This window comes from Collinsella aerofaciens (assembly GCF_015554145.1).
Taxonomy (GTDB): Bacteria; Actinomycetota; Coriobacteriia; order Coriobacteriales; family Coriobacteriaceae; genus Collinsella; species Collinsella aerofaciens_AA.
Window position 1 is genome coordinate 1 of sequence record NZ_JADNHZ010000003.1, and the last position, 115,343, is coordinate 115,343.

At 59.6% G+C, this 115,343-nt stretch carries 88 protein-coding genes and 1 other RNA gene (1 of these 89 running past the window's edge); 14 read left to right on the top strand and 75 right to left on the bottom strand.

Translation table 11 applies throughout. The annotated features are described in order from the left end of the window. Positions 1-139: 139 nt before the first annotated feature. From nagB to ssrA, 7 genes are all read right to left on the bottom strand, one after another. On the bottom strand, positions 140-868 hold the full coding sequence (gene nagB / locus I2E13_RS01635) for a glucosamine-6-phosphate deaminase (RefSeq protein WP_195233705.1): 729 nt from the start codon (positions 866-868) through the stop codon (positions 140-142). Between the two features lie 271 nt (positions 869-1,139). After that, the gene (locus I2E13_RS01640; RefSeq protein WP_306421699.1) at positions 1,140-1,607 is read right to left on the bottom strand and encodes a PTS sugar transporter subunit IIA; all 468 of its coding nucleotides are present in this window, start codon (positions 1,605-1,607) and stop codon (positions 1,140-1,142) included. A gap of 101 nt (positions 1,608-1,708) precedes the next feature. After that, entirely contained in the window at positions 1,709-3,046 is a 1,338-nt protein-coding gene (gene glmM, locus I2E13_RS01645; protein ID WP_006234694.1) for a phosphoglucosamine mutase, read from the bottom strand. A 123-nt stretch (positions 3,047-3,169) separates the two neighbouring features. Further along, the gene (rpsI, locus tag I2E13_RS01650; protein WP_022094634.1) at positions 3,170-3,565 is read right to left on the bottom strand and encodes a 30S ribosomal protein S9; all 396 of its coding nucleotides are present in this window, start codon (positions 3,563-3,565) and stop codon (positions 3,170-3,172) included. Between the two features lie 2 nt (positions 3,566-3,567). Next, on the bottom strand, positions 3,568-4,011 hold the full coding sequence (gene rplM, locus I2E13_RS01655) for a 50S ribosomal protein L13 (RefSeq protein ID WP_195403996.1): 444 nt from the start codon (positions 4,009-4,011) through the stop codon (positions 3,568-3,570). Between the two features lie 193 nt (positions 4,012-4,204). After that, complete coding sequence (locus tag I2E13_RS01660; RefSeq protein ID WP_195403997.1) at positions 4,205-5,083, bottom strand: patatin-like phospholipase family protein; 879 nt, start codon at positions 5,081-5,083, stop codon at positions 4,205-4,207. Positions 5,084-5,638: 555 nt separating this feature from the next. Then, positions 5,639-6,002: a transfer-messenger RNA gene (gene ssrA, locus I2E13_RS01665) on the bottom strand. Positions 6,003-6,241: 239 nt separating this feature from the next. On the opposite strand from ssrA, the gene I2E13_RS01670 reads away from it, so the two are divergent. Beyond that, positions 6,242-6,676, top strand: a complete 435-nt coding sequence (locus I2E13_RS01670) for a hypothetical protein (RefSeq protein ID WP_195403998.1) — start codon at positions 6,242-6,244, stop codon at positions 6,674-6,676. Positions 6,677-6,740: 64 nt separating this feature from the next. On the opposite strand, the gene I2E13_RS01675 is transcribed toward I2E13_RS01670, so the two are convergent. The 4 genes from I2E13_RS01675 to I2E13_RS01690 form a co-directional block, all read right to left on the bottom strand. After that, positions 6,741-8,756 (bottom strand): heavy metal translocating P-type ATPase, encoded by a 2,016-nt coding sequence (locus I2E13_RS01675; protein ID WP_271817563.1) that lies wholly within the window; start codon positions 8,754-8,756, stop codon positions 6,741-6,743. A 78-nt stretch (positions 8,757-8,834) separates the two neighbouring features. Further along, the gene (locus I2E13_RS01680) at positions 8,835-9,080 is read right to left on the bottom strand and encodes a DUF6110 family protein (RefSeq protein ID WP_195404000.1); all 246 of its coding nucleotides are present in this window, start codon (positions 9,078-9,080) and stop codon (positions 8,835-8,837) included. A gap of 195 nt (positions 9,081-9,275) precedes the next feature. Continuing rightward, a complete protein-coding gene (locus tag I2E13_RS01685; protein WP_195404001.1) occupies positions 9,276-11,033 on the bottom strand; it encodes an ABC transporter ATP-binding protein in 1,758 nt (585 codons plus the stop codon). Next, a complete protein-coding gene (locus I2E13_RS01690; protein WP_195404002.1) occupies positions 11,034-12,857 on the bottom strand; it encodes an ABC transporter ATP-binding protein in 1,824 nt (607 codons plus the stop codon). It lies immediately after the preceding gene. Positions 12,858-12,977: 120 nt separating this feature from the next. On the opposite strand from I2E13_RS01690, the gene I2E13_RS01695 reads away from it, so the two are divergent. Next, complete coding sequence (locus I2E13_RS01695) at positions 12,978-13,976, top strand: helix-turn-helix transcriptional regulator (protein ID WP_229057778.1); 999 nt, start codon at positions 12,978-12,980, stop codon at positions 13,974-13,976. 215 nt (positions 13,977-14,191) lie between these two features. Here the strand turns inward: I2E13_RS01695 and gatB are convergent, their stop codons facing one another. The 19 genes from gatB to I2E13_RS01790 form a co-directional block, all read right to left on the bottom strand. Further along, complete coding sequence (gatB, locus tag I2E13_RS01700) at positions 14,192-15,868, bottom strand: Asp-tRNA(Asn)/Glu-tRNA(Gln) amidotransferase subunit GatB (protein ID WP_195404004.1); 1,677 nt, start codon at positions 15,866-15,868, stop codon at positions 14,192-14,194. Further along, a complete protein-coding gene (gene gatA / locus I2E13_RS01705; protein ID WP_195404005.1) occupies positions 15,868-17,382 on the bottom strand; it encodes an Asp-tRNA(Asn)/Glu-tRNA(Gln) amidotransferase subunit GatA in 1,515 nt (504 codons plus the stop codon). The genes gatB and gatA overlap by 1 nt, the downstream gene beginning before the upstream one ends. Continuing rightward, positions 17,382-17,693, bottom strand: a complete 312-nt coding sequence (gene gatC, locus I2E13_RS01710; protein ID WP_055250987.1) for an Asp-tRNA(Asn)/Glu-tRNA(Gln) amidotransferase subunit GatC — start codon at positions 17,691-17,693, stop codon at positions 17,382-17,384. Before gatC ends, gatA begins: the two co-directional genes overlap by 1 nt. Before the next feature lie 326 nt (positions 17,694-18,019). Further along, entirely contained in the window at positions 18,020-18,958 is a 939-nt protein-coding gene (locus I2E13_RS01715) for a class C sortase (protein ID WP_229057779.1), read from the bottom strand. Between the two features lie 270 nt (positions 18,959-19,228). Further along, complete coding sequence (locus I2E13_RS01720) at positions 19,229-19,378, bottom strand: hypothetical protein (protein ID WP_195404007.1); 150 nt, start codon at positions 19,376-19,378, stop codon at positions 19,229-19,231. A 611-nt stretch (positions 19,379-19,989) separates the two neighbouring features. Continuing rightward, entirely contained in the window at positions 19,990-21,804 is a 1,815-nt protein-coding gene (locus I2E13_RS01725; protein ID WP_195404008.1) for an isopeptide-forming domain-containing fimbrial protein, read from the bottom strand. 114 nt (positions 21,805-21,918) lie between these two features. After that, positions 21,919-23,589: a SpaA isopeptide-forming pilin-related protein gene (locus I2E13_RS01730; RefSeq protein WP_195404009.1), complete on the bottom strand. Its 1,671-nt coding sequence runs from the start codon at positions 23,587-23,589 to the stop codon at positions 21,919-21,921. Next, positions 23,582-27,007: a Spy0128 family protein gene (locus tag I2E13_RS01735; protein WP_195404010.1), complete on the bottom strand. Its 3,426-nt coding sequence runs from the start codon at positions 27,005-27,007 to the stop codon at positions 23,582-23,584. The genes I2E13_RS01730 and I2E13_RS01735 overlap by 8 nt, the downstream gene beginning before the upstream one ends. 504 nt (positions 27,008-27,511) lie before the next feature. After that, on the bottom strand, positions 27,512-28,333 hold the full coding sequence (locus tag I2E13_RS01740; protein WP_195404011.1) for an HAD family hydrolase: 822 nt from the start codon (positions 28,331-28,333) through the stop codon (positions 27,512-27,514). A gap of 224 nt (positions 28,334-28,557) precedes the next feature. Next, on the bottom strand, positions 28,558-29,838 hold the full coding sequence (locus I2E13_RS01745) for an MFS transporter (RefSeq protein WP_195404012.1): 1,281 nt from the start codon (positions 29,836-29,838) through the stop codon (positions 28,558-28,560). Between the two features lie 236 nt (positions 29,839-30,074). Further along, positions 30,075-31,523, bottom strand: coding sequence for a glycoside hydrolase family 1 protein (locus tag I2E13_RS01750; protein WP_195404013.1), 1,449 nt, complete (start codon positions 31,521-31,523; stop codon positions 30,075-30,077). Between the two features lie 140 nt (positions 31,524-31,663). Further along, on the bottom strand, positions 31,664-33,103 hold the full coding sequence (locus I2E13_RS01755; RefSeq protein ID WP_195404014.1) for a PTS transporter subunit EIIC: 1,440 nt from the start codon (positions 33,101-33,103) through the stop codon (positions 31,664-31,666). Positions 33,104-33,221: 118 nt separating this feature from the next. After that, the gene (locus tag I2E13_RS01760; protein WP_324249365.1) at positions 33,222-34,067 is read right to left on the bottom strand and encodes a PRD domain-containing protein; all 846 of its coding nucleotides are present in this window, start codon (positions 34,065-34,067) and stop codon (positions 33,222-33,224) included. Positions 34,068-34,381: 314 nt separating this feature from the next. Beyond that, positions 34,382-34,966 (bottom strand): histidine phosphatase family protein, encoded by a 585-nt coding sequence (locus I2E13_RS01765; RefSeq protein ID WP_195404016.1) that lies wholly within the window; start codon positions 34,964-34,966, stop codon positions 34,382-34,384. Positions 34,967-35,137: 171 nt separating this feature from the next. Further along, positions 35,138-36,436 carry a molybdopterin-guanine dinucleotide biosynthesis protein B gene (gene mobB / locus I2E13_RS11250; protein WP_195404017.1) on the bottom strand — a complete coding sequence of 433 codons (1,299 nt, stop codon included), beginning with the start codon at positions 36,434-36,436 and terminating at the stop codon, positions 35,138-35,140. Positions 36,437-36,440: 4 nt separating this feature from the next. After that, the gene (gene moaA / locus I2E13_RS01775) at positions 36,441-37,496 is read right to left on the bottom strand and encodes a GTP 3',8-cyclase MoaA (protein ID WP_271817564.1); all 1,056 of its coding nucleotides are present in this window, start codon (positions 37,494-37,496) and stop codon (positions 36,441-36,443) included. 235 nt (positions 37,497-37,731) lie between these two features. Continuing rightward, a complete protein-coding gene (locus I2E13_RS01780) occupies positions 37,732-38,769 on the bottom strand; it encodes a hypothetical protein (RefSeq protein ID WP_195404018.1) in 1,038 nt (345 codons plus the stop codon). A gap of 215 nt (positions 38,770-38,984) precedes the next feature. Then, positions 38,985-40,883 (bottom strand): ABC transporter ATP-binding protein, encoded by a 1,899-nt coding sequence (locus tag I2E13_RS01785; RefSeq protein ID WP_195404019.1) that lies wholly within the window; start codon positions 40,881-40,883, stop codon positions 38,985-38,987. Next, complete coding sequence (locus tag I2E13_RS01790; RefSeq protein ID WP_195404020.1) at positions 40,876-42,705, bottom strand: ABC transporter ATP-binding protein; 1,830 nt, start codon at positions 42,703-42,705, stop codon at positions 40,876-40,878. Before I2E13_RS01790 ends, I2E13_RS01785 begins: the two co-directional genes overlap by 8 nt. A gap of 261 nt (positions 42,706-42,966) precedes the next feature. Between I2E13_RS01790 and I2E13_RS01795 the strand changes: the two genes are divergently transcribed. Next, positions 42,967-44,313 (top strand): MATE family efflux transporter, encoded by a 1,347-nt coding sequence (locus I2E13_RS01795; protein ID WP_195404021.1) that lies wholly within the window; start codon positions 42,967-42,969, stop codon positions 44,311-44,313. A gap of 155 nt (positions 44,314-44,468) precedes the next feature. On the opposite strand, the gene ligA is transcribed toward I2E13_RS01795, so the two are convergent. The 7 genes from ligA to I2E13_RS01830 form a co-directional block, all read right to left on the bottom strand. After that, positions 44,469-46,697 carry an NAD-dependent DNA ligase LigA gene (ligA, locus tag I2E13_RS01800; RefSeq protein WP_195404022.1) on the bottom strand — a complete coding sequence of 743 codons (2,229 nt, stop codon included), beginning with the start codon at positions 46,695-46,697 and terminating at the stop codon, positions 44,469-44,471. Positions 46,698-46,945: 248 nt separating this feature from the next. Next, positions 46,946-48,406 carry a S1C family serine protease gene (locus I2E13_RS01805; RefSeq protein ID WP_195404023.1) on the bottom strand — a complete coding sequence of 487 codons (1,461 nt, stop codon included), beginning with the start codon at positions 48,404-48,406 and terminating at the stop codon, positions 46,946-46,948. A gap of 208 nt (positions 48,407-48,614) precedes the next feature. After that, the gene (locus I2E13_RS01810) at positions 48,615-49,277 is read right to left on the bottom strand and encodes a response regulator transcription factor (RefSeq protein ID WP_089573201.1); all 663 of its coding nucleotides are present in this window, start codon (positions 49,275-49,277) and stop codon (positions 48,615-48,617) included. Positions 49,278-49,327: 50 nt separating this feature from the next. Continuing rightward, positions 49,328-50,665: a glutamine synthetase family protein gene (locus I2E13_RS01815; protein ID WP_195404024.1), complete on the bottom strand. Its 1,338-nt coding sequence runs from the start codon at positions 50,663-50,665 to the stop codon at positions 49,328-49,330. A 134-nt stretch (positions 50,666-50,799) separates the two neighbouring features. Next, positions 50,800-51,171, bottom strand: a complete 372-nt coding sequence (locus tag I2E13_RS01820) for a HepT-like ribonuclease domain-containing protein (RefSeq protein WP_195404025.1) — start codon at positions 51,169-51,171, stop codon at positions 50,800-50,802. Then, positions 51,158-51,652 (bottom strand): type II toxin-antitoxin system RelB/DinJ family antitoxin, encoded by a 495-nt coding sequence (locus I2E13_RS01825; RefSeq protein ID WP_195404026.1) that lies wholly within the window; start codon positions 51,650-51,652, stop codon positions 51,158-51,160. Before I2E13_RS01825 ends, I2E13_RS01820 begins: the two co-directional genes overlap by 14 nt. 42 nt (positions 51,653-51,694) lie before the next feature. Beyond that, the gene (locus tag I2E13_RS01830; protein WP_195404027.1) at positions 51,695-52,717 is read right to left on the bottom strand and encodes a LacI family DNA-binding transcriptional regulator; all 1,023 of its coding nucleotides are present in this window, start codon (positions 52,715-52,717) and stop codon (positions 51,695-51,697) included. Between the two features lie 232 nt (positions 52,718-52,949). On the opposite strand from I2E13_RS01830, the gene I2E13_RS01835 reads away from it, so the two are divergent. Beyond that, complete coding sequence (locus I2E13_RS01835; RefSeq protein WP_035136871.1) at positions 52,950-53,984, top strand: sugar kinase; 1,035 nt, start codon at positions 52,950-52,952, stop codon at positions 53,982-53,984. Between the two features lie 253 nt (positions 53,985-54,237). Continuing rightward, positions 54,238-54,879 carry a bifunctional 4-hydroxy-2-oxoglutarate aldolase/2-dehydro-3-deoxy-phosphogluconate aldolase gene (gene eda / locus I2E13_RS01840; protein ID WP_035136869.1) on the top strand — a complete coding sequence of 214 codons (642 nt, stop codon included), beginning with the start codon at positions 54,238-54,240 and terminating at the stop codon, positions 54,877-54,879. Between the two features lie 391 nt (positions 54,880-55,270). On the opposite strand, the gene I2E13_RS01845 is transcribed toward eda, so the two are convergent. Then, complete coding sequence (locus I2E13_RS01845) at positions 55,271-55,963, bottom strand: GntR family transcriptional regulator (protein WP_195404028.1); 693 nt, start codon at positions 55,961-55,963, stop codon at positions 55,271-55,273. Positions 55,964-56,450: 487 nt separating this feature from the next. Between I2E13_RS01845 and I2E13_RS01850 the strand changes: the two genes are divergently transcribed. The 5 genes from I2E13_RS01850 (at position 56,451) to I2E13_RS01870 (ending at position 60,607) form a co-directional block, all read left to right on the top strand. After that, positions 56,451-57,131 carry a YczE/YyaS/YitT family protein gene (locus tag I2E13_RS01850; protein ID WP_195404029.1) on the top strand — a complete coding sequence of 227 codons (681 nt, stop codon included), beginning with the start codon at positions 56,451-56,453 and terminating at the stop codon, positions 57,129-57,131. Positions 57,132-57,264: 133 nt separating this feature from the next. Further along, entirely contained in the window at positions 57,265-58,356 is a 1,092-nt protein-coding gene (locus tag I2E13_RS01855; protein WP_195404030.1) for an ATP-binding protein, read from the top strand. Between the two features lie 298 nt (positions 58,357-58,654). Continuing rightward, positions 58,655-58,855, top strand: a complete 201-nt coding sequence (locus I2E13_RS01860) for an FCD domain-containing protein (RefSeq protein ID WP_229057775.1) — start codon at positions 58,655-58,657, stop codon at positions 58,853-58,855. A gap of 160 nt (positions 58,856-59,015) precedes the next feature. Beyond that, complete coding sequence (locus I2E13_RS01865) at positions 59,016-59,825, top strand: gluconate 5-dehydrogenase (RefSeq protein ID WP_138114095.1); 810 nt, start codon at positions 59,016-59,018, stop codon at positions 59,823-59,825. Between the two features lie 140 nt (positions 59,826-59,965). Next, complete coding sequence (locus I2E13_RS01870; protein WP_195404031.1) at positions 59,966-60,607, top strand: RpiB/LacA/LacB family sugar-phosphate isomerase; 642 nt, start codon at positions 59,966-59,968, stop codon at positions 60,605-60,607. A 117-nt stretch (positions 60,608-60,724) separates the two neighbouring features. Here the strand turns inward: I2E13_RS01870 and I2E13_RS01875 are convergent, their stop codons facing one another. The 21 genes from I2E13_RS01875 to aspS all read right to left on the bottom strand — a co-directional run bounded on the left by I2E13_RS01875 (position 60,725) and on the right by aspS (position 90,677). Continuing rightward, entirely contained in the window at positions 60,725-62,674 is a 1,950-nt protein-coding gene (locus tag I2E13_RS01875) for an NAD(P)/FAD-dependent oxidoreductase (protein WP_195404032.1), read from the bottom strand. Between the two features lie 196 nt (positions 62,675-62,870). Further along, the gene (locus I2E13_RS01880; RefSeq protein ID WP_195404033.1) at positions 62,871-64,088 is read right to left on the bottom strand and encodes an FAD-dependent oxidoreductase; all 1,218 of its coding nucleotides are present in this window, start codon (positions 64,086-64,088) and stop codon (positions 62,871-62,873) included. A gap of 104 nt (positions 64,089-64,192) precedes the next feature. Then, positions 64,193-65,098, bottom strand: coding sequence for a sugar phosphate isomerase/epimerase family protein (locus tag I2E13_RS01885; protein ID WP_195404034.1), 906 nt, complete (start codon positions 65,096-65,098; stop codon positions 64,193-64,195). 1 nt (position 65,099) lies between these two features. Continuing rightward, positions 65,100-66,338 (bottom strand): glycoside hydrolase family 88/105 protein, encoded by a 1,239-nt coding sequence (locus tag I2E13_RS01890; protein ID WP_195543847.1) that lies wholly within the window; start codon positions 66,336-66,338, stop codon positions 65,100-65,102. Positions 66,339-66,445: 107 nt separating this feature from the next. Further along, positions 66,446-67,114: an SGNH/GDSL hydrolase family protein gene (locus I2E13_RS01895; protein ID WP_229057777.1), complete on the bottom strand. Its 669-nt coding sequence runs from the start codon at positions 67,112-67,114 to the stop codon at positions 66,446-66,448. A gap of 69 nt (positions 67,115-67,183) precedes the next feature. Next, positions 67,184-69,349: a pectinesterase family protein gene (locus tag I2E13_RS01900; RefSeq protein WP_195404036.1), complete on the bottom strand. Its 2,166-nt coding sequence runs from the start codon at positions 69,347-69,349 to the stop codon at positions 67,184-67,186. 134 nt (positions 69,350-69,483) lie between these two features. Beyond that, on the bottom strand, positions 69,484-71,079 hold the full coding sequence (locus I2E13_RS01905) for a glycoside hydrolase family 28 protein (protein ID WP_195404037.1): 1,596 nt from the start codon (positions 71,077-71,079) through the stop codon (positions 69,484-69,486). 115 nt (positions 71,080-71,194) lie between these two features. Continuing rightward, on the bottom strand, positions 71,195-72,754 hold the full coding sequence (locus I2E13_RS01910) for an MFS transporter (protein WP_117848131.1): 1,560 nt from the start codon (positions 72,752-72,754) through the stop codon (positions 71,195-71,197). Positions 72,755-73,109: 355 nt separating this feature from the next. Continuing rightward, entirely contained in the window at positions 73,110-74,594 is a 1,485-nt protein-coding gene (locus tag I2E13_RS01915; RefSeq protein ID WP_195404038.1) for a UxaA family hydrolase, read from the bottom strand. 81 nt (positions 74,595-74,675) lie between these two features. After that, positions 74,676-76,190 carry a tagaturonate reductase gene (locus I2E13_RS01920; protein WP_195404039.1) on the bottom strand — a complete coding sequence of 505 codons (1,515 nt, stop codon included), beginning with the start codon at positions 76,188-76,190 and terminating at the stop codon, positions 74,676-74,678. Between the two features lie 87 nt (positions 76,191-76,277). Continuing rightward, a complete protein-coding gene (uxaC, locus tag I2E13_RS01925) occupies positions 76,278-77,705 on the bottom strand; it encodes a glucuronate isomerase (protein WP_195404040.1) in 1,428 nt (475 codons plus the stop codon). Between the two features lie 460 nt (positions 77,706-78,165). After that, positions 78,166-79,245 carry a substrate-binding domain-containing protein gene (locus tag I2E13_RS01930; protein ID WP_195404041.1) on the bottom strand — a complete coding sequence of 360 codons (1,080 nt, stop codon included), beginning with the start codon at positions 79,243-79,245 and terminating at the stop codon, positions 78,166-78,168. 144 nt (positions 79,246-79,389) lie between these two features. Further along, positions 79,390-79,590 (bottom strand): hypothetical protein, encoded by a 201-nt coding sequence (locus I2E13_RS01935; protein ID WP_035136858.1) that lies wholly within the window; start codon positions 79,588-79,590, stop codon positions 79,390-79,392. 177 nt (positions 79,591-79,767) lie between these two features. Continuing rightward, positions 79,768-81,438, bottom strand: a complete 1,671-nt coding sequence (locus tag I2E13_RS01940) for a hypothetical protein (protein WP_195404042.1) — start codon at positions 81,436-81,438, stop codon at positions 79,768-79,770. A gap of 189 nt (positions 81,439-81,627) precedes the next feature. Continuing rightward, complete coding sequence (locus I2E13_RS01945; RefSeq protein ID WP_195404043.1) at positions 81,628-83,877, bottom strand: glycosyltransferase family 2 protein; 2,250 nt, start codon at positions 83,875-83,877, stop codon at positions 81,628-81,630. 12 nt (positions 83,878-83,889) lie between these two features. Beyond that, positions 83,890-84,957 carry a bifunctional glycosyltransferase family 2/GtrA family protein gene (locus tag I2E13_RS01950; RefSeq protein ID WP_195404044.1) on the bottom strand — a complete coding sequence of 356 codons (1,068 nt, stop codon included), beginning with the start codon at positions 84,955-84,957 and terminating at the stop codon, positions 83,890-83,892. 136 nt (positions 84,958-85,093) lie between these two features. After that, positions 85,094-87,421, bottom strand: a complete 2,328-nt coding sequence (gene feoB, locus I2E13_RS01955; protein ID WP_195404045.1) for a ferrous iron transporter B — start codon at positions 87,419-87,421, stop codon at positions 85,094-85,096. 123 nt (positions 87,422-87,544) lie between these two features. Next, positions 87,545-87,766, bottom strand: coding sequence for a FeoA family protein (locus I2E13_RS01960; RefSeq protein ID WP_006234774.1), 222 nt, complete (start codon positions 87,764-87,766; stop codon positions 87,545-87,547). A 39-nt stretch (positions 87,767-87,805) separates the two neighbouring features. Continuing rightward, positions 87,806-88,048: a FeoA family protein gene (locus I2E13_RS01965; RefSeq protein WP_022094360.1), complete on the bottom strand. Its 243-nt coding sequence runs from the start codon at positions 88,046-88,048 to the stop codon at positions 87,806-87,808. 188 nt (positions 88,049-88,236) lie between these two features. Next, complete coding sequence (locus I2E13_RS01970) at positions 88,237-88,485, bottom strand: HPr family phosphocarrier protein (RefSeq protein WP_195404046.1); 249 nt, start codon at positions 88,483-88,485, stop codon at positions 88,237-88,239. Positions 88,486-88,889: 404 nt separating this feature from the next. Then, the gene (gene aspS / locus I2E13_RS01975; RefSeq protein WP_195404047.1) at positions 88,890-90,677 is read right to left on the bottom strand and encodes an aspartate--tRNA ligase; all 1,788 of its coding nucleotides are present in this window, start codon (positions 90,675-90,677) and stop codon (positions 88,890-88,892) included. 256 nt (positions 90,678-90,933) lie between these two features. Here aspS and serB point away from each other — a divergent pair, with 256 nt between their 5' ends. The 4 genes from serB to I2E13_RS01995 all read left to right on the top strand — a co-directional run bounded on the left by serB (position 90,934) and on the right by I2E13_RS01995 (position 93,936). Further along, positions 90,934-91,569: a phosphoserine phosphatase SerB gene (gene serB / locus I2E13_RS01980; RefSeq protein ID WP_117563673.1), complete on the top strand. Its 636-nt coding sequence runs from the start codon at positions 90,934-90,936 to the stop codon at positions 91,567-91,569. A gap of 114 nt (positions 91,570-91,683) precedes the next feature. Further along, the gene (larB, locus tag I2E13_RS01985; protein WP_195404048.1) at positions 91,684-92,466 is read left to right on the top strand and encodes a nickel pincer cofactor biosynthesis protein LarB; all 783 of its coding nucleotides are present in this window, start codon (positions 91,684-91,686) and stop codon (positions 92,464-92,466) included. 10 nt (positions 92,467-92,476) lie between these two features. Further along, complete coding sequence (gene larC, locus I2E13_RS01990; RefSeq protein ID WP_195404049.1) at positions 92,477-93,394, top strand: nickel pincer cofactor biosynthesis protein LarC; 918 nt, start codon at positions 92,477-92,479, stop codon at positions 93,392-93,394. Positions 93,395-93,396: 2 nt separating this feature from the next. Then, complete coding sequence (locus I2E13_RS01995) at positions 93,397-93,936, top strand: TetR/AcrR family transcriptional regulator (protein ID WP_195404050.1); 540 nt, start codon at positions 93,397-93,399, stop codon at positions 93,934-93,936. A gap of 301 nt (positions 93,937-94,237) precedes the next feature. On the opposite strand, the gene larD is transcribed toward I2E13_RS01995, so the two are convergent. From larD to I2E13_RS02075, 16 genes are all read right to left on the bottom strand, one after another. Then, positions 94,238-94,969: a D/L-lactic acid transporter LarD gene (gene larD, locus I2E13_RS02000; RefSeq protein ID WP_117647965.1), complete on the bottom strand. Its 732-nt coding sequence runs from the start codon at positions 94,967-94,969 to the stop codon at positions 94,238-94,240. Positions 94,970-95,018: 49 nt separating this feature from the next. Beyond that, the gene (gene larA, locus I2E13_RS02005) at positions 95,019-96,296 is read right to left on the bottom strand and encodes a nickel-dependent lactate racemase (protein WP_195404051.1); all 1,278 of its coding nucleotides are present in this window, start codon (positions 96,294-96,296) and stop codon (positions 95,019-95,021) included. Between the two features lie 530 nt (positions 96,297-96,826). Next, entirely contained in the window at positions 96,827-99,640 is a 2,814-nt protein-coding gene (locus I2E13_RS02010; RefSeq protein ID WP_411161259.1) for a phosphoenolpyruvate carboxylase, read from the bottom strand. A gap of 258 nt (positions 99,641-99,898) precedes the next feature. After that, entirely contained in the window at positions 99,899-101,212 is a 1,314-nt protein-coding gene (gene hisS / locus I2E13_RS02015) for a histidine--tRNA ligase (protein WP_117773187.1), read from the bottom strand. 307 nt (positions 101,213-101,519) lie between these two features. Next, positions 101,520-101,735: a hypothetical protein gene (locus I2E13_RS02020; protein WP_124785868.1), complete on the bottom strand. Its 216-nt coding sequence runs from the start codon at positions 101,733-101,735 to the stop codon at positions 101,520-101,522. A gap of 10 nt (positions 101,736-101,745) precedes the next feature. Further along, a complete protein-coding gene (locus tag I2E13_RS02025; RefSeq protein WP_117637367.1) occupies positions 101,746-101,928 on the bottom strand; it encodes a hypothetical protein in 183 nt (60 codons plus the stop codon). Positions 101,929-101,968: 40 nt separating this feature from the next. Next, positions 101,969-103,264, bottom strand: a complete 1,296-nt coding sequence (locus tag I2E13_RS02030; RefSeq protein ID WP_195404053.1) for a M20 family metallopeptidase — start codon at positions 103,262-103,264, stop codon at positions 101,969-101,971. Positions 103,265-103,380: 116 nt separating this feature from the next. Then, a complete protein-coding gene (locus tag I2E13_RS02035) occupies positions 103,381-104,364 on the bottom strand; it encodes a DMT family transporter (RefSeq protein ID WP_195404054.1) in 984 nt (327 codons plus the stop codon). Between the two features lie 200 nt (positions 104,365-104,564). Further along, positions 104,565-106,754, bottom strand: coding sequence for a YhgE/Pip domain-containing protein (locus I2E13_RS02040; protein ID WP_117776935.1), 2,190 nt, complete (start codon positions 106,752-106,754; stop codon positions 104,565-104,567). Next, a complete protein-coding gene (locus tag I2E13_RS02045) occupies positions 106,755-109,520 on the bottom strand; it encodes a YhgE/Pip domain-containing protein (protein ID WP_271817567.1) in 2,766 nt (921 codons plus the stop codon). Between the two features lie 508 nt (positions 109,521-110,028). Further along, entirely contained in the window at positions 110,029-112,053 is a 2,025-nt protein-coding gene (htpG, locus tag I2E13_RS02050; protein ID WP_195404056.1) for a molecular chaperone HtpG, read from the bottom strand. Between the two features lie 202 nt (positions 112,054-112,255). Next, positions 112,256-112,756: a GNAT family N-acetyltransferase gene (locus tag I2E13_RS02055; RefSeq protein ID WP_117637372.1), complete on the bottom strand. Its 501-nt coding sequence runs from the start codon at positions 112,754-112,756 to the stop codon at positions 112,256-112,258. A 39-nt stretch (positions 112,757-112,795) separates the two neighbouring features. Beyond that, positions 112,796-113,446: a tyrosine-protein phosphatase gene (locus I2E13_RS02060; protein ID WP_055250497.1), complete on the bottom strand. Its 651-nt coding sequence runs from the start codon at positions 113,444-113,446 to the stop codon at positions 112,796-112,798. A 17-nt stretch (positions 113,447-113,463) separates the two neighbouring features. Then, a complete protein-coding gene (locus tag I2E13_RS02065) occupies positions 113,464-114,201 on the bottom strand; it encodes a CpsD/CapB family tyrosine-protein kinase (RefSeq protein ID WP_195404057.1) in 738 nt (245 codons plus the stop codon). A gap of 2 nt (positions 114,202-114,203) precedes the next feature. Continuing rightward, positions 114,204-114,860, bottom strand: coding sequence for a YveK family protein (locus I2E13_RS02070; RefSeq protein ID WP_055250503.1), 657 nt, complete (start codon positions 114,858-114,860; stop codon positions 114,204-114,206). Positions 114,861-115,055: 195 nt separating this feature from the next. Further along, positions 115,056-115,343, bottom strand: partial view of a sensor histidine kinase gene (locus tag I2E13_RS02075; RefSeq protein WP_271817568.1) — the end only. It continues 1,137 nt past the right edge of the window; the window shows 288 of its 1,425 coding nt (coding positions 1,138-1,425); its start codon lies beyond the right edge, outside the window; its stop codon occupies positions 115,056-115,058.

Genomic DNA, 115,343 nt, shown 5'->3' on the forward strand with positions numbered 1-115,343 from the left:
GTAAAGCCGTTTGTCTCCACCCGCATAGCGGGTGGTTTAAAGCTGGCCGCTGCGCGGCCAGCAGACTAAAGTCTTGAACAAAAAGGCCCCCGCAAAGCGGAGGCCTTAGGCAAGGCTATGTCGAGGTGCAAGATTCGCGCTACTCGCAGAGCGAAAGGGCGGCCTCGTCGGCAACGACAACGCAGTTGGTGTGCAGCTGCAGGATCGAAGCCGGGCACTCGGGCGTAACCGGGCCATAGCACATGTCATGCACGGCCTGAGCCTTGGCCTCGCCGTTGGCGACGACCAGGATCATGCGGGCATACATGATGGTCTGGGTACCCATGGTGTAGGCCTGACGGGGAACATCGTCGATGCTGTCGAACAGGCGGCTGTTGGCCTGAATGGTGCTCTCGGTGAGGTCGACGCAGTGCGTGCCCTTGGAGAAGTGGTCATCGGGCTCGTTGAAGCCGATGTGGCCGTTGTTGCCAATGCCGAGCAGCTGCAGATCCGGGTAACCGGCGGCGGCGACGATCTTGTCGTACTCAGAGCAGGCAGCGGCGGCGTCGGGGTTGGAACCGTCGGGCACATGCGTGTTGTTCAGGTCGATGTTGATGTGATCGAAGAAGTTCTCACGCATGAAGTAGTGATAGCTCTGGGGATCGTCGTGCGAAAGGCCGCGATACTCGTCCAGGTTGTAGGTGCTGACCTCGGCAAAGTCGACGTCGCCCTTCTTGTACCAAGCAGCGAGCTGCTTGTAGGCACCGATCGGGGTGGAGCCGGTGGCAAGGCCCAGCACACAGTCGGGCTTGAGGATAACCTGCGCCGAGATAATATTGGCGGCCTTGCGGCTCATATCCTCGTAGTCTTTAGCTTTAATAATCTTCATTACGCGTCCTTTCTCGTACAAGAGAGGCAAGGCTCCCTTACAAGCACTTGCCCGCGGCCCGCGTCGGCCGCAACCAACGTGTGCGGCCACCAGGGCGAGGTCGCGTAATGTATGTGTCTCGTGTCTAACCGCGTCGAGGCCCCTGCCCGTCCACGGTGACCCAAAGCTGTTTAGCTTCGGACAAATCCCATCTTGCCACGGAGGGCGTCCTCTTTCAAGGGCACCCTCCGTAAACGTGTTTGAATTGTAGGCTAATGGCCACGTGCACTTGCTAGCGCTCGCGAGCAACGATGAGCTGGTCCATCTCTTCGACATGCACGCCAACGGAGCCCTTGATGCTCGAGAACTCAACGGAGTTGCACACCAAGATGGGAACCGTCACATCGTAGCCCTCGGCAGCAATTGCCTCGCGATCGAACTCAATGAGTACATCGCCCTTATGGACGATGTCACCCACTTGCGCATGTACGGTAAAGTGCTTGCCCTCGAGCTGGACAGTGTCCAAACCAACGTGGATGAGCACGTCCAAGCCATCGACCGTGTTAAGCGCAACGGCGTGTCCCGTGGGAAAAATGGCCTCGACCTTGGCATCAGCCGGTGCAATCACACGCGTTCCGGTGGGCTGAATCGCCACGCCCTGGCCCAAAAGGCCGGTGGCAAACGTCTGGTCATTTACCTCGGAGAGCGGAATGACGTCGCCCGAGATGGGAGCATCCAGCGTAAGGACCCGACCACGCATACCAAAAGACCTTAGGACTTTAGTGAACATGCTCCCCCTCGGACATACCAATCAATCAAAATAACCTTAACAGTTTACCACTTGGCACCGGTTTATGACCATTAGGGAAGTTCGCGCTTGACAACCTCGACGATGTCGTCGACGACGCGCTGGGTCAGCTCGTGCGTCTCGGCCTCGGCCATCACGCGGACCAGCGGCTCGGTACCGCTCGGGCGCACCAGAATGCGGCCGCGGCCGTCAAGCTCCTTCTCGGCAGCAGCGACGGCGTCCCAAATGGGCTGGCAATCGTCCAGACCGGCCTTGTTGTCGGAATGCACGTTGACGAGTACCTGCGGGTACTTCTTCATGATGCCGGCAAGATCGGTGAGGGTGCGGCCGGTGCGCTTGAGCACGGCCAGAAGCTGCAGAGCCGTCACCAGGCCGTCGCCGGTGGTGTTGTGCTCCAGGAAGATGATGTGGCCGGACTGTTCGCCGCCGATGACGGCGCCGTCCGCGAGCATGCGCTCCAGAACGTAGCGGTCGCCCACGGCGGTCTGGACCATCTCGAAGCCCTGCTCCTTCATAGCGATAGAGAAGCCCAGGTTGCACATGACGGTCGAGACAATCTCGGAGTTGGCGAGCTTGCCGCGAGCGGCGAGGTCAGAACCGCAGATAGCCAGGATGTAGTCACCATCGATCTCATTGCCCTCGCTGTCCACGAACAGTACGCGGTCGGCGTCGCCGTCGTGGGCCAGACCGATGTCAGCATGGGTGCGCAGCACGAGCTCGCGCAGGGGCTCAAGGTGAGTGGAGCCGCACTCAACGTTAATGTCCGTGCCGCAGTAATCGGTGTTGATAGCGTGCACCGTGGCGCCCAGGCGCTGCAGCGCGGCGGGCGTAGTCTGGCAGGAAGCACCGTGACCGCAGTCAACGGCAACGACCAGGCCATCGAGCCTCAGGCCATCAAGCGTATCGATGGCGTGGTCGACATATGCCTTGCGGGCATCCTTCATCTTGATGATGTGGCCCACGCCGGCGCCGGTCGGCAGCGTATCGGCAGCCATGGCTTCCTCGGACATGACCCAGGCGCTGATCTCTTCCTCGACAGCATCGGGAAGCTTCATGCCCTTGCGGCTAAAGAACTTGATGCCATTGAACTCCGGCGGATTGTGCGAAGCAGAGATGACGATGCCGCCGTCGAGCTCGTTCTGAACGGTGAGCAGCGCCACGGCAGGCGTGGGGATGACGCCACAGCAGTGCGGACGGCCGCCCTCGGCCATAATGCCGGCGGTCAGAGCGCTCTCGAGCATGGTGCCCGAAAGGCGCGTGTCGCGGCCGATGCAAATATCCGGACCAAGGAACTTGGTCGCCGCGCGGCCCAGGCGAAACGCGAGGTCGCACGAAAGATCGGCGTTGGCGACGCCACGGACGCCATCGGTACCGAAGATGTTCTGGGGCATAGGATTGCTCCTTCCCTAGCAGGCGATATGCAACCGCCCACCCTAGTCGAAAAAGAAAAGCGGGACCCGCCGAGGAATCGGCAGGCCCCGCTTGTACATTGTATCTCGAAAGGAGATAAAACCTTAGCGCTTGGAGAACTGGGGAGCGCGGCGGGCCTTCTTGAGGCCGTACTTCTTGCGCTCGACCACGCGAGCATCACGCGTAAGGAAACCGGCCTTCTTGAGGTCAGCACGGTAGTCGCCAGCGTTCAGAAGAGCGCGAGCGATGCCCAGGCGCAGAGCGCCGGACTGACCGGAGATGCCGCCGCCATCGCACAGAGCGATAACGTCGAACTGACCGGCGGTGTCGGTCACCTTGAAGGGAGCAAGGGCGTTCTCAACGAGCTGATGACGGCCGAAATACTGCTCGGCGTCACGCTTGTTGATGGTCACCTTGCCGGTGCCGGGGACGAGACGGACGCGGGCGACGGCGTTCTTACGACGGCCGGTACCCTGGTAGACAACGGTGTTCTCAGCCATCTTTAAGCCTCCAGCTCAATCTTCGTGGGGTTCTGGGCAGCATGCGGATGCTCGGTGCCAGCGTAGACCTTAAGCTTGGTCATCTGGGCACGGCCGAGGGTGGTCTTGGGCAGCATACCGCGAACGGCGCGCTCGATGACCTTCTCCGGGTGCTTCTCCATAGCCTGGCGGAAGCTCTCAGCCTTGAGGCCGCCGTTGTAGCCGCTGTGGCGATAATAGGTCTTCGTGTCGGCCTTGTTACCGGTAAGCTGGACCTTATCGGCGTTGATGACGACAACGAAGTCGCCGCAGTCGCTGTTGGGCGTGAACTGGGGCTTGTTCTTACCGCGCAGGATCATTGCGATCTGGGTGGCAAGACGGCCCAGGACAGCACCATCGGCGTCGACGAGAACCCAGTTGCGCTGGACCTCGCCCTGCTTGGCGTAGTGAGTCGATTTCGAAATCACTTAGACTCCTCCATGTACAGTACGTGTTGTTACAGAGATTCACGGGGCTCTGCAAGTAACCCGTCCATATTACCCCGCTCGCCGTACGAGTCAACAGGTATTTTGGCTCCGACCAGAGTTTCTGCACATGTCATCCACGAGCCGTGATTTTCCAGCTCTTTAGCTGTTGTCATTTTTTGAGGGTTCGCCGTCGCTAGCGTTCAACGAACTCTTGGATTTCCGCGAGCAGGCGCTTTGCCTCCTGACGGCCCTGGATATACAGGTCCAAAAGCTTTGCCGGATCGTGCTCGACATGGCCGACCTCGACCGGCTTTTGCGGAGCAACGACCAACGCACGGCCCTCGCGCTCATACTTCCACAGGTGCATGCGCTGAATGTTGTAGCGGTCGTGGCGCGTCTCGATAGCCTCGAGCAGATAGGGGTAGTCGGCATAACGCGCACGCGCGGCCGGCATAAACTCGTAGGGCTTTTTCTCGTACGAGCGGTCCTGCGTGACAATGACAACTGCGCGATCGAAGCCCGCCTCCTCGAGCACATGCTCGATGGGGACCGAATCGGCTACGCCGCCGTCGACGTATTTGTGCCCGTCAATCTCGACCGGCGGCGTCACCAGCGGCAGCGACGTCGAGGCGCGAACAGCGTCGAGGTCAAGTACGGCGCTTTTGACCGGCAGGTACGTGGCGGTTCCAAAGAGCATGTCCGTCGCGACGGCGTACATCTCGATGGGGCTCGCGTCGAACGTCTCGTTGTCAAAGGGATCCAGGCGGTCTTGGACGTCGTTGAAGATGAAGTCGTAACCCACAATGGAACCCGTGGACGCAAACGATGCAGCGCCCATGAATCGGCTGTCGTTGCAGAAAGCCAGGTTGATGCGGTTGGCGCGGCCGATCTGGTGCGACTTGTAGTTCACGCCGTTGAGGGCGCCGGCCGATACGCCATATACCGCCGGAATCTCGACGCCGGCCTCCATGAGAACGTCGAGCACGCCCGCGGTAAACTGCCCGCGAAAACTGCCACCCTCCAAGACGAGCGCGACCTTGCCGGCGTTCTTTGCCTTATCTTCTGCAGTCATATTGACCTCCTGCGATTGCGTTTTGGCCTTCTTCTACCCAGTTTTGGGATGGCGAGCGCGCAGGTTTTTCGAGGCGGCAGGTGAAGCGGAAAGTGTGTCCCAGTTTGAGGCGAGATTCCGGGATGCGCTTTCCGCTTGCGGCGTCATCCGGAAACTGCGTCCCAGTCTGAGCGCGGATTCCGGGATGGACTTTCCGCCTGGGCTGCCATTGGGAAAGTACATCCCACTCTGCGTCACTGAGGCGTTTTCTTAACGCCCGCGCCCTGTGTAGAGTTCGATTCTCCGCGGTTTGGGGAATCCGTTGATGGGTTGAGGCCGGGGCAAGACGCCCGATCGGCATCGCATCTATATCTAGCTGGGGCATTGCGCGGAGAATCCGCGTGTTCGCTTCGCGAACCCGCACCGGCTTCGGCCGCCTGCCGGCGTCCTCGCCCGCTCGCTACAAACGCTTCGCGTTTGCTTAACGCTCGCGCCCTGCGTAGAGTTCGATTCTCCGCGGTATCTATATGTAATAAAAAAGCAGGTAGAGACACTTCTCTACCTGCCTGTAACTATTGGTGGAGGCGCGGAGAATCGAACTCCGGTCCACGAAAGCCCCCTGATTGGCATCTCCAAGCTCAGTCGCTGGTTTAGTCTCGGACGCTTTGCGCGCAGCGACACGCTCGCGGCGTCCTAACCGGTTCGGTCTTAGCCCGCGCCATACCGATTACGTGCGCGGGAGCATTCCCCTAACATGACGTCGCGCCGGTGTCGGGGAAATCACCGGGTTGACGCGCCGCTATAAACTAAGCAGCGAGAGCCATAGGCTCAAAAGAAGAGTTGTTGTCAATTCAATTTGACGGTACCCCTGTTTAACGAGGCGAGGAGACCTCGGCTTGCTTCCTCTCTCAGAGCTATCGTGTCGAAACCAGTCGCCCCCGAATGTCGGGAAAGTCTGGATGGCATCGAGCGCGCTGGCACCCGATAGCCGTCGACTTTTCAAGGTACGCGCGAGGTGACCCCCGCTCGTGGATAGCTATCTTACCACGTTCTAAAGGTAGACAGCTGCTCTATGCACGAGCTGTGAAGACCCTAATGTGCACCACACTTCGCACTTTTGCTACCGGTCGCGTCACGTATATTTTCGCCAAGCAAAATTGACCCATCGAAAGGACCGTTATGGACACCAAGCAGCAACTCGTCAATGCCCTCGCAGGCCTGGGCTCAACCATTACCGAAGCTATGGATGTCATCGAAGGCTTTGTCCCCTGCGGACATCCCGCCCTCACGGTATCGAACGCACTCGTCGCGCTGGACGCTGACGGTGATGCAGCTCTCGCCCAGCAGCTTGAGACCGTCGAGGGCTTTATCGACCACGTGAGTGAGAACCGCGGCGTGGCCGCCTACCACGGCATCGAGGTCGAGCTCGCGGGTCCCAAAGCCGATCTGTTCGCAGCAATCCGCGAGGTAGGCACCCTTATGCAGACCGCGGGCGTCAAGAACACCCAGGTCAACGAGTGGGTCTACCGCAGTCTGGCAGCACTCGACAGCTCCGACGAAAAGGCAGCCGGGCAGCTCACCGAAGTCCCCGCCATCAAAGCTGCACTTGCCTAAAAAGGCCTGCACCCTGGCGGCTGCGGTACCGCCCGAATGCAGGCCATAAGCTCAATCGAAAACCCTAACGCAGGTATGCCTTCGCGTTGCTCAGGCTGTAGGCAATCGTCGAGCCATTGTGCAGCAGCGATGACGCTTGCGGGGTAATCGCGCCGGTAATGCCCAGTGCCAGGAGCGCCGAGTTGGTGAGCATCACCTTAGAATAGGAGCTCGTCAGACGGTCGATAAGCCCCTGACTCATGCGGCGCAGGCGCACGATCGCGGCGAGATCCGTATCGGTCAGGATGATATCGGCGACCTCCTTGGCGATGTCGCTTCCGCCACCCATCGCCAGGCCCACGTCGGCCAAACCGAGCGCCGGCGAATCGTTGACGCCGTCGCCCACCATGGCAACATGGCGCCCCCCGCTCTTAATGCGCTCCACATAGGCGTACTTGTCCTCGGGCAGCAGCTCGGCCTTAAACTCGTCAACACCCGCCTCGCGCGCGATGCGCTCGGCCGTGCGCTCGGAATCACCCGTGAGCATAACGACATGCTTGACGCCCAGCGCATGCAGGTCGGCAATGGCCTCACGCACGCCGGGTTTGAGCGGGTCCTCGATGCCGAGCACGCCGACGACCGTGCCGTCGACCGCCAGATACAGCGGCGACAAGCCCTGCATCTGGGACTCGATTTGCTCCTTAATGTCGGCCTCGAGCTGCGCGCTCTCGTCCTCAAACACAAAGTGTGCCGAGCCGATAATCGCGCGACGCCCTTCGATGGACGAAGCGATGCCGTGCGCCACGATGTACTCGACGGCGGCATGGCGCTCGCGGTGCTCGAGCCCACGCTCGCGGGCGGCGTTGACCACGGCACGCGCCACCGGATGCGGGAAATGCTCCTCCAAGCAAGCAGAAAGGCGCAGAACCTCGTCCTCGCTCCAGCCATCGGTGGTGAGCACACAGGCAAGACGCGGTTGCGCCTCGGTGAGCGTGCCAGTCTTGTCAAACACAATGGTGTCGGCCTTGGCAAACGACTCAAAGTACTTCGCGCCCTTGACCATAACACCCATCTTGGCAGCATCGCTCATGGCAGTCATGACGGCGACCGAACCCGTGAGCTTGAGTGCGCATGAGTAGTCGACCATCAGCGCCGCTGAGGTCTTGATGAGGCTGCGGGTGGTAAGCGCAACCAGGCCCGCGAGCAGGAAGTTCCACGGGACGATCTTGTTGGCGAGGTCTTCCATGTGCGACTGGCCCTCGGACTTGAGCGAGTCGGCCGTCTGCACGAGCGAAACGATCGAGCGCAGCTTAGTCTGAGCCGTATTGGCGCGCACGCGCACCAAGATGCCGCCGTCTTCCACGACGGTACCGGCGAACACGTCGTCGCCCACGCTGCGCTCGACGGCCAGCGGCTCGCCGGTCAGGGTTGCCTGGTTTACCATGGCGCTCCCCTGCTCGACAACACCGTCGATGCAAATGGACATACCGGTGCGCACGGCGACCAGATCGCCGGGCTCAAGCTCGGTGGCGGCAACGCTTACCTCGGTGTCGCCGACAACCTTTTGCGCCTTGTCGGGCACATCGAGCAGCGAGTTGATGAGCTCGTTTTCGCTCATGGCGCGGGTGTAGTCCTCGAGCAATTCGCCCACATTAAGCAGGAACATCGTCTGCCCCGCGGTGTCGACATCACGCTTGACGAACGAAATGCCGATGGCCGAAGCGTCGAGCACAGGAACGGTCAGGCGCGGCTGCGCCAGCTCATGAAGGGCAGCGCGCAAAAATGCCATGTAACCGGCCACGACAAACACCGCACGCAGAGGCGTCGGCAAGAACCAGCGGCGCGCGTAGTGGGCGCCGATAAGTGTGACAAGATCCATGACGAGCTTGTGCTTGCGTGGCTCAAGCTGCATCACGTAACCCGTCTTTGCGTCGGCAATGGCCTGAGCGTCGAGCGCACCGACGGCGGCCAGCACGGCATCGCGGCGCGGCTCGTCGTACTCGAGCGCCATCTGGCCGATGCGGCCGTAGACGCGCACCTTGCGCACACCATCGATTTCGCCGCTGAGCTTTAGAAGCGCGTCGAGATCGCTCTCTGGCACAGGACCCGCCAACTGGAGGCGGGTCCTGCCGGGGATCTCGCTGATAATCGAGAATCTCATAGTTTGTGCCTGGGAGCGCTACTCGGCTGCGTTGTCCGCGGCGGCCTCGCTCTGGGTGATGTAGGCCGCCTCGGCAACCATGTCGTCGACCTCGGCCTTGGCCTGCTCGACCATGTCCTGGTAGCCATTCTTGATGCGCATGCCGCACACAATGCCCTGCACGCAGGCATTCTTTACCGGAGCGCTGGTGAGCAGCTTGATGCCGGCCGTGCCAAGCAGAAAACCGCCACCGACAAGCAGGGTATTGAACGTCGACTTCTTCATGTTGCTTCTCCCTTTTGCCGCATTGGACGCGGCATGGTGCTTCAGCACCCGAGTAAACAAGTTTGCTCGAGCACGCTTTTGAAATATCTCAATTTTATCTAACTATCTAGGTCAGCCATGGCTAACCTTTTGAAAATTAGCGATGCGGAGTAACCGATTGTCAATGTGACAAAGGGACTGTCCCTTTGCCCCTTCTTACAACTGCCAGGTAGCTGCTTCCTTTTGCAGCGCCACCATGCGAGCGAATTCTCCGCCTGCCGCTTTGAGTTGTGCCGGAGTGCCTTGCTCGGCTACCACACCATCCTTGAGCACAACGATCTTATCGGCATTTTCTACCGTGCGCATACGGTGGGCAATAACGATAACCGTCTTACCTGCAAGCAGACGGGAGAGCGCCTGCTGAACCACGGTCTCGTTCTCCACATCCAAGCTCGCCGTCGCCTCGTCCAACAGCACGATAGGTGCGTCTTTGAGCAGCGCACGGGCGATAGAGATGCGCTGGCGCTCACCGCCGGACAGCTTGGAGCCGTTCTCGCCGATCATGGTGTCATAGCCCTGCGGCATGCGGCTCACAAACTCGTCGCAGTTGGCGGCACGCGCGGCAGCAAGCACTTCCTCATCGGTGGCATCGCGACGACCAAGACGGATGTTTCCCATCACCGTGTCGTCAAAGAGCAGCACGTCTTGGAACACAATGGCGTAGTCGCGCAGCAGCACCTCGGGATCCACGCTCGCAACATCCACGCCGCCCACGGTGACCGTGCCCGCAGTGGCATCCCAAAAGCGCGCGGCCAGGCGGCTCACCGTGGACTTACCGGAGCCCGAAGGACCGACCAGTGCCGTGACCTCGCCTTCCTTGGCGGTAAAGCTCACATCGGTAAGAACTTTCTCGCCGGCGCGGCCGTCCTCGCCCGCACCATAGCCAAATGCCACGTGATCGAACACCACATCGTGGCCTACGGGCTCAAACTGCTCGCTGCCCCGCGCCACGGGCTCTTCCATGATGGAACGCATGCGCTTGGCCGACGACTCGGCGGCAAACAGCTCGGACATCAGCATCAGCGCCTGATCAAAGGGCGCATAGATGCGGCTCACCATAAGCAGGAAGGCAAACATCACCAAAAAGTCGACCTGCCCGGAGGCGACCATCGCAGCGCCCGTGACCAACGTGGTGGCAATCCCCAGGCGCAGGATGGCAAAGGCGGAGTTGACCAAAAGCCCATTGGCGAGCTCGCCCTTGGTGGTCTCGCGCTCCTCGGCATCGATCACGGCGTTGAGCCCCTCAAGATAATGAGCCTCCTGGTTGGTGGCGCGGATCTCGCGCACGCAGTCGAGCGTCTCCTGGATCGCCTCGGTAACCTTGACCTTCTCGGCACGCACATGGTCGAACACCGGGGTCATGGGGCCGCGTGTCAGATACAGCACGGCAAAGGCCACGGGCACGCTCCAAAACGCCGCGATCGCCAGCTGCCAGCAAAAGAACAGCGACGCCACGAACACAATGGCGCTTGCGATGATGGCACCCCAAAGCTCTCCCAGCACGTGGCTGTAGGCGTGCTCCATGGCCTGGACGTCGCCCATGATGGTCTCGGTTAAATCGGCCAGATCACGACGGCCAAAAAACGACAGCGGCAGCTTGCGCAAGCGCTCGGCAATCTCCATACGCTGCTTGCCGCACTCCTCGTAAAAGATGCAGTAGGTGTAGTAATACTGCTGCCAGTTAGAGGCAAAGAGCAACACGAAAAAGACCAGGAGGCCGCCCACAATCGGCAGGGCATCCGGCAGGTCGGCACCGGTGGCGAGATGTTCGACAAAACCGGCCATGACCAGGAACAATAAGCCCATGCCGGCCATGGTAATGAGATTGGTGAGCGCGGTCCAGAAAATGCCGCGTTTTACGCCGGCGACGCCTTTATCGGATAGGAAATACTTCTTTTGGAATGAGGCGAACATTTAGGCCTCGCCTCCCTTCGTGACGGCGGCATCCGCGGCAGCAGTGATCTTCCAGCTCGCGGCCTGTTCGTATTCGGCCCACATCTTGGCGTATAGACCGTTTTGGGACAGCAGCTCGGCATGGGTGCCAGTCTCCTGCACGCTACCTTGGTTGAGCACCACGATCTTGTCGGCCCCCACCACGGTCGAAAGCCGGTGCGCGATCATAATGACTGTGCGACCCGCCGCCAGCTTGCTAAAGGCACGCTGGATGAGCGCCTCGTTCTCGGGGTCGGCAAACGCCGTGGCCTCATCGAGCACCACGATAGGCGCGTCTTTAAGGATCGCGCGGGCGAGTGCTACGCGCTGCACCTCGCCGCCCGAAAGATATGCTCCGCCGGCACCGAGCATGGTATTGATACCCTGCGGGAGCTTGGCCACAATGTCGTCGCACTGAGCTGCGGAGAGGGCCGCACGCACTTCGTCGTCAGTGGCCGCGGGCTTGGAGGCACGCACGTTATCGGCAAGTGTTTGCCGGAACAGCTGGTTGGTCTGGAACACGAAGGCAACCTGGTCCATAAGCTCGTGCGGGTCCATGTCGCGAACGTCCACACCGCCTACAAGCACTCGACCCGAAGAAACATCCCAAAAACGCGGGATCAGGCTGGCGCAGGTTGACTTACCGCCGCCCGAGGGACCCACCAGGGCGAGGGTGCTACCAGCGGAAACGCTAAAGCTCACATGATCGACGGCAGGCGCTTCGGCACCCTCGTAGGTAAAGCTTACATCCTCAAAGCGCACATCGCTGCCGATAGGGTGCTTGGGCTGGGCAGGCACGGAGAGCTGCTTGGAATCCATAACGCTTCGGATGCGCGCCAGCGAATCGGCACTCATCTGAGACGCCTCGCCCACAAACATGAGCTTGGTCATGGCCGTCGGCACCACGGCCGAAAAGATCGCGTAAAACGTGAAGTTGACCATAAAGTGCGCGAAGTCCGTCTCGCCCGGCGCCAACAGCAACGCCACGGGCAAAAGAAATGCCACGAGGCCATTGAGCGCGGTAAGGTTGAGCACCTGCGGGCCTCGGCAGAACGTGCCCGCATAGCTTTGCGCCATGTCGGCGTATTCGGCGATCGCATCGTGAAACGCCTTAAAGGAGTAGACCGTCTGCTGGAAGACCTTGACCACGGGGATGCCGCGCACGTATTCGGTGCCGGTCTTGTTCATCTTGACCAGCGCGCCCATGTAAGCCTTCATAAACTCGGCGCCCTTGCCGCTCATCATGGTGGCCATGGCGCAAAACGAAACGACGACCGAGATTAGGCATGCCGCACCCAAACGCCAATCGAGGGCGAAAAGCAGCACGAGCAGGCCCACGACCATGGCGGTGGCGCCGGCGATATCGGGCAGCATGTGTGCGAGCAACGTCTCGGTGGAGGCAGCGCATCCGTCTACGATACGGCGCAGCTCACCGGTGGCGTGCGTGTCAAAGTAGCCGAGCGGCAACTTGAGCAGATGCTCACTCGTGGTCTTGCGGATATTGGATGCGCAGCGAAACGCGGACAGGTGCGTGCACATGAGTCCCACAAAATAGACCACAATGCTCGCCAGGGCAAAGCCCACAGCCCACCAACCATACATCGCGATATTGGCGGCCTCGCTCCAGTTGGGCGCCACGGCGATAAGATCTCGCGCAACAAGCCAGATGCACACGTACGGGCCAAAGCTCAGCAGCTGCGAGAGCGCCGAGAGGGCCATGCCCAAATACGTTAGGAATTTACGTTCACCGGCATATGCAAGCAGCTCGCCGATGCCGCCACCTTCCTTTTTTGATCCCTTTGCCATGAGATTCCTTTCTAACGGCTTGAGAGTTAACCGTAAGAAACTTATCATGGGCGTGTTAGCCAAGGCACACAATTGGGCCAGACGTGGACGTTTTCGCAAATGAAGGGGACGCTTTTGAAAATGCGGCGGGCGGCAACCGATATAACCGAGCTCTACGCACCGCAGTTTGAGCAGTTTGGCTTGGAGTTCTCCGGCAAGGGCGCCGTCTTTACCGGTGAGGTGGCAAACGATCGGGCGCACGGACGCGCATGGATCATGCCCCTCTCCCCCACCTGCATCGTCATGGAGCATTTCATTACCCCGATGCACAACATGCACCTAGCCGAATACACGCCCGAACCGTACGCGTGCGTGAGCGAGGTCAGCGCGCCCACGCTCATGTGTATGCCCGAGGCTGGCATAACGCCTGCAAACCTCAAGCCGCTGCATGGACCGTGGCCGAACAGCGCGATCTGCAGCTTTGTCCAAGATAGCTGCGGTGAGGAGCTAAGCCCGCTGTTTGCAGGGCAGCTCTACCACTCGCGCTCGGTCCTCTTTTTGCCTGGATATTTTGACGAACTGGAGCACCGCTATCCCACCGAGTTCGCGGGGGTCTTTGAGGCGTTTGCCGAGTCATGGCACGAGGAGGCAGCGTCTGCCATCTGCCACACACTACACCGAATCAACGAGGACCGCGCTCGCGCCGTAGGCGGGCATGTCTATATGCGAGGCATCGTGGAGGCTATGGTCGCCGAACTCGCATGCTCACGCGCGGCCCACAGGCAAGCGCAGCAAGCGGCAGACACACGCGTCAGCATAACCATTGCCGAAGAAGCAACGGCAATGATTGAGCGCGCGCTCGACAAAGGCAGGCGTGTGGGTATCAACGAGGTGGCCGAGAGGCTCTACACAAGCCGCTCCAAGCTATGCGCCACCTTTAAGGCCCAAACTGACGAGTCCCTGGGTGCCTACATTCGCAGACGCCGTATGGAGCGAGCACAGGACCTTTTGGCAGACAGCTCGCTCACGATAGCGCAGGTGGCAGAGCGTCTAGGCTACCCTCAGCAGGCCGCCTTCGCCCAAGCCTTCAAGCAACACACCGGCACCACCCCCACCACCTGGCGCTCCCAACATATATAAAGAATGAGGGCGCCATCGGCGCCCTCATTCACCAAATTCAATCCAGCCCGCCTGACCCGAACGGCCGAGTCGTCACGGAACCGAGGGGCCGGGCGCAGGGCCTTGCCTCTCAATGAGTTCCGCACGAACAGGAGGCGCCAGTGGCGCCTCCGTCGTGAGTCAGGACTGTCCGAAATTGAGAGGCAAGGCCCTGCGCCCGGCCCCTCGGTTCCCGTTTACGAGAGCGACGTTCTCAGCAACTCGTTGAAGAGCTTGGGATTACCCTTGCCGCGGCTCGCCTTCATACACTGGCCCACCAAAAAGCCGATGACCTTCTGGTTGCCGTCACGATACTGCTGCGCCTGATCGGCACAGTTTGCCAGCACCTCGTCCACGATCGGCTGCAGCGCGCCGGCATCGCTCACCTGACGCATACCGCGCTCGTCGACGATCTTGTTGGGATCGTCACCGGTCTGGGCCATGGCCTCAAAAACCTCGTGCGCCTGGTTGGAGCTGATGGCGTCGGTCGCCAGCAGCTTAGCCAGCGCTGCTACCTGAGCCGGCGCGATACCGGACTCGACGAGCGACACGCCTGCCCCCTTAAGGTAGGCGATCATCTCGTTGACCAGCAAGTTTGCGACCGTCTGGGCCTCCTTGCCAGCCATACCAGCGGCGGAGGCCTCAAAGAAATCGGCAAACTCGGGGTCGCCGGCGATCTGCTCAGCGTCGGCCGCCTTAATGCCAAAGTCGGCCTCAAAACGGGCGCGCTTGGCATCGGGCAGCTCGGGAATCTCACCTCGGCAGCGGTCGATGAACTCGTCGTCCAGATCGAACGGCGCCAGATCGGGGTCGGGGAACAGACGATAGTCGTCTGCCGTCTCCTTGACGCGCATGACCACGGTGCGCTTGCGGCTGGGCTCCCAGTGGCGGGTCTCCTGATAGATGATGCCGCCCTCCTCGAGTACCTCGGCCTGACGGCAAATCTCGTAGGCAAGGCCGTCATGCAGGCTCTTAAACGAGTTGAGGTTCTTGAGCTCGGTCTTGGTGCCCAGCTTGGTCTCGCCGCGGCGGCGCAGGCTCACGTTGCCGTCGCAGCGCATGGAGCCCTTCTCCATGGAGCAGTCCGAAATGCCCAGCGTCACAAAGATGCGACGGAGCTTTTCCATAAACAGACGCGCTTCCTCAGGCGTGCGCAGATCGGGCTCGGTGACGAGCTCAATCAGCGGCGTGCCGCAGCGGTTGTAGTCGACGAGCGATTCGGCCGCGGCGGTAATGCGGCCCTCGGCACCGCCCACGTGGACCATCTTGGCGGCATCCTCCTCCATGTGGATGCGCAGGATGCGGATAGGCACCGTGTAGGAACCGTCCTCGCGACGCTCGGGCATCTGCAGGTTGGACGCGTCATAGCTGGCCAGATGGCCGGCGTGCTGATTGCCCTCGCGCATGGTCGACGTCATGGACGTGGACAGGCCCTCGGCGTTGGCCGAAGCGCTTGCCAGGCTCTGTGCCTCGGCCTCGCCAAACGCGCAGTCGGGGCGCTCGGCGGCACCACGACCGGTCACGTCCAGGTCCAGGTGGCCGTACATGGCAAAAGCGACCGGACCTTGCGTGGTCTGGAAGTTCTTGGCCATATCGGGATAGAAGTAGTGCTTGCGGTAGAACATCGAATGACGCTGGATCTCACAGTTGGTGGCGAGACCGGCCTTGACGATGCTCTCGATGGCGCGCTTGTTGGGCACCGGCAGGGCGCCGGGCAGGCCCAGGCACACCGGGCACACGTTGGCGTTGGGCTCGTCATCGTGGCTGAGCCTGCAGTTGCAGAACATCTTGGTATCGAGTGCGGTGAGCTCGGTATGGATCTCCAGGCCGATCACGGCCTCCCAATCCTGCAGGACCTCGGAAAGCTCCTTCATTACAGCTCGCCTCCCTTCCCGGCAAAATCGGGCGCGACGGAAAGCGCGGGCGCACCCGTGGCGGCATCGGCAAAGCCGCGCTCCAGGGCGCGGGCAAATGTGAGCAGCTGACGGTCCTTAAAGGCCGGACCAACCAGCTGGGCTGAAACGGGCAGCTTGCTGTCCTCGCCCAAGCCCAGCGGCACCGAGATACCGCCGTTGCCGCAAATGTTGAGCGAAATGGTGTACAGGTCGGAGAGATACATCTGCGTGGGGTCGCTGATCTCGCCAAACTTAAAGGCCGTACGCGGCGAGGCGGGCATGAGGATGGTGTCCACCTTGGCATACGCGGCGTCGTAGTCCTGCGTGATGAGCGTGCGGGCCTTTTGCGCGGCATAGTAGTACTTGTCGTACACGCCCGAGCTCAGCAGGTAGGCGCCGAGCATCTGACGGCGCTTGGCCTCGGCGCCAAAGCCGTGGGCGCGCGAGAGCGAGCTCTGGTCGGAAAGGTTGGCGCAGCCCTCCTCCTGATAGCCGTAGCGAATGCCATCGAAACGGGCCAGGTTGGAAAACGCCTCGGCCGGACCGATGACATAGTAGGCGGCGATGGCGGCGTCCAGGTGCGGCAGGTCGACCTCGACCAGCTCGGCACCCTGGTTCTGCAGTTCCTGGGCGGCACGCTCAACAGCGGCCTTGACCTCCGGCGTCAGGCCCTCGGCCTCCATAAACGCGGGAATGATGCCCACGCGCTTGCCCTCGATGCTGTCGTTGAGATGCTCGGTAAAGTCGACGGCGCAATCCTGGCTGGTACAGTCATACGGATCGTGGCCCGCGCCGGTAAGAGCGTTCATGGCCAGCGCGACATCCTCGACCGTGCGGCCGAAGGGGCCAACCTGGTCGAGCGACGAGCCAAAGGCCACAACGCCGTAACGGCTCACGGCGCCATACGTGGGCTTAAAGCCCACCACGCCGCACAGCGATGCCGGCTGGCGAATGGAGCCGCCGGTGTCCGAGCCCAGCGAGAGCGCGACCTCGCCCGCGGCGACGGCTGCAGCGGAGCCGCCCGAAGAGCCGCCGGGCACGCGCTCGGTATCCCAGGGGTTGTTGGTGCGGTGGAACGCCGAGCTCTCGGTGGAGCTGCCAAAGGCAAACTCATCCATGTTGGCCTTGCCCATGGGCAGGCAGCCGGCATCGAGCATGCGCTGGACGCAGGTGGCGGTGTAGACGCTCTGGTAGTCCTCGAGCATACGGGAAGCGCAGGTGGTGCGCGTGCCCACAAGGTTCATGTTGTCCTTGATGGCCAGCGGCACGCCCGCGAGCGGGGGTAGGGCCTCGCCGGCAGCGCGACGGGCGTCGATTTTGGCAGCAGCCTCAAGCGCGAGCTCGGGCGCCACCTGCAGAAATGCTTGGACTCCGCCCTCGCGCGCCTCGATGGCCTCGAGCGAGGCCTGCGCGACCTCGGTAGCAGAGAAATCGCCGGCGGCAACGTGCTCGGCTAGCTGCGCGGCCGTGAATCGATCGAGATTGAGCTTCATTACTCGCTCTCCCCCTCTCCCAAAATGGACGGCACGCGGAAGTAGCGGTCGCGCGCGCTGCCGGCGTTTTCGAGTGCAACGTCGAGCGGCAGATCGCGCTCGGGCTCGCGCAGGTCGTCGCCCATCACGTTGGACAGGCTTCCGATGGGATGGAACGTGGGCTCCACGTCGGGCAAGTCATATTGCAAGACGGGCTCGAGCATCTGGACGGCGTCGTTCATGTAGGACGTCATCTGGGTGAGCTCGTCATCGGTCAGTGCGATCTTTGCGTACTCGGCGATGCCGCGCACGTCTTTCTCGCTGAGTGCCATAGGCGCTCCCTTCCGCATAACAGATAAACCGCTCTAGTATACAAGGCAACGCCACTTGGAGCAGGTGCTTTACCTAAATGCAGCGAAAACGTAACGAGGGCGGCGAACTGGCAGGCGACGGGCTGGCGATTCTGCAGCGAAAACCGCGCCGTCCGTAGCGAAAACCGTACTGCCCGCAACGAAAACCGCGCCGCCCACAGCGATAACCATCACAACATTCGACGCTTTTCGCCAAAATCGAGATTTCCATCGAATGTTGTGATGGTTTGGAAGTCCCGACCACCACAAAGGTGCCTGCCCCCTTTGTGGTGGTTCTGGAGAATGTCTTATGCCGAGGCCTTGGCCTTGCGGCGCTTGCGGACCGCGTGGATCACGATATCCAGCAGCAACAGCACAATGGCTATGACCACGATAAGCACGGCAAACTCGCGCTTGCCCCAGTGGCGGCCGGCCAGCGACTTTTGCTTGTCGACGTCCTTCTTGTTGTACTTGGTGCGCACGCAATGCACCAGCAGGCGATGGTCGTTCACGCCGTAGGGCGTGCAGGTGACGAGCGTCACCTTGTCGGCGCCGGGCTCGATGGTTAGCGACTCCATCTCCTCGGGCAGTACCACCTCGGAATCCACCATCTTGTAGGCGAGCGTCTTGTTCATGGTGTGCAGCAGCACCAGGTCGCCGGGCTTCAGCGAATGGATGTCGTCGAACATGCTCAGGTTACGCATGCCCGAGTGCGCGGTGAGCACGCAATGCGTCGAGGTGCCGCCCACCGGCAGGCTCGTGCCTTCCAGGTGGCCGACGCCGGCCATAAGGACTTCTTCGCTCGTGCCGTGGTAGATGGGCATGCTCACGTCGATGGAAGGGATCTCGACCCAGCTCATCATGGGGTCGCGGTCAAAGATGAGCTGCTGGGCGTAGGGCTCAATCTGGTCGGCGGGGAGCTCGGTGGCCTCGCCTGCCAGCTGCTCGTTAAAGGAGCGCGCCTGGAGCAGGATGAGCTCGCGCTCCTCGGCAGACAGCGCGTCCACGGTGCTGGACACCGTGCTGATCTGGTTGAACACGCCCGAGGCCTCGAGCCGGTCCAAGATCCACGGCCAGGTCATAAGGCCCACGCCAATAAGGATGATGACGATAGTGATGAGCCGGTCGGCCCAGCGCGGCAGCCGCTTGCGGCGGCGCTTGGGCTTTGGTTGAGGTTTGGGCTGAGGGCTTGAGCCACCGTTGTCCGCGGCGTTATTGCCCTTCATATGTTTGGCGCCCTGCACCATCACCGGTCACTCCTCTACAACTCAAGTTGTCTAAACAAATAATAGCCGATTAGCGAGCTTCCGCACCGGACAACGCAGTCTGGCAGCATTGCGCAGCGCGAGTTGGGCGCGAGTTGGGTCAGCATTTGGGTTTTCAAAATGTCCCGGATCGGCGGAGCGATTCGGGATACAATGTCTGTAGGAAACGACGCACCCCGCGTAAGTGATCGAAAGCGCGGGCGACCAGTTTCCGGTGTTGTTAAATGCCCGGGCCTCTAACCCCGGGCATTCTTATTTGCGCTTGCGGCGCAACTGCCTTCTACCGTCCGCACCGCGCGTGCGCCTACGGACCTTAAACCGAACCTCATACGAGTCAAGAAACGCGATGACGAACGAGCCCACCGCCGCGAGGGCGGCGAGCGCGTTAAGGAATTTCAGCATTTGGGGACCTCCGATCGAGTCGTCGGCCGCCCGCGCACAGGATGCGTCGCAAAGCCATTTTACTGCGAGCGCATGCATTCGCAGCTGGTAAACGCGATTTTGACAAACATTTGTTCGATAGTTACAAACACGATTCCTCGTCCAGCAGAGCCTGGCCGCATTGTCCGGGTTTGCCCGACGTGTTTGCGTTTTCAAAATATCCCGGATCGGCGGGGTGATTCGGGATACAATCTCAATAGAAAACGACGCACCCCGCGTAAATGTTTGGGAGCGCGGGCGGCCTAGTTTTCAGTTTTTGTTAAATGCCCGGGATCCGACCCCCGGGCATTCTTATTTGCGCTTTCGGCGCAAATGCCGTCCACCGTCCGCACCGCGCGTGCGCCTACGGACCTTAAACCGAACCTCATACGAGTCAAGAAACGCGATGACGAGCGTGCCCGCATCGGACGATGGAGGCTGACTGCGTTATCCCAAAAAGAACGGGGCAGACTCCAGTGCGGAATCTGCCCCGAAAAGAGAATGGCAAAGCAAGAACGTCGATGGACGAGAAAAGTGTCCGCAAGTCTCATGGCCATCACATCCCACCCGCCAAAGGAATGGATGAGCGAGCGTTACTCCTGCTCGGACTCCTCGGCCTGCTTACGGCTGCGGATGAGGTGCGCCACGCCGATGCACAGCACCGCGCCACCAGCGATCCAAGTAAAGGTCACGCCGTTAAGGCCGGTGAGGGGAAGGCCGACAGATTTGGTGTTGCCGACGGTGATGGTGACCAAACCGGTGGCACCATCGATGCCGTTTTTAGTTCCGGTCAGCTTGTTGTCACCGGCAGAGTTGTCAAGCTCGCCAACGGCAATATCAGTGCGGCCCGTTTCGGAAACCGTCGCCGCAAGATTCTTCACCTTCATGCTCGTTTTGTCATACATCGGGCTGATGGTGAAGGTGAAGGGGTCGGCCGTGGTTGGGTACTTGGCATGGTCGGGGGTCTCGATCTCGGTCACCTTGTAGGAACCGGCGTCGAGGCCGGAGACGGAGATCTTGCCGCCTTTGTCGGACGTGAACTTCACACACTCGGGAAGGTTTTTAGTATCGGTGACGGTCACGAGCTGACCCTCGACGACACTGACGCCATCAACAGTACCCTCCGTCGAGGCAATATACTGGTTTTCGGTATTCGTGTCCGCGGACTGGATGGTGAAGACGGCGTTCTCAAGGCCCTGCTCGGTGCCCTGGTCGACCTTCTTGAGGTTGAGCTTGAATGCGAAGTCGGCAACGGTGTCCTCGATCGTCTCGCCCGTGCCATCGCCATACGGGTTGTTGGAGTACTCAAGCTTAACGGTGTTGGGGTTGCCGCCCTTCTGAGTATTCTCAGTAGTGTTACCAATCACGGCATTGCCGTTGAGCACCGCCTTGTAGAAGACGACTATCTGAGTACTGGCGTCTACCTTTGAAATCTCCTTGAGATACTTACCGTTCTCTCCCGCATTAACTTTAATAGCCAAGGTGGTAGTTCCATCATCATTGGCGGTTGGCTGCACAGTAAAGTTCTCTGTAATGTCGGTATATTGATCATTGTTGTTCGAATCTTTGTTTACAGCAAAAACTTGAGTTTGGCCATCAACATAGCTGAGTCCCTTGGAAAGGGTGTCAGTGAACATATAGGTATAGCTGTCGTAAGTAGCGTAGTTGCTGGCGATCGTGCCGGTAAGCTTATAGTTAACCTCCTGGCCGATCTGCGAATCGGCGACGACATCCCAATCTCCAACAGGCACGGTCGTGAGGCCTTCCATCGCCTTGTTATCATCAAGAATCTTCTTTTCAACCGTGGGGACGCTCTTCTTAGGGGTAATTTTCACAGTTGTGCTCGTACCGTCAATAACAGCGTACACCGGAGCTGAATAAGCATCGGTCGACTTGTCCCCGGGCTTCACCGTCGTATTAGTGAGGAACAGCCAGTAGCCGGCGTCAAGATTGGAAAGAGACGGCTGTGCGGCAGACGTCTTCTGCCACGTTGCATTGTCCTTCAGATTGTCGGCGATCATGCTCAGAACATTATCGCTTGCGACCTGAGAAGTGTTCCCAGTCACGCCTGACTTCTCGTTCAGCCAATCAGCGGCATCCTGGGCAGTCGTTTTGTTGTAGGTAGGCTCTATTTTCTGAATTGCACGAACAACTGCGTCCTTAATTGCCTTTTGCTCCGTCTCGTTTGCGCCCGCCCACTGAATGTTCTTTACAGTGGAGCCATTTACGTCAGCAGCGAAGATTTGAATGCCCTTATAAGTCGTTGATCCAGCGTAGTCACCGTAATCGAACGTAACGGTCGTGTTGCCCTCAGCAAACGCCATGGTCACCGGGGCCATGACTCCGCCGAAGCTCAGCGCCGCCGTGAGGCCGGCGGTTACTGCCAGGCGTGCGATGTTCTTGCTCATGCTCATCTTCTTTTCCTCTGCTTTCTGCTTGAAGTCCGTTTGATCTAAATCCATCTGTCTGTGTCTTAGCATCTACTTCGCTACGTCTCGCCCCGCTCTCGGTGGGGCTGCCAGCTACTTTTTATGGTTGCCACCTCCCCGCTTGACCAGGAGCGCGACCACGATGAGCGCGGCTCCAGCGACCGCTGCGGCGGCCGCGGCGTACATTGCCATATCGCCAGTCGAGGGCATAAAGCCTCCGGTGGTAATGCTAGGGGGTGTGCCGGTGGGCGTGTTGATGAGCGACGCCTCCAGGCTGCCCGTCGACCCGTCCGCGCTGTCGGCACGCAGGGGCGACTCGGCCGTGATGGTGAGTTTGGGCTTGGCGGCGGCCACCTGGTCGACGTCCAGGCCCTCGGCCTTGACCGTCACGGAGCGCGTGCCCTCAAAGGCGGTGTAGCCCTTGGGCGCCTTGAGCTCGCGGACCTCCAGCTTGCCCGAGTCCACGCCCGAGACGGTCACGCGGCCGTCCTCGCCCGTGGTGACGGTGGCCTTGCCCTCCGCATCCCACGTGCCATCGGCCGCCAGTGTGCGGCCGCGGTCGTCGGCGATGCTCAGGACCGCCCCGGCAAGCGGCTTGTCGCCGTCGCTGCCGCGCTTGGTGAGCGCGAGATCCCAGGTGTAGGCGCACGCATCGTCGCTCGGCGTGCGGGTGAAGCCCGCGTCGCCGGACTGGTCGGCAAAGGGAGAGCGCGGGTAGCGCAGGTAGACCTCGTTGGGGTTGCCCTTCGCGATGCCGTGGTTGCACGCGCTGTTGAGCGGTGCGTTGTACACGGCGACCACGCGGACGCCCGCGGTGAAGGCGTCGGCCCCGCCGAGCGCGGCGATCAGGTCGCCGGTGCGCACGGTGAAGGTCTTGCCGTCGGCCGCTACCTTGGTGGCGCACTGGGCCGTGATGTCGGTCCAGCCCTTCGCGGGCTCGGTGCCGACGCGGCCGTCCTTGTCGGCCGAGACGGCGTCAAAGCCGCCGTCCGCGCCCGTCGCCACGTACACGCGCATGCTCGCGGTCACCTTGGAGGGGTCGAGCCCCGCGCTCATGGTGTCGACGAACCGCACCGTATAGGTGTCGTAGGCAGCAAGGCCCGCCGGGACCGTGGCAGAGAGGCGCCAGTACAGGTCGTCGGCGACCGTGGCGTCGGCGGCCTTCTGCCATGCGGCGGTGCTGTCCTCCAGCACGTGCTTGGCGACCTTGGGCGTCGCCGCCTTGGGCTTGACGGTGACGGCGCTGCCGCCCACCAGGGCCATGATCGGCGCGGTGCCGGCCTCGCCCTGGGCGATGGCGTCGTCGTCGGCGACGATGAGCCAGTAGCCGCAGGGCAGCTCGGCCGTCGTGCCCGCGTTAAGGGCCACGGACACGGCGCCAGAGCTCTGGAGGGAACGAGCGAGCTGTGCGCTCAGCGCGCTCGTAAGGTGGGAATCGGAGTTGAGCCACTCGGCAGCTTCCTGCGCGGTGGTCTGGGAATTGGGCATGCCGGCGCTGTGCAGCACGGGCAGCGCGGCGTCGCGCACGGCGTCGCTTGCCCAGGCGAGGTCGGTGGCGATCTTGGCGTCGCCGTCGCCGTCGACGACGTTGGCGCTAAAGATCTGGTAGGCGTCGTAGCTGCGCGCTACGTTGCCGCTCACCGTGATGGAACCGGTCGAGGTCGGCGCGGCCTGCGCGGAAGCGGGGAACACAACCGCGCAGGTGCCGATCAGGAGGGCAAGCAGCGCAAACAAGATCGGGAAGGAGCAAACTTTCTTATTCACGACGCTCGCCTCCCTTCGCATTCGCCTTGCGACGAATGTGCATCCAGGCCGCAGCAGCGCAAAGCACCGCCGCGCCGGCAAGGTAGGTCAGCGTGATGCCCGACATACCGGAAAGGGGCAAAGAAGTGGAGTAGGTGTTGGTGAAGGTGGGGGTGTCAGTGTCGGTGAGCTCGTGGTCGGCGCCATCAGCATCTTTCCACTTGCCATCGGAGCCAACGGTTCCCTTCCTGTAGGTCACCTTACGGTTGATGGTTCCTTTGGTATTGTCCGTTGCAACAACCGTAAGCTTGTAGACCGACTTGTCGAACTTGTAGTGCGAGAAAAGCGAACTCTCATCCTTCTCGCGCACATAGTACGTGAAGGTCTTGGAAGCGCCACGGCCGGTGGTGCCCCCGCCCTCGAGCTGTTTCAACTCATAGTTGACTGCTTCAAACGGTAGCGTCTGAGTCTTGTCACCATCAATCTGAGTCTTTACCGTCTTGGCTTTCTCGAAGGCCAGATTATCCGCAAACTCGAGCGTAAACTCCTTCATCTCGCCACCCTTAACGACCTTAGTCGCCTTGGGAGTCCAGGAGCCGCTGGAGGTGTACGGAGTGTACTTGTTGGTGAAGGTCTTTCCCGCGTTGGAGTCGATAATCGAATAATAGCCTTCGCTGTCTCTTTCCATAGTGCCCAGCGCTTTTGTTGTATCTCCGGAGCGCCCGGTCGCACTCACGCTTGTAATCGTATAGTTATGGACGTAAAGCGGAACGTTCTGACTTGAATCATCCTTCTTCGGCACATTCATGAGCAAAGTTTCGTTGTCCGTGAGCTGCACCTCGATCTCGTACACAGTGTGGTCGTACTCAATGTCAGAGTCTCCACCGGTCTGTTCGACCAAGTAGTATGTAATCTTGTTAGCCACAACAGTCTTATCTACGAACTGTTCACCAAGGTCAAACGTAATGTTACCTTCAGCGTCATTCTTGGCAGACCCGACTAAGGTGCAGTCACCATCGCTGAAAGAGTCATTTTTCCAAGAAGGCGCCGTCGCAGTATCCGAATCCTTGCGATAAACCGCGAAAGAAAACTGATCTTTTGTGAGCATTTCTTCTTTTTCGGTTTGCTTATTTTTCAGCGCCTTTGACGCCTTTAGCTTAAGGCTTGGGTAGACGTACGTATCCGCAGGCACGCCTAGGTACAGGTCGCCGTTCGACATGATGCCGCCGCCATGGTCCCAGGAATAGTTGCCCGTGATGAAGGTTGTAGCAGCCGCCTGTGCATTATTTGCTTCAGCGTCGCCAACATGAACATCCGAAGTCAATCCGATACTCCGATAAATCTGCACGCCGCCATCGGCAGGAATTTTTATAGCTTCATTGAGCTCTTTGCTTCCCAAATACTTGGCGTCTCCGCCGCCGAGCATCTTGCCGATTATTGCCGCAAGCGGTTCCTTATGGCCATCCTTTGCCGCAAGGAAGAAATCGGCATGGCCGTTCTTGCGGAACTTCTCCGAGTTGTATGCATCTTGATCTTGATTCTTTTCGCTACCGCCACTTGAAAGATGGGGCTTGCCTTCATTACCACTGTTAGTTGCCGGATCGTAACCGTTGGCATTCTGCTCATCGCCATCAGCATTTTGCTCATCGCCAGCAGATATATTGCCAAAGATTGCAGTGCCGTCAGTGTTCGTCACCAGCGTCTTGCCCGTCGGGCAGACTGCAACGCCACCACCATAGCCACCGGCGGTATTGCTGCTAATGTACGAGTTGTATACAAATAATCTACCAGCAGTATATTCCTTACCCGCATTCGAGTTTCCCTGGACGAAGATACCGCCACCGCCCCAGTCAAAGCGAGACATGCAGTGATTGTTTGTGATGTAGACTTTACTCTCTTCAGTGCCGTTAATCATCGCGTCAACCATCTGGCCCACTCGAATGCCGGCACCTTCAGATCGGTAGCTCACGTTAGAGGCAATAATTCCTCCCGTGATATTCAGCCACGCCATTCCTAAGCGAGACGCTTGGTCATTCCGTTCGACATCGGTAACGTAAACGCCACCACCAGCTTCTTCAGAATAATTGCCAGTAATCTGGCCACCGGAAATGGTGACATGGGCGCCGTTATTGGCAGCAAGCCCAGCGCCGCCATGGTCACCCCAGCCATCGTGGCCGCAGAACTGAACCATTCTATTATTCGTGATATAGCCACCAGAAACGGTCACGATGCCGCCCTTGGCCATAATGCCGCCACCGAGTCCCGCGTTGAGTGTGCTATTACCGGAGATTATGCCATTAGTTATGGTGACCTCGGAATAACGGGCATACACACCACCGCCACTATAAGCGCTGTTGCCGGCAATTACGCCGCCAGTCAGTTTAAGGGTCGAGGCGACGCCCTTCTCGTTGGATACCATAATGCCCGCGCCGTCACCCGAACCGGAAGCGCCGCAAACGTATCCGCCGCTCATGTTGACAGTAGAGCCGTTCTCGGCATAGATGAGGTTGCCGATTTGGCCATCTTTCTTTTGCGTGAGCACTCCGCTTTCAAAATTAAAGTGGCCGCCATTGAAAAGGTTGACGAGCCTTAACCCAGGAGCTTTGGTATCACTGCAAGCCACAATGGCACCCTTGATACCAGCCTCATACGCTTTAAGAGTTTCGTTTGTAACGGTTCCGCTTGCGACCGATTCGGTTACGTAATAGGTAAGCTTGGTCGGGATGTTAGAATCGCCGTACTCCATTGAAGCGAGATTGCCACATTTGTTTTCTTGATTAGCCTGGATCTCTTTTGCGGCAGCTTGCTGGCCGTCCTTGACGGTCAGCGTCGCACCGCCGGTGATATTGAACAGAGGCTGATTTGAACTCGTATGCTTAATCTTATGGCCGTTTAGATCCAGCGTGATTTTGCTGCCGTCCTTGCTAAGCGTGATTGTCTCGCCGGTCTCGACATCATTCATAAGCTTGAAGCTAGCAACACCGCTTGCATTCGCCAACTTGGTTTTTAAATCGTCAACGTTTTTTATCTCGTCGGGCGCCGCTTCGGTTTGCTCGCCTTCCGTGGCCGCCATCACAGCGTTACCATCTGCCGGCTCGTTATCTTCGACCTGCAGCGTACCCTCAGGTTGATCCTCAGCCTGATTCTGCTCAACGTCATTTGAAGAGCCAGTCTCATCGGCCTCGGCGTCGTCACTATTCTGGTTTTCGGTATCCCCGTTGTTGGTGTTTTCTACATCAGTAGACTCACTTGAGGAACCCCCCCCCATCACAGTTTCCTCGGTAGGAGCTGCCTGGGCATCGTTGGCAATGGCCTGCGAGATCGGGGGCATGACGAGCGACAGTACCAGGCTCAGCACGGATGCTCCGCACAAAACGCCTGCCAGTACACGGCGCGTCGCTTTTTTACTCTGCTTAGATTTGTCTGAATTCGCTTTCATCGATGTCTCCTCCCCAAGAGACCGCGATCTTGCTCTTTCACCATCAAACGTATCTGCGCAATCTGTAATTGCGCTCGTTTAGTAATGCGATTATAACGATTGTTTAAACATCTGAGCAACAAAACCGACATTTTTGTAGCGAGTTCTCAATTCTCTTGACATTTGCTCAGATTTACCTTCGTTTATTCGCTATCTATTTTTTGTTTCTGCTGGTAATTTAGTTGCCTATTATTTTTTAATGGCATTAGATTTATTTGCACAACATTTTGCTCAAGAGCAAACATCCTGTGAACGGTCGAAAATCGACCGTGAGCGGTAGGTCATTAACCGGGATGAATATCCTACCAAATTGATGAGAATATCTTTAACCCATCGGTGATTAGAAGCGTAATGTTCATACAACCAAATTTGAATTTGCGCGCAGTTTTTAGGTATCAATTCGCCCAAATCGCCTGAGGCCGCCACAAAGGTGCCTATTCCCTTTGTGGTGGCTCTCCCCCGGCGCTACAGCAGATGTTCCTCGATAAAGATCGCGATGCCGTCTTCGTCGTTGCTCGCGGTTACAAAATCGGCGGCGGAGCGGGTGGCATCGCTGCCGTTTGCCATGGCCACGCCCACGCCGGCGTCGGCCACCATGCAGGTGTCGTTATCGGCATCGCCAAACACGCAGATCTCCTGGAGCTCCATGTCGTTGAGCTCCGCCACGCGCACAAGGCCGCGCGTCTTGGACACGCGCGGATCCATGAACTCGTAGAGCCGCTGCGTGGTTTGCAGAGCCGCCGCCTTAACAGTGTTATCGGCAAACGTCGATGCTCGCTCAATCACCCGCGGCATTACCTCGGGCGCCATGGTAAACATCACCTTGGGCTGCGGCTCGCGCAAAAACTCGGCAAAATCGACCACCTGGTAGGGCACACCGTCGACGCGCGACAGGTGCTCGACGCACGCGTTGCTCTCGGGCACGTAGAACACGCCGTCTCGGGGGCAGACGGGTGTTGCCGGAAGGTCCGCCATGTGCTTGCAGATGCGTGCGATGGTCTCGCCCGGCAGCGGATAGCTCAGCTCGTTGATGTCGTGCGCGCGGTCGATGACCTCGGCGCCACCGCAGCCCACGAGCAGGTCCACCAGGCCTTCGATACCCCAGAGCTCGTACATGGCCTCGGTCGCGTGGGCGTCGCGCCCGGTGCACAGGCCAAAGAGCACGCCACGCTCGCGCAGGGCGCGGATCGCCGCCACGGTGCGCGGGGACACCGTGTGCTGGCTCGCGAGCAGCGTGCCATCGATATCGCAGAACACGGCTTTGATGTGGCTGAAGGTGGTGTCCATGGGGGCCTTTCTGGGTTGTGCGGTGGTGTGGGGTGTATTCGCAAACGGCGTACATGGTATACCAAGGCGCAGGCGCGGCCCGTCAAAGCAAAACCACCACAAAGGTGCCTGTCCTCTTTGTGGTGGCCGGACCCGAAGGGTGGCCTGGCCCGAGGCGCAAACCATCACAACATTCGATGTTTTTCGGCAAAATCGCGATTTTCATCGAATGTTGTGATGGTTTCTTACCGCTTTACGGCACGTTCCAAATGATTGCGTCCAAACAGCAGCAACGCCGCGGGAACCGCCGTCACGACCATGCCCGCCCCTACGAGCGTCTGCTGCACGCCAAATGTCGCCGCCAGCCACGGGGCAATCGCCAGCGGCGCCACGCCGGCGAACATATTGCCAAAGCCCATGACCGAATTGACGCGACCGAGCTGCTCGAGCGGCGCCGTCGTTTGCACGATGGTGTTGTGGAGCGGGTTGACGACACCCCAAGCTACGCCCAGGGCAATCTGGCCGACAAGGGCTACGCCCACGTACGGTGTCCCCACATAGAGCAGACTTCCCAGGCCCACGGACATAAGCGCCACGAGCAGTGTTTTAAGGTTGACCAGGTGCGGCGGCAAGCGAAGCGCGAGCACGGCACCCAGCACCGCGCCCACGCCCGAGGCCGACGAGAGCCAGCCCATCCACTCAACGCCGACGTGCAGGACATCGCGATAGAAGAACGACTCGAGCGGATCGAAGGCTCCGTAGCCAAAGTTCGAAAGAAAGATAATGCAGAACAGTAGGGCGAGAACGCTATTGGTAAAGACCGTCTTGATGCTGGCTGCGAAGGTGGCGCGGGCGGACGTGCTGGGGTCGGGGCTTCGTCCCGCGCGCTCCCCTTCCTCTGTCGAATCGGCATCCGCATGCCCGGCGACATGGCCGGTCTGCGGCCTAAAGCCCCCGCCAGCGATGAGTGCCAGCACGGTAAAAAGCATCATGAGCACAAACACCGCGCGCGACGACGCAGCCGCCGCGACAAAGCCACCCAACGTGGGGCCAACGATAATACTCACGTTTGAGAACATGGCGATGGCGGAGTTGATGTCTTTGAGCTCGACGGGGTCGTTGGTGAGGTAGGCCGGATAGGACGTGGAGATGGGCTGGGCGAATCCCATCACAAAGCCCAGAAACACCGCGCCGAGCAGGACGACGCCGGTCGCGCTACCAAAGGCGATGATTGCCGTGCCAGTTGCGAGAGCGCCAACAATGCTCAGCAAGAAATGGCGGCGCGGACCCCATGCGTCAAGCGCAGCGCCGCCCGCAAAGGATCCCAGGATCACAAAAACGTTCATAAACAGAACGGCCAGCGATGTCGCGACGACCGAAGCATCGTCCGCATAGGTGAGCGTTCCGATGACGCCGATAAAGTAGCTGGTCTGAAAACCGGTGTAGATGAGAAAGCGCATCGCCACCAGGCGCTTGGCCTGCACGGACAGCGATGATTGAGGCTTTGAGAAAAGAGAGGCGAGCATGGAGACTCCTTGTTTCATACGAATGCGGACGGTGGGCATTCGCCACCGTCTATCGAATCAATCTATCCGCTTGAAACATTAAGGACGCATCAAGCCCCTTCTCTCCGTTTTTCGCCCGTCATGAACTACTCGGTAGATTGTAAGGCATGTCCCAACCATCTACCAAAGCAAAAACCACCACAAAGGTGCCTGGCCCCTTTGTGGTGGTTGCGGCGTTTACGCTGGTTGAGACTTGGCTAGGCCAGGTCGGCGCCGTTGGACTCGATGACCTTCTTGTACCAGAAGAAGCTGTCCTTGCGGCTGCGGGCGAGCGTGCCGTTGCCGTCGTTGTCCTTGTCGACGTAGATAAAGCCGTAGCGCTTCTTCATCTCGCCGGTCGAGGCGCTCACCAAATCGATGCAGCCCCACATGGTGTAGCCCATCAGGTCCACGCCGTCCTCGATGGCAATCTCCATCTGCTTGATATGCTCGCGCAGGTAATCGATGCGGTAGCTGTCGTGAATCGAACCGTCCGCCTCGACCTCGTCCACCGCGCCCAGGCCGTTCTCGACAATCATCAGCGGCACCTGGTAGCGGTCGTAGACCTCCTCCAGGTAGTAGCGCAGACCCTCGGGGTCGATCGCCCAACCCCAATCGCTCTTCTTGAGGTACTCGTTGCCGGCGCCACCAAAGATGTTGCCCTGCTCCAGCAGCACCGGATCGGCCGTGGCCGTGGCGCTCATGTAGTAGCTAAAGCTGTAGAAGTCGACCTTGCCGGCGGCCAGCGTGGCGGCGTCCTCGGGCGAGACCTCCACGTGCACGCCCTCGCGGCGCCACACGCTGGGCGCCCACGAGGGATACGCACCGCGCACCTGCACGTCGCCGCAGTAGAAGTTCATCTCGCGCTGCTGCTTTTGCGCCGCCAGGACGTCAGCCGGATTACACGTGTGCGGATAGCAGGCATTGCCGGCAATCATGCAGCCGATCTTGTTCTGAGGATCGATCTGATGGCCCATGGTGACGCACTTGGCGCTCGCCAAGAACTGATGGTGCAGGGCGTCGAAGCGCGCCTGCGGATCGTCCCAATCGCAGTTGCCAAAGGCCATGGGCGTGTCAGTTGCCTCGGGCACCATGCCGCCACCCATCACGCCGCCAAAACCGCCCATGAGCAGGCAATTGATCTCGTTAAAGGTGAGCCAGTAGCGCACCAGGCCCTTGTATTCGGTCATGACGGTGCGGGCGTAGTTGAGGTAGAAATCGATGAGCTTGGGGTTCTTCCAGCCGCCGTAGTTTTTGGACAGGCCATAGGGCAGCTCGTAGTGGCTGAGGGTGACCATGGGCTCGATGCCCTGCTCCTGACAGGCCTGGAACACGCGGCGGTAGAACTCGATGCCGGCCTGGTTGGGCTCGGCCTCGTCGCCGTTGGGGAAGATGCGGCTCCAGTTGATGGACATGCGATAGCACTTAAAGCCCATCTCGCCAAAGAGCTTGATGTCGTCAAGGTAGTGATGGTACATGTCCACGGCCTCGTGGCTGGGATAGTGGTACTGGGGCAGAATGCCGTCGGTGATGTGGCGCGGCTCGGAGACCGTACCGCCGGTCATGATGTCGGGGACACCGAGGCCCTTGCCGTCCTCGTTGTATCCGCCTTCGCACTGATTGGCGGCAGTGGCGCCGCCCCACAGAAATCCATCAGGAAAAGCCATGTTGGCTCCTTTCGTACGTGTTGGAGTAAGTTTCGTGGCGGGACCCCTTTTGGCGCACGTGCGGACAGTCTCGCCCATTTGGAAAAAGCCAGCGGGGCGCTTGTCCCCGCCGGCTTGGTACCGAGTCTTTGTCGTTTGGGTTACTTAGCAGCCTCGGGCTTGTAGGTGACAAACTCGATTGCGAAGCCCACGGCGGCACCCACGAGCGAGGCAACGATAGCCCAGATCATGTGGTTGATGCCGTTAACACCGGAGGGGTCGATGAAGGACAGCCAGTTGAAGACGCCCAGACCACCGGACATGTACACCACGGCGCCGGAGATGCCGATGATGAGGCCGCCCACGGCAGAACCGATGCTGGCGTTGATGAAGGCCTTCTTATCGGGCAGGGCGACACCGTAGATAGCGGGCTCGGTGACACCAAAGAAGAAGGCGGAGATCATGGCCGGCAGCGCGATACCGCGGAACTTCTCGTCCTTGTTCTTGAGATACATAGCGAAGAGCACGGCGCCCAGCGAGAAGGAGTGGGCGATAATGGAGCCCAGAACGTAGTCGTAGCCCAGAGTGGACAGGTTGACCAGCGCGATGGGCACGAGGGACCAGTGGAAGCCAAAGATGACCAGGCACATCCAGAAGGCGCCGACGAGGGTGCAACCCAAGATGGAACCGATCATGGGCAGGCCAAACAGCAGCGCGAAGAACTCGCCGAGCAGGTTGGTAATGAGCGTGGCGATGGGGCCAATGACCAAGTAGCCAAGGGTGACGGTGACGGTGACGACGATCAGCGGGGTGAAGAACATCTTCATAGAAGCGGGCATCCACTTCTTAACCCAGTGCTCGAGGGTCGAGCCGAACCAGATCATGAGCAGGATGGGGATAACGGAGCTGGTGTAACCCGAGGCAGGCATGATAAGCGGTAGGCCCAGGAACGTGGTATACCAAGAGAAGGTGCCAGCAAAGCCGAGCTCGACGGAGCCGACAACCTCACCCGAGGTCAGGGCAACCATGGTGGGATACACCAGAGCAAAGGCGATGGCCATGCCGTTGAACTCGCTCATCTTGAACTTCTTGGCCGCGGTAAAGCCAAGCACCACGGGCAGGAAGTAGAACATGCCGTCAGCGACGGTGTAGAGCAGCGTGTAGGCGCCGTCGTTGGCAAAGCTCGGGACCAGGAAGGTAGCGAGCGCCAGCAGGCCCTTCATGATACCGGCAGCGGCGAAGGTGCCGAGCATGGGGGCGAAGATGCCCGAGATGAGGTCGATGATCACATCGGTAACGCCCTTGGGAGCGGCATCGTCGTCATCGGCGTCGACGGCGCCGCCGTCGCTAAAACCGCCGACCTTGAGGACGGCGTCGTAGACGTCCTCGACGATGTTACCCACAACAACCTGGTACTGGCCGTTGGCGTGCATGACCTTGATGACGTTGGGCAGCTCAGAGATCTTCTCATCGCTGGCCAAGGATTCGTCCTTGAGCTTAAAACGAACGCGGGTAATGCAGTGTGCGACGCATTTGACGTTGGACTTACCGCCAACCAGCTCTACGATCTGGGCAGCAAGATCGTCGTATTTACCTGCCATGATCTGTCCTCTCTTTTCCAAATTTCGACAAAAATATCCCCTACCGCGAGCCGGTACCTTGCCCGCAGCTAGAAACCAAAAAGAATTGTTGCGATTGCCGCCGGGCTGGCGACTTTACTCATTCGGTCTGCGAAGCCGATCGCAGACGGTTGATATGCATCATCAGATACAAGAGCTCCTCGTCCGAGCAGCTCTGCTTAAACTCTTTCTCGAACACGCGGTTGATGGCATACGCGCACTGGTATGCCTCGGGAAAATCGCGGGCGGCCTGCATAAACAGCGAGGAGTTCTCGGTCTGCATGCACTTACCCTTGCAGAGGCGGCGAACCAAAAAGCGCAGGTGCGCAAGAAAGCGAATGTAGCAGTACGACGCCGTGTCGAGCGAGCAGCCGAGCTGCTTTTCCACGGAATGGGTTACCTCGTCAAGCACGCGGGTGCTCTTCATGATGAAGTCCATGTCCTTGGCGCGGCCCATGCCGTCGACCTCGGCGTTAACGATGTGGAGCGCGATGCTCGTGGCCTCGTTCTGACCCAGCTTGGCGCCAGTGTGCTTTTGCACGATGGCGAGCGCGGCCTGACCGATCTCGAGCTCACGCGGGTAGATGAAAGCCACCTCATGCTCGAGCGGGTTGGGGGCGCTGAGTTGGTCATCGTCGCGCTGGACGGCAAACTGCAGGTGATCTGCCAGGATAAAGGGCAGGCCACCGGATAGTTTGCAGCCAAGCTGCTGGGACGCAAAACAGGCAATGTCGCTTGCCGCGAGCAGAACGTCGTCGGGAAGTGTGCCGACCATATCCTGCAGGCTCTCGGGAACGTTATAGAATTTGCGCTGGATGAGAGACTCATCGGCAAGCTCGTAGGGCATCTCGTGGAAACCGATGCCCTTGCCAAAGACAACAACCTCTCGGCCGTCATCGCTGGCGGCAAGAGCAACGTTATTGTTGATCTTCTTTAAAATGAGAATGAAAAAACTCCTCGGACATCGGCGCTAGACGACGGGGCGATATTCCTCGTCTTCTATTATGCGCAAGTGATGCCTCCCGAGGAGTAACAAACTTGTGAGCACGTGGGCGATTGTAGGATGAAACTTGCATGCGGCGTAAGCCCCATTGGCGCGAAAGTCCGCCGAACGGTAGGAAATCGCCCGCGAACGGTACCTACCAAAAAGGGACTGGTTTAATTTGGCAGGTTTTATCTGGGCAAATGCCGAGGGCAAGGCCAAAAACCACCACAAAGGTGCCTGGCCCCTCTGTGGTGGTTTTAGCTGATGCCCCGATGTCACTCGCGCGGAGTGCCGTAGGGGTTGTACAAATCTGCGAGAGCAAATGTGCTGGTGGCGGGATTAAAGTCAAGCTCGAGCACGCAGCAGTTGCCGATGCGGTTCTTCATCTTGAGCGGCTCCACGCCCACGCCGCGCATGACCTGAGCCGCCGCGGCGCCATGGCTCACACACAACACGCTCTCATGCCCAGGGCGCTGCATGAGCTCGGTGATGGTCGCCATCATGCGTTCGCGAAACTCGTCTTCGCCCTCGCCGTCATACTGCTTGTAAAAATCGCCGTACGGCAGGCGCGGATTCAAATCCTCGCTCGCACCCTCAAACTTGCCAAAGTTCCACTCCTTAAGGCCCTTGACACGCTCGTAAGGCTGACCGGGAAACGCAAGCTCAAGCGTGTCGCACGCACGCTCGGACGTCGAACTGTACGCATGGTCAAACGTAAGGCCACGCCCTCGCAGGGTCGCACCGACAGTTTTAGCCTGCTCGATTCCCAGCTCGGTAAGCGGCGAGTCACACCAACCTTGCTTGCGACGAAGCAAGTTAAAGAGCGTTTGACCGTGACGCATAAAGTACAGTTTTGGCATGAGACCTCCATAATCGCAATCGTTTGTCAGCGATTATTACACCTCGAGGTAGGTTTAAGTCAAAGCCTCTTTGGCCAAAACCACCACAAAGGTGCCTGGCCCCTTTGTGGTGGAAATGGCGTTTGCCCAGATAAAACCTGCCAAAACAAACCTGTCCCTTTTTGGCAGGTTTTAGGCCAGATGATCTTGGATAAGGTCGCAGATGGCTCGGGCATCGTTGATGTTGATGGCTCGGGTCGCAAAGCCGGCGTCGAAGGCCTGGCGCGCCAGGGCCTCGTTGCAGGCAAGGGCCAGCGTGTGACCGTCGACCAGGTCGAGCGAGCTCTTGCCGCGCAGGCGATCAACGCCCGATCGCGCGACCACGATGTTGTCGAAGCCCTCGGTCTTGTAGCCCTCGATGATCACCACGTCGACATCGTTGTAGCGCGACAGCAGCTCGCGCGCGGGCATCTCGTCCTCCTCGCGCGTGTCAGCGTACTCCGCCCAGCGCGTGGCGCAGATGAGCCCCACATGCTTGGAGCCGGCCTGGTGATGGCGCCACGTATCCTTGGCGGGTACATCGATATCAAAGCCGTGATGCCCATGATGCTTGAGCGAACCCACGCGCAGGCCGCGGCGGGTGAGCTCGGCGATAACCTTCTCGACGAGCGTGGTCTTGCCCGAATTTTGGTAGCCGATAAACGCGATTGCGGGGACGGCCGGCGCCGGAGCTGCGGGTGCGACGGCGACGGGTACGCTCGCGAGCGTGGCACCGTCAGCGGCCACGGCCTCAACAGCAGCGGCCTGACGCTCTGAACGATCCCACACGCCCGAGCGGCCACCTTCCTTGTGCAACAGGCGCACGTCGACAATCTCCATGCCGCGATCGACGGCCTTGCACATGTCATAGATGGTCAGACACGCGGCACTCGCGCCGGTCAACGCCTCCATCTCAATACCCGTCTTACCCGTCACGCCCGCCGTGACCAGCACGTGAAAGCCGACCTGTCCGTCCGCGCGTGGCGGCGCCCAGCCCTCGGGCACGTCCTCGGCCGGCGTCCCCGCCGGAACGATGGGCGCAATGTCGCACTTACTCTTGGTAATGAGCAACGGATGGCACATGGGGATGATGTCGCTCGTGCGCTTGATGGCCATGATGCCCGCCACGCGCGCGCAGGCAAGCACGTCGCCCTTTTTGGCGCGGTCCTGCAGCACCATGGCTTGCGTCTCGGGATGCATGAGGATGGCGCCCTCGGCGATGGCGATGCGATGTGTCTCGGCCTTGTCGGACACGTCGACCATGCGAACCTCGCCCTTGGCGTCCACGTGCGTCAGCTCGTCACGACGGGCGTCACGAGTGGGCTCGGCTGCAGCGCTGGAAGTCGGCTGTGCGGCAGTGACAGCATCGCCAGCCGCAGCCGTGACTTTGCGGGCAGACATCGCGGCCCCGCGAGCGGCCTTGGTGGCATCGGCGTACCTGCTCTTGGCCATATAATCATCCTCCGATTTGGGACATAAATCGTTGCGTGCCCTCAATTATCGCGTGTTCCTGCGGTTTGTGGGCCACGGCATCGCGCCAAATCGAAAGCACCTGCATATCATCACCACGGCGCAGCGCCTCACGCACCGAATACTCGGCATCGCTGAACAGGCACGGACGCACGTTGCCATCGGCCGTCAGGCGCAGACGGTTGCAATTCGCACAAAAATGGTTGGACATGGCGCTGATAAAGCCGACCGTTCCCGCCGCGCCCGGAAAGTGCCAATAGCGCGCAGGGCCCGCGCCGGCAGGAGCGTCGTTGATGTCGAGCGGCTCGAGCTCGCCCAGCCCCGTCGCGGCGGCCCCAGCATTGATGCGCGCCCGCAGCTCGTCGCTCGGCACGGTATCGCTCGCGTCCCACAGCTCGGGATTGAGCGCGGGCGCATGCGGGTCCACAGCGCAATGCGAGCTCGTGTGTTCGTCGCCGATGGGCATGTATTCGATAAAGCGCAGGTGGATGGGGCGGTCGAGCGTGAGCCGCGCGAGGGCCGCCACATCCTGGTTGAGCCGGCGCACAACAACACAGTTGACCTTAACCGGCTCAAAGCCCCAAGCCAGCGCCGCGTCGATGCCAGCCATGGTCTGCTCGAGCCGACCCAGGCGCGTGATCTTTCCAAACAGCGTAGGGTCGAGCGTATCGAGCGAGATGTTGACGCGGCTAAGCCCGGCATCTTTGAGCTGCGGTGCCAGCTTAGGCAGCAGAGCGCCGTTGGTGGTGAGCGAGATGTCCTCGATCTGCGGAATCGCGCGGATGTCGCGAATGAGCGGAATGATACGGCGGCTGACCAGCGGCTCGCCACCCGTCAGGCGCACGCGGCGAATGCCCTCCCCCGCCACCAAGCGCACAAAGCGGGCGATTTCCTCGGCGCTGAGTAGCTCGTCGTGTGCACGGGGCGCCACGCCATCGGCCGGCATGCAGTAAATGCAGCGGAAATTGCACTTGTCGGTAACGGCAATGCGCAGGTAGTTGATATCGCGGCCAAAGCCGTCATGTTGCACGTGCCCGTCCACGCAGCCCTCCCCTCACGCGGCGTTTTATTCTTCGGAAAACATAATACCCCCCGAGAGAATCATGCCGACACCCGTACGACAGGACAGGTCGCTTCGAGCAAAACGGACTTCCCAAGCCCATCCTCAACACACAGACCATCACAACATTCGATGCTTTTCCCGTTTTTGGCAAAAAACGTCGAATGTTGTGATGGTTTGTCTGCCCGCGGCACCCCGTAGAAGGACCAAAGCGCCCCTAAATGTCGCCGTCCCAGTGCCGAATCACGAATTCTCGCAGGTCGTTCTGCCGCTTTTGGAATGCTTCGCTTCGGTCGCACTTGAGGCCCATAGCGAGTGCGATGGCGTTCATCGCCCGGTGCAATTGCAGCTGATGGGCAAACTGAGTCCCGGTGAGGACGATCATCCTAAAGCCCAGCGCGCTCAGCACGGTCATACGCTCCGCATCCGACGCGCAGCGCTGTTTATCAAGATGGTCCGAGCCGTTATATTCAATCCCCGTACCGCTCGCAGGCGCATATACGTCGATTTCGAAATACCCGGCCTTTGCGAGATACTTGAACTCGTTGGGAACATCGACCCGATGGTTAAGCTCGATCTTGACGTATCCCAGCCCGCCCTGGGAACGTTTTGCTACGACCATGATTGCGGTGGCCGTCTCCATGGGCGATCGCGCGCCATCGTGCACGCGCTTGAGCACGGCGGCCGCGCGTACAGCCCCCTGACGAGATCGGTTCTCATTGCAATAAGCAATCAAATCGGCAACGGTATGCCTCTGCCCCATCTCGATATAATCGCCTGTCGACAGATGATTCAAATGGTATCGGGCACAGATTTCGTAGCCATATTCCAGCTGCTCGGGTTCGCTCATCCACGAACCTGCCTGGACAAAACACATGACCTCATCAACCACCAGAAGGCCCTCTACCACCTCGATAAGATGGCCTGGAGGTACCGGCGCCCCAAACACGTGGCACCTAAATCCAGCCGGCGTCGAGCGCTCAAAATCAAAGTTGACGAGCGTGTCGATATGATCGAGCTCTTCTCGTGGAATACCAAGCGCAACCAGATAGTCGGCAACGATCCCAACTGCCGTTGAAGCCCTCAGCCCCTTGGCATCGAGTCCCAATTTGGGCAGGCTCGCGGTCGGCTCCGCCTCGTTAGCAAGCGAGTCCTCATCGTATAGGCTGCTTGCCCGCGAGAGCGGCTCGGACGGGCGCGCCACGTTGTGGTACAGCCAGGCAGTCTTATGGGACAGGACGATCGGCAGGTCCATGAGCCCTCCAATGGAGTCGGATAACCAACCTTATTCCCCTGCCCCCGGGTCCGCACACCTTCGTGCGCAAGAAAGCGATTCCACCCGGTCGAGTGGTAGAAAAACCATCACAACATTCGATGCTTTTCCCGATTTTGGCAAAAAACGCCGAATGTTGTGATGGTTTGAGGCGAGGTGAGGAGCATGGAGGGGTCAAAGCATCGTGCTCGAACGGGTTAATCCAACTCTTTTAAGCCATGTGCCAGCTGCCAGTACTCGCCGTGCTGAGCGAGCAGCTCTTCGTGCGTGCCGCGCTCGATGATGCGGCCGTGTTCGAGGACCATGATGGCGTCGGCGTCGCGAACGGTGGACAGGCGGTGCGCGATCATAAACGTGGTGCGTCCGCGCATGATGCGGTCCATGCCGCGCTCGATGAGCTTTTCGGTGCGCGTGTCGATAGAGCTCGTGGCCTCGTCCAAGATGAGCACCGGCGGATCGGCCACGGCCACGCGCGCGATGGCGAGCAGCTGGCGCTGGCCCTGCGACAAGTTGGCGCCGTCGGCCGTGACCGGTGTGTCGTACCCTCTAGGCAGGCGGCGGATAAACGAGTCGGCGCAGGCGGCCTCGGCAGCGGCGCGCACCTCCTCGTCGGTCGCATCGAGCTTGCCAAAGCGGATGTTCTGCGCAATGGTGCCGCTAAACAGGTGCGTGTCCTGCAGCACAATGCCGAGCGACCCGCGCAGGCTGGCCTTGGCAATGTGCTTGACGTCAATGCCGTCGTACGTGATCTCGCCGTCATCGACCTCGTAGAAGCGGTTGATGAGGTTGGTGATGGTCGTCTTTCCGGCGCCCGTCGAGCCCACAAACGCGATCTTTTGCCCCGGCTTGGCAAACAGGTTGAGGTCCGTGAGCACACGGGTGCCCGGCACGTAGGAAAAGTCCACGGCATGGAAGCGCACGTCGCCGGCAAGCGGGACCAAGCCGCACGTGAGCTCGGTACCGTCGGCGGCCACCGCGCGGCCCGACTCATCAACGGCAGCCACATCATGCAGGTGCCCGTACGAGCCCACGCCCTGGCCCTCGGGAATCTTCCATGCCCACGCGGCGTCGCCCGTCTGCACCAGCTCCACGCAGCCCTCGTCAACCTCGGGCTTAAGGTCCATGGCGGCAAACAGGCGCTCGGCACCGGCCAGCGCGTTGAGCAAAAAGTTGCCCAGCTGCGTAAACTGGTTGATGGGCATGGCGGCCTGACGCACAAAGACCAGGTAGCTTGCAAGCGCACCTACGTCGGCGAGTCCCTTGATGCAGAGCATGCCGCCCGCCACGGCAACGATGGCGTAGTTGGCATAGCCGATCACGACGGTCATGGGCACCATGGAGTTGGCATAGCTCACGGCGGCGGTGCCGGTGCGGCGAAGCTCGTCGTTGCGGCAGGTGAAGCCGGCAACATTCGCTGCCTCGCGGTTAAAGACCTTGATGACCTTTTGGCCCGAGACCATCTCTTCGATATATCCGTCCAGGTCGCCAAGCGATGCCTGCTGGGCGGCAAAGAAGCGCTTAGAGCGCGCGCCCGAGTAGCGCGCATACAGCGCAATGGCCGCATCGCACACGAGCGTGATAATCGTGAGCTGCCAGTTAAGGATGATGAGCATGGCCGTGGTGCCCACAACCTGAATGGCGGCCTGAATCACGTTGGCAAAGCTGTTGTTGAGCGCCTCGGAGACGGTGTCGACGTCGTTGGTAAAAAAGCTCATGATGTCGCCCGAGCGCGTGCTGTCAAAATAACTGAGCGGCAGCGTCTGGATGTGCGCGAACAGGTCGCGGCGAATATCGGACACCACGCGTTGGGCCGCGCGCACCATGATCTGTGAGTAGCCCAGGGCCGAGAGCACGCCCGCAGCGTAGATGATCGCCGTCAGGATGACCTGCTTGGCGAGCAGTTCCTCCCCGCCCGTGGCCAAACCGTTAACGATGGGGCGCACCATGTAGGTGCCGACGAGGCTCGCGATGGCGGCGACGGAGGCGAGCACGCCCACCGCGAGCAACGAGAACTTGGCATGCCCCATGTAGGAGAGCAGGCGGCGCATAGTGCGCTTGAGGTCGGCCGGGCGTGCTTGGGCTGCGGTCTTAGGCATGGCGCTCACCCCCTTCCAAGGGCGATTCGCTGGGGACGGAGAAAAACGGATTGTTCGCGCAGCCATCTTCGCCGCCGTCCGCGACGCCCGCATCCCCCGCGAACTCCATCTGCGAGGCGTAAATCTCCTGGTATATGTTGTCGCCCGCCAGCAGTTCCTCGTGCGTGCCCACGCCGTGGACACGACCGTCGTCCAACACCACAATGCGATCGGCATCCATGACGCTCGCGATGCGCTGGGCGATGATGAGCACGGTCGTATTGGGAATCCGAGCGATGTGCTCGCGAATCTTAGCGTCGGTCGCCATATCGACCGCGCTGGTGGAGTCATCAAAAATGAGCACGCGCGGATGCTTGAGCAGCGTGCGCGCGATGCACAGGCGTTGCTTCTGGCCACCCGAAACACCGGCGCCGCCTTGGCCCAACTCGCCGTCCAGCCCGCCGATGCGATCAAGGAACTCGTCCACGCACGCCGCGCGGCAAGCCGCGAGGAGCTCATCGTCCGACGCCTGCGGATTGCCCCACTGCAGGTTCTCGCGCACGGTGCCCGTAAACAGCACGTTCTTTTGCAGCACGATGCCCACGGCGTCGCGCAAGGTAGCCAGGTCGTAGTCACGCACGTCGTGTCCGCCCACAAGCACGGCGCCCTCGGTGGCGTCGTACAGGCGCGCGATTAGCTGCACAAGCGAACTCTTGCCCGAGCCCGTGCCGCCGAGGATGCCCACCGTGGAGCCGCTCTCGATGCGAAGGTCGATATGCTCGAGCACATCCTCGACTGCATCCGCGCGGTATTTAAAGGAAACGTCGCGAAACTCGATACTGCCGTCCGCTGGCGCCGCAGTCGCGAGGCCTCCCGCAGGATTGGCGATAAAGGGCTCCTCATCGAGCACCTCTGCGATACGGCCCACACTCGTGAGAGCGCGCGTGAGCAGCAAAAACACATTGGAAATCATCATGAGCGAGTTCATGATCAGCAGCACATAGCTCATAAAGCCCGTGAGCGAGCCCACGCCCAAGCGACCTTCGATGATCATGCAGCCGCCAATCCACAAGATCGAGAGCGCAGCCACGTACATCGAGAGTTGGAACACCGGCAGGTTGAACACGGCGGTGCCGAAGGTCTTGGTCGCCGTGCCGGCGAGCTCGGTATTGACGGTGTCGAACTTGTCGCACTCGTGCTCGGCTCGCACGTACGCCTTCACGGCGCGCACGGCGGTAAGGTCCTCTTGTACCACGCCGTTGAGGTGGTCCATCGAGGTCTGGAGTTGGCGGTAGAGCGGGCTCACGCGCACGGTAATGATACCGAGCACGATGGCGAGCATCGGCAGAATGACGGCAAAGACCGCCGCGAGCTCGCGCGAGAGCGCGAAAGCGTAGACGAGGCCCATGACCAGATTTACCGGCCCGCGCACCATGGGGCGGAAACCGTTACCTACGGCGTTTTGAATCACGGTGATGTCGGTGGTCATGCGAGTGACAAGCGAGCTGGCGTCGTAGTTGTCCAGATTGCCAAAAGCGAGCGTCTGGATCTTGCGATACTCCGCCTCGCGCAGGTTAGCGCCCAGCCCCGAGGCGACGCGAGCAGACGTGCGTGCATAGCCCAAGCCAAGTACCAGCGAACATGCAGCGCATACCAACATATACGTGCCCTGCAACAGCATGTAGTTGATGTCCCCCGCGGGCACGCCCACATCGATGATATTTGCCATGATGACCGGGATAAACAGCTCGAGCGCCGTCTCGGCCGTCACAAAGAGCACGCCGAGTATGGCATCGCGGCGGTATGTCCCCAGATAGGAAAACAGAATCTTGAGATTGCGCACGCAGGTTCATCCCCCATCAAACGTTGTTCGCAAACCCACGTATTATGGCGCGCCGTGCGGCGGTGTCAAGTGATGCGAAATCGATTTCTGCAAGGCTAGTACAGGCGCCATGCTCACAAGGTGCAACTCTGTATTCAATTAGAAATAAACGCGAGCGTGACTTTTTCGCCCTGCTGCCAATACAAACCTTGACTCTACAATCGTTATAGGGTTTTCACTACACTGGTACTTAAACGATCCAAGCCAGAAAGTGCCCCGCCCATGGAACACGACCTCACACGCGGCAATGTCCTCAAGACCATCGCGGTCTTTGCCCTGCCCTATATGCTCTCGTACTTTTTGCAGATGCTCTACGGCATGGCCGACCTGTACATGATGGGACAGTTTAGCGGCGCCGCCGGCATCACCGCCGTGGGCAACGGCGCACAGACGCTCTATATCATTACCGTGACACTCGTTGGTCTGGCCATGGGAACGACGGTCATCGTCGGCCACGCCGTGGGCTCGCGCCGCTTCGATCGCGCCGAGACCGCCATCGGCAATACCATCACGCTCTTTATGGGTGTCTCGGTGGTACTGGCCGCTGTCCTGCTCGCGCTTTGCCCGCAGATCGTGGCGCTCATTGGCACTCCCGCCGAAGCCGTCGAAGGCACTGCCGCCTACCTGCGTATCTGCTTTATCGGCATTCCCTTTATCGCCGCGTACAACATCCTCTCGGCCATCTTTCGCGGGCTGGGCGATTCGCGCTCGCCCATGTACGTAATTGGCGTGGCATGCATCATCAACATCGCGCTCGATTTTCTGTTTATCGGCCACATGGGGCTCGGCCCCGTGGGCGCAGCGCTCGGCACGGTAACCGCCCAGACGGCAAGCGTTGCCCTCGCGCTCGTGTGGCTCAAGAGCCGTCGCACAAACATCCACGTTAAGCGCAGCGACCTGCGCCCCCAGCCCGAGGTGCTCGGCAGCATTCTTAAAATCGGCGTGCCCGTGGCTGTGCAGGACGGCTGCATCCAGGTGGCGTTTATGTTTATCACCGTCATCGCCAACCACCGCGGTCTGGTCGACGCCGCCGCCGTGGGCCTGGTCGAGAAGATGATCAGCTTTTTGTTCATTGTGCCGAGTTCCATGGGTGCCACCGTCAGCGCGCTCACGGCACAAAACGCCGGCGCGGGCAAGGGCGACCGCGCGCGTCAGGTGCTCAAGGATGCCATGACCATCTCGGTGGTGTACGGCTGCCTGATTACAGCGCTGATGTGGCTGGTGGCGCCGGCGTTTATTGGCTTTTTTGCCAAGGACGCCGCGGTGGTCGCGGCCGGTACCGGCTATATGCACAGTTATATTTTCGATGCAATCTTTGCCGGCATCCACATTTGCTTTAGCGGCTTTTTCGCTGCGTATGGCAAGAGCTACATCGGCTTTGCGCACAACGTGCTGGCTGTGGCACTCATTCGCGTGCCGGGCGCGTGGCTGCTGTCGAACGCCTATTCCGATACGTTGTTTCCCATGGGCATCGCCTCGCCGTGCGGCTCGATTCTGTCGGCAATCATCTGCGTGATTGCATTTACCGTGCTCAACCGGCGCAGGGCTTTTGACAGGTTGGTGGCGTAGCGGGGCAACGCGAAATCGCCCTCATCGACGGTATCATCAGCCACGACCCCACAACCTACGTGACGCAGGTCACGGTGCCGGTTGCCCCAGCAAAGTAAGAACCGCCCGGAAGGCATCGTGCTTCCGGGCGGTTCTTCAATTTGACTATTGATGCACTAAGCCTGGGGCACCTCGCCAGTAGCCAGGATCCGCTCGAGTGCGTCCTCGTCCAGCACGGGTACGCCCAGCTGCTCGGCCTTGGTGAGCTTGGAGCCCGCTTTGGGGCCGGCGACCAGATAGCTCGTCTTCTTTGAAACACTGCCCGAGACCTTGGCGCCGAGCACCTTGAGCGCCGCGCCCGCCTCGTCGCGCGTGCGGTTGACGAGCGTGCCCGTGAGCACAAAGGTCAGACCCGCAAGCGGCTGTGCGTCGGCAAGCTCGCCTGCCACGCCAGCGTCGGCCGCGGCTTGCGCGTGCGCAGCGCCCAAATCGACCTCGAGCGACAGACCCGCCTGGCGCAGGCGCTCCAGCACGGCAAGGTTCTCGGGCACGGCCAGGAACTGCTTGACGCTCGCCGCAATCTTGGGACCGATGCCCTCACACTCGGCGATGTCCTCTTCGCTCGCCAAGATGAGCTTGTCAATCGACAGGAATCGCTCGGCGATAACCTCGCCCACACTCTTGCCCACATGGCGGATGCCCAGGGCAAACAGCACGCGACCGAGCGGCTGGCTCTTGGACTTGTTGAGCTCGGCGATGATTTTCTCGGCCGTCTTGAGGCCCACCGGAATGGGGTCGCCCTTCTTGACGCCCTTTTTGCTGTTGGAGCTGGCGTACACGCGGCCCGTGTCCAGGCCGGCGATGTCGTCGACCGTGAGCTGGTAGAAGTCCGCGACATCATGGATCAGACCGGCGGCGATCATCTTGTCGACGATCTCGTCGCCCAAGCCGTCCACGTCCATACAGCCGCGACTCACCCAGTGGAGCAGGCGCTCCTTGAGCTGCGCGGGGCAATCAATGGACACGCAGCGGTAGGCCACCTCACCGTCCTCATGGACCACGGGGCTACCGCACACGGGGCAGACCTCGGGCATCTGCCAGTCAACGCTGTCGGCCGGGCGCTTGTCGAGCACGGGGCCCACGACCTCGGGAATCACGTCGCCTGCCTTGTGCACGATGATAGTGTCGCCCTCGCGCACGTTTTTGCGGCGGATCTCGTCGATGTTGTGCAGCGTGGCGCGCGCGATGGTGGAGCCGGCGACCGTCACCGGGTCGAACTCGGCGACCGGCGTGAGCACACCGGTGCGACCCACCTGGATGCGAATTTCGCGCAGGACGGTCTGCTTTTCCTCGGGTGGGAACTTAAAGGCAATGGCCCAGCGCGGTGCGCGGGCAGTAAAGCCCAGGTCGAGCTGCTGCTGGAAGCTGTCGACCTTTACGACCACGCCGTCGATGTCGTAGTCCAGGTCACCGCGATGCTCGAGGGCCTGGGCGCAGAACTCGTGGACCTCGGCCGGCGTGGCGCAACGGGCAACGTTGGGGTTGACGCTAAAGCCGGCGCTACGCAGCCAGTCCAGGAACTCGCGCTGGCTGTGGACGTGCAGCGGATCGGTATCGGCAATGGCGTAGATAAAGGTAGCCAGGTCGCGGCGCGCCGTGACCTTGGGGTCCTTTTGGCGCAGGCTGCCGGCGGCGGCGTTGCGCGGGTTGGCGAAGGGGTCGCGCCCCTCGGCATCGGCCTCGTCGTTCAGACGAACAAAGCTGCCCTTGGGCATATAGACCTCGCCGCGCACCTCAATGGTGCGCTCGCGGTCGGCGCCCATGTGGGCGAGCGCCGGCTCGGACAGGTGCATGGGCACATCCTTGATGGTACGCACGTTGAGCGACACGTCCTCGCCCGTTGTGCCATCGCCACGTGTGGCGGCGCGCACGAAGGTTCCGTTTTGGTAGGTAAGCGCCACGCCCAGGCCGTCGATCTTAAGCTCGCAGGTATAGGTGACGCTACCGGCACCGAGCGCATCCTCGGTACGCTGGAGCCACGCGTCGAGTTCGTCCAGATCCATGGCATCGTCCATGGAATACATGCGTGCCATATGCGTGACCGGCGTAAACTGCTCGCTCACGTAGCCGCCCACGCGCTGGGTATAGCTGTCGGGCGTTACCAAATCGGGGTAGGCCGCCTCGATTTCCTGCAGCTCAACGAGCATTTTGTCAAAGGCAGCGTCCGTGATCTCGGGCGCGTCGAGCATGTAGTAGCGGTACGCGTGGTAATCGAGCTCGTGGCGCAGCTCGGCCGCGCGCGCTGCCGCCTGGGCACGGGCGTCGGTCGGTGCGGCGGCATCCGCGCTCGCGGGCGTTTCGGTATCGATGTCCACACCGTCACCAAACAGGCTCGATTGCTCCATAGCGGCACTCCTTCGCTCGATTTCAAACGGATACAAGAGTACCACCGGTCACCATGACGCCGAATAACCCTTTCGAACCGCACCGAATCGGCAGCCGCCAGACTGGGGTGGATCGCGCGATTAAACCATGCCCTTGCCGTTTCTAAATGATCCGTTTTCCTCCGTCTCCAAGGGATCATCGCGAAAAGAGGGGCTGTCCCGCGCTGGCGGAACAGCCCCTCTGGCTTCGGCATGTGCGAAACGGCTCGTTAGAAACCCTGACCGTTGCCCTGACCCTGACCTTGCTGGCCCAGCAGCTCCTCCAGGTACTGGCGCAGCTGCTCGTCGGTAATACCGCCGTTGCCGGTGTCGGTCGAACTGTCGTCCTGCTGCTGGTTCTGCAGCTCCTCGTCGGAGCCCAGCTCGACGGTGACCTTCTTCTCGTCCTTGCCGCGCATGAGCGTGATCTCGACCTTCTCGCCCACCTCGTGGCTGCGCAGCGCGATGATCAGGCCGTCGGCGCTCGTGATCTCGTCGTCGCCCAGCTTGGTAATGACATCGCCCTCCTGGATGCCGGCCTTGGCAGCGGGTCCGTCCTCAACGACGCTTGCCACGTACGCGCCGCTATCGGTGCTCAGCTTGTTGGTGCGGGCGTTGAGCGCGTTGACGCTCGAAAGCGTGGCTCCCAGGTACGGGTGCACCGGCGTCTTACCGCCGATGATCTGGTCGGCAATGTTCTTGGCGTAGTTAACGGGAATAGCAAAGCCCACGCCCGAGCTGGAGCCCGAGTAGCTCTCGATGAGCGAGTTGATACCCACGAGCTCGCCGTTGTCGTTGACGAGCGCGCCACCGGAGTTGCCCGGGTTGATGGCGGCATCGGTCTGGATCATGTTGGCATAGATGGTGTTACCGTTGGTAGAGCTCATGGCCGTTGAGCGATACAGCGCCGACACAATGCCCGTGGAGACAGACTGCTCGTTGCCAAACGGCGAACCGATCGCCATGACCCACTCGCCCACGTTGAGCTTGGAGGAGTCGCCGATCTCAATCGGGGTGAGCTTGGAGGCATCGGCGTCCTTGAGCTTGATGACGGCTAGGTCGCTCGAGGCATCGTTGCCCACGAACTCGGCCTCGTAGGTGGTGCCGTCGTCCATGGTCACCACGTACTGGTCATAGCCATCGACCACGTGGTTGTTGGTGAGGATGTGGCCCTCGGTATCGAGCACCACGCCCGAACCGACGCTGCCCGAGTTGTCCGACTCGTCGGCAGACTGCGAAAGCGAGCCATTCTGGCCGCCGCTCGAAGTGGCGGTAATGGAAACCACGGAGGGCAGGGCCTTGGCAGAAACGGCCTCGGCCAGCGTGGTGTCCTCGGAATCAATCGTAATCTTTTGCGTCGATGAACCCGAAGCACCCGCCGTCACGGCATTCTTGCCGCCGCCAATGTTGAGCGTGCCACTCATAATGAGTGCAATGACCAGCAGGGCTCCGCAGGCACAACCGGCGAGTGCCGTAATAAAGATCGGCAGCTTTTTGGTCTTAGTCTTGACCACCGTGTGCTTGTTTACAACCTGCTGGCTGCCCAGCGGCTTTCCGGTCTGCGTGTCGTAGGCCTGCACGTAGGGAATGTTGCCGTCGGCAGGCGTCGACTCCACCTGCACGCGCGGCTGCTGCTGGGTCTCGCCGGCGTTGCCCGCATCCTGGAGACGCTGGGAATCGTTGTCGCTCATAGCTGCGATCCTTTCGTCAAATAACCAAAGGCCCGCCAAACATGTGGCGGGCCATCATTGTTCACGTTGAGTTGTACCCCAATATGCGGGCGTACGTGTACGAGAACGCAATCTTTTAGGAAGGCTTAAGTTCTGTTGCAGATTCGAGAGGGACCCGCACCTGCGTCAAAACCACCACAAAGGTGCCTGTCCCCTTTGTGGTGGAAATCTAGTCCTTAAACAGATAGCCCACGCCGCGGACGGTGGTGATGTGTGCCGCGATCTGCGGGCCCACCTTGGAGCGGATGCGTCGAATGTGCACGTCGACGGTACGCGTGCCGCCGCAGTACTCAAAGCCCCACACGCGGTGCAGCAGCACCTCGCGGCTGTAGGCGCGGTTGGGGTGCGTCGCCAAAAAGCTCAGCAGCGAGTACTCCATCAGCGTCAGGTCGATGGGCTCGTTATCGAGCGTCACCTGGTAGGTAGCCAGATTAATCTCGAGGTTATCGATGTTGAGCACATCGTCGGCGGTGACGGTCTCCTCCTCGCCCATCAGGCGCTGCGCGCGAGCCTTGAGCTCATTGGGCGTCGCCGTGGGGCACACAAAGTCGGCATGCGCGTGATTCGGCAGGCGCAGGGTACCGAGCGCCTCGTCGTCAACGATCACCAGCATGGGAACGCCACCGCGATCGTCAAGCCACTTGGCAATCTGATCGATGCGGTCGCTGCGGATGCCATCGGAGTCGAGAATCAGCAGGTCAAAGTCGTGCGCCGCAGTCGGCGAATCGGGGGTTGCCAGGCTCACCTCGACACCCAGGGTGGTCGTCAAGCTGCGGGCAAACTCGTGGAAGCGCGTCGTGCGCGCCATGAACAGGGCACTCTTATCGGACATATCGGCCTCCAAAGAAATGAGCTCAATCGTACTGAAACAAGCCAGCGCGATTAGGAGTTCGCCAGGTAGTGCTTGATCTCCCACTCGGTGATCGTAGACTCAAACTTATGCCACTCGTCGCGCTTCTTTTTGAGGAAGAAGCTGTGGATGTGCTCGCCGAGGGCATCCTTCATAAACTGCGAGTCCTCAAACACGTCGAGCGCCTCTTTGAGCGAGCGCGGCAGCGGCGCGTAGCCGGCCTCGACCATCTGACGGTCGGTAAGCTTGAGCGTCTCGGCCGTGGCCTCGGGCGGGAGCTCCAGCTTGCGCTCGATGCCGTCCAGACCAGCCGCCAGCGTGACGGCGTTGACCAGATACGGGTTGGCCATGGGATCGGGACTGCGCAGCTCGATGCGCGTGGACAGCTGCTTGCCGGGCTTGTAGACCGGGATGCGGACCATACTCGCGCGGTTGCGCAGGCCCCACGTGGCGTACTGCGGCACGGAGTCGCCGCCCGTGGTGATGCGCTTGTACGAATTGACCGTGGGGTTGGTGATGGCGCTGATCTCGCGCGCGTGCGCCAAGATGCCGGCCATGTAGTGCTTGGCGATTTCGGAGAGGTGATACTTCTCGTCGTCCTCGCCCCAAAAGACGTTGTTGCCGTCATGGTCGAACAGCGACTGATGCAAAAACATGGCGCTGCCGTCCTCGCCCGCCAACGGCTTGGGCATAAAGGAGGCGTGGCAACCGCTCTCGTAGGCCTGCTGCTTAATGATGAGTTTGGCCGTGGTGATAGCGTCGGACATGCTCAGGGCCTCGGCGTGACGCAGGCTCATGCCATGCTGCGAGCGACCGGCGGCGTGGAAGGTGTACTCCACGGGCACGGACATCTTCTCGAGCGTGAGGACCGTGTTGCGACGCAGGTCGCGGGCAGCATCACTCACCGAAAGATCGAAGTAGCCCACGTTGTCGAGCGGCTCGGGGGTGTGCTCGTCGGGGAAGTAGTAATACTCCAGCTCGGCGCCCACGTTGAGCAGATAGCCGGCCTTCTCGGCCTTGCGGAACATGCGGCGCAGGGCATCGCGCGGGTCGCCGGCGAACGGTTTGCGATCGGGAGTGCACACATCGCAGAAAACGCGTGCAACGCCGTTATGGCTCGGGCGCCACGGCAGGATCTGGAAGGTCGAAGCATCGGGAAACGCCAGCATGTCGGCTTCCTCGGGCGTGGCAAAACCCTCGATGGCGGAGCCGTCAAAGCCAATACCCTCCTCAAAAGCGACCTCGAGGTCCTCGGGGCTAATGGCAAAGTTCTTGAGGCGGCCGAGAATGTCGACAAACCACAGACGCACAAAGCGGATGTCACGCTGCTCTACGGAGCGGAGTACGTAATCGATGTTCTGCTGGTTCATGTCGCTCCCCTTTCTTTCGGGCGGGTTTCGACTGGTCTATATCGCAGATACTATCGCAGAAAAATGTTTCCGCAGGGTTAAAGCGTATCAAGCGCTCAAAAAACGTGCGCGAACAGGCAGTTGCGAACGAGTGGCTAGCGTTCAGATTCGGAGACAATTTGTCTACAAGCTCGTTCCAGCGTAGGGAACTCCATCGTCACTGCATCCCATACAACCGAGCGGTCGACATTGCCGTAATCATGCGCAAGATAATTTCTCATGCCGATAATTCCACGCCATTCGATTTCGGGATGAAGCCGCTGCGAGCGTTCCGACAACTTACCCGCTTCTTCCGTCACTCTAAGCGCACACATCAAAAGGGAGTCCGCCAACGCCCTCGTCCGCACGTCATTCGCATGCAGAAACTGGTCCTCGGTGATATCAAAAGCCCTGATGCGCTCGTTCGTTTCAGAGATGGCTTCCAAAACCTCTTGAGCGCGAAGGCCGTCTGACTTACGCGCGATCATAAAGGATCACTCCTTCGCGCTCGATTACCGCGGCAAGATCGCCATCAAGATGGTCGCTCGAGACGAGGTCAACCTGCCTCCCAGTTTCTTTGCGCACCGCCTCGCCGAATGCCGACAACGCGAAAAGACCAAAGCCCTGCTCTCGATCGACTTCGAGACGCAAGTCAATATCACTATCGGCACGTGCCTCGCCACGGGCATACGAGCCAAAAAGAATCACGGTTTTGATGGCAGGAATCGAGCTGGCCGCCTCACGGACGGCTGACTCAATCTGAGCAGTATCCAAAATGCCCGCCGCGGCGCTTTCGCTCGCAGAGTTTTTGCCAAGTGAAGGAACAAACGGCAGCGAGCGCTCGCGCAGCATCTGCCTCATAAACATATTGACCGCTACAGACGAAGTCATGCCGAGTTCTTCGCATAGCTCGGCAAATGAATCTTTAATTGACGAGTCCACTCGTACACTCAGTACAGACGCAGCCATGGATACCTCCTGTATGACATTGTCTATATATTATCACACAGACTAGCGCGAGGTCGAAGCGCGGTGTTCGATGTGGCCGGGGACCTCGATGCGCTTGGGGGCGAGCTTTGCGGCATCGCCCACCGTGGTGGTAACGACGTCGATGCGCTCGGACAGGCGCTCGACTACGCGCTCGGCAATGGTGAGGGTGTCTTGCGCGGCCGTGGTGACGCCGCCAAAGAGCACGTGGTTCCAGGGGTAATCGTCAAACGTCGCAATCTTGAGGCCAGCCGGCAACGAGGGTCCCAACTGTGCCAGTGCCTCGGTCAGACGCAGAAAGACCAGGCCGTTGACGGCAATGAGGCCGAGCTTTTTACCCGCATAGCCGCGGATGGTCTCGTCCAGGCGACTGACACCTGTGGCGCCACCGTCGGCCAGGGTGACGACCTCGCCCGCAAGACCGCGGCGCGAAAGCTCGTCGGCAAAGGACTCGGCGCGCTCGCGACGCACGGGGCTGTCATCGCTTGCCTCGGTGAGCAGGCACAGGCGCTCGCTGCCCGCGACAGCCAAGGCGTCTACCAGGCCGGCGACCAGCTCACGGTTGTTGGAGGTCACCAGATCGATGCCACCGTCGGCAATATCGCGGTCGAGCAGCACGACGGGCAGGCGCCCCGCAGCCGCGGCAATCGCCTCGTCATTGCCGCCACAGGTGTTGACGACCAGGCCGTCCACGCCGGCATCGATAAGTCTGGTGAGCGACTCCGCTTCCTTAGCGGGGTCGTTGCCGCTAATGGCCGTCATGAGCGAGCAGCCGCGCGCGGCGGCGCTGGCGGAAAGGCCCTCGAGCATGGCGCTCGAGAACGGGTTGGCGATGTCAGCCAGAATCACACCGATGAGGTTCGTACGCGAGCTGCGCAGATTGCGCGCGGCGGCACGTGGGCGATAGCCGGTGCGCTCGATAACTGCCGCGATGCGAGCACGGGTCTCCTCGGTCATTTGCCCGGGGCGGTTGTTGAGATAGCGCGAGACCGTGGCCGGGCTCACGCCCGCCTCGGCGGCAATGTCCTTGATTCTCATCTGCGCCATAGCGCACCCCGTTTCCCAATGTCGGCAGTCTGAGCCATTTTAGGCATTTTTTAAAAATCTCGGTTGCAAAACGCTGTAGGTGAGTATACTACAACTCGAAACGAAACCGATTTCGTAAATCGATTTCGGCAAGCGTTGGCACGCAGGTGCAAAGACGCACCCTACCGTCTTGGCACCTGCGTGCCAACGCTATATCAAAGGTGTACGCACGAGTAAAAGGAGCTGCGCGACCATGGGTAAAACGGTTCTTACCTTCGGCGAGATCATGATGAGGCTCTCGCCCAAAGATCATCTGCGCATTGAGCAGGCAACCGAGTTTGACGTCCGCTACGGTGGCGCCGAGGCCAACACCGCTCTTTCTCTCGCCTACCAGGGCGACAAGGCCGCTTACGTCTCCGTTGTCCCGGCCAACCGTCTGGGCGAGTGCGCCCTGCGTTCGCTGAAGGCCTACGGCGTCGACACCACGCGCGTCGTGCGTCAGGGCGACCGTCTTGGCTCCTACGTCTTTGAGGTCGGTGCCTCGCAGCGCGGCAACGGCTGCGTCTACGACCGCAAGTACTCTGCCATCAACATGGCCAAGCGCGATATTTTTGACTGGGACGAGATCCTCAAGGGCATCGATGTCTTCTACTTCTCCGGCGTGACGCCCGCCGTCTCCGATGAGATGGCCGCTGCCTGCAAGGATGCGCTCGCCGCCTGCCGCGCCAAGGGCATCACCACCGTGTGCGACGTGAACTATCGCGGCAAGATGTGGTCGCCCGAGAAGTCGCAGGCCACCATGAAGGAACTCCTGCCGCTCGTCGACATCTGCATCGCCAACGACGAGGATGCGCCCGCCGGCCTCGGCATGACCTGCGTCTCTGGTTCCCTTGCCCATGGCATCGAGGAGCGCGACACCTATGTCGAGATGGCCCGTCAGATCTGCGCCGAATACGGCTGCGAAAAGGTTGCCTCGGTCGTTCGCAACATCTCCTGCGTCGAGCGCTCCATCTGGATGGGCATGCTCTTTGACGCCGAGAGCGGCGAGCACTGGTTCTCCCCTGCTCACGACGTACACGTGCTCGAGGGTGTTGCCGCCGGCGACGCTTTCAACGCCGGCCTCGTCCATGCCCTCATCAACGACTTTGACCCGCAGGACGCCGTCAACTACGCGATTGCAGCCTCGATCCTCAAACTCACCATCAAGGGCGATTCCAACTTGGTGACCGCAGGCGAGATTGCAGCCGTGGCATCCGCCGCCGACGGTGGCACCCGCGTCGCGCGCTAGTCCGTCTCCATTCCGCGGGCCGCAGCCTTCCAATCCCATACCCCTGCGGCACGCTCCCCGATTCCTCCGGCCGGGCAAAACCACCAGTCCCATTCCGGTTTTGCCTGGCATTCCCTACACGACTGGTCGCGTAGCCGGTTTTGGAATTGCTTGAACCCCAAGCAGTGCCTCCGATAACCAATCCAAAATCGGCTCCTGACCAGCACATTTGGCAATCACGCGCCCATGCGCGCCACACATCGAAAGGAACATCATGTTCGATCAGTTCTACACCACGCTTGAGTCCCTGGGCATCGTGCCGGTCGTTGTGCTCGACAAGGTCGAGGACGCCGCTCCGCTCGCCCACGCCCTTATGGCAGCTGGCATGAAGTCCGCCGAGGTCACCTTCCGCACCGCCTGCGCCGCCGAGTGCATCGCCGCTATGGCCGAGGCCGAGCCCGAAATGTGCGTTGGCGCCGGCACTGTCCTGACCGTCGAGCAGGTTGAGCAGGCCCGCGCCGCCGGTGCCAAGTTCATCGTCTCCCCGGGTTACAACGAGGACGTCGTGAAGCACTGCATCGACATCGACCTGCCCGTCCTTCCCGGCACCGTGACCCCCTCCGAGGTCACCGCAGCCGAGAACCTGGGCCTCAAGGTCACCAAGTTCTTCCCCGCGTCCCAGTATGGCGGCCTGAACACCATCAAGGCCCTCGCCGCTCCGTTTGTCGGTCACCGCTTTATGCCTACCGGCGGCGTGAGCACCGCCAACGTCGAGGAGTACCTGAGCTCCTCCGCCATCATCGCCTGCGGTGGCACCTGGATGGTCAAGCCGGCCCTGTTTGCCGACGGCGACTTCTCCAAGGTCGAGCAGATCGCCCACGAGGCCATGGACGTCGTCAAGAAGGTCCGCGGCTAGGTTTAGCTCTCTATCGTGAAAGGGGGCGTGCCCTAAACCTCGCCCCCTTTCTTTTAAAGCGGCTCGGAAGCGCGCCGTTTCCGTCACGAACAAGAACCAAAACCGTCTTGTATGCTGATAGAACGTGACGGAAGCGACACGCCCCCGAGCCGCTTTGCCTACTCGGCTGGCAACCGCGCCCAGTTGAGCCACATCGACAAAAACCGAGCCATCAAAACAGCTGCGGCGCCGTCTGGAGGAATGGACCCTTGCTTCCGGTCTTTTCCTCCAAGCGGCACCGCAGCTTTGTGCCCCGGTTACGCCCCAACGCAGTTGCGGTGAAATAGGGACTGTTTGCGCCACCTAGGCCGCAAAACAGTCCCTATTTCACCGCAACTTATATGGGGATTGATTAGATGAACGAGTCTTTGGACAGCTCAAAATAGTCGGGATGCAAGGCGATAACCGGACCTTGCTCTTCGGGCATCAGGTGCAGGTGTGTCTCTGCCAGATAGCTCGCCGCGTCGGTATCGCCCCTCTTAATGGCCTCGAGAATCCGGCGATGCTGCCGACGAATCGGCTCCCAATCCAAATCCTGCGACACCATACGCAACCAGTTATATCGCTCAAAATGCGTGTTGATGCTCTTCATCCAATCCCACAACATGTGACGACCGGCAATCTCAAAACATGTCTCATGGAACAGGTTATCCAGGTCAAAGAAACGGCGAGTTTCGCCATGGTCGAGCGACTCGGACTCGGTAAGAATCTGCTCGAGCCGCTGCTTTTGCTCGGGCGAGGCGGCCGAACAGCATTTAATAAGCACGCTTCTCTCGAGCTTCTCGCGCAAGAAACAAGCATTCTCGGCGCGTTCCATGCTGATCTTAGAAACGTAGGTGCCGCTTTTGGGACGCGTTTCCACCAGCTCCTGCTCGCGCAGGCGCACAAAGGACTCGCGAATGGGCGTGCGCCCGATTCCCGTCTCCTTTTCCAGACCAATCGCCGAAAGGCGCGTGCCGGGCTTGAGCTCGGCATAGATAATCTTGGAGCGTAATGCGTTGTATGCCTGATCTTGCAGGCTCTGATAATGCTGGTGCTGTTCCATAAAGCCCTCGGATAAACCCTCGGTTAGTCGAATACCACCATGCAATACTATCGCATCCCCCGCCCCCTCATAAGTTGCGGTGGAATAGTTCCTGTTCAAGGCCTTCAGCAGCAAAAACAGGAACTATTCCACCGCAACTACAGCCAACGAGTTGTTGCGATTAGGTGAACGTTCACCTTTTTATTGTTTTTCTCTTCGCAAATAAAATCCCGTGCGTATACTTAGGCTCAAACGAAACCGATTTCGTTGAGCGTGGGCAATAGGATGCTAAGACGCACCCTACCATCTTGGCATCTTATCGCCCACGCAATACCATTTGCTTTCTTCCCGTCTCGTTGGACCTTTAGTCCCATTCCGGCACAGCGAGACACTTCCTAGACGACTGACCGTGGGGCCGGCTTTTCTGCTTTTGCAGCAGTGCCTCCGATAACCCTCTTTTGCCGGCCCGGGTCAGCTTTTTCACACAACCGAAAGGACGGGTAGCAACATGCGACCGCTCATCATCATGCATGGCGAGAACATCGACTGGTGCCATACCGTCATCAGAATGCTGATGTATCTTGTGGGCGTTGCAGTACTGGCACTCGGTATGAGTCTCCAGACGGCATCCGGCCTGGGCGTCGCCGCGCTCACGTGCTTTGCCACAACCCTATCCATGCTCACTGGCAAGACGCTCGGCTTTTGGATCACCGCAACCTACGTCGCCTACATCGTGGCGCAATTAGCCATCTTGCGAAGCGAGTTCCAGCCGCGCATCCTGCTCGAGTTGTTCTTCTCAACGCTGATTGGCGGCTTGACCGACCTCTTCATGGCGGTCAACCCACTGCATCCCACGGCACTCCCCACACAGATTGCGACCATGCTGCTCTCCCTCGCTGTCACCGCATTTGGCGTAAGTCTCGTCGTCAACATGGGCGTTGTCCCCAACGCGCCCGACGGCTTGGTGCAAGTCATTGCCGAAAAGCTTAAACGCCGCTTTGGTGACGTAAAAGTCGTGTTTGACTGCTCACATGTCGCCGCCTCGCTCGCGTTGTCGCTGATCTTTATGTACAACCTGGGCGGCTTTTGCGTCACGACCGCCATCTCGGCACTGTTCCTGGGCCATGTCATCAACGTCGCCAACAAGCTGTTCGCCCAGCGCTTTATCCGCGCGGCATTCGGAAAATAGCACCACCGTAAGAACCCGCGAACAGCGCTATACGTTGCTATATCTCACTATACTTTGCTATATCTTGCTATACTTTGCTATATCTTGCTATACTTTGCTATATCTTGCTATATCTTGAGCAAAGGTGGCTCACATGCAAACAAACCCTTTTAAGCCCACAGCAGGTAAAACACCTCCCACGATTATCGGCCGCGAAGATGTGCTCGAAGAATTCAATGAGGGCCTCGTCAACGGGCCTGGTGCCCCGGGGCGCCTAATGCGCATAGCCGGCGTCCGTGGAACGGGCAAGACGGTCCTCCTTGACGAGTGCTCACGTTTGGCGCAAAGCCGTGGCTGGACGGTCATAAAAGAGGTCGCAACCGAGGGACTTTGCCAACGCATTCTCGAACAGCTGCAGCCCAAATTCCAGGCCAAACACGCCAGATTTGAGCCCACCGTAGCTGGCATATCCATCGGCAGCATAGACATTGAGCGAATCGGTCCATCGCTACGCGACGCCATGAGACAGACAATATCCAAGAATGAAAATGGCCTGCTCATCACTCTCGACGAGGTTCAAGACGCAGAGCTCGATGAGGTCCGAACGCTCTCCATTGCGATTCAGCAGGTTATCGGCGAAGACCTTGATATCGCCTTTGTTTTTGCTGGGCTGCCTTCGATGATTGAAAGCATCATCAACGGAAAGACACTTACGTTTTTGCGCCGTGCCCTCCCCTTTGATCTGAAGGCTGTGGCAGTAACCGAAGTGTCGTACTCCCTCGAGGAAACCATTGAAGCGTCTGGCATGGAGTTGCAGCCAGGTATTGCCGGCCAACTTGCCGAGGCAACGCAAGGCTATCCTTTCATGATCCAACTCGTTGGATACTACGCATGGCAGTTGGCAAGACGTGCACATACAGCGATTATTGGAGAAGAAGAAGCCGAGCGTGGCATTGCAACGGCACGCGAACGCTTCTGCGCCATGGTGATTGAGCCCGCGCTGCGGCGCATTCCGCCCACGTGCATCGCTTATCTGCTGAGCATGGCGTCTTTGGGGCAGACGAGCTCGACCAGCATGGTTGCCGATGCCCTAAACAAAACGCCTCAACAGGTGAGCTCCGTCCGCAGCCGCCTGTTAAGAGAATCGATTATCGAGGCTCCCTCGTACGGCAAGGTCTCATTTGCCATCCCCTACATGCGCGACTACCTCTACGAGCACAAAGCCGAACTGGAAGTTGAACTGTAGAAACGGCAACTGCCCTGCAAGACGAAAACCGTTTTCGTACGGATTTAAAGCAGACGTAAACGATTTTCGTCTTGATTTGCGTACGGAATTAAGACGTAAATTGCGCTTTCGTACGCTTATTACCAGACGCAAATTGTTTTCGTCCGGCTATGCGTCCCCAATCCAGACGAGAAAGGCCCCGAGCTCGTGTGAGCTCGGGGCTCTTTGTGCCGCACATCTATGAGAGGGAATCGATGCGCATGGGCGCTACTCCACGTAGCCGCCCTGGGATGGCGGCAACCTCGTCGTTCCCCGCCTGATGGGCGTGCTCAAGGCATCCGTCCCCCTCTTTATCGAGGTGACCGGCAAAAAGCTCGTCGAGGAAACTATCCGCACGCACCGCGATGTGGCCGACGCCATCGCCTCGCGCAATCCCACCGCCGCGCACGACGCGATGTATCTGCACCTGGTGTATAACCGCAACATGATCGCAGAGGGCACGCAGGAACAGAGCGAATAAACGTCCGCGCGACAAGGGCGAGATCACCGTTTACCTTTTAAAAGTGAACGTTCACCTGATTTTAGGAGAATCTGATTTTTAAATCCTTCTCTTCTCCTATACTGACCTTGTATGAAAAGCAAGACTTATATAGATGAACGTTTCTTTTGAAAGGATCGCTATGTCTGATCTTATGGACAGCTTCCGTCTGGACGGCAAGGTCGCACTGGTAACCGGCGCCACCTATGGCATTGGCATGGCTATCGCCGAGGCGCTCGGAGAGGCTGGCGCCAAGATCGCCTTTAACGCGCGTCACGCCGACAAGGTAGCCGAGGCCGAGAAGCACTACCGCGAGCTGGGCTTTGAGGCTCATGGTTACGTGGCAGACGTCACCGACGAGGCCGTCGTTGCCGAGCTCATCGCCAAGATCGAGGCCGACTTTGGCACCACGCCCGACATCCTGGTCAACAACGCCGGCGTTATCCAGCGCACCCCGATGCTCGACATGAGCGCCGAGGACTTCCGCCGCGTCGTCGATATTGACCTCAACGCACCGTTTATCGTGTCCAAGGCCTGCCTGCCCGGCATGATCGCCAAGGGCCACGGCAAGATCATCAACATCTGCTCGATGATGAGCGAGCTGGGTCGCGAGACCATCGCCGGCTATGCCGCCGCCAAGGGCGGACTCAAGATGCTCACCAAGAACATCTGCTCGGAGTTTGGCGAGGCCAATATCCAGTGCAACGGCATTGGACCCGGCTACATCGCCACGCCGCAAACCGCACCCCTGCGCGAGACGCAGCCCGACGGCAGCCGCCACCCGTTTGACCAGTTCATCATTGCCAAGACGCCGGCCGCCCGTTGGGGCACGCCCGAGGATCTGAAGGGTCCCGCCGTGTTCTTGGCTTCCGATGCATCGAACTTCGTCAACGGCCACATCCTCTATGTCGACGGCGGAATCCTCGCATACATTGGAAAGCAGCCTCAATAAGCGTCGCCGCAACTGCCCACATCAGGTTTCATCCACTCGTTTTTCATTTGAGTTGCGGTGAGATAAGGATTGGCTTTGGCTTCTATCAGGCAAAACAGTCCGTATTTCACCGCAAGTTAGAAATAGAAAGGTAATTCGCAATGAAGATCGCTCTGATCAATGAGAACTCTCAGAACTCCAAGAACCCTATGATCGAGGCTGCGCTTAAGAAGGTCGTCGAGCCCATGGGGCACACCGTCTTTAACTATGGTATGTATGCCGACGCCGACTCCACGCCCCTCACCTACGTGCAGAACGGCATCCTTGCCGCCGTGCTGCTGAACTCCGGTGCTGCCGACTACGTCGTAACCGGCTGTGGCACCGGCGAGGGCGCCATGCTCGCCTGTAACTCCTTCCCCGGCGTGCTGTGCGGCCACGTTGCCGACCCGCTCGACGCCTACACCTTTGCCCAGGTCAACGATGGCAACGCCGTCGCCATGCCCTTCGCCCTCAAGAACGGCTGGGGCCAGGAGCTCAACCTCGAGTACACCTTCGAGAAGCTCTTTGGCTTTGGTTCGGGCAACGGCTATCCTGCCGAGCGCGTTGAGCCCGAGCAGCGCAACAAGAAGATCCTCGACGGCGTGCGCGCTGTGACCATGCGTCCACTCGTCGACGTCCTGGGCGAGATCAATCAGGACCTGGTGAAGGGCGCACTTGCCGGCGAGCACTTCCAGGAGTACTTCTTTGCCAACGCCACCGACGAGGCCATCATCGCCAAGGTCAAGGAGATCCTGGGGCTCTAATCGCACGACTCATTGCAGCTAACGCAAGCGACGGCCGTCCCACGTACGGGACGGCCGTCGCTTTTTGCTATTTACCGACCGGTGCCGCGGGGTCAGCCCCATGCACCAAGGGGTTGACTAGAGCTCGCAGGCAACCTTATAGCCATCGCCGATGGCGTCGCGGATGTTGCCACACTTCTGGGCATCGCCCAGCACGTGGGTGGCAACGCCGGCAGCGGCAAGGTCATCGGCCAGCTTGGTATTGGGACGATAGCCCATGGCAAGCACCAGCGTATCGGCACCGGTGATGGTGTGGACCTCGCCGTCCTTTTCGTAGCTGATAGCGTCCTCGGTGATCTCGGTCACCTTGGCCTCGGTCAGCACGTGAACGCCCTTGGAGAGCATACGCGTGATGAGCACTGCGCGACCGGCACCGCCCTCGTTGGCAGCGAGCGTCTTGGTCATCTCGATGACGGTGACGTCGCGGTTGGCGGGCGACAGGTCGTTGACCAGCGGGGCCAGGTAGTCGGCCGTCTCGCAACCGACGGTGCCGCCGCCGACGATGACAATCTTCTTGCCCGGGAAAGCCTTGCCACCCAGCAGGTCGTCAGCCGTCATAACCTGCTTAAAGCCCTGCATGAAGGCCGGGGCAATGGGCTCGGCGCCATAAGCCAGGACGACCTCGTAGCCCGCGTAGTCACGCTGAATGTCCTCGGCAGTAAGCTCGGTGCCAAATACGCACTTCACGCCCGATTCGGCCAGACGACGATACTGATACTTGATCACGCGGGTGAGTTCCTGCTTTGCCGGCGGAACGGCTGCGATGCGCATCTCGCCGCCCGGCTCGTCCTGCTTATCCACGAGCACCACGTTGTGGCCGCGCTTGGCGGCAATGTAGGCTGCCTCCATGCCCGCGGGACCGGCGCCCACAACCAGTACGTTCTTGGCCTCGGCGGCAGGCTCGTAGCCGGCCTCGTCGCGCTCCACATCGGGATTGACGGTGCAGGAGATGCGCTTGCCAAACATAATGCCGTTCAGGCAGCGCAGGCAGCCGATGCAGGGGCGGATGTCGTCGGCGTTGCCGGCAGCGGCCTTATTGCAGAACTCGGCATCGCACAGATTGGCGCGGCCCATCATGCAGATGTCGGCAGCGCCGTCCTCGATCAGCTCCTCGGCGATCCAGGCCTCGTTAATGCGGCCGACCGTGGCAACGGGAATGTTCACGTGCTTCTTAATCTCACGCGAGCAGGCGGCGTGCGAGGCCTGCTGCGTGCCGGCAGCGGGAATGGCGGAGCCGCGCTTGATGGTGGTGCCGCCCGACACGTGGATCATGTCGACGCCGGCCTTCTCCAGGCGACGCGAGACGTAGATCATGTCATTGAGGGTCAGACCACCATCGGTGTACTCGTCGCCCGAGATACGGACGTCGATGATGAAGTCCTTGCCGCAGCGCTCGCGAATCTCGGCGATGACCTCGAGCAAGAAGCGCATGCGGGCGTCGAGCGAGCCGCCGTACTCATCGGTACGCTTGTTATAGAGCGGGGTCAAAAAGCCGCCGAGCATGCCGTGGGCGTGTGCCGCATGGACCTCGACGCCATCGACACCGGCCTTCTGCATGCGCACGGCAGCGTCGCCAAACTGATGCGTGAGCTCGTGAATCTCATCGACCGTGATGGGGCGCGGTGCCTCGCGGGCGTAAGACGGGCCCACAAAGGACGGAGCGATCAGGCGAGGCGTGCCCGGAATGTTAAAGGCCATGTAGGCGGGGTGGAAGAGCTGCGGCATGATCTTGCAGCCATACTCGTGGACGGCCGCGGCAAGCTTTTCCCAGCCGGGGATAAACGTGTCGTCGTAGCAGCACATGTCACCCGGCAGATAGGTATAGGTGGGCTCGACCGTCACGACCTCGGTGATGATGAGGCCCACGCCGCCCTTGGCGCGGGCACGGTAATGATCGACCAAGTCATCGGTCACATAGCCATGATCGGCCAGGTTGGTGGACACCGGCGGCATAAAGACGCGGTTCTTGACCTCGGTCATACCGACCTTGATCGGGCTAAAGAGCATTGGATAGGCAGAGGACTCCATATAGGGTTCCTTTCATTTGAGCCGCTCGGCGGCAGTTGCTGACGTATCTATTGTACCAGCAACCGCGCAGAACCCGACCGTGCGCGCTCCCCCAGCCTCTGCTCAACCCCAAAAAGTTGCGGTGAAATACGGGGCAGCCGAGGCTTTTCACAGCCAAAACAGTCCGTATTTCACCGCAACTAATGGATGGAATGTGTTAGAGGCCCAGGTAGCTGGTCATGCCTTCGACGGCGAGCTTGGCGCCGGCTACGGCGTGGACCACGGTGAGCGGGCCGTTGACCACGTCGCCGGCGGCAAAGACGCCAGGCACGGTGGTCATGCCGCGCTCGTCGACCGAAAGCAGGCCGCGATGGTCGGTCTCCAGACCGCCCGTTGTAAGCACGAGCTTGTCCTTGGGCACCTGAGACGCCGCAATCACAACCGTGTCGGCGGACACGTGGTCGAGCTCTTCCTCGTAGCCCACCACGTTGTTGTCCTCGTCAAAGATAGCCGTCTCGAACACCGGACCGTTATCATCGATGGCGCAGATCGCCTTGCCGCGCACAATCTCGGCACCATCGAGCTCGGTCAGCTCCACCTCGTCATCGATGGCAGAGATATGGCGCGATCGGGCATACACAGTGACCTTGCGGGCACCCGAGCGCAGGGCCGTGCGGGCAACATCCATGGCCACATTGCCGGCGCCGATAACCGCCACGTTCTGCCCGATTGCCACGCTCGTGGGATCGACCAGATAATCGATACCAAACAGCACGTTGCCGCGCGACTCGCCGGGAATACCCAGCTTTCGAGCTCGCCAGGTACCAGTACCGACAAAGACCGCATCGTAGCCGTCGCGCAGCAGGTCGTCGATATGCAGCGCGCCACCAATGGTGGTCGAGGGGCGCACGCGCACGCCAAGCGAGCACATCACGTGACGGTACTTTTGCACGAGCGCACGGGGCAGGCGGAACTCGGGGATACCGTATTCCAGCACACCGCCGATCTCGGGGCGCTGTTCAAATACCGTGACGGCACAGCCCAGCTGGGCCATCTTAATGGCCACGGTAATACCGGCGGGACCGGAACCGACCACAGCAACCTGTTTGCCGCACGACGGCGCGGGCGTCCACTCCTTACGATCTAAATACGCTGTGGAGATGTAGTGCTCGATGCTCGAAAAATGCACGGGTGTACCCTTGCGGCCCTGGATGCAAGCACCCTCGCACTGGCCCGAATGGTTGCACACCATAGAGCAGACCGCGCTCATGGGATTGTTCTGGAACAGCAGCTCGCCCGCCTCTTCTAGACGGCGCTGTTTGAACAAGTCGATGACCTGCGGAATAGGCGTCTGAACCGGGCAGCCCTTAAGCTGACAGAACGCCCTTTTACAACCTAGGCAACGATTCGCCTCTTCGACAATGTGGATAGCCACGCAACTCCCCTTTTTAATGCAATCCAATGGGGGCGACGATAAAGACCCTTCACCGCCGCCCCCATACAGGTAATCTCAATCTGCCGACACGGCAAAAGCCAATGCTATAACTCGCGATGCGAAGCCCCGCAGCGAGCGGACATGTGCTCGAGTGTCGCCAGGCAGTCAGCCGCCGTCGCCGGCACACTGTTCTCGACCACGCAGGGAATCCCAGGGCAGGCGGCAGCCGCCCAGGCCACTACGGGCTCAAAGTCATAGCGGCCCGTCTCGCCCACGCCATGACACACCAGACGTGAACCCGTACCGTCGCACCAACCGGCTTCGTCCTCGTTATCAACGACCTCAAAATCCTTGGCGTGCAGCACGCGAATCTTGCTGCCGCATAAATAGAGCATGCGCGCGGTGATTTCCTGCGCTTCGTCAACGACGCTGGGGTGCAGCAGCGACACTGGGTCATAGATCACGCCGAGCGACGGGCTCGAGACGCGCTCCAGCACCTCACGGCAGCGATCTGGCGTGTTGACCGTCTCGTTCCAACCGGGCTCAATTAGAACCTGACCGCCCACGGCCTCGGCCCGATCGCAGACGTGTGCGAGTCCGTCCATAAAAGCCTCGAGTGCCTCATCAGTCGTGCGGTCGTCAGCAACGCGGTTCTGCGCATTGGGGCGACCGGTCTCGGTACCCACCGGGCATCCGCCGAGCATCTGGGCAAAGTTCAAGCACGCCTCGTACTCGGCAAAGTTATCCATGAGCTGTTGGCGATCGGGCGTCGCCAGATTCTTATAGCAGCCGAGCACGGCGACCGAAACGCCCGCCTCGTCGAGCACCGCACGCAAATGGTCGGCAAGTTCGCGGGTCAGGCCGCCTCGATCGATCCCCATCGATGCGTAGAGCACCTTGCTCGGCAGCTGAATGCACGAAAAGCCCAGCTCTCCCGCCATGCGAATGCGTTCCTCGACGGTTCCCTGCGGAAGGTCGTGCAAACGTACGCCCGGAGTAATAGCCCCCACGTTATTCACATCCCTTATGAGCGTTGATGCCCGGGGTGTATCCGCCAAACGGGTCCTCGATGGAGCACACGCCCGAGGGGGCGAGCGGATCGCGCTTACCGGCCAGCTTGTCGTGATGCATGGTCTCGATATAGGCAAGCACCAGCGGCGCCACGCCCTTTGCATCATTTTTGACCACGGGCTCGCTCATGTAGTAATCAAACGTGCCCTCGCGGTGCGCGGTGTTGCCCAGGCCCGCAACCAGGCAGATGTTGTCGAGCGCCAGCTGCCCGTCATACTCGGACAGGCAGGTCTCGCAGATGCCATCGAAGGCGCGACGGCCGTACTGGTAGTAACGCTCGCCCAGCACGCCCAGACGCACGCCCTTCATGATGGCGTTGGCAAAGATGGCGCTGCCTGACTCCTCCAGGTAGTTGGGGGCGATATTGGGCAGGTTGATGACCTGGTGCCACATGCCGGTCTTCTCGTCCTGATACGGCAGCATGGCGTCGATCAGATCGTGGAACATCTTGCGGATCTCGTCCTTCTCGGCCGACATCGAAGGCGGCATAAGCTCCCAGGTGTCGATGAGCGCCATGGCAAACCAGCCCTCGGCGCGCAGCCAGAAGTTAGCCGAAAGGCCGGTGACCGGGTCGCACCAGAACTGTTTGCGGCTCGCGTCGTAAGCGTGATAGTACAGACCGTTGAGGGGGTTGCGCATCAGGTCATGCACAACCTGGAACATATGGAAGCTGTCCGAGCAGGCACGACGGTTGTGGAAGCTCAGCTCATACTGCATGTAGAACGGCTGCGCCATATACATGCCGTCGAGCCAGATCTGGTTGGGGTAGACGGCCTTGTGCCAAAACACGCCCTCTTTGGTACGCGGCTGGGTTTCGAGCTGGCGGTAGATGGTGTCCATGGCGGCACGGTACTTGGGCTTGCCCACCAGGTCATAGAGCTTGTAGAGGGTCTTGCCCGCATTGACGTTATCGAGGTTGTACTCCTGCGGGTTGTAATGCTTGATGGTACCGTCGTCCTGGACAAAGAAATCGATGTAGTCATCGGCAAAGGTCAGGTAGCGCTGCTCGCCCGTGATCTCGTACAGCTCGATGAGCGCCTTGATCATGCAGCCGTCGATATAGTTCCAGGTGTTCTCCTTGCCGGCGCGAATCTTTTCGATATTCCAAGCCGGCGCCTGCGGCGTAGAGGTTTCGATCAACTGCTCGATATAACGGTCCAGGATTTGATTGCAGCCCATTGCTGTCCCCTCTGACATAAACGATAGGTGAACGTTACCCCTAGTGTAACGCGAACGAGGAATATAGGGTGAACGTTAATCCTATATTCCTCGCGAACGGCAGACTTTTAGCGGCAAACGGCGGTGAGACCCGCGGCGATGCGATGCGCCAGGCGCTCATAGCCAGCCGGGCTGTAGTGCAGACCGTCCGGCATATAGAGCTCGCGGTGCTCCGGCAAAAACGGGCTGATACCACTTTGCGCATACAGGTCAATCACCGGAACCGAGTAGCGGTCGCAGACTTCGAGCATCGCCCGCACGTAGGCGACCTGCGTCAACCCCAGGTGATTGAGCTCATCGCTTGCCGGGATATCCTTCTCGTGCTTACCGCTCGTCTTGCACGGCGTCATAAACACGAGCTTTGCCCGAGGCGAGCGTGCCGTGATGGTGCGGATCAGGTAATCGAGCGCACCGTAGAACTCATGCACATCGGTACTGCCCAACTCGCCAAGCGGCACGTTGCGGCTAAAGTCGTTGACGCCGCCAAAGACAATGTAGATATCGGCCGCATCGTCGATACCGTCCAGGCGCTCGACAAACGAATCGCTGCGGTCGGCCTTGATGGCGATACGCGAACCCTTGATGCCAAAGTTCTCGATGACCGCGCCTCCCAGTAGCGCGCCCAAGTGCGAGGTCCACGAAATGTCGTTGCCTCCCCCACCGCAGCCGTTATCGCCCCAGGTGGTCGAATCGCCAAAGCAGCAAATGGTCGATTCATTCAAGCTCTTCGTTTCCATAATCTTCTCCTCATCCGCCCATCGACGGTCATACAGGAACGTACCGTTTATTCGCAGCATGCCGAGGGGCTATGCACGGGCGCATTCCGCAACGTGCGAATCGAGCCATTCGATATCCTCGGCAAGATGTGCCACGCCCAGATGGTGTTCACCCGGACACACCTCGTGCCGCAGGCCATCTCTGCGACCCAGCAACTTGTAGGCATCGCGCACGATCTCGAGCTGCTCGTCAACATTTTTCAGCCCGCGCGAACCGTTCAGATGATCCTCTTCGCAGCTTTGCACCAGCAGCGGATGCGGCGCGATGAGCGAGGCAATATCGCCCATGTCGAGTAAGCGCCAAAGTCCGGGCGTGTAGTTGCAGCTGCAATTGCCATTGAGATGCAGCAGCGAATCATCGACACCGTACAGATAGCCCGAGACAAACGCCTTGCGCACACGCGGGTCGAGTGCGGCCAGGTACAACGTCATGTAGCCGCCACCCGAAAAACCAAAGCAACCCAGGTCATCCATGGCAATGTCACCGCGCGCCTCCAAGTAATCGATCAAGCGCATGTTATCCCAGACGTTGAGGCCCGCAACCGTAAGACCCAGCGGCTCGGCCATACGTGCTTGATTCAGGCACGTTCCGCGCAGGTAGCTGTTCTCGTCATCGCCCTGACCCTTCCAGTCACGACGGTATCCCCAACCGCGTGCGTCGGGGCAGACGGTCACGTAACCCATACGCGCCAAACGCAGACCGTAGTCGTAATTGAACTTACGCACAGCATCATCGACCGCCGGCACGCCCGTCACGCCCGCAACACTTGCGGCGCCTGCTCCCTGATGGCCATGCGGGCAGATATAGCAACGCTTAAGCCCCCGTCCATCAAGCTTCGGATGAGACGGCTCCAACAGGTAAAACGGCATCCACACATCGTGCTCAACCTGCAGCATCGCATGAGTACGCACAATGCCGCCGGCAACCCGCACGCGGCTGAGCTCACGAATCTCAATCGGGACGCGGTCCATAAGCGAAAGGCCCAAAACATCGTACAGACGAGTCCTGGTCGCAATCTTCCATGCCTCAAAATCTGCAGGAGTCTTGCCCGCAAATGCCGCCGAGCGCCCTTCGCGCTTCAGCCGGGCACGTAGCGCAGGCTCGTCTTCGCAGTACGTCTCGATGTGCACGGTGCGACCATTGGCAGATAGCCCAGCCGTCTCCACCGCATCACCGTCGCCGCCCTCGGGATCCCAGCCATCCACACCGGCAAGCACCTGCTCGCGAGCGTACCCGGCGGCAGCCATCACATCGAGTTCATTCGCCCACGGCACCCAGCCGGTAGTATCGCCCGCCGGCCCATACAGGATCGCGCCAGCATACTGCGCGCAGTTGTGCGCCGCCGGTTTATTCCAATCCCACCAGCCTTCGCGCTTGATATGTCGCCCTAGCCAACAATCGATCAGCGCAGTTTGCGCCCATTCGCGCCAAGGACGGCCCAGGTAGACCGAATCCGGTGCCACGCCATCCGGAGCTGTAAACGAACAGCCGTGGAAAACAAAGCCGTGCGGCTCGCCTTCGGGCGTCGACGCCGCCGTCACGTAGCCGTTCACGTCCATATCGCGGTTGAGCGAGCGAATCTCGCACCCCTCAAAGTAGGCACGCGCGCCGCCAAAGATAAAGTCGACATCGCCCTCGATCCGGCAACGTCGAAAATACTGGCGCCCCACCCGGCGCGGCGCATACTGTTTGGGTCCTATAAACCCGCCCGGTTTGGCCTCATGCGGCGGCAGCGGACCCAAAAACAGCGTGTCTTGGTGTCCCTTAATGCAGCAGGCATCGACAACCAGACGGTCGCCATCAGCATACAGGGCAATCGCTTGACCGACCTCGCGCCCATCGCCCGCATCGTTTTCGATCGTGAGGCTCTCGAGCCGTACGTCGTCGGCATCGACCAAAACGGTATAGGTCCTAAACGTGCCGAGCGTGCCGTCGACGCCCGAGCCGTCCTCCGAAGGCATCTTGGCACCCAGGCTGCCCACGATACGCACGCTGTCGGCCGTCTCTCCCTCAATCGTCACATGCGAGCGATGAATCTCGACCCGCTCGCAATACTCGCCCGGCTCGATATGGATTGTCACCGGCCGTCCGTCATTCGGACAGGATTCGTCAATTGCCTCCAAGGCCTTAGAGATACTGTGATATGCCCCCGCACGCTCGGGCGAAACCTCAAAAAATCGTCTCTCACTCATCATCAGTCACCGCGTCCTTTCGTCGTAGACCGTCTACGTTGCAGTTTCGGCATATAAAAAGTTCGCGCAATGGGTCGGGAAGGCCCTGCCCATCGCGCGCCGCGACATACCGAATTTAATTGTTTAGGAGCAAACGCCTACGCACGGATAACCTTGTCGACGTTCTGGAGCTGCAGCTCCTCGCCGTCCTGGCCCTCAATAACCACATTTTGAAGGTCGAGTACCTTGACGTTTTGCGCGATGATGCCCTGGCGCACCATCGGCTCCACACCACAGGCCATGGCCGGCACAAAGGGCTCGGCATCGTCGGCAAAGGTAACGTGGACATCCTGGAACGTCAGGCGCGTTACTTTGCTCTCGGGCAGGCCCGTGATGTAGGCAGCGGCAGCATGGCAGTTGGTGGCCTCGATATCGCAAAACGTCGTGGCACCAAAGCCGGGCGTGCGGTCGTCGACAGGCAGCGCCTCGCGAGACTGCACGTAATCGGTCTTGCCGTCCTTGTCACAGAAGTAGAAGGAGTTGACCACGAAGGGCGTGAGCACCTCGTCCATGCGAATGTGCTCAAAGGTAATGCCCTCGTTGACGGCATCCTTGCCGCGCCCGCGGCGGGTCTTGACGCGCAGGCCGCGGTCGGTGCGCTCAAAGAGGCACTTGCTCACGGTAAGGTCCTTGATGCCGCCGGCAGCCTCTGAACCCAGGACCACGGCGCCGTGACCATCGTGCATGTAGCAGTGAGAGATCAGCACGTCGTGCGTGGCGGGACGAAGCTCGGGCTCAATGCCCAGCTTGCCGCTCTTGATGGCGATGCAGTCGTCACCCACTGAGAACTGACAACCAAGGATGCGAACAAAACCGCAGCTCTCGGGATCGAAGCCGTCGGTGTTGTGGGAGTTCTTGGGACCCTCGATGGACAGGCAGAGCGCATCGACGTGCTCGCACAGGGTGGGGTGGATGTTCCACGCCGGGCTGTTGCGGACGGTGAAGCCGGCCAAGCTCACGTTTTGGCACTCGGACAGGAAGATCATGCGCGGACGGGCGACCTCGCGGCCCTCCTCGGGACGGAAGATGTTCTTAAAGTCCTTGTTCCACCAGTTATCCTCGGCAAAATCGGTCTGACCGTCGATGGCACCACGACCATAGATGCACACGTCGTGCACGCCCAGACCCGTAAAGGTAGAACAGTAGGTCGAGAAGCTCTCGCCCTCCCAGCGGCCCAGGGGCAGCATATCGGTACCGGCATACCCGGCGCCCTCGTTGCCCGTGACCGTGCCCGGAATGTAGGCAAGCGCGGCACGATCGTGGCGGGCCAGCAGCACCGCCCCCTCGGCGAGCTCGATGTTGATATTGCTCTTAAGGAAGAGGGACTTGATGCGATAACTGCCGGCGGGGATCAGCACGCGCCCGCCCTTGGGGCAGGCCATGATGGCAGCCTGGATGTTGGTGGTGTCATCATGCTCGGCATCGCCCTTGGCGCCACAGTCGCGAACGTTGATGGTAAAGGGCTCAGCCGGCGTGGTGACACCTACGCTCAGCTCACGCTCGCCACAGACAAAACGAACCAGGTTGCGCTTGCCGGGGGTCAGGCCGTCGACATAGGTCTCGACCGTATTCGTGGTACCGGCGGGCTCGTCGTTGACAAAGATCTCCCACGTCTCGGCGCAGGTAAAGTAACCGCCGTCGTCAAGCTCGATAACCGCCGCGCGCGCGTTGCGCCAGATAACGTTCGTCTCCATGGGTTTCTCCCTCAAAAAGATGCTCTAAAGGCAAATTGTACGCTGTTAAAAAAGGGCCGTACCTGCCGGCGGAATTCCGGTGGCACGGCCCTGTGATTTGGACGATATGTCGGCCTTACTCGGCGGGAGTTACGCTACCGTCCTGGAAGCCAACGTTGTTGTGGGCAAAGCAGTCCTCGTACTTAAACCCGGAGAGCTCCTCGCAAAGCGCCTTGACCTCGGGCTTGACGTCGGCCATCTTGCCACCCTCCTTGACTCGGTGAATCTCGTCGCAAAGGACGTCGCACTGCTCCTTGTCGATCTTGATGCCGCGGGCAAGGACGGCCGCAAGCAGGAAGAAGCCGGCGCAGCCGATGATCATGTAGCCGCAGATATACAGAGGCACGGTAGCGGGCTGGGTCACGGCGTCGCTATTGCCGGCGGTCTGAATGAAGCCGGAGGCAGCAAGGACGATAGCCCACACGTTGACGGCGATAGCCTGGGCGATCTGCTGGCAGAGCTGCTGCGCGGAGCTGTAGATGCCCTCGCGACGACGCAGGGTGATGAGCTCATCGACATCGGGGATGTAGTTGAGCAGAACATCGGGCAGGTACTGGAAGCCGACGTAGAAGAACTTCCAGATGGCGAAGATGATGGGGTAGGCGATCATGGCGATGGCGACCGTGGAGGTGCCGTTGATCTGACCAAAGGCGAAGTAGTTGTAGGCAATGATGCACGCAGCGCAACCGACATTTGCGAGGTACCAAGACTTGTGGAAGCCCTTCTTGGCCATGAGGGCGACCCAGATGGCGGTGCAGACGATAGCGACGACCTTGCCAGGCATCTCCATCACGGACTCGTAGGACTTAGGAATCTGCAGGCAGTAGACGATGAAGAAGGACAGGCAGGCAGACCAGCAGGCAGCAGCGAGCTTCGTGGAGACCTGTGCGTACAGAACCTTGCGGAAGGACTTGTTGCGGAAGGTGGAGATAACGTCCACAAAGAACTTCTTGATACCCTCGCCGACGCTCTCGATCTTCTCCTGAGCGACCTCCTCGGGGGTGTGCTCCCACGTGGACAGGTACACACAAAGCAGCGAGATTGCCATGACCGAAGCGTTGACCGTAGCGATGATGAAGTAGCTGAACGGGTTGGTCTCGCCGAAGGTGCCAAAGCCGAAGCCCACAAGTGCAGCCATCAGGAAGCCGGCGGCGTTACCAAAGAGATGCTTGTAGCCGGTGAGGTACGTACGCTCCTTAAAGTCGTCGGTCATCTCGATGGTAAGCGGCGACAGGTTGGCGGTGCAGAACGTGTACGCGACGTTGTAGATCAGGTACAGCACAAAGTAGTACGGGAAGCCAAACGGCGTAGCCACGAAGATGAGCGGCTCGGCGATCATCATCGGGATGGCCAGCAAGATCCAGAAACGACGACGACCAAAGATGCGGCCGATCTTGGTGGCATAGAAGTTATCGGCCACAAAGCCCATCAGCGGGCAAAGAATGGCGTTGACATAGATGGCAAACGAGCTGATCAGTGCAGCCTCGCCTGCGGACAGGCCACACTCCGTGGACAGGAACAGCACCATGTAGCTGTGCGTAAAGGTCAGGGCACCGGAATTGAGCATACCGCCCATACCAAAGCCCAAGCGCGTCCAGAATGTGATCTTACGCTTTTTTCCGATCTTATTAGTCATCGAGCTCCCTCTCTTTTCTCGATTGTCTTGCAGCAAGACATTGGAGTCCACACTGACATCTGTCTGCCCAGCGTTCAGGGTGAACGTTTAGTTAGATTATGCGCGATTGCTTACGACAGGTGAACGTTCACTTGAATAATATCCTTGAACGGTCGATTTTTACCGTTGAACGGACACAATTGAGATCATCACACCTATTTTCTGCTGGTAAGGGTGCCATGCTGGACAGCCATGAGATAGGTGAACGTTTATCAGATTTTCCAACATATTCACTTAACCACGAAACGAAAAAGCCCCGCCGGGAACACTCCCGACGGGGCCGATGACATCGCGCTATGCTTGGGCGCACTTGCCGCTACAAGCAGACGCCGTCCTTCCAGATACTGATCTCGTGACAGCCACGGCGCTCGGCACTCGTGAGCTTACCGCTCGCCGTCTGTAGCACCAGCTGGTACAAATCGCGGGCGGCCTCGTCGAGCGTGCGCTCACCCGTGGCAATCACGCCGGCGTTAAAGTCCATCCAATTGGCCTTGTGGTCGCACAAACGCTGGTTGGTGAACACTTTGAGCGTAGGCGCCGGCGCGCCAAACGGTGTGCCGCGGCCGGTCGAGAACAGAATCACGTGGCAGCCGGCAGCCGTCAACGCCGTGGTGGATACCATGTCGTTGCCCGGACCGCACAGCATGTTCAGGCCGTGTTTAGTTGCCTGGCCGGCATACGGCAGCACGTCGACGATGGGGGCAGATCCGCCCTTTTGCACGCAGCCGCAGCTCTTGTCCTCGAGCGTGGTAATACCTCCGTCCTTGTTGCCGGGGCTCGGGTTCTCGTAGACAACCTCGCCGTGGCTAATAAAGTAGCCCTTAAAGCCGTTGAGCATGTCGGAGGCGGCGCCAAAGACCTGCTCGTTCTCACAGCGATCGAGCAGAATACTCTCGGCGCCAAACATCTCGGGCACCTCGGTAAGCACCGACGTGCCGCCACGGGCGACGACCATATCGCTCACGCGACCGATCGTGGGGTTGGCGGTAATGCCCGAAAGACCGTCGGAGCCGCCGCACTTAAGACCAATAACCAGCTCGGAGGCCAAAATGGGCTCACGCTTGGCTTGCTTTGCCAGGTCTGCCAGCTCGGCCAGAATCTTGTGGCCCTCGACCTGCTCGTCGGCAACGTCCTGGCAGGTGAGGAAGCGGACGCGCTCGTGATCGAAGTCACCGAGCTCGTCGAGCACCTGCTGGTGTGTGCAGTTCTCGCAACCAAGCGACAGGAACAGCACACCGGCCGCATTAGGATGACGCGAGAGCGCCACCAGCAGACGACGCGTCTGGACATGGTCGGCGCCGGTCTGCGAGCAGCCAAAGGGATGCGGGAAGTAGTAAACACCCTCCAGCGAGCCATCGACCAGATCCTGGGCCTGCTCACACATGGCACGGGCGACTTCGTTGACACAGCCGACCGTGGGGATGATCCACAGCTCATTACGCGTCGCGGCACGACCGTCGGCGCGGCGGAAGCCCATAAAGGTCTCAGGCTCAACGGGATCCACGACCGGATGCGTGGGGTTGTAGGCGTACTCGACCTCGCCCGAAAGATTGGTCTTCACATTGTGCGTGTGGAGCCACTGACCGGGCTGGACATCGCCCGTCACATGGCCGATAGGAAGGCCGTACTTGATGACGTCCTCCCCTGCGGCAATCGCGCGCACCGCCATCTTATGGCCTTGCGGAATATCCTCCACGGCCACGACCTCGCCCACCCCGGGAACCGCGACGGCAGTGCCCTTGGCAAGCGGCGACAGCGCAACGATCACGTTATCGGCCGGATTGATCTGGATAGTATTCATTACAAATGGTCCTAACCCTACAGGTTGAGCAGAAGTCGAGACGCGGGCACGCCGTCCCGCGCCCGCGTCTGCGCCGGAAATTTACGCCTGAGCGTTGGCGAAGGCCTGCTTGGCGCCCTCGGCACGCACGACAGTGAGCGCGCTGACGACAAACTCCTCAAGACCGGCGATCTGCGTAAGATCCTCGCCCCACATTTGCTCGTTGGAGAGCACATCGTGCACCAGCTCGGCGTCGTCGGCGCCGGCGTGAGCAGCGTAGAAGTCGAGCACAAAGGCGTCGTCCTGAGCGGTGTACTCGGTGCCGTCGGAGCGACGCAGGTGCAGGCCGTCGCCCTCGCGGGACACGAGCTCCTGCGTGTAGAAGGAGATGAGCGTAGCGAGGCTCGTCGCCAGGCACTTGGGCAGGTTGCCGGTCTCGGCAACGTAGTCCTTGAGCGTGGGCAGGTCGCGAGCGCGCCACTTAGCCGTGGAGTTGAGGCAGATGGAGAGCAGCGCATGATCAATAAACGGGTTGTCGAAGCGGTTTTCGACGGCGGCGGCAAAGGCCTTGCAGTCCTCGACATCCAAGTCGGCGGCAAGCGTCGGAATGACCTCGTCGTAGAGCATGGTGTTCATGAAGCCGCGAATGGTCTCGTCATGCATGCAGTCGCGCACGATATCAAAGCCGGCAACCCAGGAACCCGGAACGAAGGCGGTGTGGGCACCGTTGAGGATGCGGACCTTGCGCTTTTTGTACGGGGTGACGTCGGGAGTCACAAAGACACCCGGAAGACCAGCCTTCACAAAGGGAAGCTTCTCGGCAAGCGACTCGTCGCCCTGGATGCCCCACATCTGGAAGGGCTCGCGCACGGCCAGGAAGGGATCCTCGTAGCCCAGACGCTCAGCCACCGCGGCGGCCTCGGATGCGTCGCGGATACGGCCCGGTACGATGGTGTCGACGAGCGTGGTGCAGACGGTGCAGTCGTTGGCCATCCACTGCGCAAACTCGTCCTCCCAGCCCCAGTCGCTCACATACTGGTTCATGATGCGCAGCAACTCCTCGCCGTTGTGATCGATGAGCTCGCAGGCGAGGACGATGACGCCCGGCTTACCGGCAGCCCAGCGGGTGTGGAGCACCTGGGCAAGCTTGGCGGGGAAGCTCGCGGGTGGCATGTCGTCGGCCTTGCAGGACGGGTCATAGGCGATACCGGCCTCGGTGGTGTTGGAGACGATGATCTCTAGGTCGTCGGAGACAGCGACCTCCATCATGGCGCGGTAGTCGTCCTCACGATACGGGTTAAGGCAGCGGCTGCAGGCGCTGATCACGCGGGACTCGTCAACCGTGTTGCCGTTCTCCTTGCCGCGCACCAGCACGGTGTACAGGTCGTCCTGGGCATTGATACCGTCGGCAAAGCCAAAGGCACCGCTGATGGGCTGCACCATGACGACCTTGCCGTTCCAGCCGGTGGCCTCGTTGCCCATGTCAAAGAAGCGGTCGACGAAGGCGCGCAGGAAATTGCCCTCGCCAAACTGCAGAACCTTCTCGGGAGCATCCTTGGGCAGCAGATAGCCCTTGTAGCCGATCTTCTCGAGCGCATCGTAGCTGATGTTTTCCATCTATGTGTCTCCTTAGATGTCTGTTAGCGTGCAAGCAAAACGGGGGCGCCGCGTGTGGCGACGGCGCTCCCGGAACCAGGTTTGGATTTAGGCCTCGACGGTGTCCAGGTCAAAGCCAAAGTAGCGAACGGAGTTGTTGTAGCTGATGTCGCGCACGATGGTGCCCAGCAGCTCCATGTCGGCCGGGTACTTGCCCTGCTCGACCCACTCGCCGATCACGCTGCACAGCACGCGACGGAAGTACTCGTGGCGCGGATAGGACAGGAAGGAGCGGGAATCGGTAAGCATGCCCACAAAGTTGCCCAACACGCCCTCGTTAGCCAGAGCCGTAAGCTGCTCGCGCATGCCGACCTCGTTGTCGTTGAACCACCAGGCGGAGCCGTTCTGGATCTTACCGGCAGTCGGAGCCTCCTGGAAGCAACCCATGACGGTATCGATCATGGTGTTATCGATGGGGTTCAGGCTGTACAGGATGGTCTTGGGCAGGCCGCAGGTCTCCTGGATGGAGTTGAGGAAATCGGCGAGCTGGTCGGACGGCGTGTAGTTGGAGATGCAGTCGTAGCCGGTGTCGGGACCGAGCTTGGCGAACATGGCGCGGTTGTTGTCGCGCTTGCAGCCAAAGTGCAGCTGCATGGCCCAGCCCAGACGGACATACTCGCCGGCAACGAACTGCATAAAGGCAGTCTTGTACTTGAGGACCTCTTCCTCGGTAAGCGGCTCGGCAGCCAGACCCTTGGCAAAGATAGCCTCGATCTCGTCGGCGGTAGCCGGGACGTACATAACGTAGTCGAGTGCGTGGTCGGAGGCGCGGCAGCCCAGCTCGTGAGCAACGTCGTAGCGATTGGAAATGGCAGCCTTCATGCCCTCAAAGTCGCTGACCTCAACGCCGGCAACCTCGGAAAGGTGCTTGCAGTAGTCGGCAAACTCCTGGCCGCGCTCGATGCGCAAAGCGGCATCGGGGCGCATGGCGGGAACGACCTGAACGTCAAAGCTGTCGTCGGCGGCAATCTTCTTGTGCCACTCAAAGCTGTCGGCGGGGTCGTCGGTAGTGCAGATCATGCGGACGTTGGACTGCTTGATCAGGTTGCGGCAGGTAAAGCTAGCCTCAGCGAGCTTGGCGTTGGCAAGGTCCCAGACCTCCTGGGCAGTCTTGCCGTTGAGGACGCCCTCGTAGCCAAAGTAGCGCTTAAGCTCCAGGTGGCTCCACTCAAAGACGGGGTTGCCAACGCAGCGACCCAGGGTCTCGGCCCACTTTTGGAACTTCTCACGAGCAGGGGCGTCGCCAGTGATAAAACGCTCGTCGACGCCGTTGGCACGCATCAGGCGCCACTTGTAGTGGTCGCCGCCCAGCCAAACCTCGGTGATGTTCTCGAAACGCTTGTCCTCCCAAATCTCCTTAGGAGAAATGTGGCAGTGATAGTCGACGATGGGCATGCCCTCGGCAAAGTTGTGGAACAGCTCCTCGCCGGTCTTGGTGCTCAGCAGGAAATCCTGATCGTCCATAAAGTTTTTCATCAAACAGCCCCTTTGCTGGCAAGGCGGGCGCACGGCGCGCTCGTTATCCTTTAGGTGAACGTTCACTATACTAATCCATTGCACCTCAAAAGGTGAACGTTCACCTAACCACCACGGGGTGAACGGTAGATTTTGCCCGTTCAACGGTTGCTGGAGATGTGACTTGCATGTATTGCGGACTGTTTGGCGTCCCCGAACACCGAACTTGAGCGCTTTTGCTCAGGTGGGTCATGTCCCGACGTACATTTTTGGGAGTATTCAGCATTGGAGCGCGCCGTGCGCCATCCTCAGCGTCCTATTTGGAACGCAGATAGCGCCCGATCGGCATAAAAAGTGCCCCCGATGGCAAATTACGCCATCGGGGGCACTTAAAACAGTCGTTCTGCACCTCATTCAGGGCATGCCAATGCTGAATACTCCCAAAAATGCACGTCGCAAGAGGGGGTACCTGCTCAATCGGCTAAATACCCGCAAGTTCGCAGTAGCGGTCGACATTGCTGGCAAATACCATCTCGACGGCGCCCTTCTGGACGGGCTCCGTCGGGGTCCTTCCCCACAGCAAATAATCGCCCAGTGTCTTGGCGCCGCGATACGCCAGGCTCGTCGGGTCCTTATAGACAATATTGGTAAAGATACCGCGGCGCAAGGCCAGGGCGCTTTCGGGAAACAGGTCGTTGCCGATCACCATGACCCGACCGGCCTTGCCGGTCGAGACGAGCGCGTCGGCAACCACTTCGGAACCAACGGCAAAAACGCTACAAATGAGCTCAGGGGCGTCCGGCGCACTCAAGCGCTTTTCGAGCTCATGCTTGAGCTGTTTGACTTGCGCATGGGCACCGGCAAGGTCCTCGACCTGCCATGGAATATCTCGTTCGCGCAGATAATTGTGGAAGGCACGGGCGGTTAGATAGTGTGAATCGGTATATGGGTCGCCCGTCAAAAGGAGCACGCGGGCGTCGGCCCCAGAAGCATGGACCAGGTTTGCCGCCTGCTCGGCCATAAGGCTGCCTGCCGTCGAATAATCGGCCAAGCTCGCACCCAAACGATTCAAATGCGGACGGTCGCCGTCGACAAGCTCAATCGTCACGCCCGCCTCGGCGATCTGCCCCAAAAGCTCAGTCGCACGATCGTCGCCCGGCGCATAGGCGAGCAAGCCATCAATCTTCTCGCCCACCTGCAGACGCTCGTCGATTTGCTCGAGTGCATCAGCGTAGCCGCCCACGCCAAATTCAACGCGCTCAACCGTAATGCCCCGGTCGATGACCTCCTGTTCAAAGCGATTGCAGCCTTCCCACAGGTAACGGAAAAAGTACGCTCCCTCGCGCGATGCGCGGGGCAGGCAAAACACCAGATTGATATCCTTGCGGCGCAGGCTTGAGGCACTTGTGTTGCGGTGATAGCCCATGGCCTCGGCCTTAGCGTTCACCTTGGCGCGCACGGATTCGCTCACGCCGGCCTTTCCCGTCAGAGCCTTGTGCACGGTATTGATGGAAACGCCAAGCTCGGCGGCTATGTCCTTCATGGTTACGCGAGCGCTCATGCGGTTACTCCGTTATAGATAAGTTGCCAATTAATAGTCCAGTTAACGATACCCCAAAAATACTCTTCGACTCGCCGTGCTCTCCCTCAAATGCACAAAGCGCCCCGCGAACGGATGCCCGCGGAGCGCTTGGATGTCCGGACCTTATTTGATACCGCGACCCAAGTCTTCGGCGATTTTGTCTACGCCCTTAAGCGCAGCGCACGTCTTTTTGTTGGAGCAATGCCCCGTGCAAACGCCACCCTGAGCGCAGTCGGCGCAGGTGCCCTTGCGGTAGATGCGCACGCACACGGCAACAAACGCAATACCGATAACAGCCAGTACAACAATATCGATAGGTGCCATAGCAAGCCTCCTCTAGTTAACCACCACTTACTTTACCCTATTCTCCACCTACCAAAAGGGGAAAGGTTTATTTTGGTCGGTTTTATCTGCGGAAACGCCACATCTCCCCACCACATTGGTACAAGGCAACCTATCCGGAATGGTTGAAATCATGATCATAGAGCTCATCTCGCTGCCTCACTCAGCAATAAGGTTTACCCTGGTGCTATTTTTCTCGATACGATAGACGCCGACCTTGCCTGTAACGCCATAATGCTTTTTAAGTAGACCCATCTCCGCAGAATTGGACTCGATTACGATGAGCTTGTCATAACCCGACAGAAGGTTATCCATATTGGGCTCATAGAACGCGCATATGGCATCGGAATGCGGGGCAAACAAATAATATCGAGCCACATACGTGAAGTAGTACGAAGTCATAAGCCCATCGCGATCGGAACCGAACAGCAAATAACGAGTACCGTCTTCTTTACCCGATGCCGGCCAGCGATCACCGACGACATCTCGGACCGTCGCCGGAAGCGAAGTGTCGTATGTCTTTGCATTGAATAGCATGCCGTTGTATTCACTCGTCAAAAGGCCAAGCGACAAGGCGATGCAGCCCATTACAACCTGTTGGTATCGCCGCTTATGTAACGGCGTTGCATGGCAGGGGGAACCATCGGACCGGAATTTCATCTGCCCCTCAAGCTCAACGGTAACTGCCATCGCCAGGCCACCGACAAACAATGCAATGATGCTGCAAGCATAACGATCGAATCCAGCAAGCCTCAAGGCCTCGTCCATTGGCATCGAGAAAATGTACATGGCGAGAATACCCACATAGTAAACAATTGTCATGAAATCAAGCGCAACCAGTGCGCGGCGCACATGTGTCAACTGATGCCCAAAGCACCACCGAGCAGCCGCTAGCAATGCGACAACAGCCAAGTTGCCGAGCAGGAAACCGAGCGCAGGCCTGGTAGTTAAATCGATGGAGGTCGCAAAAAACGTCGAGACGACCTGCGCGATCTGGGCAGTATTCTTACCGCCGACCACCGCCGCGTGAGCAGCATCGCCCACATCGAACTTATTCTTGACGCCCGCGAGCGCCGTGGCCATGTGCCAACTCCACATCAGATAAGTGGAAAAACCCAAAACACCTGCGACGGCAGTTGCACCAAACCAGCGCAGGCGAGCGTTCCAGCCGCGATTCCTGAGAGCAACGTGTCCGCGCGCTAAATGGTAAGCGAGCACAAATGCAACGAATACGACGCCCGTCGACTTCACCACTATGAGCTCCGCCATCAACGGCACGAGCAACTTGAGCTCGCGGCGAACATCACCGTTATAACGATCCACGACTGCCCAGCACGCCATCGTGAGGACCGGGAGCACGAAATCAACCAAAAGGTTATTAATGCGAATCGTTACATTGAAAAACGTAAGGAGCGAGCAGCCAGCCCCTAACACCGCATATGGCAGAAACGAACGGCGATTGCGCACAATACCAAGAACAGCATAAAAACATGAGAAGATAAAGGCTGCCTGAACAACGAGCATTGTTCCCTCGGCATGGCCTAAAAACGTGCATGCGCAGTACAGCAGTGAAGTTGTGCCGAGCGGATAGTTGAAAAACTCAACGAGACCACTTGACGCCGTGGGGAAAGCCCCCGTCTCCAGCATGACCTTGAGCGCTATAGCCCAATGCGTAAAGTTATCGTAATGCTCGAGACGCGCCGACAGCAGGGGCCACAGAAAGATCAACATACCTAGGAGAAAACACGCGTCAGGGAGACCAAAGGGCAATCTAGCAAGACCACGACCATGGAGACAGGGCATTGCCGCTGCACCGGCGATGGCGCCCACCACAACCACCCCCCCAGGTGGCAGGGGCAAGCGCGCCCACGATTCCACCGGCATACGTGACGACCCCCATGACACACAAGGCACACACGGGAGCGAAATGCACATCCGTCTCGGTCAAACGATGGATCCAATAGCACAGACCGAAGAGCGCTAGCAGGAACAGCGCCGCACGGCCGAAGGCAGCAATAATCAGCATGCAGCGTCTCCTTCGACATGAGCAGAATCGTGACTGGTCCGCTCCGCATCCCGTGAATCGCCGCATCGATCGCTATCACGCCTGGAGCGGCGGCGGGATCTCCATACGCGGTAACGCGAAAGAAGCGCCCTTATCCTCATGCGGACAATACGCACGATATCGTCATAGGTGGTGTTCCAGCTATCAAGCTCCTCGGCGATGCCCGTTTCGCGATCGTACAGCAGCTGATCATAGATGCGACGCTCCTCGAGCGAGCGGTGCTCGATTCGAAGCGCCGCGTACCACGACTCATCATCGCCACATTTGGATTGAAAGAGGCGCACAAGCCTACCAGAAACGCATGTGCAATAGCGACCATCTCCCAAGCGCACCGCAAAGCTGCGCAGCTCCTCGGGAAAGGGATCATCGATGCGCACGAGTACACCACCGTCTGACATGTTGATGGCACGCCCCGCGAAAACACCCACAGGGCCTTCGTCATCCGTCTCGTCCGAACTGCAATCGGGGAAAACGCCACCTTCGGCCACGGCTTCGCCGGTGCCCTCGGTTAGCTTCGACCACTCATCCTCAACCGGCAGCGCCGTCAGCACCGCAGGTTCGTCTACGGAGATGCGAGTACTCTTGCGCGGCATGGACCGACCACCCGAAAAGGCAATAGCATACAAAAGGGCAATCAAGTTGTAGCACAACCAATAGATGATCACGGAACTGTACACGAGCGCCATGCCATACTTTCCCCATGTAAATCTGATAATAGCTGCAACCGAGAGCACCACGAGCAACAGGTGTGGGAGCATGTTCCACAGGCTACCGCTGCGATTGGTCGTCTTGTCTTTACGCGTAACTTTGAACTTTGTCTCGCGGATACCGAGCGTCTCAAGAAATACGGGAATAATAAGTGATGGCGCCAGCGTGGTGTCGATGATTTGACTCCATTTCTGACTGCGAACATTGCTCGAAAGCAATTTCATAGACCTGCTATAAAAGAAATAGCTCGGCAGCCAAAAAATTAGTAACTGCCAGAGTGTGCAGTTAACCACTTGGAAGTCAAACAAGGCAAACATAATGGGCGCAAGAATGAAGATGATGCGGTTGAAGAATGACCACCAGTACAGAAAACTGCACAGATAGGTAATGCGCGCGGGAAAAGAAATCTTGCGGGAAAAGATGACACCCGTGTTTTGGATGCTCTGAATCACACCGCGCGCCCAGCGGATGCGTTGGTGCACCATCGAGCGCACATCCGTCGTCGAGAGGCCGTGAGCTTCGACCTTATCAGTGGCATAGGTAATATAACCCGCCATCTGCAGACGACAGCTCGTCTCAAAATCTTCGGTGATCGTATGATACGGAAACCCGCCAATCTCCTCCATACCGGCGCGCGAAATCACGGCATTGCTACCGGTGTATGCGCAGGCGTTGGACGAGTTGCGCATCTGGTTTACCTCGCGTGAGAAGAAATCTTGCTCATTAGGAATCTTGTCCTCGGCGTACAGATTGAACTGAAAAAGATCAAGATTATAGAAGCTTTGCGGCGTCTGAATCAGACCGACTTTAAGGTCCTCATTGAGTTCGTCCTCGGAACGATAACGCCATGCGCCGGTCGCGCCATCCTGAATATAGCGAGGCAGCAAGAAATAGGGCACGGTATCTACGAGAAAGCTGCTGCGCGGAATCATGTCGGCATCGAACGTCGCAATCAGCGGTGAAGTCGTGTGCCTTAGCGCGTTGTTGAGGTTACCCGATTTGGCATACTTGTTATCCTCACAGGGGATATAACCAATCCCAAGTTCAGCCGCAAGGGAAGCGACCTCTTTGCGGCAGCCATCGTCAGCAAAATAGACGTGCACCCGAGAACGATCGGGATAGTCCATGTAGGTACAGGCGTTCGCCGTCTTGAACAACACGTCAGTCGGCTCGTTGTGCGTAGCGATTACCACGTCAACGTCGGGATAGTCTTCGGGCAAGATTTTCGGCATAACGAGATGTCCGCTGTCGGCCTTGACCTTGCGGTAGTAAAGTTCGAAGGTCGTAAACGCGGTTACTGCCTCAGCGATGAGCAGCAAGATCGCAAAAATCATCTGGGGAATCCCCTGATCAAACGGCAGGGTGAACAGAAGACGCCATAGCAGATAGATGACCATAAGGACTGCAGTGACGATAAAGGTCGTCACATCGCGCTTCCGTGCCCCCTGTTTTTCCACCACGCTTTTCTTGGCTTTCTTAAGCTCATGAACGCTCACGGAATCATCCCCCTATTCAAAGACCCATGACTGCTGGATACGGTAGTTAGCAAAGAACAATGCCGTATCAACAAACGGTTTGATGATAAAGACCGGTATGGGCAGTGCAACGGAAATCAAGAGGACGAGAGCTGCGCTCGCCAACATACAAGCTGCGCACAGGGCGATATAGCGGCAAAGGCTCCGAGAACAGCTGGAATTATCCGCTTTGAAGACGATATTTCGATTCAGCATATAGTTGACAAATGCCGAGACGACCCGCGCAACGACGGTTGCCCACACGATGGCTGCGCTGGTCGCGACACCATGCGACCATAGGAGTACGAGCGCAGAGAACAGTGCCCAATCCAACAACGATGTGCAGAGCGAAGAGAGCGTGTAGCGCGCAAACGCAGAGAATAAGACACCGAGCACGCGAAGCGAATCAACAACGGGACGGAAATGTGATGCCCCGTTGTCACCCTCGTAGACCGTGGTAATGGGAACCTCGAAGATGCCACCCGCACGCCGCGCCAGCACAAGCATCTCTGTCTCGAACTCATATCCGTCTCGCACCACAGCGAGCATACGGCGCATAAGCGACGCCGGAAGGCCACGTAAGCCCGTCTGCGTATCACTCACATCGACACCGCAGAGCACGCGCATGGCCCCAAGCATAAAATTGTTACCGAGCTTACTGCGCGCAGGAACGCCATTACCGTCGAATCGGCGACAGCCAAGCACCAACGAGTCCTGGTGCAGACCGAGTTCGCGCGCAACGGCGCGGATATCGGCAGGCAAATGCTGACCATCGGCATCTGCCGTGACGGCCCCCGCAACAGTCGGGACCTGTTCCAAGAGATAAGAAAAAGCAGTCTTGAGAGCCGCACCTTTGCCGCGGTTGAGCCCGTGGACAAGAACCGTAGCACCAAGCGCGCGGGCGCGGTCAAACACCACAGAACAGGACGCGCTGCTCCCGTCATCCACCACAACGATCGGTCCCGGCCATCCGAGCACGAGCTCCTCAAGTAGTGCGGCCAGCCGACCACTCGGCTCATACGCGGGAATCACCAAAGCTATCCTATTGTCGATATCTGCCATGATCAAATGGATTCTCCAACATAATGAATCGATTTGCGGACGTCGATTATAACGAAATTGCCTAGCGGTTAAAACAAAAGCCCGAGTGTCGCTGGGACACCCGGGCTCGTGGAAAGGGGTTGATCCTTATTCGGACTTAGGCGGAAACTGCAGCGGAAGCAGTGTTGGTCTCGTCCTCGTCGGTCCAAGCGTGCTTGGGCATAGGACGGAAAATCTGGAAGAGCATCGCGACCAGCAGCACGATAGCCACAACCGTCCAGAAGCCAAACTGCCCAAGGACAAGCAGGTTATAGAACTGGTTGATGAACAGGCCAATCACCCAAGCGAAGGCGCACTCGTAGCCGAGGGCAATCGCGGTCCACTTGCCGGAATCCATCTGGTTGCGGATGGTACCCATAGCGGCAAAGCACGGAGCGCACAGCAGGTTGAACGCGCCGAAGGCAACGCAGGCGCCCATGGTGGGGAACATGCCGGCAAACGCGGTCCACAGGCTCGGGTCGGTCTCGCCCGCGTCGGCGACGGACAGCAGCGAGCCGGCGGTGGCGACGACGTTCTCCTTGGCGACGAGGCCAGAGACAGTCAGCGCGGTTGCCTGCCAGGTGCTAAAGCCGAGCGGGGCGAAGATCCAAGCGACCAGGTTGCCCAGCATGGCGAGCACGGAGTAGTCCATGAACTCCTCGGAGATGCCCTCCATGGCAGGCAGGAAGCCAAAGGCGCCGTTGTAGCTACCAAAGTTGGAGAGGAACCATACCACGACGGTAGAGGCGAAGATGACCGTGCCGGCCTTCTTGATAAAGGCCCAGCAGCGCTCCCACACGTGCAGCGCCCAAGAGCGGATCGCCGGGAAGTGGTAGGCAGGAAGCTCCATAACAAACGGCGTCGGGCGACCGGCGAAGAGCTTGGTCTTCTTGAGCATGAGGCCCGAGGCGATGACGGCAAAGACGCCCAAGAAGTAGAAGAGCGGGCTGATCCACGCGGCGGTGGTGGAAGAATCGCCGATGATGGAGCCCATGAGCAGGGCGATGATCGGCAGCTTGGCGCCACAGGGAATGAACGTGGTGGTCATGACCGTCATGCGGCGGTCCTTCTCGTTCTCGATGGTCTTGGTGGCCATGACGCCGGGGACGCCGCAGCCCGAGGACACGAGCATGGGGATAAAGGACTTACCGGACAGGCCAAAGCGGCGGAACACGCGGTCCATGATGAAGGCGACGCGGGCCATATAGCCGCAGTCCTCCAGGAAGGACAGCATGACGAACAGCAGGAACATCTGCGGGACGAAGCCGAAGATGGCACCCAGGCCGCCGACGATACCGTCACAGACGAGCGAATCGACCAGGCCGCCGTCCTCGGTGCCACCCGCCACAAGGGCGTCGTGCACCACGGTGGTAATACCCGGAACATAGGGGCCGTATTGTGCCGGGTCGACCGAGTCGGCATTGTCGCCCGCAGCCTCGACAGCTGCGTCGTAGGCGTCGCGACCCTGGCCGAGCGCATACCAGCCGTCGGTGCCGAAGAGCTGGTCGTTGGTGAAGTCGGTCACCGTGCCGCCCAAGGTAGAAACGGCGATGTAGTACACGCAGAACATGATGACCACAAAGATCGGCAGGCCCAGGATACGATTGGTAACCACGCGGTCGATCTTCTCGGAGGTGCTCATCTTGGCCGGAGCCTTGGTCATGCACTCATCGATGATGTGCGCGATGACGCCATAGCGCTCACCGGTGATGATGGACTCGGCATCGTCGTCGCAGTCCTGCTCGCACTGGGCGACCAGCTCCTCCACGCGAGCAGCCTTCTCCTTAGTGAGGTTGATGAGCTTGCAGGCGTCCGCGTCGCGCTCGAACAGCTTGACGGCGTAATAGCGGCGCTTTTTGGCGGGAACGCTTGCCGGCAGATTGTTCTCGATGTGGTCCAGAACGTCCTCGATGGAGGAATCGAACTTGTGCTCCGGCACCTGGCCCTTAGAAGCAGCGGACTTCTTGACCTGCTCGAAGAGCTCCTTGATGCCCTTGTTCTTAAGAGCCGAGATCATCATGACCGGGCAGCCGAGCTTCTTGGAGAGCTTGTCCGTGTCGATCTTATCGCCGTTCTTCTCGACCAGGTCGGCCATGTTGAGGGCAACGACCACGGGCAGGCCGGTCTCGATAACCTGAAGCGCCAGGTACAGGTTACGCTCGAGGTTGGTGGCATCGACGACTTGGACGACAACATCGGGCTCGCCGCTCATGAGGTAATCGCGCGAGCATTGCTCCTCGGGGCTGTAGGGGGAAAGCGAGTAGATGCCAGGGAGGTCCGTGATGGTAACGTTCTTGTCGCTTAGGAGCTTGGCCTCCTTTTTCTCAACCGTGACGCCGGGCCAGTTGCCAACGTAGCCGTTGGCGCCGGTGATCAGGTTGAAAAGCGTGGTCTTGCCGCAGTTGGGGTTACCCGCCAACGCGACATGGATCTGAGAATCCGCCATTCAATCCTTCTTCCTTGTGTGCCTGCGCTGCTTTCTCCGCGCAGGCTGGATAATGTGCTTCAAAGATGCTGCATTAAGTTAGAAATACCTAACTTTATCTGCAGAAATATACGTCGCGAGCTCTTACTGGACCTCGACGACGGCCGCCTCCTCCTTGCGGATGGAAAGCTCGTAGCCGCGCACGTTGATCTCGACCGGATCACCGAGCGGCGCAACCTTCACGACCTTGAACGAAGTGCCCTTGATGAGCCCCAGGTCCATAAGGTGGCGACGAAGCGCACCCTCACCGTGAAGCTTGACGATGGTAGAGCTCTCGCCCACTTTAACGTCACCTAACGTCTTCATCCTCTTGTCCCCCTTTCGGTTTTTATGAAATGCTGCTGACTAACCGACGGTCATGATGTGCATGGCAACCTTGGAATCGATACCAAAGCGTGCGCCCAGCACGGTGACGATGATATTGGCGCCACTCGAGCTCACCACGTGGATTTCGTTGCCCTCGACAAAGCCGAGGTCCTTGAGGTGGTGCTTCATGTCCTCATTGCCCTTTACACGCGACACGCGCACGGTTTCGCCCGCTTTTACCATCGAAAGCGGCATGGCCGGCATCTGCGGTCCGCAAGACATGAGTGGCTCCTAACGTCAGTTCGTCCTCAACATCGACGCGTTAAAAGTTAGCCACGTCTATGTTCGCTATAGTAAACTAGCACGTGGTTAACTTTTTGGAAAGGGTCCTGTTCAGTTTTTCGAAAAAGTTTCCTATACGAAACAAAAGGGCGCGGCAAAGGACCATCCTTTACCACGCCCCGTCATGCTTAAAGCGAGAGATTTCTGATCGACGTGACACAGGAGGCCTCATCCACGCCCGAAACACGAAAGACGACGCTCTCGCCGCACTCACCATAGAGGGCCATGAGTCCCATGACATCGCGGCCATCCGTGTGGCGATCGCCAATGCTGACTGACACGTCGCTACGATGCTTGGCAATGATGTCATAGAGCAGCGCAACAGGGCGGGCATGCAATCCCAACGGATCTTTAATCGTCTTTGTAAACTCGACCATGTCCCCTCCCGCGACATCGCACATCGGCCGGCAAAACCCAGCCACGTGGTAGTTATTGTAGCGTTAGATGCTTGTCGAGGACCCTTTCGGATACCCCGTGGGCAAAAAGTGACAAATATGAGTACTGTCACCAATTTAGTAGCAGCAAAATCGAGAGCATATCGCCTACTTTGAGCGATTCGAAGAAGTTGAAAGCCGTCAAACGCTCTTTAAAGGGGGTTAGATAAATTGATTTTGAGCCCATTTTCGCTCAGAGCAGGCCGAAAAATATGACACCTCTTTTGCAACAGTACTCATATTTGGCATTTTTTGCCCACAGGGTCCACAGCGCTCATCTCACACGAATAAAAAACAAGGGAAGGCACACGTCCTTCCCTCGCAACAGGCAATATGTAGCCGCTCGCCTACATCAGGCGCAGGCTGACGTCCTTGAGCTGGGCGCCGCTAACGGCACTCGGGGCGCCCGACATAAGGTCGGAGCCGCTGGCCGTCTTGGGAAACGCCATGACGTCGCGGATGGAGTCGGAACCGGTGAGCAGCATGCACACGCGGTCCAGGCCCAGAGCGAAACCGCCCATCGGGGGCGCACCAAACTTGAGCGCCTCCATGAGGAAGCCGAACTGAGACTCGGCGCGCTCCTCGGTAAAGCCCAGGAGCTTGAGCATGGACATCTGCATCTCGGCGTTGTGGATACGCATACCGCCGCCGCCGGCCTCAAAGCCGTCCATGACAAAGTCGTAGGTGCAAGAACCGGCTGCCAACGGGTCGGCCTCGATCTTGGCGATGTCGGTCTCGGTCGGCAGGGTGAAGGGCTGGTGCTCGGCAGCATAGGCCTTGCGGTCCTCATCCCAGTGGAACAGCGGGAAGTTGACGACCCACAGGAAGTCGTGGCCCTCGCGCTTGATCTCGAGCGCATTGGCCATGTGCGAACGCATGCCGCCCAGGATCTCGTCGGAGAGCAGGCGCGGGCCGGCGGCGAACATCACAAGGTCGCCGGACTCGACGTCCATGCGCTCGCGCAGAGCCGCCATCTCCTCGTCCGAGAAGAACTTGACGATGGGGCTGTTGATGGAGCCGTCCTCGCGGAAAGCGATCCATGCCAGGCCCTTGGCGCCAAACGTGGAAGCCACGCCGGCGAGCTTATCGATCTTGGCACGTGCCCAGGCACCGGCGCCCTTGGCGTTGATGGCCTTGACGACAGAGCCCTCCTCGTTTGCGGCAGTCGCAAAGACCTTGAACTTGGAGTTGGCAAAGATGTCGGTCAGGTCGACCAGGTGCATGCCATAGCGGGTATCGGGCTTGTCGGAGCCATAGGTGTCCATGGCCTCCCAGTAATCCATGCGGCGCAGCGGCGTGGGCATCTCGACACCCATGCGACCGAAGGCGTCGGCCAGGACCTCCTCGAGCGCGCTCATGACGTCGTTCTGGTCCACGAAGGACATCTCGATATCGACCTGGGTGAACTCGGGCTGACGGTCGGCGCGCAGATCCTCGTCGCGGAAGCACTTGGCAACCTGGTAGTAGCGCTCGACGCCACCGACCATAAGCAGCTGCTTCAGAAGCTGCGGGGACTGCGGCAGGGCGTAGAAGTTGCCCGGCTGGATGCGGCTGGGGACGATGAAGTCGCGAGCACCCTCGGGCGTAGACTTGAACAGGGAGGGCGTCTCGACCTCCATGAACTCACGGTTGTGCAGCGCCTCGCGAATGGCAAAGGTAAAGTCGGAGCGCAGCTTGAGGTTAGCCATCATCTCGGGACGGCGGAGGTCCAGATAGCGATAGCGCAGGCGGGTGTCCTCGCTGGTCTCGATGCCGTCCTCAATCTGGAACGGCGGGGTGACGGACGTGTTGAGCACCTCGGCGTGGTCGGTCAGGACCTCGATCTCGCCGGTCGCGAGCTTGGTGTTGGTGGTCTCCTCGCCACGGGCGCGCACGACGCCGTGGATCTTGATGGGCCACTCGGGGCGCATGGTCTCGGCGATCTTAAAGGCGTCGCCGTCGGAGTGCTCGGGGTCGAAGGTGAGCTGCGTGATGCCCTCGCGGTCGCGAAGGTCGCAGAAGATAAGGCCGCCGTGGTCGCGGCGACGGCTCACCCAACCGGTGAGGGTGACCTCTTCGCCCACGTTCTCGCGGCGAAGTTCGCCGCAGGTACGGGTGTGCATGGAATGCTCGTCGATGGGACGGGTCTGGCTCATACCAGTGATCCTCCTTTATGGATCTGTGCCGCCCCGTGTCGTTCCGGGCGGCGTCGTACAGATTTGCCCAGCCTGCGTAAACCGCGCAGCCAGACATGGCGTTCTATCTTATCGCACCTGCGTCGATGTGCCGCGGAAAAGTAGCTCCTGCCCAAAGACTTGACGGAGACGAAACAATTGACGCACCGCGGCACCCGCCCGCGCTCGTCACGTGCGACAATATGCCCCAATAAAACAGCACTTGGAAAGGCCCGTCATGACTGCACGCCTCATCGTTATGGATATCGACTCCACGCTCATCAACCAGGAAGTCATCGACCTGTTGGGCGAGGAAGCCGGCGTGGGCGAGCAGGTAGCACAGATCACCGAACGCGCCATGCGCGGCGAGCTTGACTTTAAGCAGGCGCTCGAGGAGCGCGTGGGGCTGCTCGCCGGCCTGGACGAGAGCGTGTTCGAGCGCACCTTTGAGCGCGTGACATTTACTCCCGGCGCGCTGGAGCTTGTGCGCTCGGCGCACAGCAAGGGCTGGAAGGTCGGCGTGGTGAGCGGCGGCTTCCACGAGGTCGCCGACAAGATCGTGGCCGCCGCGGGCATCGATTTTTGCCTGGCCAACCGTCTGGAAGTCGTGGACGGCAAGCTCACCGGCAAGCTGGCGGCAGACATTGTGACCAAGGAGTCCAAGCTCATCCAGCTGCTGGATTGGGCGGTTGAGTGCGGTGTCGACATGGCCCACACCGTCGCGATCGGTGACGGCGCCAACGACATCCCCATGATTCAGGCCGCGGGCACGGGCATCGCGTTTTGCGCCAAGCCCAAGACGCGCGAAGCCGCCCCGTTTGCCATCGATGAGCGCAACCTGATGCTCGCCATGGACATCATCCTGCGCGACTAGTCGATCCTTCTAACAAGAGAATCAGTCTGTCCTATAGTTTCCGAACAATTTTGTCTTAGTGTTCGGAAACATACCCTTTGAGTGCTAGACTTTGCGCCGTCGAAGGGAACATATATGGATAAGCGAGATCTTGAGCAATTGCTGAGCGATGTTGCCGACGGAGTAGTCACCCCGGCAGTCGCCCTCACGCGCCTCCAGACGGCGCCAACCGCCGATCTGGGTTTTGCGCAGCTCGATCTTTCGCGCGGGGTGCGCCAGGGAGCCGGCGAGGTTGTCTACGGCGCCGGTAAAACCGCCGAGCAGATTGCCGCCATTATCAAAGCATTACTCAATGCCGGCCAGGTGCGCATCCTGGTCACGCGCCTGGACGCCGAAAAGGCAGCCCGCGCCTCGAAGCTCCTCGGCAACGGCATCGACCTGGGATATGTCCCAGACGCACAGCTCGCCCTCGTGGGCGGCAAGCCCTCCCCTACCGGCAACGGACGCATCGTTGTCGCCTGCGCCGGTACGAGCGACCTGCCCGTCGCCGAGGAAGCCGCGTTGACGGCCGAATTCTATGGCAACGAGGTCGACCGCCTCTACGACGTAGGTGTCGCAGGCCTGCACCGCCTGCTCGCGCATGCCGAGGAACTTGCCCAGGCGCAGGTGGTCATCGCCATCGCCGGCATGGAGGGCGCACTGGCGAGCGTTGTCGGCGGCCTGGTAAGCTGTCCGGTCATAGCCGTTCCCACCAGCGTGGGTTACGGCGCGAGCTTTGGTGGCGTAGCCGCGCTGCTCGCCATGCTCAACTCCTGCGCCAGCGGCGTTTCGGTCGTCAATATCGACAACGGCTTTGGTGCCGCCTACCAGGCAAGTCTTATCAATCATCTGAGCGCCGGCACGCCCTGCGCCCGTTAAGGAGCATTCCATGTCCAATCATCAGCACACGCTTATCATCGACGGCACCTCGGGCATCAGCGGCGATATGACCGTCGCGGCCCTGCTCGACCTAGGCGCCAGCGAGGAGCACCTGCGCGAGCAGCTCGCCACGCTGCCGGTCGACGGCTTTACGATCGCCGTCACACGCGTAAGCAAGCATGGCATCGACGCCTGCGACTTTGACGTCCAGCTTGCAGAGGAACTCGAGAACCACGATCACGATATGGCCTGGCTCTACGGCAACGAAGCAGCTGCCGAGCACACGCACGAACATGAGCACCACCATCATGATCATGGCGAGCACGAACACGAGCACTGCCACGAGCATGACCATGAGGCCCACGGTCATGGCCACGAGGGTCACCATCACGCCCACCACCATCACCACCGTTCTTTGGCGGATGTCACCGCCATCATCGATGACTCGCAGCTAAGCGATGGCGCCAAGCATCGCGCGCTCGCCATTTTTACCGCGCTCGCCGCCGCCGAGGCCAAGGCCCACGGCAAAACGCCCGAGACCGTCATGTTCCACGAGGTGGGCGCCGTCGACTCCATCGTCGACGTCTGCTCTGTTGCCATCTGCCTCGATGACCTGGGTATTGAGGACATCGTGGTCGAGTCGCTCTCCGAGGGTCACGGTACCATCCGCTGTGCCCACGGTCTCATGCCCATTCCCGTCCCCGCTGTCGTCAACCTGTGCCAGGCGGGCAATATCGCCCTCACGCCCGCACCGGTCGCCGGCGAGCTCGTGACGCCCACGGGCGCCGCCATCGTCGCCGCACTGCGCACGTCCGAGCACCTGCCGGCCCGCTACCGCATCAAGGCCGTCGGCTACGGCGCCGGTAAGCGCCCCTACGAGGGTTGCTCCGGTACGCTCCGCTGCCTGCTCGTTCACACGGACGCATAGCCATGGATGCCCGCAAGGCAAAAAGCCGCGCCGCCATCGTCGCGGCGTTCTCCGAACTGCTGCGCGAAGAGGACTACGGCAAGATCACCGTCGGCGACATCATCGCTCGCGCCCATGTGGGTCGGGCCACGTTCTATGGCCTCTTCAAGAGCAAAGATGACCTACTGTCCGAACTCGTGAGCGACATCTGCACCCACGCCCTCGACGACGATGGCACACCGCTCGACGACCCACTCGTGCAGGTCGTGCATATCCTCAACAACCTCTGGGAACGCCGCCAGGGCGTACGAGCCCTCGTAGCCGGCGCCGGCTCACGCGTCTTCGCCGACTGCTTACGCAAGACCATCATGTCACGAGCAGCCGAAACCGTCCCCACCGACCCAAACGGCCCCGCCGCCACCATGGACCGAAGCTTCCTACTACACCACATAGCCTCAAGCTTCGTAGGAATGGTCCAATGGTGGGCCTGGCACAACTTCCAAGCCGACAAAGCCGACGTAGCCAAAGACTACCTATCAGCCATAAAGCCTCTCTTCACCTAAGTAAGAAGCTCATCCCAAAGCATCACCCCAACCCAGGGCGCCACGCATCCCAAAGTATCAACAACAGTTCAACGCCCCTATCAGCAACAAGCCCCTCCCATCCAAATTCAGATATATGTTGGGTTGCTTGCTCGAGCGCAGCAAAGATCCCACAGCTGGCCGCATGGGGTAACTTCCCAGCGCATTCCGCAGGACGCAAAAAGGCTCGCCGCACGAAGTGCGCAGCGAGCCTTTTTGCATGTCCGAGGACGCGCTGGGAAGTTACCCCATGCGGACGGCGGACAACCTATGTAGCCTCAGACTAGAACATGCCCAAGAAGCCATGCACAAACAGCGCGGCCACAATAGCACCGACAAACGGCGCGATGCCAGGAACAAGCAGACCATACTTCCAGTTGTTGTCGGCCTTGTTCTTGATCGGCAGCACCTGATAGGCCATGCGAGGACCAAGGTCACGAGCCTGGTTCATGGCGAAGCCGGTGATGCCGCCCATGCCCATGCCAACAGCCCAAACGATCAGGCCGACGCAGATTGCGAGCATCAGAACGTTCTCGCCGGCGCGGCTAGCGGCAGCAAGGATGGCGCTGATGAACACGAAGGTGCAGATAGCCTCGCAGAAGAAGTTACGAGCATAGTTCGTGCCCTCGGTGGTGGGGTTGGTCGAGAAGATGTTGCGCTGGGCAATGGGGTCGACGACGTCCTCGGAAGCCTTGAACTCATCGGCATACATAAACCAAGCGATCACGGCACCCACAAAGCCGCCGAGCATATCGGCAAGCATGAAGGGGATGCAGTTGCCCCACGGCACCAGGCCGACGATGCACTGGGCAAGCACCATGGCGGGGTTCATGCACACAGCGCCACCAAAGACAAACAGGCAGACCGAGATGCCAAAGGACCAGGTGGTGATGGCAAACATATGGCCGGAGCCCTGATACTTGGTGCCCTTGAGCACGGTATCGCAGTGAACACCCACGCCAAAGACGATCATGAGGGCCGTTGCGCCGAATTCGCAGAGGAGTTTGGTAAGCATAAAACCTTATCTTTCTTGTCGGTTATAAACGATTCGTTTAAGCCGCGCACTAGTGCTGTGCGACAACAACACCCAGGCCATCGGGGATGACGGCGACCTTGGCATCGGCACCCTTCATCTCAAAGGCGAGCTTGAGCGCTTCCTCGATAGTGTTGACCGGCGTCATGTGCATATCCTTGAGCATCTGGTGATCGCACAGGTCGGTGACCATGATCACAGGGTGATGCGCCAGGATGCGGGCAAAGATCTGGCTCGTCCACTGATCGGGCAGGGTCTCGTCCTTAGGACGATCGATGCAGGCGCGCTCAAACTCTGCCGGATCGTTGTCGGCGATGTTGTGATAGAAGCCCTCGCCGCCGTGACCGTCGGCACAACCGGCGACGTCGATGATCACACCGCCCTCGGGAAGCGTGGCCTCGGCAGCGCACATGCCCTTCACAGCCTGATAGATGTTCTGATCGAGGGGGTAGCCGCCGTTAGTGGTAATGGCGATCTCGCACTCGACGGGCTCAACGCCAGCAAGGCTCTTCACGAACTCGCAGCCAGCCTCGTGCGCCTTGTGGATGTCGCCGGCAAAGGAGCCAATGACCTCGTGCTTGCCGTTGAGCACCACGTTGAGCACAAAGGCAAGGTGAGCCATCTCGGCGGCGGCAAACATGTCCTCGCTCACGTGGTTGTGGCACAGGTTGCCGGCACGCGAGTGGGAATCGTTCACAAACTGACCGTTGTGGTTGTACATGATGGTCTTGTAGCTGGCGATGCCAGGCAGGACGGACTTGCGGCTACCAGAGAAACCGGCAAAGAAGTGCGGCTCAATAAAGCCCTCGGCAAGCAGCAGATCGCAATCGGCAGCGATCTTGTTGATGATGCACTCGCCACCAGAAGGCAGGGTGCCGATCTTTTTCATCATGCTGTCGTCAGTCGCGACGTGCATAACGATTTCTTCGTTGGCAACGATCTCCTCGCCGTACTTGTTGACGAGCTCCTCGTGCGTCGACGGACGATGCATACCCGTAGCAACCAGAATGCGAACGCGCGCCTCAGGCGCAGCGGAGTGGATGTGATGCAGCAGAATAGGCATCGTCACACGCGAGGGAACGGGACGCGTATGATCTGAGCTAATGATGACAATATCCTTCTTGCCAGCACAAAGCTCCTCGAGCGAAGGCGAGTCGTAAGGGTTGGCAAGCGACTCCTCCACCAGCTCTTCCTGCGATTTCGTGGTCTTAAACTCGTTTTGATGACCTTCCATCACACCCGCGAAGTTCTTATCCTCGAGTTCCAGATGCAACGTCTTGTGGTCAAACGGCAGTTCACATTCAAACAATGACGAGCGCCCTCTTCCTTTCAACTGACACACTAGATAAACCGTTGGAAGGATACGCCGCTCACCGAAAAACACCACCGTCCACCGACTCATTAACACAACGTTCATATTTGACCCACAACAAAACAACCGCGATCCCAAACGGGACCGCGGCCGCTACAGTCGTAAGTCAAGAAGCGCCACATGCATCTCAATCCCGATCGATAAGACGCGAGGCGCGAAGCGCGCCTTATTCCCTTCAGCTTTAATCCCAGAAGACCGAGGACGAAGGGACCCGATGGGTTTCCCTCTGAATACATTCCACAGCACGAAGCCTTTTCCAAACGCGCAAAGCGCGCCATTATTCCCCCAGCCAGTAATCCACCGAAGACCGGACATCGTAGGGCCCGCCATCAGCTTACTTTTAGGCACACTCCGCAGGACGCAAGAAGCCCTCGCCGCACGAAGTGCGCAGCGAGGGCTTCTTGCATGTCCGAGGACGTGCCTAAAAGTAAGCTGATGGCGGGCCCGGACGACTACAGGGCTATCGATTACCCCGTGTTCTGCAATCCTGCCGAGACGCCGGTCACAGTCGAAAGAATCAGGCTCATGTACTCGGCCTTCTTCTCCTCGGCCATCTCGTCCTGGTTCATGCGCACCTCGCGAAGGGCGCGGACCTGGGCGATGGACAGGGCGTCGACGTAGGGGTTACGCACGCGGACGGCGCAGCCGAGCACGCGACGACGCTGCAGCGGCCACTCGTCACCGACGATGGCAAGGACCCACTTACGCGTGAGCTGCATCTCGGTGAAGACCTTCTTGGACAGATCCTGGCGGTCGCCCAGGTGCAGATACATCTTGGCGATGCGCTGGTCAGTCTTGGCGATCGACATCTCGATGTTGTCGATAAAGGTGCGGAAGAACGGCCACTCCTGGTAGGCAGCCTTAAGCTGGTCCAGATCGCCAAACTGCTCGCAGGCGGTACCCAGGCCGTACCAAGCGGCCAGATTGATGCGCGCCTGGCTCCAGCTGAAGATCCACGGAATGGTACGCAGGTCGTCGAGCGACTTGGCACCCAAGCCGCGCTTGGCGGGACGCGAACCGATCGGCAGCAGACCGACCTCGGTCAGCGGCGTCACGGTCGAGAACCACGGTGTAAAGTCCTCGGTGTTCAGCAGGTCCAGATAGCGCTCGTGGCTTGCGGCGTTGAGCTTGTCGGCCATATCCCAGAACTTCTGCGTAGTCTCGGTGTTGGTCTTCTCGGCGCTCGGAGCCGACTGCAAAAGCGTTGCGGCGGCAACGGACTCAACATGGCGCTGAGCCAGCGTGCGGTTGCCGTAGCGGGCAAAGATGACCTCGCCCTGCTCGGTGAGCTTAAAGAAGCAGTTGACCGAACCCTTGGGCTGCGCCAGCACGGCCTTGTTGGCCGGACCGCCGCCACGGCCCACGGCACCGCCGCGACCGTGCATGAGCACCAGATCGATATCGTTTTTCTCGGCCCACTTGGCAATGCGCTCCTGCGCGGAGTGCAGCGCGAGCATGGCCGTGGTAGGACCGGCATCCTTGGAGGAGTCGGAATAGCCCAGCATGACCTCCATGCGGCGGTTGGTCTGGGCAAGGCGCTTTTGCACCACGGGCAGCGTAAGCATCTGGTCGAGCACGTCGACGCAGTCCTCGAGGTCCTCGAGCTGCTCGAACAGCGGGATCACGTCGAGCTCGGGGACATCCTCCTCGTGTGCAAAGGACAGGTGGGCAAGCTCAAAGACGTCGGCCACATGCTGGGCACTCTTGGTGAACGAAATGATGTAGCGGTGCGCCATCTTCTTGCCGTAACGCTTTTGGATGGAGCCGATAGCGCGGAAGGTGTCGATGACCTCGCGCGTCATGGGCTGCAGGTCGCCATGGATACCGTTCTCGTGGATATCCTTGAGGGCGCGGGCATGCACCACGGAGTGCTGACGGAACTCCATCTCGACCATATGGAAGCCGAAGGACTCGACCTGCCAGATGATGGTCTGGACCGGGCCGTAGGCGGCACGGACGGCACCGCAGGCAGCCAGCGAGCGCTGGACGACGCGCAGGTCATCTAGGAACTCATCGGCGCTGTGATACATGGTGTCGGTGATACGGCGCACGGTGGCGTTGAGTCGGTCTGCCATGACGAGCATGACGGCGCGATGCGGCTCGTGCTCGGAGATCAGCTCGGCGCGGGCCGTGTACCGAGGGCTCATCTCGACCTGATGGTTCCACAGGTTGATGAGTTCAGCAGAAGGCTTGCTGTAGGTGGCCTCGAGCGTGAGGTTCCGGCCGATGCGGCGGCACTTGTCCTCGAGCTTGAGCACCATGTGCGTGAAGTACTTGGCGGCGACCTCGCGGCTCACCTTGGCGGTAACGTTGGGGTTACCGTCGCGGTCGGAACCGATCCAGCTGCCGGGATGGAAGAACGCCGGGCACAGCGGCGGCACGGTGCCGGCCTTGTCGCCCAGCACCCAGTCGTCAAAACGACGGTAGATGACGGGGATCACATCGAACAGTGTGTTATCGAAGATGTCGATGATGGTATCGGCTTCCTCGACCGGCGTGGGCTTCTTGAGCGCGATGGGGCTCGTGCGCACCAGAGCGTCAATCTCCTGCAGCATATGGCGCTCGTTCTCCACCAGGTCGGAGCCGCCCAGGCGCGGACGCTCCTCCAGCAGGTTGGAGATACGGCGAATCTTGCCCTCGACGGCCTTACGACGGGCCTCGGTGGGATGTGCGGTAAAGACAGGGTGGAACTCGAGCTTGTCGAGCAGCTCGTTGGCGCCCTCGACACCCATCTCGTTTACCAACTGGTGATAGGCGACGGTGAGTTCGTTGGCGGGATCGACCTCGGTATCGGTCGACGCACCTGCCTCGCGCTCGCGCAGCTGCGCCACGCGGTAGTTCTCCTCCGACAGGTTTGCCAGATGGAAGAAGCTCGTAAAGGCGCGGACAATAACCTGCTGCTTATCGAGCGGCAGGCTGTCAATCAGATCGACGACCTCACGAAACGCCACAGCAGTAGGCTCGTCGGCGGTGGGCACGCCCTGCTCGTCGACGGACTCGTCGGCAGCACGGGCGCCGGGATTTCCGGCATTGGCCACAATCTCGGCCGTCAGGATCTTGTCGAACAGGTCCGCGATCTCGGGATCATACTCGCTAAGCACACGGCGCTCCAGGCGCAGGAACAGCGCCAAGTTGTCGCGCAGCTCCTCGGGGATCTCGATCTCGGCGAGACGCTCCCTGGACTCGGCATTCGAGCCGATTCGGTTAACGAGGCGGTTGACCACGGCAGCGACGCGCGCCGCGGCTTCGGGTACAGACTGGTTGCTTAGGTTCTCAGCCACGTTTCCTCCCATTCCTCCTTCTATGCACGTAACATGCGGTATTCATTATAGGCGCTTGCGAAATACTTTCGACACTGATTGCGCTTTACCACACAAAAGTATTTTCTGCATTGCAAGGGTTTTTGCCCTAAATGGTCGTATTTCTCGGTGGGCGGCATACGTAAATGGGGGCATTCCGCATAAAAGCGAAACACCCCCGTAACAATCGCTCGCAATGAGCTGGGCACCTCAGCGGCACTACAGCTCAAAAATCATGCGCTACAGGCGCTCGCGAACCGCCTCGACCACGTTGGCCAGATCGACGAGGGCCTCGTCATGGCTCTCCATGTCGCGCACCTTGACCTTGCCGGCGGCAAGCTCGTCGCCACCCAGGACCAAAATGAGCTTGGCGCCAACCTTGTCGGCCTGCTTAAACTGAGCTTTGAGCGAACGACCCTGGTAGTCGGCCTCGGTCACGATGCCAGCGGCACGAAGCTCCTGCGTGATGGCAAAGACGTTCTGGCGCAGCTCCTTGCCGGCATTGGCGACGTAGACGCACGGGGCCTCCTCGGCACCCAGGTCGCTGCCAAAGGCCTGCAGGGCCAGCAGCGCACGCTCAAAACCGACGGCAAAGCCGACGCCTGCCGTGGGCTTGCCACCCTCGAGCTCGACCAAGCCGTCATAGCGACCGCCGCCACCGATGGAACCGACGCCGGCGCCGGGAGCCTCGACCTCAAAGACGGTACGGGTGTAGTAGTCCAAGCCACGCACCAAGGTGGGATCCTCGACATACTCGATACCCGCCGCATCCAAATAGCGCTTGACCTGCTCGTAGTGCTCGCGGCACTCATCGCACAAGTTGTCGCCCATCAGCGGTGCGTCGGCCATGATCTCGCGGCAGTGGTCGTTCTTGCAGTCGAAGGCACGCAGCGGATTGAGCTCGGCGCGCTCGCGGCACTCGTCGCACATCTCGTCGGCGTGATCGAGGATAAACTGCTTGACCTGCTCGCGATAGGCCGGACGGCATTGGGCATCGCCCATCGAGTTAATGAGCAGACGGAGCTTGGAAAGATCGAAACCAAGGCGCTTGTAGAACTCCATGAGCATAATGATGCACTCGGCGTCTGCCGCCGGATCGGGAGCGCCGAGCCACTCGATGCCTACCTGGTGGAACTGGCGCAGGCGACCCTTCTGGGGACGCTCGCCGCGGAACATGGCCTCGGCGTAGTACGCCTTAAACGGCGTGGAGCCCTGGGGCACCAGATTGTTCTCCACGACGGCGCGCACCACACCAGCCGTGCCCTCGGGGCGAAGCGCCAGGCGCTGCTTGGGCTTGAGCTTGGTGTCGGTGCCCTCGGTAAAGACGCGCTCCAGGTTGGCGCCGCTAAAGACGCGGAACATCTCCTTGCGAACGACGTCGGTCGACTGGCCGATGCCGTGGACAAAGACGTCCACCTGCTCGATCGCGGGCGTCTCGATGGGCTTAAAGCCAAACGGCTCGAACACGCCGGCCGCAATCTGCTGCATCTTTTGCCAGGCGCGCATCTCGGCGCCGATAAGGTCGCGGGTTCCCTCCGCCTTCTGTGCCTGCATGGGCAAACACCTTTCTTTTGTATCGCGTCATAGGTAGTGGATATTATACGGCACAAAGCAGCAACGCGGCGGCGCGTCTGACCGAACGAGGGTATGGGGACTCGTTCGGCCAGACGCGCCGGCGCGGCAGCCGATTCGTTTTCCTCCGTCCCCAGGGGATCATCACGTGATCCGTAGGGGACGGAGGAAAGCAGATCATTTTTGTGCGCCCGTGGCCGCCGTGGAAACCGAACGATGGTACGAGCAGCCATTCGGCTCCCAGGGCGGCCGCAGACAAACGGACAAGCGGCGATGCGCTTTGGCCTACCTACTCCCCTGCCACGCTCGCGCGCAGCTTGGCAGCGATGGGCTCGGACGCCAGCAGGAACACGAGCATGACCACGGAGCACGCCAGGCACACAATCCAGGTGCTCGCAAAGGAGCCCGTGGCATCGAACAGCACGCCCGAGACAATGGCGCCCACGGTGCCGCCGACCATCTCGAGCGAGGTAATGGTGCCCGTGACCTTACCCAGGTCGGCCATGCCAAACTGCTTAGACGCAGCGATCGTGGGCGTTGGAGATGGTGTACTGCGCAAGGGAAATGCCCAGGTCGCTGACGATCAACGGCTGGAACAGGCTCATGCAGTTGACGAAAATCGTGTAGCACGTGGCCATGATCACGAAGCCAGAGGCCACCACGAGCCAGCCGGGGAAGAGCTTACGTTGCTGAGACATGCTGTTCCTTTTTTAAACAAACGAGTAGCAAGATTGGGTGCTACCGGTGGTCGGCGATGTAGCCCAAAGCGACGGCGGCATAAGCCGCGGCGCCAAGGGGAAGCTCGGCATCGCTAAAACGTGCCTTGGGATGATGCTGAGCAAAATGCTCGTCCGTATCAGTCACGGCAGCGCCCACGGTAAAGTACGCACTCGGGATCTCGCTCGAGATCAACGCGAAGTCCTCGCTCGCCATGGCGTGGAACAGCGGCAGGAAGGCGGACTTGGGCAGCACCGCGCCCACGTAGCCAAGCGACGCCTGCGTCATGCCGTCGTCGAGTACCAGCGGCGGAACATCCGAAAGCGTCTCGATAGTCGCCGGCGTGCGATACGTTGCGGCCACACCGTTGACGACCTCGGCGATGCGGGTCTTGAGGTGCTCCATGAGCTCGACGTCGAAGCCGCGCAACGTTCCCTCGAGCACGCAGGTGTCGGGGATGACGTTGGCCGCCAAGCCGCCAGCGAACTTACCCACGGTAAGCGCGACCTCCTTGGCCGCCGGCACCTCACGGGAGATAAGCTCCTGAAGCGCCAGGTGCACATGCACGCCGGCCGTGATGGGGTCGATGCAGATCTCGGGGCTCGAGCCATGGCCGCCCTTGCCCTGAAGCGTGATGCGAAAACCGTACACGCCCGAGAGCGCCGGGCTGCCGTAGAGCACCAGGCCAAGCGGCGATTGGCTGTTAACGTGCATGGCGAAGGCGGCCTGGGGACGCGGGTTCTGCAGCAGACCGTCGGCGATGGCGGCGCGGGCACCCTCAAAAGTTTCCTCGCCCGGTTGGAACAGCAACTTAATCGTGGCGTTGGCGTCGACAAGCTCGGACTCGCGGGCCTTGAGCAGGCGCGCCGCACCAAGCAGCGCCGTCGCATGCATATCGTGTCCGCATGCGTGCATGCAGCCGTTCGTAGAGGCGAAAGGCTCGCCTGACTCTTCAGCAACAGGCAGGGCATCCATGTCGCCACGGAGCATGATGACCGTACCGGCCTGTTCGTCCGTGCAGACGCCATTGCCCTGGGCCGCGGCGGCACCGGCGCCGACAAGGCCCACGACACAGGAACCATCGACGAGCGTGGCAAATGGGATTTCCATCTCGGTCAGGCGCGCTTGAATATACGCAGAGGTCTGTGGGAGGCTATTACCCAGCTCGGGCATCTGGTGTAAATCGTGTCGCCACGCAGCGAGCTTGTCTGCAAAAGCCTGAGCTTCTGCAACGAGACCGTCACCGATAGCGGCCTGCGCCGCCGCGGTGGCCTTGGGCGCTGATTGCGGTTGAAGATCGGACTGAGCTGGTGCCATAAATGCCCTCCAGTAACGTTTTTGCAGTAAGCACTTTGATAGCGTAAAGCGCAAGGTACAACTTTAAGGGCGAGGCATAAAAAATGCCGCCCCAGGAGGGCGGCGCAACAAGTTGTTTACAATTGCGGGCGCGGCTTTCGGCGCAAGAAATCGAAATGCGTCTCGCTCAAGATAATCGACAAAAAGATGAGCGCAAAGCCGGCAAGCAGGCGCGAGGTGAGCGCCTCCCCCATCAGCAGCACCGAGAACAGCACGCCCGAGGGGGACTCCATCGAAAGGAGCAGCGAGCCCGTCGAGGCCGGGACATGCGCCAGGCCGACGTTTTGGATGAGCAGCGCCACGCACGTGCAGCCCACCGAGAGAAAGACCATCACGCCGATAAAGCTCGGCGTCCACACGGACGCGGGCGCTTGGGTCTCGAACAACAGCGACGAGATAAGGCTCAAGACGCCATTGCCCACAAACATCCAAAACGTGATGACGTTGATGTCCATCTTGCGGCCGTACTTGGCGGTCACCGCCATCTGGATAGCGAAAAAGACCGCGCCGCTCAGCGTGATGACATCTCCGGCATTGAACTCGACGCTATCGAGCGCCACCAGGCCAATGCCCGCCAGGCACAGCAGCGCGGCACCCAAGTTGTAGCGCGTGAGCTTTTCGCCACTCAGGACGTAGCTCGCAAACGGCACCAAGATGCAGTACGTGCCTGTCAAAAACGCGCTCTTGCCTGCCGTGGTCTGCGCCAGGCCGATCGTCTGCAGGCCGTAAGCGCCCCACATAAGCGCGCCCATGCCCAGCCCGACGATCAGGTTGCGGGCATTGAAATGAGCGATGATGCGCTTATGGAAAATTGCAAACATAACCAGTGATGCCGGGAGAAAGCGAACATAGACCAGCTCGAACACCGGAATGGTGTCGAGTGCGTCCTTCATAGTGGTAAAGGAGTAGCCCCAGATAATCGCCACCGAAAGCAGTAGAACTTTCCAGAACAACGGCGAGCGTGCGCCGGCACCCCGGGGAATACCACCCGCGCCCAAATCCTCACGGGCTACAGGGCTATCGGGCATGTTTTCGATTTCGTTGGCAGCGTATTGGGCCATGGAACATCCTCGCGCTCAATCTGGGCGTGGTGTCCGCACGCGCGTGACCGCATGCCGCCTCATGGTCAAATAAAAACGGGGCGCACCGGACCCCCGGTACGCCCCGCTACTGTAGCAACAACCAGCGTTGCACCGCAATCCAGCCCACTAAAGCGTCAGCAAAGTGAACCTCGATGTTTTGTCAATGTCACGCTGTTGCACTAAATAAGCTTCGTGCTTTCAAGCTTTTCGATGATCCAGTCGTTGGCCTTGATGACCGGGCGGCGGAAGACGACGCCCAGGCCCAGCGACGGAATCAGATAGCTCGCCAAGATACCCAGCTCAACCCAGTACTCCATATGGTAGGCGCCAGCCATGGCGGCGTGCATGGCGTTGATGCCGTGGGTAAACGGCAGGAACGGGTAGATCGCCTGGAACACGGGGCCGGTCATCTCGATGGGGAACGTGCCGCCCGAACCGCCGACCTGCATGACCAACAGCACGACAGCGAGCGCCTTGCCGATATCGCCAAACGAAACCGTAAGCGTGTAGACGATATTGGAGAACACGAGACTCGCGACCCAGCCCGCCAGCACAAACTGCAGCGGGTTGTCGCACTGAATGCCAAAGAACAGAATGTCGCCCGCGCACACGAGCGTTGCCTGCAGCAGGGCCAAACCGCCAAAGAACAGGTAACGGCCCAGATAGATCTCGTGCAGGCGTACGGGGATGAGCTCGTTGATGAGCTCGTCGTCGACCGAGACCTTCATCATGGCCGCCAGTACGATCGAGCCGACCCAGAGCGACAGAATCGTATAGAACGGCGCCATGGCCGAACCGTAGTTGCGGATCGGATAGACCGGCTTGCGGTCGAGCGCAACGGGGCCGGAAAGCGACACGGCCAGGCCCTCGGGGTCGTTGCCGATCATCGTCTTGATCGTCGCCAGGTCACCCGACATCAGGGCGCCGTCGAGCTCGTCCTTGAACGCGCTGATCTTGTCCGACGCCTCGCCCAGCTGATCGGAAGCCTTGTTGACCAGCTTTGCGGCCTTGGAGAGACCCTTTGCCAGCGAACCGGATGCGTCGGTCAGGCCGGCAACAGCGCTATCCAGGTCGCCCGAGATGCCGTCGAGCGAATCCAGAACGCCCGAAATAGTTTTCTTGAGCTCCTTGGCCTTGACCGAGAACGTGGAATCGTAGTCGGACTTAGCGCCCGAGATGCCCGCCTTGGCATCGGCGATGGCCTGGTCGACCTCGGCACGCGTGCTGTTGACCTCTGCCATGCTGTCGGAAAGGGACTTTGCGGTTGCCCTCAGGTCGTTGGCATTGTTACGATACTCCGTCGCGATCCTGCCCAGCGATGTAGCCACAGACTTGAGGCTGTCCTGGAGCTTTTCGTCACTCACCTGATCGGCAAAGCTGCGGAGCTGGTCGGCCGTGTCGTCGATTTCCTTGGCGCGCGATTCGAGTGCCGACGCGGCTTCGTTGAGCTGGGTCACCGTAACGTTGACATGCTGGTTTGCGGCGTCGAAAGCCTTCGCGAGCTCGGCGGACACGTTGTCAAACGAGCCCGCACTTCCGTCAATCGCGGCGTTGATGGCGTCGTTGGCGGCCTTGAGTGCTTCCTTGGAATCACTAATGCCGCTCTCGGCGTGCTCCATCAACTGCTTGGTAGATTCATCGACCTTACCCGTCTGCTGGAGCATACCGCTCGCCGACGTCAACGAATCGGAGGTCGAGCTCAAAATGCCCGCCAGCGAAGTCGCGTTGGCTTGAACGTCCTGCAGGTCCTCGACCGAATCGCCCAGTGTCGAGGACAGGTTGGCGATAAAGCTGCTGACCTGATCGGTGCTCATGTAATCGAGCAGGCTGGACACGGTCTTAAGGCCGATGGTCGTGATGGTCTTGGTAAAGGTCTCATTCACCTGGCTCTGGACGGCGCTCGAACCCTTTTCGGTCACGATCTGGGCGATGGCGTTAGCCTTCTGGTTTTCGTAGAACTCGATGTCGGCGTGCTTCACGTTGGTCGAGAAAAGCGTCATCATGTCGGCGCTAAACGTCTTGGGGATAACGACGGCGGCATAGTATGTGCCCGACTTAACGCCCTCAATCGCCTTATCGCGGTCGTTGAGGACAACCCAGTCAAAGTTCTCGTTACCGCGCAGGGTCGCCGTCACGTTTTCGCCCACGTTGATCTCGACGGGAATCAGGTCGCTCTCGTAGCCCTCATCGGTGTTGACCACTGCAATCTTAAGGTTGCCGGTATTGCCGTACGGATCCCAGCTGCCGGCGATGTTAAACCACGCGTACAGGCACGGCACGATAATGAGGCCCATCACGACGACCATGCCGATCACGGAGCGAGACACGTTTTGGACATCACGCTTAAACAGGTGCAGGATGTTCTTCATTTATGCCTCACCTCCTTTAGAGTGCTTGCCAAGCAGGGTGGTATCTCCATCATTTGTAGCTGTGCTGTCGCTGCCCTGAGATTTACGATGCGCACCAATATGCGGCAGACGGCTCGTGGGCTGTTCGCTGTCCTTGGTGCCCCGCTCGCTGGCGTTGAGACCAAACATGCGACGGGCGGCAGGGATGGCAGCCGTGTGCTCGCGCATCTCGCGGCGCAAGTCCTCGTCCGAAAGCGCCGAGATGCGCATCTGGGTGTTGAGGCTTGCACGGATGTACTCGATGTTGATGAGCCAGCCGCAGATGGCAATGACCGAGATAATCCAGATAACGAGCAGGATGATCTTGCCGTTATTGTCGATATCGAGCACCGTCGAAAGCACAAAGAGCAGAACCTGCACGCCTACCACGGCGGCAAAACCGCCCTTGATGTAGTACGGGTAGCGATGCTCAAACGCCACGGCATGATCGAGCAGCTCGCGACGGTACGAATCCGAATCGAGCATGACGCGCATGGCCGTGCGCAGCGAATAGCGCTGGCGCGGTAGGTCGTTGGACTCGCAGATCATGAGGCCCGTCGTGGAAAGCTGCTTATCAAAGAGCAGATTGAGGTTGAGCAGCAACGGGCGCAGCTGCAGACCGATAAAGAGCGCGATGGCAAGGAACACGCCCAGGATGCACAGGTTGAACAGGTAGTTGAACGAATACATGCCACCGACGGTCTCGCGCAGCAGGTTGATGCCATAAGTGAAGGGCAGCAGCGGATGCAGCCATTGGAAGAAGCCGGGCATCATCTCGATGGGATACATGCCCGACGAGCCGGGGATCTGCACAATGACGAGGATGACGCCAATGGCTTTACCGATATGCTTAAACGTGGTGGACAGCGCATAGATGATGTTGACGTAGGTGAACGAAATAGCGATGCCGCCCAGTACAAAGAGCAGCGGATTGACGCACTGAACGCCAATGACTAGGTCGCCCACCGTAACGATAATGGCCTGGAACGCGCCCAGGATCACCAGCAGCAGCCAGCGGCCAAAGTAGCCCTGACGCGCCGTAAAGCTACCGATGCCCTCGCGGTCGACCTCGAGTTTATAGATAGCGATGAGCACATAGCCGCCTACCCACAGCGCCAGATTGGTGTAGAAGGGCGCGATGCCCGAGCCAAAGCTCTTGACCGGATAGATTGACTTGGACGTCAGCTCAACCGGAGATGCCATGAAATCTGCCACGTCATTGACGTCGACGTCCATGAGGTCGGCTAACTCGCCCATAGACTCAGAGGTCCGCAGCGCCGCAATGTCATTGGCGGCGGTCGCGAGCTTGTCCTGAACCTTGGCAAGGGAGGCGTCGGTTTGGGATAGCGTGGTCTTTGCCTGCTTGAGCGTGGCGTCGAGCTGCGCCAGCGTGCCGCGCGCGCTCGCTATCGTGGGGGTCATACCCGACACAATGCCGGTCAAATCGCCCGAAACGGCGGCAAAGGAATCAAGCGCGCTCGAAGCCTTCGGAAGTGCGTTCTGACCCAGATCGGTCTGAGCCTGACCGAGGTTAGCCGTACCGGTCTGAATTGCCGCGTTGAGTGCGTTGCTCGCGTTCGAGATTGCCGTAGCGTCGTTTGCCATGGCGCTCGACTGTGCAGAAAGGCCATCCTTGATGCTCTGCAGCTTCTGGTTTTGCTCGCGAAGCGAATCGATGGTCGATACAATGCGCGCGTCAATTTCCTCGGAACCTGTCGACGCGTCATTAACGAGAATCTCCAAGTGTCCGATAACGACCTTATTGTGATCGATCGTCGCCTGGAGAGACTCGAGCGAGTTGTCGATGCGGGTGGTCGTAGATGTGACCGTACCCGTTAGCTTGCCAATCGCAGCGTTCGCGGAGGCTGACGTCTTGGTGAGTGCAAGGCTACCTTCCGAGAGTGCCTTGGAGAGCGAGGTGATAGAGTTGCCCGCCGTGGCGCGAGCCTCGCCCAGCAGGTCGTTGCCCTGGGAGATCGCCTGCGTTAGAGAGGGCGCCTGCCCCTGCAGGCCCGCCAGCGCAGCATCGGCCGAAGCAATCGAGCTGCTCGTCTTGTCGATGGCGGTGTTCATGTCGCCGATGGAATCGCGTACTTCGCCCAGGGTATCAGACGCCTCGGACACCGAGCCCGCCAGCGAATCCCGGGTCTGGGTCGCCTTGTCTTTAAGGTCGATGCCAGCATCTTTAGCAATGCCCGCGACGGTCTCGCCCACCGTGGAGACAAACTCCGAGTTGATCTGCTCCTCGATGGTATTGGCACCAGTGTCGGTGACCTTGGGCGCAATAGCGCTCTTCTTCTCGTTGACGTAATAGGTGAGCTTCGGCTGATGGTAATTGCCATCGAGCATCGAAACAAGATTGTCGGAGAAGTTCTTGGGGATTACGATGGCCGCATAGTACTCACCACTCTCGACGCCCTCTTTGGCATCGGCGGCCGAATCGACGAAGGTCCAGCCCAGCTGATCGTTCTCCTTGAGCTGATCGACGACCTGGTCGCCCGCGTTGAGCTCGCCCACCAAGTCATTCTGAGTGCCCTGATCGTTGTTGGCGATGGCAATCTTGATACCTTGGGTGTTTCCGTACGGATCCCAGTTTGCCACGATGTTGTACCAGGCATACAGCGAGGGGATAACGCACACGCCCAGGGTAACCACCAAGGCGACGGGGTTCACAAGCAGTCGCTTAATGTCGCGCTTGAATATCGCAAAGGAGACCTTTGCGTTGGATAGTTTGCTGCCGAGACTCACGCTTGGACCATCCATCCTGTCGTTGAATCGAATCGTACTATCGACAACCATTGTACGTAGGCGCTTTAGTGCCTCGCGGCACAATGGTGCTGAGTTTTGCGGGTAGCAATATACTACGAAGATGAGTTAGTGTACAGTTGTACAGTATCTTTAATTTCAGCAGGTCACAAAACCACAGCCCGCACAAATTAGCAGTCCGAATAAATAGTCATTGGAACTAGTCATTGGGGACGTTCTTAAACGACTACTCAAACAAGAACGTCCCCAACGACTAATTTAAGAACGTCCCCAATGACTACTTTGGACCACGAAAGCGTCGCAGGTTGAGCATAAGTCAGCGAAAACGCCCCTAAGCGAGCAAGGTGACGTGAAAGAGGAGGGAAGCGTACTTTGGTACGCGACCGACGATTGAACGTCAGATTGCCGCTTAGGGGCGTTTGCAGCGTCGACCGGTCCGTCGTTCGTTAGAACGACGGAACCAATAGGTTCGTTAGAACGGCGGAACCGATTACATAAGTTCGCAAACAGCCGCCGCGAAGGCAACGGGGTCCTCGGGGAGGATACCCTCGACCAGCAGGGCCTGATCGTAGAGCAGGCCGGAGTACTGCTTGATCTTGTCGGCGTCACCTGCCTTCTGGGCAGCGACAAGCTTGTCAAAGACCGGGTGCTTGGCGTTGAGCTCGAGCACGCGCTGGCTCTTGGGCATGCCGTCGGGCGCACCCTCGGGTCCCTTCTGGAGCACCTTCTCCATCTCAAGCGAAAGCGGGCCCTCGGTGGTGATGCAAGCGGGGGCATCGGTCAGGCGCGCAGAGACGGCAACCTTCTCGACCTTGTCACCGAGCGCCTCCTTCATAGCGCTAAAGAGGTCCTCGTTTTCCTTGGTGGCGTCCTCGGCCTCCTTCTTCTCGTCATCGGTCGCCATGTCAAGATCGCCGGTCGCGACGTTCTTAAGCTCCAGGTGACGATCCTCGACCTCGGGCTCGGCACCATCGGCAACTGCCTTCTCGGCAGCCTCGCGAGCAGCGTCATCCTCGTAGACCTTGGGCATATCGGCAGCCACGTACTCACGCATGGCCTGGAAGGTGAACTCATCCACGTCCTGCGTCAGCAGCAATACATCGTAGCCGCGGTCGAGCACGCCCTTCACGACGGGCATCTTGGCCAGACGCTCGCGCGAATCGCCGGCGGCGTAGTAGATGGCCTTCTGGCCCTCGGGCATGCCCTTGGCATACTCGGCAAGGGTGATCATCTTCTGCTCCTTGGCAGACCAGAACAGCAACAGGTCGGCGAGCTCGTCGGCCTTCATGCCGTAGCTCGAGTAGATGCCGTACTTCAGACCGCGACCAAAGTTCTCAAAGAACTTCTCGTATGCCTCGCGGTCGTTATCGCGCATGTCCTCAAGATCGGCAGTGATCTTCTTCTCGACACGCTTGGCAATGGCCTTGAGCTGACGGTTCTGTTGCAGCGTCTCACGCGAGATGTTGAGCGTCACGTCGGCAGAGTCCACGACACCGCGCACAAAGTTGTAGTAGTCGGGCAGCAGGTCGTCGCACTTCTCCATAATCAGCACGTTGGAACTGTAGAGCGCCAGGCCCTTCTCGTAGTCCTTGCTGTACAGATCGAACGGGGCGCGACCCGGCACAAACAGCAGCGCATCGTACTCAAGCGTACCCTCGGCATGGAAGCTGATAGTGCGCGCGGGATCGTCAAAATCGTGGAACGTGGACTTGTAGAACTCGTTGTAATCCTTCTGCTCAACGTCGGAGCTGCGCTTTTTCCAAATCGGCGTCATGGAGTTGATGGTCTCGAGCTCCTGGTAGTCCTCGTACTCGGGCTTGTAGTCGTCGCCGGCGTCCTCGGGCTTGGGTTTCTGGCGGCTCTTGCTCACCATCATCTGAATCGGGTAGCGCACATAGTTGCTGTACTGCTGAATCAGGCTCTTGAGGCCCCACTCGGTCAGGAAGCGATCGTAGGTCTCGGCCTCGCCGTCGGCGTCGAGCTTCTCGTTCTCGCGCAGCGTCAGGATGACATCGGTGCCGTGCTCGGCGCGCTCGCCGTCTTCGATGGTGTAACCCTCAAGACCATCAGACTCCCACACGTGAGCGGTGTCCTCCCCATAGGCGCGGCTGACAACCTTTACGTGGCTGGCAACCATAAAGGCAGAGTAGAAGCCCACGCCAAACTGGCCGATAATGTCGACATCGGAGCCCTGTTGCTCGGCGTTCTCGGTCTTAAACTCCTCGGAGCCGGAATGGGCGATGGTGCCCAGATTGCGCTCGAGCTCCTCGGCGGTCATGCCAATGCCGTTATCCGAGATGGTAATGGTGCGGGCGTCTTTATCAAAAGAGACGCGAATAGCCAGGTCGCCCTGGTCGAGCTTGACACTCGGGTCCTGCAGGCTCTTAAAGTTGAGCTTGTCGACGGCGTCGCTCGCGTTGGAGATAAGCTCGCGCAGGAAGATTTCCTTATTGGTGTAGATGGAGTTGATCATGAGGTCGAGCAGTTTTTTGCTCTCGGTCTTAAATTGACGCATGTGCAGTCCTTTCGCGCTACCCCCGTCCGCAAAAACGGCCCGGTTGCCCGAGCCGCATCGCAGACCTGCTATGTTTAGACTTAGATTTTATAACCCATTAGCGCGCATATATACATACGGAATCGAAAAACTGTATGTCCAAACGCTCTGATGCGCCAATTGCCAAGGGGTGTCCCCGACTGCCGGCAGGAAAGGAACGTCCCTATCTGCCATCTACGCGCTTGGCCATCCAAGCATGGGGCTGGCCCTCGTCTTCGTAGTCCACCGGGGCAATCTGCGTGTAACCCGCCTTGGCATAGAGCGGCAGCACGTATTCCTGCGCATGCAGCTTAATGAGCTTGGCGCCGGCATCACGCGCGCACGTATCACTGGCCTCGACAATCTTGCTCGCCAAACCGCGACGGCGCATGCTCGGCAGCACGGCCACGCGCCCCATAATGTAGGTCTCCCCCGCCGCGACGCCTTCGTCCAAGTCGCACGCCGGCGACACCGGAGCCTCTGCGTCAGCCGCGCGCTCAAGCTCTTCGGGAAACACGCGCGAGCAACCGGCAAGCTCACCGTCTACATAGAGCGTCACATGGATGCAGTTCGGATCCTCGTCGATAGCGTCAAACTCATTCTCGTAGCCCTGCTCGTCCATAAAAACGACGCGGCGCACCAACGCCGCGTCATCAAAGCATCCCGTCTTAAGTTGGATATCCATGGCTGCCCTTTCATTCAATGCGAACGTTAGGGACGGATTTTAGCGAAAATGAGCTCCGCGCACGCTAAACTTCGCGCGAGCCTTCGCCAGGCAGTCGTAATGACCCACGTTATGGGCATCGCTCGCGATGAAGCTGTACAGGTTCTGATCAAACAGGCGCTGTGCCGGCTTTTTCTCGCGACCAAAGCGACCGCCGGCAATAAAGTCCGCCGAAGCCTGCAGCTTGCAGCCCATATCGACCAGGCGCTCCGCCACGCTTACATCCTTTTGAACCGCACGATAGCGCTCAGGATGAGCGATGATCACCTGGTAGCCACGGCACTGCAAATCGTAAATCGTGTTCTCGTACTCTCTAAACGCATACGCATCGGCATGCGTCGAAAGCTCGAGCAGAAACTCGTTGGTCCCATCGAAATGCAAGTGATCCGCGGCATCGATACCAAGCTCAACGAGCTTTCGATGGTTGACCTCGAAGCCCATCTGGAGCGGAAAACCGTCAGCGTTATCGCGCAGCAGCTCAAAGGCATCCCACATCTTGTCGTAATCAAAATAGGGATCACGGCAGTGAGGAGTGCAAACGATTCTGGTTACACCGGCCCGCTTGGCAGCCTCGAGCATCGCCAAGCTCTCTTCGAGATCGGCGGCGCCGTCGTCTACACCCGGCAAGATATGGCAATGAATGTCACGCATAGGTCAGCCTTAATCAACTAAACGTTTGCTCGGTTGGTGAAGATGCCCTTTTTGGAAGTGCCCTGATCGTCGGAGCCCTTCTTAACCTTCTTACCGTCCTTGGTGTAGTAAGAATAGAGGTACTCGCTGGTCTCGGTCTCACAGTAATTCATGACGGTACCGATGAGCTTGACCTTCTCGGACTTCTTAAGCTGGGCGATAGCGTTGAGCGCCTCTTCGCGCTTGGTAAAGTCCTCGCGCACCACGAACAGCGCGCCGTCAGTCAAGCTGGCAATCTCGGCAGCATCGATGAAGGTGCCGACCGGAGGAGCATCGAAGATGACGTACTGGAACTTGGCGGACAGTGCCTTTACCAGCTTGGCAAAGCGATGGGAGACGATGATGTCGGCAGGATTGGGAATGTGCGGCTCGGCATCGAGGAAGTAGAAGTTCTTCTGACCCGTCTCGACAATTGCCTGGTCAATGGAGATCTGCTCGGAAAGGACCGCATAGAGTCCGCCGCGCGAACGAACGCCGAGCATATCGGAAAGGGACCTGCGGCGCATATCGGCCTCGACCAGGAGCACGGACTTGCCGCTCGTGGCGATTGCCTGAGCAAGGTTAATGGAAACCGTAGACTTGCCCTCGTTGGGAATCGAGGAGGTAACGGTGATGGTGCGAATGGGGTCGTCCACGCTCGCAAAGCGGATGTTGGCCAGAAGGGTCTTGGCGGCATTCTGCACAACGAGCTTATCGGTGTTCTTTGCCTTAGCCATGCCTATTTACCACCTTTCATAGCCGGAATTCGGCCAACAACGGGAATACCCAGGAGCTCTTCTGCCTCTTCGGCACCGCGGATGCGGGTATTGAGCATGTCTGCCAAAACGACATAGGCAACTGCGATAAAGATACCGGCGAGGAACGCGACGGCAATATACAGCGTGCGCTTGGGGCCGCTGGGGGCTTCGGGGGTCTTAGCCTCGTCGATAACGTTGATGCTCTGGGCAGCGCCGACGTTCTGAGCGACCGTACTCACCGAGCTGGCAATGGCCTTTGCGACCTCAGCCGTCTCCTTGGCATCGGTGCCGGTAACCGAAAGCGTAATGACACGCGTGGTGGTCTCGGAGGAAACAGACACCTTGTAGTCATCCAAATCGGTGAGGCCCAGTTCTTTGGCGGCGCCGCTCTTAACGCTATCGCTATCCAGCAGCGTGGCGATATCGTTGGAAAGCATCTGGCTCGCCGAGAGATCGTTGTAGCTCATCTGACCGCTATCGTCGGTCTTGGCGAGAATGTACATGCTCGTCGTCGCGGTATAGGTGTTGTCCATCGCAACGAAGGACACGATGCCCATGGCGATCGCGCAGACCACCGGAAGGGTGATGACCAGCTTGAGGTGCTTCTTCAGCAGCTGGAACAGTTCGAGAAGGGTCATGCAGCTTGCCTTTCATTTCCCCAGTTCGGATTGACAAAACTGTCCGTATGTTATCGCATCTTTTTACCGAGACCAAACTCTATACATAAGAAACAGGCTCTCCTGTAAAAATGTCGGAAGCAATCGTAAAATTGCACAACAACGCCGCACCCGAAAGTCAAATGCGGCGTCTACATCAATATCTGTGTTGTATCGCTATGCGAATGGCTCGTCCTGCTGTACGGGAAACGTCACCGTAATGGTGGTTCCCACGCCCAACTCGCTCGACAGATCAAGCGTGGCGTGATGATACAGGGCCGCATGCTTGACAATGGCAAGCCCCAGGCCGGTTCCGCCGCGTGCCTTGGACCTACTCTTGTCCACGCGATAGAACCGCTCAAATACCTTGCCCTGTTCTTCAGGCGCGATACCGATTCCCGTGTCGGCGACAGCGAGGAACGGATGGCCTTCGTCGTTGGTGCCGCACTGCAGCGTAACCGTACC

Excerpts from the sequence above, each read along its gene's own strand:
- nagB (WP_195233705.1), bottom strand. The coding sequence starts at position 868 with ATGAAGATTATTAAAGCTAAAGACTACGAGGATATGAGCCGCAAGGCC.
- I2E13_RS01640 (WP_306421699.1), bottom strand. The coding sequence starts at position 1,607 with ATGCGTGGTCGGGTCCTTACGCTGGATGCTCCCATCTCGGGCGACGTC.
- glmM (WP_006234694.1), bottom strand. The coding sequence starts at position 3,046 with ATGCCCCAGAACATCTTCGGTACCGATGGCGTCCGTGGCGTCGCCAAC.
- rpsI (WP_022094634.1), bottom strand. The coding sequence starts at position 3,565 with ATGGCTGAGAACACCGTTGTCTACCAGGGTACCGGCCGTCGTAAGAAC.
- I2E13_RS01660 (WP_195403997.1), bottom strand. The coding sequence starts at position 5,083 with ATGACTGCAGAAGATAAGGCAAAGAACGCCGGCAAGGTCGCGCTCGTC.
- I2E13_RS01670 (WP_195403998.1), top strand. The coding sequence starts at position 6,242 with ATGGACACCAAGCAGCAACTCGTCAATGCCCTCGCAGGCCTGGGCTCA.
- I2E13_RS01680 (WP_195404000.1), bottom strand. The coding sequence starts at position 9,080 with ATGAAGAAGTCGACGTTCAATACCCTGCTTGTCGGTGGCGGTTTTCTG.
- I2E13_RS01685 (WP_195404001.1), bottom strand. The coding sequence starts at position 11,033 with ATGTTCGCCTCATTCCAAAAGAAGTATTTCCTATCCGATAAAGGCGTC.
- I2E13_RS01690 (WP_195404002.1), bottom strand. The coding sequence starts at position 12,857 with ATGGCAAAGGGATCAAAAAAGGAAGGTGGCGGCATCGGCGAGCTGCTT.
- I2E13_RS01695 (WP_229057778.1), top strand. The coding sequence starts at position 12,978 with ATGCGGCGGGCGGCAACCGATATAACCGAGCTCTACGCACCGCAGTTT.
- gatB (WP_195404004.1), bottom strand. The coding sequence starts at position 15,868 with ATGAAGGAGCTTTCCGAGGTCCTGCAGGATTGGGAGGCCGTGATCGGC.
- gatA (WP_195404005.1), bottom strand. The coding sequence starts at position 17,382 with ATGAAGCTCAATCTCGATCGATTCACGGCCGCGCAGCTAGCCGAGCAC.
- gatC (WP_055250987.1), bottom strand. The coding sequence starts at position 17,693 with ATGGCACTCAGCGAGAAAGACGTGCGCGGCATCGCCGAGTACGCAAAG.
- I2E13_RS01715 (WP_229057779.1), bottom strand. The coding sequence starts at position 18,958 with ATGGTGCAGGGCGCCAAACATATGAAGGGCAATAACGCCGCGGACAAC.
- I2E13_RS01720 (WP_195404007.1), bottom strand. The coding sequence starts at position 19,378 with ATGCTGAAATTCCTTAACGCGCTCGCCGCCCTCGCGGCGGTGGGCTCG.
- I2E13_RS01725 (WP_195404008.1), bottom strand. The coding sequence starts at position 21,804 with ATGAGCAAGAACATCGCACGCCTGGCAGTAACCGCCGGCCTCACGGCG.
- I2E13_RS01735 (WP_195404010.1), bottom strand. The coding sequence starts at position 27,007 with ATGAAAGCGAATTCAGACAAATCTAAGCAGAGTAAAAAAGCGACGCGC.
- I2E13_RS01740 (WP_195404011.1), bottom strand. The coding sequence starts at position 28,333 with ATGGACACCACCTTCAGCCACATCAAAGCCGTGTTCTGCGATATCGAT.
- I2E13_RS01745 (WP_195404012.1), bottom strand. The coding sequence starts at position 29,838 with ATGCTCGCCTCTCTTTTCTCAAAGCCTCAATCATCGCTGTCCGTGCAG.
- I2E13_RS01750 (WP_195404013.1), bottom strand. The coding sequence starts at position 31,523 with ATGGCTTTTCCTGATGGATTTCTGTGGGGCGGCGCCACTGCCGCCAAT.
- I2E13_RS01755 (WP_195404014.1), bottom strand. The coding sequence starts at position 33,103 with ATGGCAGGTAAATACGACGATCTTGCTGCCCAGATCGTAGAGCTGGTT.
- I2E13_RS01765 (WP_195404016.1), bottom strand. The coding sequence starts at position 34,966 with ATGCCAAAACTGTACTTTATGCGTCACGGTCAAACGCTCTTTAACTTG.
- mobB (WP_195404017.1), bottom strand. The coding sequence starts at position 36,436 with ATGGCCAAGAGCAGGTACGCCGATGCCACCAAGGCCGCTCGCGGGGCC.
- I2E13_RS01780 (WP_195404018.1), bottom strand. The coding sequence starts at position 38,769 with ATGGACCTGCCGATCGTCCTGTCCCATAAGACTGCCTGGCTGTACCAC.
- I2E13_RS01785 (WP_195404019.1), bottom strand. The coding sequence starts at position 40,883 with ATGCCTAAGACCGCAGCCCAAGCACGCCCGGCCGACCTCAAGCGCACT.
- I2E13_RS01795 (WP_195404021.1), top strand. The coding sequence starts at position 42,967 with ATGGAACACGACCTCACACGCGGCAATGTCCTCAAGACCATCGCGGTC.
- ligA (WP_195404022.1), bottom strand. The coding sequence starts at position 46,697 with ATGGAGCAATCGAGCCTGTTTGGTGACGGTGTGGACATCGATACCGAA.
- I2E13_RS01805 (WP_195404023.1), bottom strand. The coding sequence starts at position 48,406 with ATGAGCGACAACGATTCCCAGCGTCTCCAGGATGCGGGCAACGCCGGC.
- I2E13_RS01810 (WP_089573201.1), bottom strand. The coding sequence starts at position 49,277 with ATGTCCGATAAGAGTGCCCTGTTCATGGCGCGCACGACGCGCTTCCAC.
- I2E13_RS01815 (WP_195404024.1), bottom strand. The coding sequence starts at position 50,665 with ATGAACCAGCAGAACATCGATTACGTACTCCGCTCCGTAGAGCAGCGT.
- I2E13_RS01820 (WP_195404025.1), bottom strand. The coding sequence starts at position 51,171 with ATGATCGCGCGTAAGTCAGACGGCCTTCGCGCTCAAGAGGTTTTGGAA.
- I2E13_RS01825 (WP_195404026.1), bottom strand. The coding sequence starts at position 51,652 with ATGGCTGCGTCTGTACTGAGTGTACGAGTGGACTCGTCAATTAAAGAT.
- I2E13_RS01830 (WP_195404027.1), bottom strand. The coding sequence starts at position 52,717 with ATGGCGCAGATGAGAATCAAGGACATTGCCGCCGAGGCGGGCGTGAGC.
- I2E13_RS01835 (WP_035136871.1), top strand. The coding sequence starts at position 52,950 with ATGGGTAAAACGGTTCTTACCTTCGGCGAGATCATGATGAGGCTCTCG.
- eda (WP_035136869.1), top strand. The coding sequence starts at position 54,238 with ATGTTCGATCAGTTCTACACCACGCTTGAGTCCCTGGGCATCGTGCCG.
- I2E13_RS01845 (WP_195404028.1), bottom strand. The coding sequence starts at position 55,963 with ATGGAACAGCACCAGCATTATCAGAGCCTGCAAGATCAGGCATACAAC.
- I2E13_RS01850 (WP_195404029.1), top strand. The coding sequence starts at position 56,451 with ATGCGACCGCTCATCATCATGCATGGCGAGAACATCGACTGGTGCCAT.
- I2E13_RS01855 (WP_195404030.1), top strand. The coding sequence starts at position 57,265 with ATGCAAACAAACCCTTTTAAGCCCACAGCAGGTAAAACACCTCCCACG.
- I2E13_RS01860 (WP_229057775.1), top strand. The coding sequence starts at position 58,655 with ATGGGCGTGCTCAAGGCATCCGTCCCCCTCTTTATCGAGGTGACCGGC.
- I2E13_RS01865 (WP_138114095.1), top strand. The coding sequence starts at position 59,016 with ATGTCTGATCTTATGGACAGCTTCCGTCTGGACGGCAAGGTCGCACTG.
- I2E13_RS01870 (WP_195404031.1), top strand. The coding sequence starts at position 59,966 with ATGAAGATCGCTCTGATCAATGAGAACTCTCAGAACTCCAAGAACCCT.
- I2E13_RS01875 (WP_195404032.1), bottom strand. The coding sequence starts at position 62,674 with ATGGAGTCCTCTGCCTATCCAATGCTCTTTAGCCCGATCAAGGTCGGT.
- I2E13_RS01890 (WP_195543847.1), bottom strand. The coding sequence starts at position 66,338 with ATGGGCTGCAATCAAATCCTGGACCGTTATATCGAGCAGTTGATCGAA.
- I2E13_RS01895 (WP_229057777.1), bottom strand. The coding sequence starts at position 67,114 with ATGGAAACGAAGAGCTTGAATGAATCGACCATTTGCTGCTTTGGCGAT.
- I2E13_RS01900 (WP_195404036.1), bottom strand. The coding sequence starts at position 69,349 with ATGATGAGTGAGAGACGATTTTTTGAGGTTTCGCCCGAGCGTGCGGGG.
- I2E13_RS01905 (WP_195404037.1), bottom strand. The coding sequence starts at position 71,079 with ATGGAGACGAACGTTATCTGGCGCAACGCGCGCGCGGCGGTTATCGAG.
- I2E13_RS01910 (WP_117848131.1), bottom strand. The coding sequence starts at position 72,754 with ATGACTAATAAGATCGGAAAAAAGCGTAAGATCACATTCTGGACGCGC.
- I2E13_RS01915 (WP_195404038.1), bottom strand. The coding sequence starts at position 74,594 with ATGAATACTATCCAGATCAATCCGGCCGATAACGTGATCGTTGCGCTG.
- I2E13_RS01920 (WP_195404039.1), bottom strand. The coding sequence starts at position 76,190 with ATGGAAAACATCAGCTACGATGCGCTCGAGAAGATCGGCTACAAGGGC.
- uxaC (WP_195404040.1), bottom strand. The coding sequence starts at position 77,705 with ATGAAAAACTTTATGGACGATCAGGATTTCCTGCTGAGCACCAAGACC.
- I2E13_RS01930 (WP_195404041.1), bottom strand. The coding sequence starts at position 79,245 with ATGAGCGCTCGCGTAACCATGAAGGACATAGCCGCCGAGCTTGGCGTT.
- I2E13_RS01935 (WP_035136858.1), bottom strand. The coding sequence starts at position 79,590 with ATGGCACCTATCGATATTGTTGTACTGGCTGTTATCGGTATTGCGTTT.
- I2E13_RS01950 (WP_195404044.1), bottom strand. The coding sequence starts at position 84,957 with ATGGCAGATATCGACAATAGGATAGCTTTGGTGATTCCCGCGTATGAG.
- feoB (WP_195404045.1), bottom strand. The coding sequence starts at position 87,421 with ATGGCGGATTCTCAGATCCATGTCGCGTTGGCGGGTAACCCCAACTGC.
- I2E13_RS01960 (WP_006234774.1), bottom strand. The coding sequence starts at position 87,766 with ATGAAGACGTTAGGTGACGTTAAAGTGGGCGAGAGCTCTACCATCGTC.
- I2E13_RS01965 (WP_022094360.1), bottom strand. The coding sequence starts at position 88,048 with ATGTCTTGCGGACCGCAGATGCCGGCCATGCCGCTTTCGATGGTAAAA.
- I2E13_RS01970 (WP_195404046.1), bottom strand. The coding sequence starts at position 88,485 with ATGGTCGAGTTTACAAAGACGATTAAAGATCCGTTGGGATTGCATGCC.
- aspS (WP_195404047.1), bottom strand. The coding sequence starts at position 90,677 with ATGAGCCAGACCCGTCCCATCGACGAGCATTCCATGCACACCCGTACC.
- serB (WP_117563673.1), top strand. The coding sequence starts at position 90,934 with ATGACTGCACGCCTCATCGTTATGGATATCGACTCCACGCTCATCAAC.
- larB (WP_195404048.1), top strand. The coding sequence starts at position 91,684 with ATGGATAAGCGAGATCTTGAGCAATTGCTGAGCGATGTTGCCGACGGA.
- larC (WP_195404049.1), top strand. The coding sequence starts at position 92,477 with ATGTCCAATCATCAGCACACGCTTATCATCGACGGCACCTCGGGCATC.
- I2E13_RS01995 (WP_195404050.1), top strand. The coding sequence starts at position 93,397 with ATGGATGCCCGCAAGGCAAAAAGCCGCGCCGCCATCGTCGCGGCGTTC.
- larD (WP_117647965.1), bottom strand. The coding sequence starts at position 94,969 with ATGCTTACCAAACTCCTCTGCGAATTCGGCGCAACGGCCCTCATGATC.
- hisS (WP_117773187.1), bottom strand. The coding sequence starts at position 101,212 with ATGCAGGCACAGAAGGCGGAGGGAACCCGCGACCTTATCGGCGCCGAG.
- I2E13_RS02020 (WP_124785868.1), bottom strand. The coding sequence starts at position 101,735 with ATGGCCGACCTGGGTAAGGTCACGGGCACCATTACCTCGCTCGAGATG.
- I2E13_RS02025 (WP_117637367.1), bottom strand. The coding sequence starts at position 101,928 with ATGTCTCAGCAACGTAAGCTCTTCCCCGGCTGGCTCGTGGTGGCCTCT.
- I2E13_RS02030 (WP_195404053.1), bottom strand. The coding sequence starts at position 103,264 with ATGGCACCAGCTCAGTCCGATCTTCAACCGCAATCAGCGCCCAAGGCC.
- I2E13_RS02035 (WP_195404054.1), bottom strand. The coding sequence starts at position 104,364 with ATGGCCCAATACGCTGCCAACGAAATCGAAAACATGCCCGATAGCCCT.
- I2E13_RS02040 (WP_117776935.1), bottom strand. The coding sequence starts at position 106,754 with ATGAAGAACATCCTGCACCTGTTTAAGCGTGATGTCCAAAACGTGTCT.
- htpG (WP_195404056.1), bottom strand. The coding sequence starts at position 112,053 with ATGCGTCAATTTAAGACCGAGAGCAAAAAACTGCTCGACCTCATGATC.
- I2E13_RS02055 (WP_117637372.1), bottom strand. The coding sequence starts at position 112,756 with ATGGATATCCAACTTAAGACGGGATGCTTTGATGACGCGGCGTTGGTG.
- I2E13_RS02060 (WP_055250497.1), bottom strand. The coding sequence starts at position 113,446 with ATGCGTGACATTCATTGCCATATCTTGCCGGGTGTAGACGACGGCGCC.
- I2E13_RS02065 (WP_195404057.1), bottom strand. The coding sequence starts at position 114,201 with ATGGCTAAGGCAAAGAACACCGATAAGCTCGTTGTGCAGAATGCCGCC.
- I2E13_RS02070 (WP_055250503.1), bottom strand. The coding sequence starts at position 114,860 with ATGACCCTTCTCGAACTGTTCCAGCTGCTGAAGAAGCACCTCAAGCTG.